The sequence below is a fragment of the Labrenzia sp. CP4 genome, assembly GCF_001579905.1.
Classification (GTDB): Bacteria; Pseudomonadota; Alphaproteobacteria; order Rhizobiales; family Stappiaceae; genus Roseibium; species Roseibium algicola.
In genome coordinates this window covers 5,001-118,888 of the sequence record NZ_CP011927.1, presented here as the reverse complement: position 1 = coordinate 118,888, position 113,888 = coordinate 5,001, and the positions used below count along the sequence as shown (strand labels likewise).

General features: G+C 60.4%; 104 protein-coding genes (2 of these 104 cut by a window edge). 60 read left to right on the top strand and 44 right to left on the bottom strand.

Annotated features, from left to right (window positions below):
- The 5 genes from hemW to ACP90_RS00520 form a co-directional block, all read left to right on the top strand.
- Window positions 1-350, top strand: the final stretch of a protein-coding gene (gene hemW, locus ACP90_RS00540; RefSeq protein ID WP_062491220.1) for a radical SAM family heme chaperone HemW. Its footprint begins 805 nt before the window's first position; only the last 350 of its 1,155 coding nucleotides appear in the window; its start codon lies beyond the left edge, outside the window; its stop codon occupies window positions 348-350.
- A 319-nt stretch (window positions 351-669) separates the two neighbouring features.
- A complete protein-coding gene (gene phaZ / locus ACP90_RS00535) occupies window positions 670-2,253 on the top strand; it encodes a polyhydroxyalkanoate depolymerase (protein WP_062491218.1) in 1,584 nt (527 codons plus the stop codon).
- A 163-nt stretch (window positions 2,254-2,416) separates the two neighbouring features.
- Window positions 2,417-3,109, top strand: coding sequence for a glycosyltransferase (locus tag ACP90_RS00530; protein WP_055660566.1), 693 nt, complete (start codon window positions 2,417-2,419; stop codon window positions 3,107-3,109).
- A 164-nt stretch (window positions 3,110-3,273) separates the two neighbouring features.
- Window positions 3,274-3,696 carry a DUF2852 domain-containing protein gene (locus ACP90_RS00525; protein WP_208993420.1) on the top strand — a complete coding sequence of 141 codons (423 nt, stop codon included), beginning with the start codon at window positions 3,274-3,276 and terminating at the stop codon, window positions 3,694-3,696.
- Window positions 3,697-3,906: 210 nt separating this feature from the next.
- Complete coding sequence (locus ACP90_RS00520) at window positions 3,907-4,644, top strand: SprT family zinc-dependent metalloprotease (protein ID WP_055660313.1); 738 nt, start codon at window positions 3,907-3,909, stop codon at window positions 4,642-4,644.
- Between the two features lie 10 nt (window positions 4,645-4,654).
- Here ACP90_RS00520 and ACP90_RS00515 read toward each other — a convergent pair whose 3' ends face one another.
- Window positions 4,655-5,539, bottom strand: coding sequence for an EamA family transporter (locus ACP90_RS00515; RefSeq protein WP_062485924.1), 885 nt, complete (start codon window positions 5,537-5,539; stop codon window positions 4,655-4,657).
- Window positions 5,536-5,799: a hypothetical protein gene (locus ACP90_RS00510; protein ID WP_062485920.1), complete on the bottom strand. Its 264-nt coding sequence runs from the start codon at window positions 5,797-5,799 to the stop codon at window positions 5,536-5,538. The genes ACP90_RS00515 and ACP90_RS00510 overlap by 4 nt, the downstream gene beginning before the upstream one ends.
- Window positions 5,800-5,886: 87 nt before the next feature.
- On the opposite strand from ACP90_RS00510, the gene ACP90_RS00505 reads away from it, so the two are divergent.
- Both ACP90_RS00505 and ACP90_RS00500 read left to right on the top strand, forming a co-directional pair.
- Entirely contained in the window at window positions 5,887-6,720 is an 834-nt protein-coding gene (locus ACP90_RS00505) for a LysR family transcriptional regulator (RefSeq protein ID WP_062485917.1), read from the top strand.
- Window positions 6,721-6,796: 76 nt separating this feature from the next.
- Window positions 6,797-7,234: a hypothetical protein gene (locus ACP90_RS00500; protein WP_062485914.1), complete on the top strand. Its 438-nt coding sequence runs from the start codon at window positions 6,797-6,799 to the stop codon at window positions 7,232-7,234.
- Between the two features lie 261 nt (window positions 7,235-7,495).
- On the opposite strand, the gene ACP90_RS00495 is transcribed toward ACP90_RS00500, so the two are convergent.
- From ACP90_RS00495 to ACP90_RS00480, 4 genes are all read right to left on the bottom strand, one after another.
- Window positions 7,496-9,745: a PBP1A family penicillin-binding protein gene (locus ACP90_RS00495; RefSeq protein WP_062485910.1), complete on the bottom strand. Its 2,250-nt coding sequence runs from the start codon at window positions 9,743-9,745 to the stop codon at window positions 7,496-7,498.
- A gap of 327 nt (window positions 9,746-10,072) precedes the next feature.
- Window positions 10,073-11,011: a GNAT family N-acetyltransferase gene (locus ACP90_RS00490; protein ID WP_031269943.1), complete on the bottom strand. Its 939-nt coding sequence runs from the start codon at window positions 11,009-11,011 to the stop codon at window positions 10,073-10,075.
- A gap of 289 nt (window positions 11,012-11,300) precedes the next feature.
- Window positions 11,301-13,718: an ATP-binding protein gene (locus tag ACP90_RS00485; RefSeq protein ID WP_062485908.1), complete on the bottom strand. Its 2,418-nt coding sequence runs from the start codon at window positions 13,716-13,718 to the stop codon at window positions 11,301-11,303.
- 107 nt (window positions 13,719-13,825) lie between these two features.
- Window positions 13,826-14,242 carry an Lrp/AsnC family transcriptional regulator gene (locus ACP90_RS00480; protein ID WP_158514149.1) on the bottom strand — a complete coding sequence of 139 codons (417 nt, stop codon included), beginning with the start codon at window positions 14,240-14,242 and terminating at the stop codon, window positions 13,826-13,828.
- Between the two features lie 138 nt (window positions 14,243-14,380).
- Here ACP90_RS00480 and ACP90_RS00475 point away from each other — a divergent pair, with 138 nt between their 5' ends.
- A complete protein-coding gene (locus ACP90_RS00475) occupies window positions 14,381-14,695 on the top strand; it encodes a cupin (RefSeq protein ID WP_062485897.1) in 315 nt (104 codons plus the stop codon).
- Window positions 14,696-15,292: 597 nt separating this feature from the next.
- On the opposite strand, the gene trpS is transcribed toward ACP90_RS00475, so the two are convergent.
- From trpS to ACP90_RS00435, 7 genes are all read right to left on the bottom strand, one after another.
- The gene (trpS, locus tag ACP90_RS00465) at window positions 15,293-16,372 is read right to left on the bottom strand and encodes a tryptophan--tRNA ligase (RefSeq protein WP_023002390.1); all 1,080 of its coding nucleotides are present in this window, start codon (window positions 16,370-16,372) and stop codon (window positions 15,293-15,295) included.
- Window positions 16,373-16,492: 120 nt separating this feature from the next.
- Entirely contained in the window at window positions 16,493-18,055 is a 1,563-nt protein-coding gene (gene murJ, locus ACP90_RS00460) for a murein biosynthesis integral membrane protein MurJ (protein WP_062485891.1), read from the bottom strand.
- A gap of 32 nt (window positions 18,056-18,087) precedes the next feature.
- Complete coding sequence (locus ACP90_RS00455) at window positions 18,088-20,922, bottom strand: [protein-PII] uridylyltransferase (RefSeq protein ID WP_062485888.1); 2,835 nt, start codon at window positions 20,920-20,922, stop codon at window positions 18,088-18,090.
- A 171-nt stretch (window positions 20,923-21,093) separates the two neighbouring features.
- Window positions 21,094-21,465 carry a helix-turn-helix transcriptional regulator gene (locus ACP90_RS00450; RefSeq protein ID WP_023002387.1) on the bottom strand — a complete coding sequence of 124 codons (372 nt, stop codon included), beginning with the start codon at window positions 21,463-21,465 and terminating at the stop codon, window positions 21,094-21,096.
- A gap of 4 nt (window positions 21,466-21,469) precedes the next feature.
- The gene (locus tag ACP90_RS00445) at window positions 21,470-22,039 is read right to left on the bottom strand and encodes a Smr/MutS family protein (protein ID WP_062485885.1); all 570 of its coding nucleotides are present in this window, start codon (window positions 22,037-22,039) and stop codon (window positions 21,470-21,472) included.
- 3 nt (window positions 22,040-22,042) lie between these two features.
- On the bottom strand, window positions 22,043-23,161 hold the full coding sequence (locus ACP90_RS00440; protein ID WP_062491216.1) for an MltA domain-containing protein: 1,119 nt from the start codon (window positions 23,159-23,161) through the stop codon (window positions 22,043-22,045).
- Window positions 23,162-23,274: 113 nt separating this feature from the next.
- Complete coding sequence (locus ACP90_RS00435) at window positions 23,275-24,003, bottom strand: Tim44/TimA family putative adaptor protein (protein ID WP_023002384.1); 729 nt, start codon at window positions 24,001-24,003, stop codon at window positions 23,275-23,277.
- A gap of 238 nt (window positions 24,004-24,241) precedes the next feature.
- Here ACP90_RS00435 and ACP90_RS00430 point away from each other — a divergent pair, with 238 nt between their 5' ends.
- The 5 genes from ACP90_RS00430 (at window position 24,242) to ACP90_RS28135 (ending at window position 30,612) form a co-directional block, all read left to right on the top strand.
- The gene (locus tag ACP90_RS00430; RefSeq protein WP_075283209.1) at window positions 24,242-24,754 is read left to right on the top strand and encodes an FxsA family protein; all 513 of its coding nucleotides are present in this window, start codon (window positions 24,242-24,244) and stop codon (window positions 24,752-24,754) included.
- Window positions 24,755-24,872: 118 nt separating this feature from the next.
- On the top strand, window positions 24,873-25,904 hold the full coding sequence (locus ACP90_RS00425) for an acyltransferase family protein (protein WP_062485869.1): 1,032 nt from the start codon (window positions 24,873-24,875) through the stop codon (window positions 25,902-25,904).
- A 55-nt stretch (window positions 25,905-25,959) separates the two neighbouring features.
- Complete coding sequence (gene polA, locus ACP90_RS00420) at window positions 25,960-28,950, top strand: DNA polymerase I (protein WP_062485866.1); 2,991 nt, start codon at window positions 25,960-25,962, stop codon at window positions 28,948-28,950.
- Window positions 28,951-29,056: 106 nt separating this feature from the next.
- Window positions 29,057-29,338 carry a hypothetical protein gene (locus ACP90_RS28140; protein ID WP_145915698.1) on the top strand — a complete coding sequence of 94 codons (282 nt, stop codon included), beginning with the start codon at window positions 29,057-29,059 and terminating at the stop codon, window positions 29,336-29,338.
- A 5-nt stretch (window positions 29,339-29,343) separates the two neighbouring features.
- The gene (locus ACP90_RS28135) at window positions 29,344-30,612 is read left to right on the top strand and encodes a hypothetical protein (RefSeq protein WP_145915697.1); all 1,269 of its coding nucleotides are present in this window, start codon (window positions 29,344-29,346) and stop codon (window positions 30,610-30,612) included.
- Between the two features lie 289 nt (window positions 30,613-30,901).
- Here ACP90_RS28135 and ACP90_RS00410 read toward each other — a convergent pair whose 3' ends face one another.
- The gene (locus ACP90_RS00410; RefSeq protein ID WP_062485860.1) at window positions 30,902-32,041 is read right to left on the bottom strand and encodes a PepSY-associated TM helix domain-containing protein; all 1,140 of its coding nucleotides are present in this window, start codon (window positions 32,039-32,041) and stop codon (window positions 30,902-30,904) included.
- 339 nt (window positions 32,042-32,380) lie between these two features.
- Window positions 32,381-33,352: a nitronate monooxygenase gene (locus ACP90_RS00405; RefSeq protein WP_062485857.1), complete on the bottom strand. Its 972-nt coding sequence runs from the start codon at window positions 33,350-33,352 to the stop codon at window positions 32,381-32,383.
- Between the two features lie 75 nt (window positions 33,353-33,427).
- On the opposite strand from ACP90_RS00405, the gene ACP90_RS00400 reads away from it, so the two are divergent.
- Window positions 33,428-34,267 carry a LysR family transcriptional regulator gene (locus tag ACP90_RS00400; RefSeq protein WP_062485854.1) on the top strand — a complete coding sequence of 280 codons (840 nt, stop codon included), beginning with the start codon at window positions 33,428-33,430 and terminating at the stop codon, window positions 34,265-34,267.
- A 12-nt stretch (window positions 34,268-34,279) separates the two neighbouring features.
- On the opposite strand, the gene ACP90_RS00395 is transcribed toward ACP90_RS00400, so the two are convergent.
- A complete protein-coding gene (locus tag ACP90_RS00395) occupies window positions 34,280-35,188 on the bottom strand; it encodes a LysR family transcriptional regulator (RefSeq protein WP_023002376.1) in 909 nt (302 codons plus the stop codon).
- A gap of 162 nt (window positions 35,189-35,350) precedes the next feature.
- Between ACP90_RS00395 and ACP90_RS00390 the strand changes: the two genes are divergently transcribed.
- From ACP90_RS00390 to speB, 14 genes are all read left to right on the top strand, one after another.
- Window positions 35,351-36,391, top strand: a complete 1,041-nt coding sequence (locus ACP90_RS00390) for an L-histidine N(alpha)-methyltransferase (protein WP_062485850.1) — start codon at window positions 35,351-35,353, stop codon at window positions 36,389-36,391.
- 7 nt (window positions 36,392-36,398) lie between these two features.
- Window positions 36,399-37,547 carry an MFS transporter gene (locus ACP90_RS00385; protein ID WP_158514148.1) on the top strand — a complete coding sequence of 383 codons (1,149 nt, stop codon included), beginning with the start codon at window positions 36,399-36,401 and terminating at the stop codon, window positions 37,545-37,547.
- An 82-nt stretch (window positions 37,548-37,629) separates the two neighbouring features.
- A complete protein-coding gene (locus ACP90_RS00380) occupies window positions 37,630-37,890 on the top strand; it encodes a hypothetical protein (RefSeq protein ID WP_023002373.1) in 261 nt (86 codons plus the stop codon).
- An 88-nt stretch (window positions 37,891-37,978) separates the two neighbouring features.
- Window positions 37,979-39,505 (top strand): YifB family Mg chelatase-like AAA ATPase, encoded by a 1,527-nt coding sequence (locus tag ACP90_RS00375; RefSeq protein WP_062485844.1) that lies wholly within the window; start codon window positions 37,979-37,981, stop codon window positions 39,503-39,505.
- Window positions 39,506-39,544: 39 nt separating this feature from the next.
- On the top strand, window positions 39,545-40,669 hold the full coding sequence (locus tag ACP90_RS00370) for an FAD-binding oxidoreductase (protein ID WP_062485841.1): 1,125 nt from the start codon (window positions 39,545-39,547) through the stop codon (window positions 40,667-40,669).
- A gap of 98 nt (window positions 40,670-40,767) precedes the next feature.
- A complete protein-coding gene (locus tag ACP90_RS00365) occupies window positions 40,768-41,691 on the top strand; it encodes an iron-siderophore ABC transporter substrate-binding protein (RefSeq protein WP_228148086.1) in 924 nt (307 codons plus the stop codon).
- Between the two features lie 288 nt (window positions 41,692-41,979).
- Entirely contained in the window at window positions 41,980-44,439 is a 2,460-nt protein-coding gene (locus tag ACP90_RS00360) for a hypothetical protein (protein ID WP_062485835.1), read from the top strand.
- Window positions 44,436-46,520 carry a peroxidase family protein gene (locus ACP90_RS00355; RefSeq protein WP_062485832.1) on the top strand — a complete coding sequence of 695 codons (2,085 nt, stop codon included), beginning with the start codon at window positions 44,436-44,438 and terminating at the stop codon, window positions 46,518-46,520. Before ACP90_RS00360 ends, ACP90_RS00355 begins: the two co-directional genes overlap by 4 nt.
- A gap of 115 nt (window positions 46,521-46,635) precedes the next feature.
- On the top strand, window positions 46,636-48,396 hold the full coding sequence (locus ACP90_RS00350; RefSeq protein WP_062491214.1) for a sigma-54-dependent Fis family transcriptional regulator: 1,761 nt from the start codon (window positions 46,636-46,638) through the stop codon (window positions 48,394-48,396).
- A 135-nt stretch (window positions 48,397-48,531) separates the two neighbouring features.
- Complete coding sequence (locus ACP90_RS00345) at window positions 48,532-50,331, top strand: NAD(P)/FAD-dependent oxidoreductase (protein WP_062485829.1); 1,800 nt, start codon at window positions 48,532-48,534, stop codon at window positions 50,329-50,331.
- A 480-nt stretch (window positions 50,332-50,811) separates the two neighbouring features.
- Entirely contained in the window at window positions 50,812-51,873 is a 1,062-nt protein-coding gene (gene hisC / locus ACP90_RS00335; RefSeq protein ID WP_062485820.1) for a histidinol-phosphate transaminase, read from the top strand.
- An 81-nt stretch (window positions 51,874-51,954) separates the two neighbouring features.
- Window positions 51,955-52,272 carry a heavy metal-binding domain-containing protein gene (locus tag ACP90_RS00330; protein WP_023002348.1) on the top strand — a complete coding sequence of 106 codons (318 nt, stop codon included), beginning with the start codon at window positions 51,955-51,957 and terminating at the stop codon, window positions 52,270-52,272.
- A gap of 7 nt (window positions 52,273-52,279) precedes the next feature.
- On the top strand, window positions 52,280-52,870 hold the full coding sequence (locus tag ACP90_RS00325) for a GNAT family N-acetyltransferase (protein WP_062485818.1): 591 nt from the start codon (window positions 52,280-52,282) through the stop codon (window positions 52,868-52,870).
- 109 nt (window positions 52,871-52,979) lie between these two features.
- Window positions 52,980-53,939 (top strand): agmatinase, encoded by a 960-nt coding sequence (gene speB, locus ACP90_RS00320; RefSeq protein ID WP_062485816.1) that lies wholly within the window; start codon window positions 52,980-52,982, stop codon window positions 53,937-53,939.
- Between the two features lie 57 nt (window positions 53,940-53,996).
- On the opposite strand, the gene cysK is transcribed toward speB, so the two are convergent.
- The 3 genes from cysK to dut all read right to left on the bottom strand — a co-directional run bounded on the left by cysK (window position 53,997) and on the right by dut (window position 56,206).
- Window positions 53,997-54,956: a cysteine synthase A gene (cysK, locus tag ACP90_RS00315; RefSeq protein WP_062485814.1), complete on the bottom strand. Its 960-nt coding sequence runs from the start codon at window positions 54,954-54,956 to the stop codon at window positions 53,997-53,999.
- A gap of 144 nt (window positions 54,957-55,100) precedes the next feature.
- Window positions 55,101-55,757, bottom strand: coding sequence for an HAD family hydrolase (locus ACP90_RS00310; protein WP_062485811.1), 657 nt, complete (start codon window positions 55,755-55,757; stop codon window positions 55,101-55,103).
- Entirely contained in the window at window positions 55,757-56,206 is a 450-nt protein-coding gene (dut, locus tag ACP90_RS00305; RefSeq protein WP_062485807.1) for a dUTP diphosphatase, read from the bottom strand. Before dut ends, ACP90_RS00310 begins: the two co-directional genes overlap by 1 nt.
- 175 nt (window positions 56,207-56,381) lie before the next feature.
- Here dut and ACP90_RS00300 point away from each other — a divergent pair, with 175 nt between their 5' ends.
- From ACP90_RS00300 to ACP90_RS00290, 3 genes are all read left to right on the top strand, one after another.
- Window positions 56,382-56,801, top strand: a complete 420-nt coding sequence (locus ACP90_RS00300) for a hypothetical protein (protein WP_208992429.1) — start codon at window positions 56,382-56,384, stop codon at window positions 56,799-56,801.
- Window positions 56,802-56,822: 21 nt separating this feature from the next.
- Window positions 56,823-57,404 carry an OmpA family protein gene (locus ACP90_RS00295; RefSeq protein WP_023002341.1) on the top strand — a complete coding sequence of 194 codons (582 nt, stop codon included), beginning with the start codon at window positions 56,823-56,825 and terminating at the stop codon, window positions 57,402-57,404.
- Between the two features lie 226 nt (window positions 57,405-57,630).
- Window positions 57,631-58,419: a class III extradiol ring-cleavage dioxygenase gene (locus tag ACP90_RS00290; protein ID WP_023002340.1), complete on the top strand. Its 789-nt coding sequence runs from the start codon at window positions 57,631-57,633 to the stop codon at window positions 58,417-58,419.
- 134 nt (window positions 58,420-58,553) lie between these two features.
- Here ACP90_RS00290 and coaBC read toward each other — a convergent pair whose 3' ends face one another.
- Both coaBC and ACP90_RS00280 read right to left on the bottom strand, forming a co-directional pair.
- Complete coding sequence (gene coaBC / locus ACP90_RS00285; protein WP_062485804.1) at window positions 58,554-59,780, bottom strand: bifunctional phosphopantothenoylcysteine decarboxylase/phosphopantothenate--cysteine ligase CoaBC; 1,227 nt, start codon at window positions 59,778-59,780, stop codon at window positions 58,554-58,556.
- A 36-nt stretch (window positions 59,781-59,816) separates the two neighbouring features.
- Entirely contained in the window at window positions 59,817-60,989 is a 1,173-nt protein-coding gene (locus ACP90_RS00280) for a penicillin-binding protein activator (protein ID WP_208993419.1), read from the bottom strand.
- Between the two features lie 240 nt (window positions 60,990-61,229).
- Here ACP90_RS00280 and rsmI point away from each other — a divergent pair, with 240 nt between their 5' ends.
- From rsmI to ACP90_RS00260, 4 genes are all read left to right on the top strand, one after another.
- A complete protein-coding gene (rsmI, locus tag ACP90_RS00275; RefSeq protein ID WP_062491212.1) occupies window positions 61,230-62,144 on the top strand; it encodes a 16S rRNA (cytidine(1402)-2'-O)-methyltransferase in 915 nt (304 codons plus the stop codon).
- On the top strand, window positions 62,144-62,548 hold the full coding sequence (locus ACP90_RS00270) for a YraN family protein (protein WP_062485797.1): 405 nt from the start codon (window positions 62,144-62,146) through the stop codon (window positions 62,546-62,548). The genes rsmI and ACP90_RS00270 overlap by 1 nt, the downstream gene beginning before the upstream one ends.
- 369 nt (window positions 62,549-62,917) lie before the next feature.
- Window positions 62,918-63,862 (top strand): glutathione synthase, encoded by a 945-nt coding sequence (gshB, locus tag ACP90_RS00265; protein ID WP_023002334.1) that lies wholly within the window; start codon window positions 62,918-62,920, stop codon window positions 63,860-63,862.
- 97 nt (window positions 63,863-63,959) lie between these two features.
- The gene (locus tag ACP90_RS00260; RefSeq protein ID WP_062485793.1) at window positions 63,960-64,289 is read left to right on the top strand and encodes a hypothetical protein; all 330 of its coding nucleotides are present in this window, start codon (window positions 63,960-63,962) and stop codon (window positions 64,287-64,289) included.
- Window positions 64,290-64,830: 541 nt separating this feature from the next.
- Here ACP90_RS00260 and hppD read toward each other — a convergent pair.
- On the bottom strand, window positions 64,831-65,943 hold the full coding sequence (hppD, locus tag ACP90_RS00255; RefSeq protein ID WP_023002332.1) for a 4-hydroxyphenylpyruvate dioxygenase: 1,113 nt from the start codon (window positions 65,941-65,943) through the stop codon (window positions 64,831-64,833).
- A gap of 127 nt (window positions 65,944-66,070) precedes the next feature.
- Between hppD and ACP90_RS00250 the strand changes: the two genes are divergently transcribed.
- Complete coding sequence (locus ACP90_RS00250; RefSeq protein ID WP_062485790.1) at window positions 66,071-66,538, top strand: Lrp/AsnC family transcriptional regulator; 468 nt, start codon at window positions 66,071-66,073, stop codon at window positions 66,536-66,538.
- A 4-nt stretch (window positions 66,539-66,542) separates the two neighbouring features.
- Here ACP90_RS00250 and ACP90_RS00245 read toward each other — a convergent pair whose 3' ends face one another.
- Window positions 66,543-67,082 (bottom strand): hypothetical protein, encoded by a 540-nt coding sequence (locus ACP90_RS00245; RefSeq protein ID WP_145903837.1) that lies wholly within the window; start codon window positions 67,080-67,082, stop codon window positions 66,543-66,545.
- A 151-nt stretch (window positions 67,083-67,233) separates the two neighbouring features.
- On the opposite strand from ACP90_RS00245, the gene ACP90_RS00240 reads away from it, so the two are divergent.
- Window positions 67,234-67,977, top strand: a complete 744-nt coding sequence (locus ACP90_RS00240; protein ID WP_023002329.1) for a tellurite resistance TerB family protein — start codon at window positions 67,234-67,236, stop codon at window positions 67,975-67,977.
- Between the two features lie 161 nt (window positions 67,978-68,138).
- Here ACP90_RS00240 and ACP90_RS00235 read toward each other — a convergent pair whose 3' ends face one another.
- From ACP90_RS00235 to ACP90_RS00225, 3 genes are read right to left on the bottom strand one after another with little or no spacing between them, the layout of a single operon-like run.
- Window positions 68,139-69,206, bottom strand: coding sequence for a TRAP transporter substrate-binding protein (locus ACP90_RS00235; protein ID WP_286145716.1), 1,068 nt, complete (start codon window positions 69,204-69,206; stop codon window positions 68,139-68,141).
- Between the two features lie 29 nt (window positions 69,207-69,235).
- Window positions 69,236-69,559, bottom strand: a complete 324-nt coding sequence (locus ACP90_RS00230; protein ID WP_062485787.1) for a 2Fe-2S iron-sulfur cluster-binding protein — start codon at window positions 69,557-69,559, stop codon at window positions 69,236-69,238.
- A gap of 49 nt (window positions 69,560-69,608) precedes the next feature.
- The gene (locus ACP90_RS00225; protein WP_062485782.1) at window positions 69,609-70,784 is read right to left on the bottom strand and encodes a cytochrome P450; all 1,176 of its coding nucleotides are present in this window, start codon (window positions 70,782-70,784) and stop codon (window positions 69,609-69,611) included.
- Window positions 70,785-70,933: 149 nt separating this feature from the next.
- Between ACP90_RS00225 and ACP90_RS00220 the strand changes: the two genes are divergently transcribed.
- Window positions 70,934-71,872 carry a LysR family transcriptional regulator gene (locus ACP90_RS00220; RefSeq protein ID WP_062485779.1) on the top strand — a complete coding sequence of 313 codons (939 nt, stop codon included), beginning with the start codon at window positions 70,934-70,936 and terminating at the stop codon, window positions 71,870-71,872.
- A gap of 21 nt (window positions 71,873-71,893) precedes the next feature.
- On the opposite strand, the gene ACP90_RS00215 is transcribed toward ACP90_RS00220, so the two are convergent.
- Entirely contained in the window at window positions 71,894-72,997 is a 1,104-nt protein-coding gene (locus ACP90_RS00215) for a citrate synthase/methylcitrate synthase (RefSeq protein ID WP_062491208.1), read from the bottom strand.
- Between the two features lie 76 nt (window positions 72,998-73,073).
- On the opposite strand from ACP90_RS00215, the gene ACP90_RS00210 reads away from it, so the two are divergent.
- On the top strand, window positions 73,074-74,243 hold the full coding sequence (locus ACP90_RS00210; protein WP_023002323.1) for a citrate/2-methylcitrate synthase: 1,170 nt from the start codon (window positions 73,074-73,076) through the stop codon (window positions 74,241-74,243).
- A 199-nt stretch (window positions 74,244-74,442) separates the two neighbouring features.
- Window positions 74,443-75,537, top strand: a complete 1,095-nt coding sequence (gene rsgA / locus ACP90_RS00205) for a ribosome small subunit-dependent GTPase A (RefSeq protein ID WP_062485775.1) — start codon at window positions 74,443-74,445, stop codon at window positions 75,535-75,537.
- Window positions 75,538-75,644: 107 nt separating this feature from the next.
- On the opposite strand, the gene ACP90_RS00200 is transcribed toward rsgA, so the two are convergent.
- The 3 genes from ACP90_RS00200 to ACP90_RS28475 are packed head-to-tail and all read right to left on the bottom strand — an operon-like array spanning window position 75,645 to window position 77,188.
- Window positions 75,645-76,109, bottom strand: a complete 465-nt coding sequence (locus ACP90_RS00200; RefSeq protein WP_062485772.1) for a GNAT family N-acetyltransferase — start codon at window positions 76,107-76,109, stop codon at window positions 75,645-75,647.
- Window positions 76,110-76,115: 6 nt separating this feature from the next.
- On the bottom strand, window positions 76,116-76,961 hold the full coding sequence (locus tag ACP90_RS00195) for an isocitrate lyase/phosphoenolpyruvate mutase family protein (RefSeq protein WP_062485769.1): 846 nt from the start codon (window positions 76,959-76,961) through the stop codon (window positions 76,116-76,118).
- A gap of 47 nt (window positions 76,962-77,008) precedes the next feature.
- The gene (locus ACP90_RS28475) at window positions 77,009-77,188 is read right to left on the bottom strand and encodes a hypothetical protein (protein ID WP_162493103.1); all 180 of its coding nucleotides are present in this window, start codon (window positions 77,186-77,188) and stop codon (window positions 77,009-77,011) included.
- Here ACP90_RS28475 and ACP90_RS00190 point away from each other — a divergent pair.
- Window positions 77,187-77,834 carry a pyridoxamine 5'-phosphate oxidase family protein gene (locus ACP90_RS00190; protein ID WP_208993418.1) on the top strand — a complete coding sequence of 216 codons (648 nt, stop codon included), beginning with the start codon at window positions 77,187-77,189 and terminating at the stop codon, window positions 77,832-77,834. The genes ACP90_RS28475 and ACP90_RS00190 overlap by 2 nt on opposite strands.
- Here ACP90_RS00190 and ACP90_RS00185 read toward each other — a convergent pair whose 3' ends face one another.
- Window positions 77,835-78,302 (bottom strand): DUF1203 domain-containing protein, encoded by a 468-nt coding sequence (locus ACP90_RS00185; protein WP_062485763.1) that lies wholly within the window; start codon window positions 78,300-78,302, stop codon window positions 77,835-77,837.
- Window positions 78,303-78,402: 100 nt separating this feature from the next.
- Window positions 78,403-78,825, bottom strand: a complete 423-nt coding sequence (locus tag ACP90_RS00180; RefSeq protein ID WP_062485760.1) for a GNAT family N-acetyltransferase — start codon at window positions 78,823-78,825, stop codon at window positions 78,403-78,405.
- A 236-nt stretch (window positions 78,826-79,061) separates the two neighbouring features.
- Between ACP90_RS00180 and modB the strand changes: the two genes are divergently transcribed.
- From modB to ACP90_RS00135, 9 genes are all read left to right on the top strand, one after another.
- A complete protein-coding gene (modB, locus tag ACP90_RS00175) occupies window positions 79,062-79,769 on the top strand; it encodes a molybdate ABC transporter permease subunit (protein ID WP_055660401.1) in 708 nt (235 codons plus the stop codon).
- Window positions 79,762-80,883 carry a molybdenum ABC transporter ATP-binding protein gene (gene modC, locus ACP90_RS00170; RefSeq protein ID WP_062485757.1) on the top strand — a complete coding sequence of 374 codons (1,122 nt, stop codon included), beginning with the start codon at window positions 79,762-79,764 and terminating at the stop codon, window positions 80,881-80,883. Before modB ends, modC begins: the two co-directional genes overlap by 8 nt.
- Window positions 80,884-80,926: 43 nt before the next feature.
- The gene (locus tag ACP90_RS00165) at window positions 80,927-82,723 is read left to right on the top strand and encodes an ATP-binding protein (RefSeq protein ID WP_023002314.1); all 1,797 of its coding nucleotides are present in this window, start codon (window positions 80,927-80,929) and stop codon (window positions 82,721-82,723) included.
- 16 nt (window positions 82,724-82,739) lie between these two features.
- Entirely contained in the window at window positions 82,740-84,074 is a 1,335-nt protein-coding gene (locus tag ACP90_RS00160) for a sigma-54 dependent transcriptional regulator (protein WP_023002313.1), read from the top strand.
- 147 nt (window positions 84,075-84,221) lie between these two features.
- Window positions 84,222-84,653 carry a carboxymuconolactone decarboxylase family protein gene (locus tag ACP90_RS00155; RefSeq protein ID WP_031269919.1) on the top strand — a complete coding sequence of 144 codons (432 nt, stop codon included), beginning with the start codon at window positions 84,222-84,224 and terminating at the stop codon, window positions 84,651-84,653.
- Between the two features lies 1 nt (window position 84,654).
- Window positions 84,655-85,569 (top strand): RNA polymerase sigma factor SigJ, encoded by a 915-nt coding sequence (sigJ, locus tag ACP90_RS00150; protein WP_062485754.1) that lies wholly within the window; start codon window positions 84,655-84,657, stop codon window positions 85,567-85,569.
- A 273-nt stretch (window positions 85,570-85,842) separates the two neighbouring features.
- Window positions 85,843-86,850 carry a DctP family TRAP transporter solute-binding subunit gene (locus ACP90_RS00145; protein WP_062485751.1) on the top strand — a complete coding sequence of 336 codons (1,008 nt, stop codon included), beginning with the start codon at window positions 85,843-85,845 and terminating at the stop codon, window positions 86,848-86,850.
- A 125-nt stretch (window positions 86,851-86,975) separates the two neighbouring features.
- Window positions 86,976-87,596: a TRAP transporter small permease gene (locus tag ACP90_RS00140; protein WP_023002309.1), complete on the top strand. Its 621-nt coding sequence runs from the start codon at window positions 86,976-86,978 to the stop codon at window positions 87,594-87,596.
- Window positions 87,597-87,606: 10 nt separating this feature from the next.
- On the top strand, window positions 87,607-89,211 hold the full coding sequence (locus ACP90_RS00135; protein ID WP_023002308.1) for a TRAP transporter large permease: 1,605 nt from the start codon (window positions 87,607-87,609) through the stop codon (window positions 89,209-89,211).
- Between the two features lie 246 nt (window positions 89,212-89,457).
- Here ACP90_RS00135 and ACP90_RS00130 read toward each other — a convergent pair whose 3' ends face one another.
- The 9 genes from ACP90_RS00130 to ACP90_RS00090 all read right to left on the bottom strand — a co-directional run bounded on the left by ACP90_RS00130 (window position 89,458) and on the right by ACP90_RS00090 (window position 102,576).
- Entirely contained in the window at window positions 89,458-89,739 is a 282-nt protein-coding gene (locus ACP90_RS00130; protein WP_023002307.1) for an SCP2 sterol-binding domain-containing protein, read from the bottom strand.
- A 283-nt stretch (window positions 89,740-90,022) separates the two neighbouring features.
- Window positions 90,023-91,822, bottom strand: a complete 1,800-nt coding sequence (locus ACP90_RS00125; RefSeq protein ID WP_062485748.1) for an IlvD/Edd family dehydratase — start codon at window positions 91,820-91,822, stop codon at window positions 90,023-90,025.
- Window positions 91,823-91,937: 115 nt separating this feature from the next.
- Window positions 91,938-93,341, bottom strand: a complete 1,404-nt coding sequence (locus ACP90_RS00120; protein WP_062491206.1) for an HAD family hydrolase — start codon at window positions 93,339-93,341, stop codon at window positions 91,938-91,940.
- 774 nt (window positions 93,342-94,115) lie between these two features.
- Entirely contained in the window at window positions 94,116-95,837 is a 1,722-nt protein-coding gene (locus ACP90_RS00115; RefSeq protein WP_062485745.1) for an ABC transporter ATP-binding protein, read from the bottom strand.
- A gap of 7 nt (window positions 95,838-95,844) precedes the next feature.
- On the bottom strand, window positions 95,845-96,822 hold the full coding sequence (locus ACP90_RS00110; RefSeq protein WP_023002302.1) for an ABC transporter permease: 978 nt from the start codon (window positions 96,820-96,822) through the stop codon (window positions 95,845-95,847).
- A gap of 14 nt (window positions 96,823-96,836) precedes the next feature.
- On the bottom strand, window positions 96,837-97,811 hold the full coding sequence (locus ACP90_RS00105; RefSeq protein WP_023002301.1) for an ABC transporter permease: 975 nt from the start codon (window positions 97,809-97,811) through the stop codon (window positions 96,837-96,839).
- 79 nt (window positions 97,812-97,890) lie between these two features.
- On the bottom strand, window positions 97,891-99,474 hold the full coding sequence (locus ACP90_RS00100; protein ID WP_031269916.1) for an ABC transporter substrate-binding protein: 1,584 nt from the start codon (window positions 99,472-99,474) through the stop codon (window positions 97,891-97,893).
- A 116-nt stretch (window positions 99,475-99,590) separates the two neighbouring features.
- The gene (gene argE / locus ACP90_RS00095) at window positions 99,591-100,760 is read right to left on the bottom strand and encodes an acetylornithine deacetylase (protein WP_286145715.1); all 1,170 of its coding nucleotides are present in this window, start codon (window positions 100,758-100,760) and stop codon (window positions 99,591-99,593) included.
- Between the two features lie 37 nt (window positions 100,761-100,797).
- Complete coding sequence (locus ACP90_RS00090) at window positions 100,798-102,576, bottom strand: adenylate/guanylate cyclase domain-containing protein (RefSeq protein ID WP_062485739.1); 1,779 nt, start codon at window positions 102,574-102,576, stop codon at window positions 100,798-100,800.
- Window positions 102,577-102,840: 264 nt separating this feature from the next.
- On the opposite strand from ACP90_RS00090, the gene ACP90_RS00085 reads away from it, so the two are divergent.
- Entirely contained in the window at window positions 102,841-103,200 is a 360-nt protein-coding gene (locus tag ACP90_RS00085; RefSeq protein ID WP_062485737.1) for an ArsC family reductase, read from the top strand.
- A gap of 64 nt (window positions 103,201-103,264) precedes the next feature.
- Here the strand turns inward: ACP90_RS00085 and ACP90_RS00080 are convergent, their stop codons facing one another.
- Window positions 103,265-103,681 carry a D-Ala-D-Ala carboxypeptidase family metallohydrolase gene (locus tag ACP90_RS00080; RefSeq protein WP_023002295.1) on the bottom strand — a complete coding sequence of 139 codons (417 nt, stop codon included), beginning with the start codon at window positions 103,679-103,681 and terminating at the stop codon, window positions 103,265-103,267.
- A gap of 188 nt (window positions 103,682-103,869) precedes the next feature.
- Here ACP90_RS00080 and ACP90_RS00075 point away from each other — a divergent pair, with 188 nt between their 5' ends.
- The 3 genes from ACP90_RS00075 (at window position 103,870) to purU (ending at window position 106,928) form a co-directional block, all read left to right on the top strand.
- The gene (locus ACP90_RS00075) at window positions 103,870-105,186 is read left to right on the top strand and encodes an aspartate aminotransferase family protein (protein WP_062491204.1); all 1,317 of its coding nucleotides are present in this window, start codon (window positions 103,870-103,872) and stop codon (window positions 105,184-105,186) included.
- A 2-nt stretch (window positions 105,187-105,188) separates the two neighbouring features.
- Window positions 105,189-105,998, top strand: coding sequence for a 3-keto-5-aminohexanoate cleavage protein (locus ACP90_RS00070; protein ID WP_062485734.1), 810 nt, complete (start codon window positions 105,189-105,191; stop codon window positions 105,996-105,998).
- 72 nt (window positions 105,999-106,070) lie between these two features.
- Window positions 106,071-106,928 (top strand): formyltetrahydrofolate deformylase, encoded by an 858-nt coding sequence (gene purU, locus ACP90_RS00065; protein WP_062491202.1) that lies wholly within the window; start codon window positions 106,071-106,073, stop codon window positions 106,926-106,928.
- Window positions 106,929-107,029: 101 nt separating this feature from the next.
- Here the strand turns inward: purU and ACP90_RS00060 are convergent, their stop codons facing one another.
- A complete protein-coding gene (locus tag ACP90_RS00060) occupies window positions 107,030-107,956 on the bottom strand; it encodes a LysR family transcriptional regulator (protein WP_062485731.1) in 927 nt (308 codons plus the stop codon).
- 191 nt (window positions 107,957-108,147) lie between these two features.
- Between ACP90_RS00060 and ACP90_RS28365 the strand changes: the two genes are divergently transcribed.
- Window positions 108,148-108,288 carry a hypothetical protein gene (locus tag ACP90_RS28365; protein ID WP_023002290.1) on the top strand — a complete coding sequence of 47 codons (141 nt, stop codon included), beginning with the start codon at window positions 108,148-108,150 and terminating at the stop codon, window positions 108,286-108,288.
- 248 nt (window positions 108,289-108,536) lie between these two features.
- Here ACP90_RS28365 and ACP90_RS00055 read toward each other — a convergent pair whose 3' ends face one another.
- The gene (locus ACP90_RS00055) at window positions 108,537-109,133 is read right to left on the bottom strand and encodes a LysE family translocator (protein WP_023002287.1); all 597 of its coding nucleotides are present in this window, start codon (window positions 109,131-109,133) and stop codon (window positions 108,537-108,539) included.
- 106 nt (window positions 109,134-109,239) lie between these two features.
- Here ACP90_RS00055 and ACP90_RS00050 point away from each other — a divergent pair, with 106 nt between their 5' ends.
- From ACP90_RS00050 to ACP90_RS00030, 5 genes are all read left to right on the top strand, one after another.
- Complete coding sequence (locus ACP90_RS00050) at window positions 109,240-110,649, top strand: PLP-dependent aminotransferase family protein (RefSeq protein WP_208993415.1); 1,410 nt, start codon at window positions 109,240-109,242, stop codon at window positions 110,647-110,649.
- Window positions 110,650-110,776: 127 nt separating this feature from the next.
- Entirely contained in the window at window positions 110,777-111,556 is a 780-nt protein-coding gene (locus ACP90_RS00045; RefSeq protein ID WP_062485726.1) for an ABC transporter ATP-binding protein, read from the top strand.
- Window positions 111,553-112,161 carry an energy-coupling factor transporter transmembrane protein EcfT gene (locus ACP90_RS00040; protein WP_062485722.1) on the top strand — a complete coding sequence of 203 codons (609 nt, stop codon included), beginning with the start codon at window positions 111,553-111,555 and terminating at the stop codon, window positions 112,159-112,161. Before ACP90_RS00045 ends, ACP90_RS00040 begins: the two co-directional genes overlap by 4 nt.
- Before the next feature lie 145 nt (window positions 112,162-112,306).
- The gene (locus ACP90_RS00035) at window positions 112,307-112,861 is read left to right on the top strand and encodes a BioY family transporter (protein WP_031269905.1); all 555 of its coding nucleotides are present in this window, start codon (window positions 112,307-112,309) and stop codon (window positions 112,859-112,861) included.
- A gap of 26 nt (window positions 112,862-112,887) precedes the next feature.
- Window positions 112,888-113,888, top strand: the 5' portion of a protein-coding gene (locus ACP90_RS00030) for an AMP-binding protein (RefSeq protein ID WP_062485719.1). 454 nt of this gene lie beyond the right edge of the window; 1,001 of the gene's 1,455 nt are visible here — the first part of the coding sequence; its start codon is at window positions 112,888-112,890; its stop codon lies beyond the right edge, outside the window.

Sequence of the window (113,888 nt, the reverse complement as noted above, 5' to 3'; positions counted from 1 at the left end):
CCGGTGCCCATGGGCGCATCACGGTGGGTGTCAGCAAGCTTGCAACCGCCACCGAGCGCCATCCGGAAACCTGGCTGGAAAATGTCGAAAGCCACGGTCATGCATTGACCGAAAACGCCGGTCTTTCCGAAGAGGAGCAGGGCGACGAATTCCTGCTCATGGGACTACGGCTGACCGAGGGGATCGACCTGAAACGCTACGAGCGTTATGCGAGCCGCTCCATCGATCCGCTCCGTCTGGCAGCCCTGATAGAGCATGGCATGGTGGAAGAAATCGGGGAAAACCGCATTCGCGCAACCCGTGAAGGTTTTTTCGTGCTCGATGCAGTGGTCGCAGATCTGGCCGCCTGAGCCGTTCTGGAACGCCGTTAATATAATGCTACCAAATTGATTTAAATGTTCTATTGGGTCTTTTGCATTGCACAGTGATTTGGTGCGAAAATGTCTTTCGCCGCGATCCTGAGCACTTAGGCGCGTATTCACTACCAATTAGAAGTATTGCGGGCTGCAACAGGCATAGCTATCCTGTTGCAATGCAATAGATGGTGTAAAAAGAGACGGGCCGAAAAAAATGTTTACGAACAATGCCAATGGGGCCGGCACCAATTGGTTCAGCAAAGGAGAGACGTCTTTGCCGTTTTACCACCTTTACGAACTGAACCACGCCGCGATGGCGCCCTTCAGAGCTTTGGCCGACATGACCCGGCTCTACTTCCAGAACCCGCTGAATCCGCTGACTCATACCAGCTATGGTCGTTCGATCGCTGCCGGCTGCGAGGTGCTTGAACGCACGACGCGCCGCTACGGCAAGCCGGAGTTCGGTCTCAAGGAAACCACCGTAAGCGGTGTGCGCGTTCCTGTACGTGAAGTCAGCGTCTGGAGCCGTCCGTTCTGCGACCTGATCCACTTCGAACGCGGGGTCACGACGCACCGCAACGATCCGAAGATCCTGATCGTCGCGCCGATGTCCGGCCACTACGCCACGCTGCTGCGCGGCACGGTGGAAGCGCTGATGCCGAATGCGGATGTCTACATCACCGACTGGATCGATGCCCGCATGGTTCCGGTGCAGGAAGGCAAGTTCGATCTTGATGATTATATCGATTATATCATCTCGATGCTGCACTTCCTCGGGCCGGACACACACATTCTGGGCGTGTGTCAGCCGTCCGTGCCGGTGCTGGCAGCCGTCGCTGTCATGGAAGACCGCGAAGACCCCTATGTACCCTCCACGATGACGCTGATGGGCGGACCGATCGACACCCGCGTGGCGCCGACGGCGGTCAACGACCTGGCGGTTTCCAAGGGCATAGACTGGTTCAAGAACAACGTCGTCATGAAGGTTCCCTTCCCGCATCCGGGTTTCATGCGGGACGTTTATCCGGGCTTCCTGCAGCTTTCCGGGTTTATGAGCATGAACCTCGACCGTCACGTGACCGCGCATAGGGACTTCTTCCAGCATCTGGTGGAAGGCGACGGCGACAACGCCGAAAAACACCGCGACTTCTATGACGAATATCTCGCCGTCATGGACCTGACGGCCGAATTCTATCTGCAGACCGTCGAAACGGTGTTTATCGAGCACGCGCTGCCGAACGGCACCATGATGCACAATGGCCGTCTGGTCGATTGCGGCAAGATTACCCGTACCGCCCTTCTGACCGTTGAAGGCGAGAAGGACGACATCACCGGCCGGGGCCAGACCAAGGCGGCGCATAAGCTCTGCACCAGTCTGGACGACGACATGAAAGCGCATTACGAGCAGCCGAATGTCGGCCACTACGGCGTTTTCAACGGATCACGCTGGCGGTCCGAGATCGCGCCGCGGGTCATGGATTTCATCCGCTCCAACCGTACGGACCTGCGCAAGCCTGCCGCCAAGGCTCCGGTCGCCAAGGCCGCTGCACCGGCTCCTGCGCCTGCCGCCGCACCGGCTGCGAAAGCAGCGGCCGAACCGGCCGTGAAAGCTGCGCCTGCCAAGGCAAAACCGGCTGCAAAGAGCAGCGGCAATTCGCTGGAGAGCATCCTGCTGACCAAGCCGGACGGTGCCGCGGATGATCTGAAATCGATCAGCGGTGTCGGCCCGAAACTGGAATCGGCTCTCAACGAAGCCGGTATCTTCCACTTCTGGCAAATCGCCGGCCTGACGGAAGAGCAGATCGAGGCCCTGGACACCAAGCTGGATTTCCGTGGCCGTATCGCCCGGGACAACTGGATCGAGCAGGCTCGCCAGCTTTCCGAAACGGTGAGCTGAAACAAGCATCGGTGAAGGCACCCACCATGGGTGCCTTTGGCCGCGTGCCTTTAACTTGTCCCAAAAAGTCCGGTTTCTGGCGGCAGGCTACCTGCTGCTATTGATTCTGGCCTTTCGGCCCAATACAAGTGCCGGTCAGACAGCGAGGCCGGAGGTTTCAGTAGTGCTCAATATTTTTATTGGTTTCGATCCGCGTGAAGCGATTGCCTATCATGTTTGCGCCAACAGCCTGACCCGGCTTTCGAGCGACGTGCTGGCGATTACGCCGCTGTCGCTGCACAATTTGAAGACCTACAACGAGACCCATACCGACGGGTCCAATCACTTCATCTACACCCGCTTCCTGATCCCGAGCCTGATGAACTACAACGGCTGGGCGCTGTTCATGGACGGCGACATGATTGTGCGGGACGACATTGCCAAGCTGTTCGCCATGCGCGACGAGAGCAAGGCTGTCATGTGTGTCCACCACGACTATCAGACCCGGCAGACCACCAAGTATCTCGGCTCGAAGAACGAGAACTACCCACGCAAGAACTGGTCCAGCGTGGTGTTGTGGAACTGCGGTCACCCGGCCAACAAGGTGGTAACGCCCGACTTCGTGATGAATGCCACCGGCGCGCAGCTGCACCGGTTCACCTGGCTGGACGACGAGCTCATCGGCGAGCTGCCGAAAGAATGGAACTGGCTGCCGGATGAATTCGGCCCCAACCCCGACGCGAAACTTCTTCACTTCACGCTCGGCACGCCCTGCTTCCACGAATACGCCAACGCGCCGATGGCGGCTGAATGGCACCGCGAGAAGCTCCTGGCGAACTATTCGGCGCAACATGTGATCGACGGCCCATTCGACTGATCCGTTTCGCATTTTACATATAAATCAATGAAGTAGGCCCGGTCCGCAACTTTGCAGACCGGGTTTTTCGTTGCGGGAATTCTGTGATCCCTGTCACGAATCCTTGAAGGAGCCTGCAATCGTCCCCACTTGGAAAGTCGTGGATGTCTGAAATGGATAGGACGATGACAACAGCCAAAAGTTGCATGATCAAACCTGCCTGGACGCCGGTAACTATCGGCCTGATGGTGCTGGGTTTCGTGGCATTCTGGCCGCTTGGCCTTGCCATGCTTGCCTACATTTTGTGGGGCGACCGCTTTGAAGGCATGCTCCGCGATGCGAAAGATCAGTGGCGGGGCAGCCCGCTGAAGGAAGCCTTCGAGCAGATGAATACGACTGCCTATGCCCGCACGGGCAACGTCGCATTTGACGACTATCGCGAGCGCGAACTGAAGCGACTGGAAGAAGAGCGTGCCAAGCTCGACACCATGCGCGCCGAGTTCGATGATTTCCTCCGTGAATTGCGCCGCGCGCGCGATCAGGAAGAATTCGACCGCTTCATGGCCAACCGGGGCCGCAGCACTGGCGACGAAGCCACACCGCTGTAAAGTCTCCTCCTCCCGGACCCGTTCCCCGACGGCCAGACCAAGAGCGGCGCCTGAAAAGGCGCCGCTCTTGTCCGTTTCAGAACAGCCAGAATTGCAGCCGGCCTTCAGAAAGCCGGAATCTCAATCAATTTGCCCCCTTTAGAATTGCCGGGAAATCGCTCGCAAATCCGCTAAAATCAAGACAACTGATTCGATGGACCTTCGCCCTTGATGTTTCTCCGCGCCGGCAAGAAAACGCTGCCCGACCATATCGAGATCCAGACCGGTGCCAGTGCCGTGCGCATCCGCCTCAAGGCCAATCCGCGCGCGCAGCGGTATCTTCTGCGTTTGCCGGCCGACAGGTCCGGTCCGGTGCTGACCGTCCCCAAGGGCGGCGATCTTGCCCGTGCCGAGCGGTTCGCGCGCCAGCACATCGACTGGCTGATAGAGCGTCTGCAGGACAGGGCGGACCACGTCACGTTTCTGCCCGGGGAAATCGTACCCCTGCGCGGTGAGGATCACGTCATCGTGCCAACCGGCAAGCTGCGCGGGTTGATTACCCTTGGCCGGAACGACGCCGGTTTGCCGGCGCTGTTCGTGCCGGGGGCTGAAGACCACATCCCGCGCAAGGTCACCACCTGGCTGAAGGAACAGGCCCGGGCGGACCTCTCGGCCCGCACAACACTCCACGCCGCAACCATCGGCAAGAAGGTCGCGGCCATCAGCATTCGCGACACCACCAGCCGCTGGGGGTCTTGCGCCTCCAACGGACGACTTTCCTTTTCCTGGCGGCTCATTCTGGCACCAACGGAAATCCTCGATTATGTCGCGGCCCACGAGGTGGCGCATCTGAAGGAAATGAACCATTCGGCGCGCTTCTGGCGCCTGTGCGAACAGCTTGCCCCGCAAACACCGAAGGCTCGCGTCTGGCTGAAGCAGAACGGGGTTCGCCTGCACGGGTACGGCTGAAATTGCCTTCCTAGCCGCCCGACCGGCGCAGGCGCGCTGAAGACGGCCAACTGAACAGGTTGACGCAAAGACCCGATACCACCAGCGCTGCTGCGCCCAGTTTCCACGGCTCCAGAGGTTCGCCCAGAACAAGGGCGGCTGAGAGCATGCCTACGATCGGTACCAGCAGGGTGAAGGGCGCCACGGTCGCCGCCGGATATCTTGCCAGAAGGCCGCTCCACACCGAAAAGCCCAGCAAGGTCGTCGGGTAGACGATGTAGAACAGAGCAAACAGCCCCCGCCACGAAACGGTTTCATAGACCTGCCGGTAGACGTCGAGACCCTCGACGAAGGCCGATAGCAGCAACAGCGGCAGCGGAGCCACAAGGCTGCCCCAGGCAACCAGCGACAGCAGATCAACGGTGCCGATGCGCTTGGTAACGAGATTGGCGATGGCCCAGGAACAGGCGGCCAGAACGACCAGACCAAGCCCGGTCAGTGTCGTGCTGCCCGTCAGGTTGAATGCCACAAGGCCAAGGCCCGCGGTCGCCAGCGTGGCTCCGGCAATCTGCGCCGGACTGGCCGTTTCACCCAGAAAGGCAACGGCCAGTGCTATCGTGATGAACACATGAACCTGCAGCACAAGCGAGGCCAGTCCTGCCGGTATTCCAAGGTGCATGCCGGCAAACAGAAGTCCGAACTGCAGCGCGAACATGAACAGGCCGAACAGGACGACCAGCTTCATCGACGTGCGCGGCCGCTTCAGGAAAAGGATGGCCGGAAAAGCTGCCAGGGCAAAGCGCAATGCGGCAAACAGGATTGGCGGCAGTTCCTGCAGACCGATCTTGATCACCACGAAATTGAACCCCCAGACCGACACCACAACGAGCGCGAGCAAAATGTCTCGTCTCTTCAAGACCGGGTCTCCGTCCGGCCTTCAGCCGCCGCTTGGCGCTTGTGCGCTTCGGTAATGATCGTCTTGTTGAGGATACGCACCTCGCCGACCATCAACAGGCGCATGTCGCGCACAATGTAGTCTGCAAGTTCGTCGTCCGAGATGGTCTCTCCGGGAATGTCGAGCCGGAAGCCCTGCCCCTGAATGCCGCCACCGTTCGAGAAATCGATCTCGAAATCGAAGCAGACCCGTTTTTCGTCATTTGTCTGGATGTGTGTCATGGCTTGTCTCCTCAAATGGACATAGCCAACCATTGGTCCTATTGTGAAATTAATTGTTCTGGACTTATTGAAAAGAAAAGTTACTCAATGGATGAACATGTCCTGCGTACCTTCGTCGCCGTCTGTGACCGGCAGAGTTTCCGTGCTGCCGGCGAGGATGTCGGGCGCACCCAGTCTGCCGTCAGCCAGCAGATAAAGGGCCTGGAAGCCGAACTCGGTGTTCAATTGTTCAACCGCTCCACCCGTTCGGTCGAGATGACGCCGGCAGGACAGACCTTCTACAGCCATGCCTGCAGCCTGCTCAGCCGGCACCGCGAGGCGGTATCCGCCGCGCGCGGGGCCTCGGTGCTGCCGTACCTGCGCATTGGCGCAACGGACGACATCGCCGCCTATGGCCTCGTACCTGTCTTGAGAGCGCTGGAAGACGGACCGGAGCCCTGCTCTCTCGATCTTGAAACCCACTCCTCGCAGATGCTTCTGGCAAGTCTCGGCTCCCGGTACGATCTTGTCATCGTGGTGTCGCCCCAGCGGTCCCGGACCGGTGACCTTGTTGCCAGCGTGCCGCTCGTCTGGCTCGGCAGCGCGTCGCTTTCAACATCACAAAATGCCCTGCCGCTTGCGGTCTATGCCGACAGATGTGCCATGCGCGATGCCGCCATTGCCGCGCTGGACACGAGCGCCGTGAAATGGACGACCAAGGCCACCGTGTCCGGCCTTGTCGTCATCGAGGCGGCTGTCCGTGCCGGCATCGCCGTGGCTCCGGCCCTCGCCGGGTTCCATGCCGCCGACCTGCCCACAGTCACCTCGTTGCCTGCCCTGCCGCACCTGGAACTTCGCATCGTCGCCGGAACGCCGGTAGGGGAAACATACCTGCCTTATGTGCGCAAAGGCCTGCAGGGGCTTCTGGAGGCAAAAGGGTAAGCGGCGGCCGGGCAAAACCAGTTGCAAACACGGGAGAATCTGCTTCGATTCCCCAGGGGAAGCTGGGAGATGCAACATGAAAAGCTTGAGATATCCGATCAAAGTCGTCGCGCTGGCCTTGCTGGGCTTTGCCCTGCCGGGACTGACATTCTCCGGTCAGGCCATGGCCGACAGCTGCTGGAACCACAATGGCTCGCTCATGCGGCTGCAGGCGCAGGGCAATCAGCGATGGCTGTCCTATGAAGTTCCAAAACCCGTCCTGCGCAACGCCGGCGTCCAGCGCGGCACGTTGCTCTTCAACGGCGCCAAGAACGGCAACTGGTATTCCGGCACCGCCCGGGTGTTTTCCAAATACTGTCCGGGTTCACCGCTGGAATATTTCGTCGAAGGCCCGGTGCGCGGCGACCAGCTTCAGGTTACGGTCACCGGCACCCGTGAAGTCTTCAACCAGTGCCGTCCCACCGGCCGCTACACCACCGACACGCTGGTGTTCACCTACAGCCATCAGTGCTGAGGTGGAATTAACGGATATGTGTCGCAGGTATTTCTGAGAAATGGAGCAAGTGGCCCATCCTTCGAGACAGGCCTCTGGCCTTCCTCAGGATGAGGAAGATGTGTGTTGAAGGCCAGGGAAGATCAACATAGTGAACCTCATCCTGAGGAAGGCTGAAAGCCTGTCTCGAAGGATGGGCTGCACACACACGGTCGGAACGCGCAGTTCCACCGGCTGAAGCCTCAAAAACGGCCTTATGAGCCGTGAACAGCAGTGCCCGGATCAGCCGCCACCAAACAGATTGCGCAGCAGGTTCAACGGGCCGCGGCGTTCGCCGTTGCCTTCGCCGCCGCCACCAACGGGGGCTGGCGGTATCGGTTCGCTGCCGGAGCCGACGGTTTCCACCGGGCCGGGCTTGCGCGGGGCGGAGACGGTTGCCGGTACATCCGGCACGCCGGGCAGGTCTGCCACCGGCAGGCCTTCGTGGGAGGCATCCATCACCTCTTTCCAGACAGTGGCGGGCAACCCGCCGCCGGACGCCTTGCGCGTCGGTGAGTTGTCGTCATTGCCGAACCAGACGGCGGTGGTCAGATTGCCGGTATAGCCGATGAACCAGGCGTCGCGGAAATCCTGGCTGGTACCGGTCTTGCCTCCGGCGGGACGCCCGCTTTCCAGCCGTGCCTTGCGGCCCGTGCCGGTTACCAGGGTTTCCGACATCATCATGTTCATTTCGCCGACCAGACGGCGGTCGATGACGCGGCCGCGTCCATCGCCGGAGCGGGAATAGAGCGTCTTGCCGTCCACGGTCTTGATCCGCCGGATCACATGCGGCAGCACGCCATAGCCACCGTTGGAGAACGGCACATAGGCACCGGCGATTTCCAGCGGCGTAACTTCGGAGGTGCCGAGCGCGATCGACAGGTTGTTCTTCATTTCCGAGGTGACACCCAGCCGTTTGGCCGTGTCGGCAACCGTTCCTGCGCCAACCTCATAAGTCAGCTGCGCGGCCACCGTGTTCAGCGACAGGCTGAGCGCCCGTGTCAGCGTCACCGGGCCGTAGTAGTCCTTGGAATAGTTCTGGGGCGACCAGTTGCCGAACCGGACCGGCTGGTCCTGGCGGATCGTCTGGGGTGAAAGGCCGTTTTCAAGCGCGGCCAGATAGACGAACGGCTTGAAGGACGAGCCCGGCTGCCGCTTGGCATAGGCTGCGCGGTTGAACTGGCTCTTGGAATAATCGGCCCCGCCAACCAGCGCCTTCACGGCGCCCGCGGTGTCCAGCGTCACGACGGCTCCCTGGGAAACGCCGTATTTCTCGCGGTTTTCCTTCAGGGCGCTGCGCAGCGCCTGTTCGGCAGCCCGCTGCATCTTCGGGTCGATGGTGGTGTCGACCACGATGTCGGTCTCGATCGAGCCGATGAAATGCGGCAGCACGTCCATCACCCAGTCGGCGGCATAGTTCTCGCTGGCGGTGGTGTAGCGGCGCACCACCTTGGCGGGCGCGGCCAGGGCGTTCTTGGCTTCATCGCCTGTGATGTAGCCTTCCTCGTTCATGGCAGCGAGCACAAGCTGGGCGCGGTCTTCTGCAAGGTCCGGGTTGCGGGCAGGCGAATAGCGCGACGGTGCCTTGAGCAGGCCTGCGATCGTGGCAGCTTCCGGAATGGTCAAAAGCCGTGCCGATTTGCCGAAGTACCTGCGGGCGGCTGCATCCACGCCATAGGCGCCGGAGCCGAGATAGACCCGGTTCAGGTACATCTCCAGGATCTCGTCCTTGGAATATTCGGCTTCCAGCCAGAAGGCGAGCACCAGTTCCTGGATCTTGCGCTTGATCGTCCGGTCCTGTTCCAGGAACAGGTTCTTGGCAAGCTGCTGGGTCAGCGTCGAGCCGCCCTGCTGCAGGCGGCCGGAGGTGAAGTTGGTGTAGACGGCGCGGGCAAGACCGACCGGGTCGACACCGAAATGGGAGCGGAAGCGCCGGTCCTCGATGGCGATGACGGCATTGGGCAGATAGGGCGGCAATTGCTCCAGGCGCACGGCCTCGCCGCCGGTGTCTCCGCGGTTTGCCAGCAATTCGCCATTGGCGGCGACAATCTTGACGTTGGGCGGTCGCGCCGGAACCTGCCATTCGGAGGTCGGCGGCAGAAAGGCGGCGTAATAGCCGACCAGGCAGACAACGGCGATGGTGCCCCAGATGCCGAGCACCATGCTCCAGTAGAAGCCGCGCTTGAGAAGGCGGCCGAAGGCAGTCGGGGCCTGGAACCTGTTCTTGCGTTTGGCCTTGCGCCGTTTGGCGCCGGACCGGCCACCGCCCCTTCCGTTGCCTCGGCCATTGCCGTTGCCGTTCTTGGCCGTCTTGCGGGGCGAGGATCCGGGTTTTTTCTTGGCTGGAGCCTTGCGGGTCTTGCCTTTGCCGGACGACTTGGAAGAAGGCGCAGCTGGACGGTCCTGCGGGTTTAAGCGCAGGTCGAGCAGGCTGCTGCCTGAATTTCCGAATGTCGGTTCAACACGCGGCTGGCGTTTCGCCCGAGGCGCCATTGATCCTTCGTCCCCTAACTCCGTACCAACCAGGGTTGGCGTTATCCGGCAAACGCCGGTTTCCCCGGAGATGAGCTTAAATTGCGGCGATTTAAGGGGGCGTTAAGGCTACGGGCTTTTGCACGGGCAAGACGACCGGATGATCAGCTACAGGCGGCGCGGTATGGCTCCATATCCATCCAGCACAAAAGGCAGCAAACCCGCAGCATCGGGAACCGATAGCCGCTCACACGCAGGAAAAATGCAAGGGCTTGTGCCTCCGCGATCCCGGCTAGGGGTCAAGCCTGGCCGGAAGGACGAAGGAAAGCTTGGCAGCAATCGCTGGAGCTAGCTGGAATAGCGGCTTGCGTCGGCGCCGTAATAATTGACGTAGCGCGTGTTCAGTTCGGACACCGGCATGATGATCAGCACATCCGTCGTGCCGAACTGGTGATCGATCACCGCCCCGTCGCCGATGAACGCGCCGAGGCGCAGATAGCCCTTCACAAGCGGTGGCAGGGCCCGCAGCGCTTCCTTGGAATTGAGTTCCTCGGCCGGCATGCGGTTCATTTCAACATATCTGTCTTCCACCGCGCGCACGCGCCATTCTTCCGGGGCACGGGCATTGTGATGCAGGAAGGCGAGCTGGCCGGCGATGGCATCCGGATTGGTGCCTTCGATCGAGGCACAGCCGAGCATGACATCGATGTTGTGGCGCAGAACATAGGACCAGATGCCATGCCACAGGAGCTCGACGGTCTTCTTGTTGCGGTACGGCTTCAGAACGCAGGACCGGCCGAGTTCCATGAAGCGCTTGCCCGGGTTTGCGTCGATCAGCGACTGGATGTCGTATTCGGCGGCGGTATAGAAACCGGCATGCTGATCGGCGATTTCCTGGCGCAGGATCCGGTAGGTACCGACGATTTCAGGCTTCAGGCGGCCCAGCTTGTTGCGCTTCTGCAAGTCGTGGTCGACCACGAGCAGGTGATCGCAATAGGCGTCGAAGGGGTCGGCATCACGGCGGGTTGCCAGCGTATGCGCATCGGCAATGGCCGACATTTCCTCGTAGAAAACGTCATAGCGCAGGCGCTGTGCCTTTTTCACTTCCTTGAAGTTGCGGGCCATCCGCACTTCCAGGGATCCGATCCGGCCGAGCGTTTCGCCGGTCTTGACCGGGGTTTGCAGCGCTGGCCCGATGCGCTGCGCGTTGGGGAGGTTGGCGTCCGGACGCATTGCCGGTGTGAATTTCCTGACCAGTTTCCTGGGAGAAAAAAGCCCTTGGCGCATTATGGACATTCCACCCTCGTGTATTCCTTATGGCGCACTGACAGGTTTCACAGGTTCTCGTCTGTTTCACTTGCCGAATTACCTTCGCCGGAACATTACGTCCGAACCCGGTCAGTGTGCTTCAAGCCTGCCGTAGAACATACTATTCCGACAGCTGGATGACACTCGGTTTTTTGCGCCGTGTTTTCCACGTGCAAGCTTAGCCCACTCTTGCGGCTTTGTGAATTTCTACGAGCGCCGGTGGAAGCGTTTCCACTTCCAGCTGTCGCGACAGGGAAAGTTCGCTGCGTCAGGCGCGGCTGATTTCGGCCAATGCGTCGGAAATCGCTTCCACGGAAAGCGGTTTCGTCAGATAGCCGGCAGCGCCCACTTCGGTCGCCTTGTCCCTTGCATCCTTCATGACATCGGCGGTCACGATCAGCACCGGTACATTGGCCCGGCCGGCGGCCTGTTCGTCGGACCGGATCTGGCGAATGGCCTGGAATCCGTCGAGGCCTGGCATGTGCAGGTCCATCAGGATTGCGTCATAAGCGCCGCTGGCGGCTTCCTCGACGGCCTTTTCGCCGTCGATCACCATCACCGGCACATGGCCGAGCTTGCGCAGCATGGCTTCGCTCAAAAGGCGGTTGATGTCGTTGTCTTCCGCCACGAGCAGGCGCAGCGGCCGGGCCGGAACCTTGTAGCGGTTTGGCAGGAAGCCGTTGCTGACGGGCTCCGCGCTTGCGTCCCAGGCGTGTTCCATGCCGTCGTCGTCCAGCAGGCCGGAAAAGATCTGGACCAGGGTCTCGATCCGCACCGGACGGATCAGATAGGCGGCATACCCGGCTTCGCGCAGATGTTCCAGGCGTTCGCGCTCCGGCGGGGCGATCATAACGACGGCAGGAGCCTTGCAGCCGGTCAGGCGGGCAGAGGCCAGCCAGCCGCCGCTGTCGGACAGGGCACCGTTGTCGACCACCAGTAGATCGGCCTCGGCCAGCGCGGCATCGAGATCCGAACTGCCCGGTGCATGCACGGAAACATTGGCCGCGTGATATTGCAGCCGTCTGGCCAGCAACGGGCATTCGATCTGGCTGGTGCTGACGAACACGATCCTGCGGCCCTCAAGCTTGGCCAGGCGCGGATCCGTGTCGGCAACAAGGGATTCGGGAATCGGCAAGGACACGCGGAACTGCGCGCCGCCGTCTTCGGAGGGCTGCGCGGCAATTTCGCCACCCATCAGGCCGGCAAGCCGCTGGGCGATGGCCAGACCGAGGCCGGTGCCGCCGAACTTGCGCGCCGGGCCATGGTCGACCTGCTCGAATTCCTGAAACAGCCGCTCGGCCTCCTGTTCGTCAAAGCCGATGCCGCTGTCGCGCACGTCGATATCCAGAAAACCGCCACCGTCCGGATTGGGACGCCCTGTCAGTTCGACGGCAACGCCGCCCTCATCGGTGAACTTGATGCCGTTGCCGATGAGATTGTAGAGGATCTGGCGGACACGGGTGGCGTCCAGCGTCACCTCTTCCGGCAGGTTCGGGTCAAGCATGGAGCCGATTTCAAGCGACTTGGCGTGGGCTTTCGGAGCAAGCAGTTCAACGACGCTTTCCACCAGGGCGCCAACCCGAACCGGGGCAGCCTGAATGTCGAGCTTGCCGGCCTCCACCTTGGAAAAGTCGAGCACTTCATCGATCAGGAGCAGCAATGTTTCGCCCGAGGTTTCCAGCGCCTCGATATAGGCGCTCTGTTCCTTGGTCAGGCGGGTGTCGCGCAGGAGCGCGGCCATGCCGAGCACCCCGTTGAGCGGCGTACGGATCTCGTGGCTGACAGTTGCGAGAAAGCGGGATTTCGCCTCGTTGGAGCTTTCGGCGGAATGACGGGCAGCCAGCAGTTCTTCTTCGATCAGGCGCCGCTCGGTCACGTCGCGCAGAACGGTCTGCACCAGCTGGCGGTCCGTCGTGGTGTCGCGCACCGGAATGTCGATACGTGAGAACCAGCGCGGGCCCTGTGCGGTGTCGATGTGGAGATCCTGAAAGCCCATGCCCGGGGTCGTCTTGTCCAGGGCCTGCGTGACGGCGCTTTCAAAGCCCACTTCCTCAAGCAGCGGCAGATGCAGGGTTGCACCCGGCTGCAAGGCATGTCCGAGCCCGAACACATCGTCTGCAGCAGAGTTCACATAGGTGATGGTGCCGTCCTGGTCGCGCCGGACGACGACATCGCCAAGCGTTGCCAGGATGCTGGCGTGACGTTCGTCGGATTCGCCAAGTTCCCAGGCACGGTCTTCCAGTTCCTCGCAGCGTGCCATCAGGCGGCGGATCTTGTCATCCTTCACCTGTAACGCCTGCACCGAGCGCTGCATGTCGTCGGCAAACAGCCGCCAGACAGCCAGCCCACCGGCAAAGAAGGTCAGGCCGAGACCGAGAAACCGGTTCAGGCTGTCGCTGGAAACCATGATGAAACCGGCGGCAAGGCCAATGATCATGCCCGCCAGGGCAAGATGCTGCAGCGATTTGGCAGGCGCGGAGACGGGCGCATCGGTTGCCCGTCGGCCTGGGCCGACTTCGGGACCGATGTCCTCCTCGTCGAGGGGTTTCGTGATGCTGGAAGAATATTCGTCTGTAGTTACGGTGTCCGCAGAGGAAAGCTTTTGCTCTTCGGCAAAGAATTTGTCCTGCGTGTCATCGGCTTCTGGCGCGGCATTGGCGGCGCGTTCGCTGTTTTGACTGACCAAGATAACTACTCTCTACAAGATCCTGTTGCCTTGAGAGTGCGTTGTAAACTTTGAGAAACCGTTTCATTGCCTGACAAAAAAAGTAAATCCGGAGTTTCAGCACGCTGTCATATCCAGTCTTTCAGGACAGGATGGGTCTCGACATTGGCAATTCCATCAAGGGCAGCAATACGGTTGCGAAGCTCGGCGAGGCTCTCCAGCGTCCGGGCGCGCACCAGCAGAACCATGTCCCTGTCGCCGGAAATCGAGCGGCACTGGAGAACCTCCTCGAATTTCGAAACCACCGGCGCAATCGCCGCACAGGTCGCCGAACCCGTTCGGATCCACAGATAGGCTTCGATTTCGGCCGGCTCCGGATCGCTGATCCGGATAGTGTAGGCGCGAATGACGCCGGTTTCTTCCAACTTTCGGACCCGGGCCTGAACGCTCGACCGGGCCAGGCCGACATGGGCAGCCAGCGTTTTCACAGGTGTCCGGCTGTCGGCTTCCAGCAGTTGCAGCAAGGTCCGGTCGATTGAATCCATGGGTCTTCTGTCATTGTCCTGTGTGTCGAACTGCCTGCGTTCACCGGCAATTGACCGGCCGAACCGGTCAAAATGCCGGAAGAAACGAGAGCCTGTCCGCGATAGCACCCTTGAGTGATTTTGCAGCGGGAGAGTTTCATGGATTTCCATCTCGATACAAGCAGCTTTACGGCGGAAAGAGCCTGGGGGTCACGTCTGATCGGTGAACTGGACGGCATCACGGTCCGCCTGCACTGGACGGACAAGCCCTACAAATGGCACGTCAACGACGGTCCGGAAGTCTTCGTGGTTCTGTCGGGCACTGTCGACATGCACTACCGCGAGGTCGGAACCGAGAAGGTTCAACGCCTGACCGAAGGACAGATCTTCTTCGCCAACGACGGCGATGCCCATGTGGCCCACCCGGTCGGAGAGGCAAGAGTGCTCGTTGTCGAGCGCAAGGATAGCGTTTGACAGTGTAGATCACGGAACCGGGCGGCGGGAGCAAGCCTGCTGCATGACTCAGCTGGCAAGTTCCTGCCGGCCGCGTAGGTAGATCATCGAACAGTCTCGTCGTCTCCGCTCGCTCGTCATTGCAGGGCTCGACCCTGCAATCCATCCCCTGACCTTCGCCCACCGCAAAGCTTTGCCGATTTGGAGCGTATCGGCATGGATCCCATGGTCGAGCCATGGGATGACGGAATTGAGGAAGGGGAAAAAGGCGTGCCTTTTCATCCCGGACAATGCGTAGCGAAGCGCAGGATTCAGCATTTGCTGTCGTCAGGACCGGCTCCCACGCGCTGCCATGATTTGTCATCCCGGTTTGGCGCAACGCGGCAAGACCGGGATCCAGTACGCCGTGTCGTCCGAGGCGAATAATCGCAAATCAGCTGGATACTGGATCCCTGCCTGTGCGGGGATGACGACCTGCAAGGGTATGAGGCGGATCTCCGCTTTTTTCCGGGCAAGGCGCAACGGTGTAAGGTGGAACGTTGCGGATTGCGGTTACCCGAACAAAAAACCCGGCAGAAACCTGCCGGGCTTTCAGGATCATGTTGTTGTCGCGTCGGTTTACCGGACGTCGAGGAAACCGATGATCTTGCGAACGTCCTTCAGCACCGGTTCGGCGATGGCGGAGGCCTTTTCGGCGCCTTCCTTCAGGATGGCGTCGATCTGTGCCTTGTCGTCCATCAGGCGGCGCATTTCGTCGGTCATCGGCGAGAGTTTCGCCACCGCCAGGTCGGACAGGGCCGGCTTGAAGGCCGAGAACTGCTGACCGCCGTATTCCTTCAGGACGTCGGCCTTGGTCGCGCCGCTCAGGGCGGCATAGATGCCGACAAGGTTGTCTGCTTCCGGACGGCCTTCCAGGCCGCCGGTTTCGCTCGGCAGGGCGTCCGGATCGGTCTTGGCTTTCTTGATCTTCTTGGAGATCGAGTCCGCGTCGTCCGTAAGGTTGATGCGCGACAGGTCCGACGGATCGGACTTCGACATCTTCTTGGTGCCGTCGCGCAACGACATGATCCGGGTAGCCGGGCCGGCGATCATCGGCTCGGTCATCGGGAAATAGAGATATTCCGGCAGTTCCGGAGACGGCGTCGGGTTCTCGATGCCGATATCCAGTTCCTTGATCCGGTCCGCAAAGTCGTTGTTGAACTTGGCGGCGATGTCGCGGGTCAGTTCCAGGTGCTGCTTCTGGTCGTCGCCGACCGGAACATGGGTCGCACGGTAAGCCAGAATGTCGGCAGCCATCAGGTTCGGATAGGCGAACAGGCCAACGGAAGCGTTTTCCTTGTTCTTGCCGGCCTTTTCCTTGAACTGGGTCATGCGATTGAGCCAGCCCATGCGCGCCACGCAGTTGAAGATCCAGGCAAGTTCGGTGTGTTCGCGAACCTGGCTCTGGTTGAAGATGATCGATTTCTTCGGATCGATGCCGGCCGCCATATAGGCAGCGGTCACTTCACGGGTTGCCTGGGCAAGCTCGTGCGGATCCGGAAACCCTGCCGTGATGGCATGGCTGTCGACGACGCAGAAGATCGTCGGCATCTGATCCTGCAACGGAACCCAGCGCGAAACGGCGCCCAGGTAGTTGCCAAGATGCAGGTTGCCTGTCGGCTGGACGCCGGAAAAGACACGGGGCTGGAACTCCGCCATTTCAAATCCCTTTGATGGTGCGGCCGGTTGGAAGGGCGCTATGAATGTTTGGGCGGGCCGGGTTTAAGCCCGGTCCGTTATGCATGCAAGCTGGAAACGGCGCGCGCCGGCGTTTCGCGGTCAGGTGTTGCGCCGTCTCAACGCTTTCAGCATGCCGACAAGGTCGGATCCACCGCTGAGCTGGGTGAAGACGGCAAAGGTGACCATGCCGACGAGCACGAGCAGAACGAGACTGCCCGCACGCACCGCCAGCCACGGCGCCGATAGCCAGGAGGCCATGTAGATGGCAGCAAAATGCACCGCGACCCCCATCAGCAGGCTGGCGAGCACCACCAGCGACAGCCGCCGGAGCAGCTTGAAATCGGGCTGGAAATGGCCCCGTCGCCACAGAACGATGATCAGGAGGCCGGTGTTCACCCAGCCAGCCAGCGTTGTGGCCAGCGCGATGCCCACATGCTGGAGCATGGGAAACAGCGCGATCGAGAGGCCGACGTTCACGACCATGCCGACAACGGCAAAGATCATCGGCGTCTTGGTGTCTTCCCGCGCGAAATAGCCGGGCGAAAACACCTTGTTGAGCACAAAGGCGGGCAGGCCAAAGGCAAATGCCGTCAGGGCTGCAGCCGTGCCTTCCACGGCGGCGGCATCGAAGCGCACCCGCTGGAACAGCACCGAGACGATTTCCTGCGGAATGACCGCCAGGGCAACCGCGGCCGGCAGGGTCAGCACCAGTGAGAACTCCAGTGCTCGGTTGAGGCTGTGCTGGTAAGCGCCCATCTGCCCGGCGCGCAGTTGCCGCGTCAGGCTGGGTAAAAGCACCACGCCGATGGCGATGCCGATCACCCCGAGCGGCAACTGGTAGAGCCGGTCAGCGAAATAGAGCAGCGCATTGGCGCCTTCCTGCATGGAGGCGATGATCTGGCCGACGGCAATGTTGATCTGGGTGACGCCGCCGGCAACGACGCCAGGAATGCCAAGCATCAGCAGGCGTTTGGCCGACTTGGTATAGCGCGGGCGGAAGACGGGGATCTTGAAGCCGAGGCGCTTCAGGTCGATGAGGACGACGATCAACTGCACGATCCCGCCAACAGTGACGCCGATAGCCAGAATGACCCCGAGCGCCGTGTCGTCCTTGATACCGAGATAAAGCACGGCACCCAGAACGGCGCTCATCACGACATTCAGCATCACCGGCGCGAAGGCAGCGGCGGCAAAGCGCTGATAGGTGTTGAGAATGCCGCCGATGAAGGCAAGCATCGACATGAAGATCAGATAGGGAAACGCGATCCGCGACATCAGAACTGTCAGGTCGTATTTGGTGGGGTCTTCCACGAAACCCGGTGCCAGTGCCCACACCACCAGCGGCATGAAGATCTGCGCAAAAGCAGTCAGCACCAGCAGGCAGAACAGCAGAGCTGCGCCGATTTCCCCGGCGAACCGCTTGGCGCCCGCATCGCCCTCTTCCTCGACCGTTCGCCCGAACAGCGGGATGAAGGCGGAGTTGAAGGCGCCTTCGGCAAACAGCCGGCGGAACAGGTTGGGCAGACGGAAGGCCACCACAAAGGCATCGGCAACCGGACCGGCCCCGACGACGGCGGCCAGAAGCACGTCGCGAACAAAGCCGAGCAGGCGGCTCAGCAGGGTCGCGCTGCCGACGGTTGCGAAATTGCGGACGAGACTCATGCCGGAAGGACTCCGAAGAGGAAGGTATGCACTTATGAAGCCTGCCGCTGAACCTTGCGGGTTGCCGGAGCTGCCGGATCGAGTTCCACATGGCCGTCAACCGCATTGGCAAGGCGCTCACGGATGATTTCCTGACGCCCGATGTTGGCAATTTTCTGTCCGGTGAGATCGGTGACGTAGAAAACGTCGACCACTTTCTCGCCGAAGGTCGAGATATGGGCCGAACCGATGTTCAGATTGAGCGTCGCGATGGAGCGCGTCAGGTCGTAGAGCAGGCCTGGCCGGTCGAGACCGGAAATCTCCAGCACCGTGTAATCGTCAGACAGCGCGTTGTTGACCAGCACTTCGCTGGCCACCTTGAAGGCCTTCATGCGGCCCTTGACGCCGGTCTTCTTGGAAACGGGCTCCGGAAGCCGCTCCTCGCCGCGCAGCGTGGTCTCGATCAGCTTGGCAATCCGCTCGCCGCGGCGCTTTTCGTCTTCGTCGTCCGGCAGTTCCCGGCCGATGAAGATCGTGTCCAGCGCGTAGCCGTCTGTGGTGGTGTCGATCTGTGCGTCAACGATATTGGCACCGGTCGTGTAGCAGGCCCCGGCAATGATCGACAGCAGGCGCGGATGGTCCGGCGCCATGATCGTCAGCTCGGTCACACCCTCGAAGGCGCGCGGGATGACCTGGAAAGCAAGCTGCCTCTTGTCCTTGTCGGCCTTGTGCAGAAGTTCGGCATGGGAGATCAGCCGCTCCGGCTCCGTACGCAGCCAGTAGGCCGGATAATGCCGGTTCAGATAGGCATTGCGGTCCTTGGCGGACCAGTGCTCCAGCTCGCTGCCGAGCTCTTCCTTGGCCTTGTCGATGGTCTGGCGATGCGACATCTTCGTGTGTCCGCCGGACAGATGGGGTTCGGTGGCATAGTAGAGCGTGCGCAGCAGCTGGCCTTTCCAGCCGTTGAAGACGCCGGGCCCGACGGCGCGAATGTCGGCCACGGTCAGGATCAGGAGCAGTTTCAGCCTTTCGAGCGACTGCACCGTGTTGGCGAAATCCGTGATCGTCTTGCGGTCCGACAGGTCGCGAGACTGGGCAATGGTGCTCATGTCCAGGTGATGCTCGATCAGCCAGGCAACCGTCTCGGTTTCCGCGTCGTTCAGTCCGAAACGCGGGCACAGCTTGCGCGCGACCCGGGCGCCGGCGATCGAATGATCTTCCGGCCTGCCCTTGGCGATGTCGTGCAGGAACATGGCGACAAACAGCACCTTGCGGTTCTGCAGCGTCAGGATCAGGTCTGTCGCCAGCGGATGGTCGTCGCCGGAGTTGCCGCGCTCGATATCGGCCAGCACGCCGATGGATCGGATCAAGTGCTCGTCGACCGTGTAGTGGTGATACATGTTGAACTGCATCATGGCCACGACCTTGCCGAATTCGGGCACGAAGCGGCCGAGCACGCCGGTTTCGTTCATCTTGCGCAAGGTCTTTTCGGGCGCGTGCCGGGAGGTCAGGATCGACAGGAAAAGCCGGTTCGCTTCAGGGTCGGCGCGCAGGCTTCCATCGACCAGCTTCAGCGAATGCCGCATCAGGCGGGTCAGCTGCGGATGCATGTTGTAGTCATGCTTGTCCGCGATCTGGAACACCCGCAGGAGGTTGGTCGGATCGGTTTCGAACACGCTGTCGGATACCGCATTCAGGCGGTTGTTCTCCACCACGAAGCCGGTCGCCCCTTCAACGGGTTTGGCGGTTGCCGAAACGCGGCCTGCGCGCAGGCGGCGCATCATGCCGGTCAGGCCCTTGCCGCGCGGCTCCTTGACGTGCTCTTCCTCCAGCGCGGCGCAGATGATGCGGGTCAGATCGCCGACATCCTTGGCCACGAGGAAGTAGTGCTTCATGAAACGCTCGACATCCTTCATGCCCGGGTGCTGGGTGTACCCGAGCCGAATCGCGATCTCGCGCTGGACATCGAAGGACAGGCGCTCTTCCGGCCGTCCCGTCAGGAAATGCAGGTGGCAGCGGACCGCCCACAGGAAGTCGTCCGACTTCTTGAACCGCGCATATTCCGAGCGGGTCAGAACGCCTTTCTTGACCAGTTCCGACTGTCTGTTGACCCGGTAATGGTACTTGGCGATCCAGAACAGGGTATTGAGATCGCGCAGACCGCCCTTGCCCTCCTTGATGTTCGGCTCGACCAGGTAGCGCGAAGCGCCCTGGCGCTTGTGGCGGTCATCGCGTTCCAGCAGCTTGGCGGCGATGAATTCCGAGCTGGTGCCTTCGACCACTTCCTTGTCGAAACGCTGGACGAGTTCCTCGAAAAGGGCCTCGTCGCCCCAGATGTAGCGGGCTTCCAGAATGGCGGTGCGGATGGTCATGTCCGCCTTGGACAAGCGGATGCATTCATCGATATTGCGGGTCGCGTGGCCTACCTTGAAGCCCAGGTCCCAGAGCATGTAGAGGATATATTCCACCACCTGCTCGCCCCAGGGGGTCTGCTTGTACGGCAGCACGAACAGAAGATCGATGTCGGACCCAGGCGCCAGTGTGCCGCGGCCGTAACCGCCAACGGCGGCAATGGCCATGCGCTCCGCGGCGGACGGGTTCTTGATCCGGTAGACGTGGTGCAGGGCGAAATCGTAGATCACGCGGATCAGCTCGTCCTGAATATAGGACAGCCGTCCGGCGCACAGCAGCCCGCCGCCATCCTCGTCCAGCATCGCCTGGGCCTTGCCGCGAGCGTCTTTCACCACCTGCTTCAGCATCGCAAGAACAGCCGAGCGGGTCTTCATGTCCGAACCGTCGCCGTCATTGCCGGCGGTCAGCGCGGTCAGGCGATTTCTCAGGTCGTCGGCATCGATCAGTCCGGCAAGGTCTTCCTGGGAGAGTTTCATACTGGTCCAGTGTTCCGTTCAGCAGGCGCAGGTTTGCTGGAGGTTATATAGAGGATGGGGTTGAAGGACACGTAAATCCTGAACTGACCTGAAAGAGGCTGCGTTCCAAGCGGTACAGAAACAGCAATGCACCGCCATGCCATGGTTTGAACCTGGCGAGGGCATGTGTCGTCACACACCGTCCTTCACGGCAGCAACCCGGAGCTGGTGCAGGAGGGCTGCAAGAGACTCTTCGGAAAGGCCTCCGATCTTCAGCGCAAGCTGGTTGGCAAGTTCGGTAGCCTTCGGGTCCATGCCGGCCGTGTCGATGGTGACGCGAGGGTCGGACAGTTCGGCCAGGCGCTGGATTTCTTCCGCTTCATCCCAGATGACGTTGAAATAGGTGATGATTCGCTGCACCAGAAACCAGGTTGGCTTGCCACGCTTGCCATGTTCCAGCGCGGACAGATAGGCACTGGAAACCGACAAGGCCGCTGCCATTTCCTTCAGCGACACATCCCGCTTTATCCTGAGTTCCCGGATTTTTGCGCCAAGTGGGGTCACGGCCCTACCTTCTTTTTCGAATGCGAACGTACAGTGCGCCGCCGCCGCCGTGGTTCGCGTGGGCTTCCTCGTAGCCAAGTACCACGGATCGCAAGTCGGGCATCGACAGCCACTGGGGCACCATTCTGCGCAAAACGCCGCGCTCGTCCATATAGGCGCGTGCGTCACCGCTGCCCTTGCCCGTGATTACCAGCACAACCTTATGACTTCTCGCCTGCGCCTGGTAGAGAAAGCCGCGCAGCCGGTCATGCGCCTGATGCTGGGTCAGGCCGTGCAGGTCTATCCGCGCATCGATGGCCTTCACGCCGCGCACCAGCTTGCGGCGGTAGCGGTGTTCCAGTTGATGCAGCGGCAGCGGTGTTGGTGGCGCCTTGGCCGCAGCGGGAGCCTGGATCGCGGTCGCGGTTTTCAGCGCCTTTGCGGGTGCCGCCGGTTCGGTTTCGGCGATTTTCTCAAGCTCGGCCTTGAGGTCCTGAGCCCTGTCCGGATGCAGCGGTGTCAGGGTTTTGGCAACCTTGCCCCACAGTTCCCTGTCTTCCGGCGACAGTGTCCCTTTTTTACCCCGTCTTGCCATGTCTCAGTCCGCCGCCACACCAGCGGGACCAAGACGGATGTTCGGCACCAGGATCGTGAAGTCGGCCTTGTGGCGGATTTCTCCGGCAATAGCGCCTGCCGTCTGCCCGGATCCGACGAAGATATCGCCCCGCGCCGGGCCCTTGATTGCCGATCCGGTGTCATCTGCCACCATCAGCCGTCGGAAAGGGTCGTCGTCGCTGTCGTGATCCTTCAGCGCGGAGGCAACGAAAACCAGGGATCCATAGGGAATGAAACTCGGATCGACCGCAAGGCTGCGGCCTGCCACAAGGGGAAGGCCCGCGGCCCCGACGGGCCCGTCGTTCACGCCGATTTCGTCGACTTCCCGAAAGAAGATGAAAGACCGGTTTTGTCGGAACAGCTGATCTCGCTCCTCCGGATGCGCTTCCAACCAGGCACGAAGTCCGGCAGCCGTGAAGTCCTCCGGCGTGCCTTCTCCGCGCGTTACCAGCAACCGGGCAATGCCGGTATAGGGGTGGCCTGTCTTGCCCGCATAACCGACCCGCATCGCGCTTCCGTCCGCAAGACGCAGCCTTGCCGAACCCTGAACATGCACGAAATAGGCGTCGATCGGATCGGCAAGCCAGACGAGTTCGAGATTTTCCGGATCGAGCTTGCCATCCATGATGGCGCTCCGATCCGGCATTTCGGTGACGCGTCCATCAACCCGCCGTCCATGGCTGAGCGTTTCGGGCCAGTCCTGTGGCCGGTTTTCCGGCGTGATCGCCTCCAAGCCTTCCGGCTTTTTGAGCAAGGGATACCGGAATATGTCGGTTCTGACCCGCGAGGCGGCCAGTTCCGGCTCGAAATAGCCCGTCACAAATCCGCTCTGGGCAATTCGGTGCGGCGTGAACCGGCTTTCGAAAAAGTCTCGCGGTGCTTCATCACCGGACTTTGCCGCCTTTTCGGCGTCGTTACAGAGCTTTTTCAGATCTGCTGTGGCGACGGAGGGAAAAACGGTGTCCTGGGTCAGGATTCCCGGTTTGCGGCACAGGCGCAGAAAACCGGCAAGGGCAGCGGCATGATCGTCGTTCAGCCAGCCCGGCAGACTGGAGAAGGAGATTGCCTCGAACCGGTCCGGGATCCGTTGGCCTGGTACCATGGCTGAGGCAGCTCCTGAAAAGAAAAGCGGCGCGGCCAGAACCGCGCCCTTTAGCAGTGGGACAAGCCGGAAGCTCGGCGGGGGCCGCGTGTTCCGCTTGCCCTGCATCGTGATTACTCTGCGGATTCGGTCGCGACCAGCTTCCAGTTCGGATCGCGGGACGTGGTGTCCCGGGCGAAGGTCCAGATGTCGATCACTTCGCTCACCTTGGCCGGATCGCCGTCGACCACTTCACCGGCCTTGTCGCGCGTGGCGGAAATCAGCTGGCTGTGGATCTTCACGGTTACCTGGGCGGTCGAATTCTTCAGCGCAGCTTCGACGATTTCGGCCTTGTCGATGCCGACAAAGGTCGATTCGATGGTCTCGCCACGCTTTTCGCGATCGTCGATTGCGGTGACGAAGCCTTCATAGACTTCGCGGGACAGAAGGTTCTTCAGCGCTTTCTTGTCGCCGTCCGCAAACGCCATCACGATCATCTCGTAGGCCGCGCGTGCGCCTTCCAGGAAGGGTTCCGGCTCGAAGCTGCGGTCGACGGACAGGATCTGTTTCAGGGCGCTGTTCAATGCGGAGCCGGCCGGGGCAACCTTGTCAATCACGACGTCGCCACCACGACCGCTCTCCTCGACCGGCTCGGCCTCCAGCGTGGTCTGGTTCGGCATCGGGATGACATTGTCCTGATCGTTGCCGTTTTTGCGTTCGCGCGGCTGATCGGGCTTGGAATAGGGGTCGAATGGCGGGCGCTCATTGCCGGTGCGTTTGCCCAGCACCGATCGCAGTCTGAACAGAATGAAAACCGCAAGTCCCATCAGGAGGAGGTTCAACGGGTCAAAAATCTCGTTCATCGTAACTTCCGGTTACCCTTTTTGAGGCCCTAGAGCCGCCTGCTCTAACTGCCAGGTGAGCGCAGCCTCGTACGCAAGGCCTGTCTGCTTCCTATTTAGGGGGTCCTTGAACCAGCATCCAGACCCAAGAGCAAGACTGAATCTTTGCATTCATAGCCATTTCGTGACTGCCTGCTCGCATTTTTGCGAGTGAATGTCTACCTTAGGTCCGAATAGCTTATCAGACGATGGAGCTCCCGTGGGACTTTATATCATTGCCGCAATTCTTCTTCTGCCCCTGATCGAGATTGCGATGTTCATCTGGGTGGGAGGCTTGATCGGTGTGTTCCCGACAATCCTGCTGACGGTGATCACCGCGTTGGCCGGGACAGTGATGCTGCGCCAGCAAGGCCTGTCGCTGCTGATGCGCATGCAAACGGAGCTGGATGCCGGCCGCACACCCGGAAACGAGGTGATGCAGGGTGCAATGATCGTTCTTGCCAGCATTCTGCTGCTGATCCCGGGTTTCGTCACGGATGCCATCGGCCTGCTCCTGTTCATACCGCCGGTGCGCGAAGCGCTGGCGCGGTTCATCATTGCCCGATCGAACGTCGTTATCGTCGATGGCGGCGGTGGTATGCGCCGGCCGGATGACGGCGTCGTGGATCTGGACGAAGGCGACTGGAGCGAAAAAAACAGCGGCACGGGTGGTGGCTCCGGCCAGCCGAAGCTTAGCCCCTGGCAGGATGGCTCGGACAACGCGAAGCCCTGATTTCCCAAACGCTCACTAAAACGTGACTGCTGGTGTATGCGTAAAATTTACCAGTCAAGGTTATGTCTGCGCTGAATTGGACCCGAAACCGGACTGAAGCGGAGCAGGCAGCGGGAGAATGAGCGCCAGGCGTGTAGATTGGGTGGATACCGCCAAGGGCATCTGCATCATCTTCGTCGTGATGATGCATTCGGTGCTCGGCGTGGAAGCCGCCGCTGGCCAGACAGGCTGGATGCATGTGGTCGTCGCCTTTGCAGCCCCCTTCCGCATGCCGGATTTTTTCCTGATCTCCGGCCTGTTCCTGTCGAACGTCATTACCCGCGACTGGAAACTCTATCTTGATCGCAAGGTCGTCCACTTTGCCTACTTTTATGTGCTGTGGATGACGATCCAGTTTCTGGTGAAAGCGCCCGTCTTCATCGAGGAAACCAGCGTTCGCGCAACGGTGGAACTCTATTTCCTGAGTTTCATCGAGCCCTTCGGTACCTTGTGGTTCATCTACATGCTGCCGGTCTTCTTCGTCGTGTCGAAGGTCGCCCACGACAAGCGTGTGCCGTGGCAACTGGTTCTGGCCATCGGCGCACTTCTGCAGATCGCGCCGATCCACACCGGCTGGCTGCTGGTCGATGAATTCGCGGCCCGTTTCGTTTTCTTCTATGCCGGCTTCGTTTTTGCTCCGCAGATCTTCGCTCTGGCCGACTGGGCGCGCGAGCGGATCGGGATCAGTCTCGCGTGTCTGCTGGTCTGGGGCCTGGTGAACGGCACGCTGGTTTATGCCGGCTGGGCACATCTGCCGGTCATTGCCCTTGTTCTTGGCGCGGCCGGTGCGGGTGCGATCATCCTCACCAGCGCGTTGATCGTGAAATGGGGCCGGTTCGGTTTCCTTCAGCATTTCGGCGAAAACTCGATCGTCATCTATCTCGCCTTCTTCTTCCCCATGGGCGTGACGCGGGTGATTCTGCTGAAGCTGGGCATCTTTGATATCGGCACAACGTCGTTGATCGTGACGCTGGTGGCGTCGGTCAGTCCGATGATCCTGTTCTGGCTGATCCGCCGCACGAACATCGGCTGGTTCCTGTTCCGCAGGCCCGCCTGGGCCTATCTCAGCGGAACCTTTGGCGGGAAACGTCAGGCACAGGCAGCTGAGTGATCGGCAAGCTTGGAATTTTTAACTTTAGGACTTTTCTCCAGAACAGGCTGCGGGCATGATCCGCGCCATGTCGACGCAAAGCACCTCCTCCGCCCTCACCGCCGATGACCATCTCATCCTGGTCGACGGGTCCACGTTCATTTTTCGCGCCTATCACGCGCTGCCGCCGCTGACGCGCAAGCCGGACGGGCTTCCTGTCGGGGCGGTTTCTGGCTTCTGCAACATGCTGTGGAAGCTGCTGCAGGAAGGTCTGACACCGGAGGAAGGCGACGAGCCCACCCATTTCGCGGTGATTTTCGACCATTCCGCGCAGACGTTCCGGAACGAGATTTATCCGGAATACAAGGCCCACCGGCCGGACCCGCCGGAAGATCTGGTGCCGCAGTTCGGCCTTATCCGCGAAGCGACACGCGCCTTTTCGGTTCACTGCATCGAGCAGGAAGGCTTCGAGGCGGACGACCTGATCGCGACCTATGCCCGTGAGGCTGCCGAACAGGGCGCGCGCGTCACCATCGTTTCAGGCGACAAGGACCTGATGCAGTTGATCGGCCCGAAGGTCGGCATGATCGACACCATGAAGAACAAGACCTTCGGCGAAGCCGAGGTGTTCGAGAAATTCGGCGTCGGTCCGAACAAGGTCATCGAGGTGCAATCGCTGGCGGGCGACAGCGTCGATAACGTGCCCGGCGTGCCGGGTATCGGCCTGAAGACCGCGGCCCTTTTGATCAACGAATTCGGCGATCTGGAAACGCTGCTTGCCAAGGCAGACACGATCAAACAGAACAAGCGCCGGGAAAACCTGATCGAATTTGCCGATCAGGCGCGAATTTCCAGGCAGCTCGTCACTCTCAAGCAGGATGTGCCGGTCAAGGTGCCGGTGGGCGAATTGTCGGTTACCGATGTTGACGGACCCAAGGCGCTCGGATTCCTGAAGGCGATGGGGTTCACCACCCTCACCCGGCGCGTTGCGGATGTGACCGGTGCCGATCTGGATACGGTCGATGCATCGGACCTCAAGGTTCCGGGATGGGATGTTCCGGACCACAAGGGCCGGATGATGGAGCGCGCAGCCGGCAGTGACAGCGCGGGTTCGGAAGCTGCAAAAACTCCGGGCGACGCCGATCCGGACAACTCCGGCCTGCTGGTGCCGCAGACGGTTGCCGATGCACGCGCCCAGACGATCCGGGCGATCCCGGTCGACAGCAGCGCCTATGAAACCGTCACCAGCCTCGACCGCTTGAAGGAATGGTGCGACGCAGCCTTTGAAAAGGGCTACGTCGCCTTCGACACCGAAACGACATCGCTGGACGCCATGCAGGCAGAGCTTGTCGGTGTTTCGCTGTCCACCGAGCCCGGCAAGGCCTGTTATGTGCCGCTTGGCCACGTCGACGGCGAGGGTGACCTTCTTGGCGGCGGCGGTCTTGTCGAAGGCCAGATCCCGCTGAAAGACGCGCTGGAAGTGCTGAAGCCGATGCTGGAGGACCGCTCGGTTCTCAAGATCGCGCAGAACCTCAAATACGACTGGCTGGTGATGACACGGTACGGTGTCGACATCACGCCTTACGACGACACGATGCTGCTCTCCTACACGGTCGATGCCGGCAAGGGCGGCAATGGAATGGACGAACTGTCCGAGCGCTGGCTCGATCACAAGCCGATCCCGTTCAAGGAAATCTGCGGCTCCGGCAAGTCGATGATCACCTTCGACAAAGTTGCCATCGACAAGGCAACCGCCTATGCGGCGGAAGACGCCGATGTGACGCTTCGTCTCTGGCTGATCCTGAAGCCGAGGCTCGCTTCCGAGCATATGGCGACCGCCTACGAGACGCTGGAACGGCCGATGGTGCCGGTGCTTGCGCGCATGGAAAAGCGGGGCATCTCCGTCGACCGACAGATGCTGTCGCGTCTTTCGGGTGAATTCGCGCAAGGCATGGCGGGCAAGGAAGCCGAGATTTACGAGCTGGCCGGTGAAAGCTTCAACATCGGTTCGCCCAAGCAGCTGGGTGATATCCTGTTCGGCAAGATGGGTCTTCCCGGCGGCAAGAAGACAAAGACCGGCGCCTGGTCGACCTCGGCGCAGGTTCTGGAAGATCTGGCCGCGGAAGGGCACGAACTGCCGTCGCGGATCGTCTCCTGGCGCCAGCTCTCCAAGCTGAAATCCACCTACACCGACGCCCTGCCCGGTTACATCAATCCGGAAACGGGGCGTGTGCACACATCCTACGCGCTGGCGGCAACCACCACCGGGCGTCTGTCCTCGTCGGAACCGAACCTGCAGAACATTCCGGTCCGGACCGAGGAAGGCCGCAAGATCCGCAAGGCCTTCATCGCCGAAAAGGGTCACAAGCTGATCTCGGCCGACTACAGCCAGATCGAGCTGCGCGTCCTGGCGCATATGGCCGATATTCCTCAGTTGAAGAAGGCGTTCGACGACGGGCTGGACATTCACGCCATGACGGCAAGCGAAATGTTCGGAACGCCGATCGAAGGCATGGACCCGATGGTCCGCCGCCGGGCGAAGGCGATCAACTTCGGCATCATCTACGGCATTTCCGCATTCGGCCTCGCCAATCAGCTCGGCATCTCGCGCGGCGAGGCAGGCGACTATATCAAGACCTATTTCGAGCGTTTCCCGGGCATCAAGGACTACATGGAAGCGACCAAGAAACAGGTTCATGCGAACGGCTATGTGACCACGATCTTCGGCCGCAAGGCGCATTATCCGGAAGTGAACACCAAGAACCCGAACATGCGCGCCTTCTATGAACGCGCCGCTATCAACGCCCCGATCCAGGGGTCTGCCGCGGATATCCTGCGCCGGGCAATGGTGCGTATGGAAAACCGGCTGGAAGGCTCAAAGCTGGATGCGCAGATGCTGCTGCAGGTGCATGACGAACTGATCTTCGAAGTGCCGGACGCGCAGGTGGAATCCACCATTCCGGTGATCAGGGACGTGATGGAAAATGCCTGCGATCCGGCGCTGAAACTTTCCGTGCCGCTTCAGGTGGACGCCCGCGCCGCCGACAATTGGGACGAAGCGCATTAAAGGGCTTGACTCTTTCGGCGGAATCGAGTCGCAAAAGTTGCATTTCAATGGTTTGTACACTAAGTTGCTTTACAAATGAAACTGTAAAACGAATCGGGAGCCTGTAATGGATATGATTCAGTATCTTGGTGGTGTAGTCCTGTTCGTCATAGCCACCGTATTTTTTCTAGCGGTTGTAAGGGTTACCTTTGGTAAGAGGTCTGCACTTCGTTCTGCAAAGGTGAGTTCGAACTCTTTGAAGCAAGCTATCACTGGAGATCTCAAGCCACTCCATGATGGGCGTAGAGACTTTCGTGTTGCCGCTGGGATAGCTTTAAAAGAAGTAGATGGAAAGAAAAAATGGGTTCCTCAGGGAAAACTCTCTGATGAAGCATTAAATTCTATCTAATTTGGATGAGCGAACAAACTACATCAATTGCTTATGTCGGCTGGATACCTACGGTTTCTGGCCGACTTTCGTTTTCAGAGTTTGGGAACGCTGATTATCCTACACCTTGCATACGTTCCGTTTGTACCGACGGAGCTAATAGGGTTATTCTCAACTATCAGAAAAGAAATCTATCGGATACAACTATACCAATAGTTTCTCAATTTCCTATTTTAAAGAATTTTTTTGATAAAATAATTTTAAGAAAAGATGGAAGTCTTTGGTTCTGCTCCACAACTTTCTATGATCCTGAAAATAATCTAATTTATGGAAAGGTCTTTGTATTTGACAAGGCGTGTTGGCGAGAAAAATCCGAATACTTAGTCCGCAATAAGATGGATCTATTCCCAGCATCGAATGGAAACGTAGAATTTATCAAAGAGCAATTAATTTCTTTAGAGGGGGAAATAAAAAATCTTAGCTCAACGACGTTGGATTATAACATAAAACGTTCTGGAGAAGTAGAGATAACCTTCTCTGCTTGCAGCCAAGGAGAATCTTACGTTAACGCAGTAGATGAAGATATTGATGAAGATATAATAACGCAGGTATATTACTATCTGAAGGATTGCTTACATAAACACCAGCACCATTCAAAAAATACAGATTCAATATTACAAATATACAACAAAGAAAATGTAGAAGATTGGAAGCTGGAGACTTTATATACATTGTATAGAAAAATAATTAGTAGAAGAAGAAGTAAAACTATTGTTGATTTAAGCGAATCATTGGGTGTTATTGCCTACGCAAATGCCTTTGAAAAAATTTTTGCTACTCATTTTTCGGCAATGAGTGATCGGGTTGTTTATAATAAAGAAGAAATAAAAGAATCTATTAAAGCTACAATATATTCTCTGGAAAATACAAAGACGAGATTTTCGATAATTTATAGAGACGCAGCCAAGTCAACTTTGGCTACAGGTGCGATTTTAATTTCAGCTTTCGCCTTAATATCTCTAACCGGCAAAAAAATTGATGTTAATCCGGACAAAATTTTACTTTTTTTAGCAAAAGAATTCGTCAAGAGCCCAGCTGAGTGGTTCTTCTACCTCTTTGTATCTCTGTTTTTATTATTTGGTTTTTGCCACACCAAGGACATTTTCCGTGAGGTCTATAAAGATGCCATTAGGCTATGTATTGCTGGCGGTAAAGCTACCGTTCTTGCTTTTTTTGTTTTAAGTATTGTAATTTATATTACATCTTTAATACTGATTTATTCTTCGATCTTCTAACGCGGTGGTGGGCGTTGAGCGTCCCCGTTAGATTACCTACGATCTCACTGAATAGGAACACCTTTGCCGGTGACCGAAGTGGGTGATTACCTTGACGGTGGTAGGGCAAACGCTTTGCACTACATCGCCAATAAATACCCAGACTATTCCTTCAAATTGCAACTTCGAAATTTCTCGAACGTGCTGTTTAGTTTAGATGTATGGCGACAATATTGTAGCTTAGATCGATGCAGCAGCCTCAAAGAATCGGCATCCCTTGGAACCGATAAGAGAGTATCATTGGCAGGCCTCAGGCCTGCTGAGCGCGGCGCCGGAACAGCGGCTGGATCAGCCGGCGATAGGCAAGCGCAAAGCCTGTGTAGAAGAGAAACACCGACGCCAGCGAGGCAAGCCCCGCGAGCGTTTGGCCGATGAAGCCATAGACCTCGCCGGTGTGCAGAAATCTCAGGAAGACCCTGGCGCGCCGGCCTGCCGGTTGGTCTTCAGCGCCACTGACGCCCAGCAACTCGCCTGAAACCCTGGAGACCGTATAGGTCGTCTGGCGGGAAAGCTGGGTGCCGTTGCCTGTATCGACGGTCATCACCACACGTGCAGCCTGTCCGTTGGGCAATTTGACCGAAAGTGTTTGCCAGTCCGGTTCGGCTTGTTTCAGCGTGTCGGCAATGGCCTGCAGGCTGACGGCTTCACCCTGAGCGCGGTTCTGACCCTGGCGTTCTTCACCGGCAGCGTGACCGGTAGCTGCGGGCGAAACCGGCCCGAAGACGGCGGCCACCATGTTGCTGGCCCAGGGATAGGAAATGACGACGCCGGAGACCACAACGGCAAACAGCGGTACGAGCGACCAGATGCCGAAGACATGGTGCCAGTTGTAGTCGCGTGCCTTCGCGGTCGGCAGGTTTCTGCGGAAGAGAAGGTTCAGTTTGACGATCCGCCAGGTCCATTTCTTCGGCCACCAGAGATAAATTCCGGACACCAGAATGAACAGGAAGCCGAGATTGGCAGCACCGGTCATGGCCCGCCCAAGGCTGCGGTTTTCACCTGTAAGGGCAAACCAGCGGTGCAGCGCGGTCACCGTGCCAAAGAAGGATTTTGTGCCCTCCGCGGCATTGTCGATCCGCTCTCCGGTATAAGGGTTGAGCAAATGGTTCTCGCGGCGGCTGACCGAAAGTGTGGCCGGGGCGCCGTCCTGCCTTGGCAGGACCAGCGAATTGCCGGGTTGGCCGCCGTTGGCCAGAACGGCAGTTGCCAGTTCGTCGACAGAGAGGAGCTGCGCATCGGCCGGTTTTATGACTGCGCGGCTTTCCATGTAGGAGATGATCTGGCGTTCGTAGGTCAGGACCACGCCGGTGGCTGACATCAGGAGGATAACGAGACCGAAGGCGACCCCGACGACGAGATGCGCCCAGAAAATGATGCGTTTGAAAGACATGGTGCTGCTGCCCGTTTCAGACCGGATTTGACGGTTGCCGGGTCCTCCTCCACCGGCTTCAACAGGCCTAAGCCGAAGATCTCGCTGCGTCAAAGGCAACAGCAGGGTGTTTGGCCGAGAATTTGTAACCAGTTGTCGCCACCGCGAAGAACCGGGCGCCAAGTGATTTCCGTCAGCAGCTCAAAAGCCCAGGGTTTCTGGGAGTCCACATCAGGTCCCGGTGCCAAAACCCTCAGGAGTGTCCCAAGCCGCATACAATTTGCCGCACCACCGGCTGGACGGAAAAGGCTGCGATAGTGACGGGAGTGGGTGACAGGGAGGTCCTGAGGAAGCGGTGCTTCACCCGATGACGAAATCCGGCGCGCGAGCAAGAAGCGCTGCCGCCTCTCGAACAGTGGTCTCCACGATCCTTGCCGCCGGTTGAACGGTTTTCACAAGATCGAGGGATTCTCCGGCAATCAGGGCGCGAACGGAATAGTCGTCCGGGTCGGCAGCCTCATAGGTTTTCTGGATCTTGTGAGCCGCGCCGGACAAGCCTGCCGGATCTTCCAGCCAGGGGCGGGAAAACGCATTTTGGACAACCCGCCCTGTAAACTGCGACGGCCAGTCAAGTCCGCGAGCAACGTCGAACACAATCGACCGGGCCGTGTCGTCCCCGTGCGCCTTGGTCAGGGCAACCTTGGCCTTCTCCGATCCGTTCGCTTCGACGCTTGCCCAGAAACGGGTTCCCATCATGACACCGTCCGCGCCCAGCATGAGAGCTGCTGCCAGTCCGCGCCCGTCCGCAAGCCCGCCGGCAGCCAACACGATTGTCTCCTTGCCGGCGGCATCGCGAACCGCAGGAAGAAGGGCGGACAGGCCCCGGTCCATGCCGTGACCGCCGCCTTCCTGGCCTTGGGCGACGAGGACGTCCGTTCCGGCCTTCAGAGCCTGTTCGGCCTGATCCAGTCGTTGCACCTGCCAGATTGTGGGAATACCGCGCTCCCTGGCGGCCTTTACGATCGGTTCCGCGTCACCGAAGGAAACGAACAGGGCCGCCGGATTGCGGTCGAGGATCCGATCCACGAGGGCCGGTTTTTTCAGAATACTCCAGGTGATGACACCAAGACCGACCCGCTGGTCGCCGGCCGCATCGAAGGCAGCGTCGATCCAGTCCAGGTCGCCGTAACCGGCGCCGATAATACCGAAGCCACCGGCGCGGCTGACTTCAGCGGCCAGACGACCATCCGAAATCCTGTCCATCGGCGCCAGCACGACCGGATGGGAGACGGCAAAGCGGCGGGTAAAGGGCGTGTCGAGCAGCGGTTTCATGCAGACACGCTGCCATGAAAGTCATTTCAGGAAAAATGATTGAAGAAGGAATTTGATATCTCTAATTTGGATAGTATGGACATCGTGCTTTTGAAAACACTGATGGCAGTCGCCGAGACAGGCTCCTTTTCGGGGGCTGCCCAGGCGCTGAACTGCGTGCAGTCGAACGTCACCTCCCGAATTCGGCGTCTTGAGGAACAATTCGGCCAGAAGGTCTTCCAGCGCAGCAAGGCCGGGGCCCGGCTGACGGAATTCGGTGAACAGGTTCATGCGCGCGCGATCGTGCTTCTGCAACAATTTGCAGCGGCCGAGCGCGATCTTCTGGAAGCTGCCGGGGCAGGTGCGCCGCTCAGGCTCGGCTCCATGGAAACAACGGCGGCCGTTCGCCTGCCCGCTCTTCTCAAACGTCTGAGAGACAAAAGCACAGCACCGCTTTCCCTGACGACCGGCCCGACCGCAGACCTGCTGTCAAAGGTGTGGGATCAGAAGATCGATGCCGCCTTTGTCGCCGGGCCTGTCGACAAGGCCAGGTTTCAGGCGGTTCGCGCCTTCAGTGAACAGCTTGTCTGCGCCATTGGTCCGGCCACTTCGGAGCAGGGCCCGCTGTTGGCCTTTCGCCATGGCTGCAGCTACAGGGCGGCGGCGCAGGCGTGGCTCGGCAGTATCGGCCAGAGCGACAGGGAAGTAACGGAAATGGGCACGCTGGAAGGAATTCTGGGCTGTGTGGAGGCCGGTCTCGGGTTCACGGTTGCTCCGGAAAGCGCCGTCCTAGGCTTTCGCAATGCCGACCAGTTGACGACGACCCCGCTCCCGCCGCCTTTTGGCGAAACCGTCACCTATCTTGTCTGGCGCGTCGACCGCAAACCGGTCGAGGCGCACAGGAAGCTGCTGGAAATCCTGGCAGAACGGGCCTGAGTCTTCAGGCCGTCAGACCACCCGCAAATCCGGCTGTATCTTGCCCGCCAGCGCCGAGCGCGGCGCGATGGCGTTCTGCAGGAGGTCGTTGAGATGCTCTTCCAGGTAGTCGACGATGGGCGATTGCGTTGTCGACTGGGTGTAGATCGCGAGCTGTGTTGCCGGAAGCTTCGGAAAGCCATCTTGCTCCTTCAGGATCTTGAAGCCTTCCAGAATGGCTCCCGACGGCAGGCAGCAAAGGCCTGCACCCGACAGAACGGCTACCTGGGCGGCGGCAACGCTGGTGGTGGTGATGCGCTCGTACCACTGCCGTCCGGCGCGGGCGAGCGAACCGAAGGAGATTTCCCGGAAAGGGCAGGGTTCGGGAAACATGATCAATGGCAGCGGATCGGTTAGCGGGCAGTTGTCGCCAACCGCCCAGTGCAGCGGCTCCTCGAAAATCTCGACCGGCATCTGCTTGGTAGACGAGACAAGGGCTATTGCGAGGTTGATTTCGTTGTTGGACAGCATTTCGTGCAGTGTGGCGCTGTCGGCGACCGTCATCTCAAGTTTCACGTTGGGGTGAATGCGCACGAAATTGCAGAAAATCGATTGCAGCTGGCCGGTCGCATACCATTCTGGCAGGCCGACATGCACCGTGCCGGTCAGTTCCGGCGCAGACAGGCGCAACCTGGCTTCCTCGTGTGAGCGCAGGATTTCCGTGGCGTGTTGATAAAGGATACGCCCGGCGGGCGTGAGGTTCATTGTGCGCGCGCTGCGCTCGATCAGCGGTTTGCCGACCCGTTCCTCCAGACGCCGCAGCTGAGTGCTGACGCAGGGTTGTGTGCGGTTCAACCGAGATCCCGCATGTGTGACGTTGCCTGCTTCTGCAACAGCCACAAAGGCTTCCAGCAACTCGATATTAAAACGGCCTATGGTCATGTCCCTGCCTCCGTTTTAGCGCAAGACGACCTATGCGGTTTTCCGCCGGTCCAGCGCCACACAAGCATAACGTTCCATTATGGGGCGCTTCAATTATAAATTTAAGGGTCGGTAAAAAATCCCGTAATCCGAGAGTCTCTTTTGTCAAAACAGGTATCCGCCATGACTTTAGCGCTTTCCTATGGCCAGCCGGAGCATGGGCCAGATCACCAGACGACCGGCCCCCTTTCGCTGCAACAAAGAGTTCACAGGGCAATTGCCTGCCACACGGAATTCAGTCTCGATACGATCCTGACCCAGGACAACCGGGTGAAATACACAAACGAAGGCAGTTCGGAGACCGCAACCGGTCCTCTGGACGAGGTGTTTCAGCTGATGCGCCAGCTGAACGAGACCGGCATCGCATCGGACACGCTTGGCCGAATTCATGAAGACGGCAGGTCTTTTCGGGCGGCGCTGGAAGAAAGCTGCGGGCGGATTGCAAACGAGCTTGCAGGCGAGCGGCTGGTGTATGTCGAACTGGGGCCAGAGCCGGTCAAGACCGGGTTCATTCTCAAGACACTGCAGGGCCTGGGCGTCATCATAGATCGTTATATCGCCGTCGACATCAACCCGATGTCGGCTGCGCCGATGCGGGCAGCCCTCGCGGCGACCCTGCCGGACACTCCACTTGAGTTTGTCACCGCGCCTTTCGAGGCCTGCCGCCTGGAAGACATGATCGAAGACGGTGCGCCACCCGCCCTCGTGACAATGCTCGGTTTTCAGGAAGGCAATGACGATCCGGCAGTGGTCAACGGCTGGCTGCGGGACATTACCCGGCCAGGAGACCTGCTGCTGTCCGAAAGCCAGCTCTACACCATCGAACAGACCGACAAGATCTCCGGTTTTTACGCCCACCCGGCCATGCAGCGGTTTTCGCGCATCGCGTTCGAACGGGCGGTGGACCGCAGTTTGCCGACGCTGAATCGCTTCTTTTTGCTGCCTGTCGTGTTCGAGGATGGCCAGAGTGCGCAAGTGGCCATTCTGGCCGAAGAATTCGCGCATTCAATCAGCGGAAGAAACTTGCATGTTTCCAACTTCTGCCTGAAACTCACGCGCGATCAGTATCGCTCGTACCGGCAGGAGGGTGGCCATTTCGAAATATTCGGCGAGAGCTACACGGATGACCAGACACTTCACTTCCAGCTCTCCCGCCGGGTTTGAGATGACCTTGGCACAGACCCGCGGTCTTACTGCCGCGGGCCTGGCCATCGTCGCTGTCACCTACGGACTGGCACGTTATTGTTTTGGCCTGTTCCTGCCGGAAATCCGTCAGGAATTCGCGCTGTCGCCGGAAACGGTCGGCCTGATCGCCGGTCTGTCCTATCTGGGCTATCTGGCGGCGACTTTCGTCGGTTCCTGGCTGTCGACGGTGTTCGAACCGCGCTTGCCGATCCTGCTCGGCGGCCTCGCCGCCACAACAGGCATGGCCATGATCGCCCTGGCACAGACACCGTTCATACTGGCGCTTGGCGTCTTCGTTGCAGGAGCAAGCCCGGGCCTTTCCTATCCGCCCTTTTCCGATGTCATCGTGCGTCATACGGAACTCAGCCGGCAGAACAGCGTCTATGCCTGGATCAACTCCGGCACCGGTTTCGGCGTTGCCTTTGCCGGGCCGCTGGCACTCTTCGCAGGTGGTGACTGGCGGCTCGCCTGGCTGGTTTTCGCGGTAATCGCCTTCAGTGTTACGATCTGGAACGCAGCCACCTTGCCCCGGCGCAGCGTGCATCTGGAACATGCCCGTCCCAGGGTGTCCGTCTGGATCCTTATGGATCGGACAGCGCGCGGACTGTTTGTCGCGGCATTTCTTTTCGGCATCGTCACCGCCGTCTACTGGACCTATGCCGTCGAACTCCTGACCATGCTGACGGGCAATCCACGAGACGCAATCCTGTTCTGGATCGTGTTGGGCATTTCGGGCGTTACCGGCTGCTTCGCCGGTGGTCTTGTCGATCGCTGGGGTTTGCAGGCTGCCTATCGTGTCCTGGCGGTTCTGGTCGGGACCGCAATCGGCACTCTGCCGCTGCTTGTGGAAACAAGACTCGGGATCTACGTGTCAGCGGCCTGTTTCGGCGTCGGTTTCATCGTGATGACCGCCCTTTTCGGCATGTGGAGCATGAGGCTGTTCCGGCAGGCACCGTCCATCGGATTCGGCTTTACCTTCTTCCTGATTTCCCTGGGGCAGGGGGTCGGGCCCGTGCTGAGCGGCTTTCTCATTCCGGTTGTCGGCCATTCGGCGCTTTTCTTCGCAGCCGGGCTTCTGTGCTGCGGCCTGGCGGGCTTTGCGGCCGGAAGGCAGGCCGAAGGGGTCAGACCATAACAGCGGGTTATGGTGGCCAACGCCCACATAACCGCTATGTGCTGGCCTTTCCCGGAAATTGCAAGCATGTTGGCAGCACGCTATGATTGATGAACAGAATGCGATTGGATCGATGATACTCACCGCCGCCAACACCGCCGGGGCCAAGCTCGACATGGAGCTGTGTCGGGCCCTCTATGAAAAAGACCCGGACCGGCTCCTTGAACTTGTGTCCGACTGGCTGGAAACCAACGGTTTGCAGCCGAGTGAAGACTTTAAGGTGCCCGCTTATCTCGATGCAGTTCTGACCCGTGCCAACTTCACTGTTGCCAGCGGAAGCAAGCTGCGCGTGCTGGTATCCTGACCGGACTGACTCTGTCTGTTCCATATTTGTTCTTGCGTCTTTTATCGACATATGCTTCGTTGACCTGCATCTGTAAGTAGAGGTGAATATGGTCAGCCGGATCACGACAGTCGCGTTTCGGGGCATCGAGGCAGTTCCGGTAGACGTGCAGGTACATGTCGGGCCGGGCATGGTTGCCTTCACCATCGTCGGCCTGCCGGACAAGGCCGTTGCAGAAAGTCGGGAACGAGTTCGCGCGGCGCTTGCCGCTTCAGGCCTGGCCCTGCCGGCCAAACGCGTCACAGTCAATCTCGCCCCTGCCGACCTGCCCAAGGAAGGCTCGCATTACGATCTGCCGATCGCGCTGGGCGTTATGGCCGCCATCGGCGCCATACCGGCTGAATTTCTGGAAAGATACGTTGTTCTGGGCGAGCTTGGTCTCGACGGCACGCTTGCGCCTGTTGCTGGTGTCCTGCCGGCCGCCATGGGCGCCAACGGCATCGGCAAGGGCCTCATCTGCCCGGAAGCCAGCGGCGGCGAGGCCGCCTGGGCCGACGCAGACATGGACATTCTCGCGCCCCGCTCGCTGATCCAGCTCGCCAATCACTTCAAGGGAACACAGGTGCTCTCCCGGCCGGTGGCCCGGCTGCGCGGCAATGCCGGTGTGCTTCCGGACCTTGCGGAGGTCAAGGGACAGGAAAGCGCCAGACGGGCGCTGGAGATAGCCGCTGCCGGCGGGCACAACCTGCTGATGACCGGTCCTCCCGGCTCCGGCAAATCCATGCTGGCGCAGCGCCTGCCGTCCATCCTGCCGGCCCTGACCCCGCGCGAGCTTCTGGAAGTGTCCATGATCGCCTCGCTCGCGGGCGAGCTGGCCGAAGGCAAATTGACCGATCGACGTCCCTTCCGCGCGCCGCATCACTCCGCCTCCATGGCCGCCCTGGTCGGTGGCGGGATGCGCGCCCGGCCCGGTGAGGTCTCGCTCGCCCATAACGGAGTGTTATTCCTCGACGAGCTTCCCGAGTTCAATCCGCAGGTTCTCGACAGTCTGCGCCAGCCGCTGGAATCGGGCGAAGCGGTGATCGCCCGCGCGAACCACCGGGTCACCTATCCGGCCCGCATCCAGCTTGTGGCGGCCATGAACCCCTGCCGCTGCGGCCATGCGGGCGAGCCGGGCCACCAGTGCCGCCGGGGCGAGCGCTGCGTCACCGACTATCAGGCCCGGGTGTCTGGACCGCTGCTTGACCGGATCGACGTCAGGATCGATGTTCCGGCCGTTACGGCGGCCGACCTGATCGGTCCTGCGGCCAGCGAACCGTCAGCCGTCGTGGCCGCTCGGGTCGCTGAAGCGCGCAGCATCCAGGCAGAACGCTTCCTGGAACTTGGCCTTGCCTGCCGCACAAATGCCCAGGCACCTGCATCGATTGTCGAAACCATGACACGGCCAGATGACAAGGGGCTCGCTTTCCTGCGCGATGTTGCCGAGCGTCTTGCCCTGAGCGCACGCGGATATCACCGCGTCCTCAAACTCGCCCGCACGCTGGCCGATCTGGACGGTGCGGATCAGGTTGGCCGCATTCACCTGGCGGAGGCCTTGAGTTACCGCGGCGAAGACATGTCCCGCAAGGCGGCGTGACAGCGTTGACCGTGACACCGCGAGGGATTGTCTGACGCAATGACAGCAGACGTCATCATCATCGGCGGCGGTGTTGCCGGGCTGAGCGCGGCCTGTTTTCTGTCCGAGTTTGCGCAAGTGACGCTTCTGGAGCGCGAGCCGGCGCTAGCAACGCAGTCTTCAGCCCGCACGGCAGGGCAATTCACGGCCGGCATTTCCGCCAACACAATGCGCGCGCTGGCCGCGGCAAGCCGTGCGTTCTTTCAGGCGCCGCCGCCGGGATTTTGCGAGCAGACGCTTGTCGCGCCCCGCGGCTGCCTGACGGTTGGGGGTGAGGAGCATCGGCCTGTTCTGGACAGGCTGATAGCAAGGCTGCAGGAGGCCGGGTCGGACTGCCGGTTTGTTGACAGACAAGAGGCTTTGGCCCTGTTTCCGGCCCTCCGGCCGGAACGGGTACATGCGGGCGTTTTCGAAGCAGATGCAATGGATATCGATGTCGATCTGCTGCTGCAATCCTATCGCAAGGCGGCTGCTGCCAATGGCGCTCGCTTCGTCTGCAAGGCGGAAGTCACTTCCATCCGGCGGATTGCCGACACATGGCAGGTAACGGCCGGAGACCTGACCCTTTCGGCGCCCGTTCTGGTCAATGCGGCCGGGGCCTGGGCGGACCGGGTTGCGGATCTTGCCGGTGTCCCGGCGCTTGGCCTCAACGTCTTCCGCCGTTCGGCCTTCACGTTTCCGCTTCACCGTCAGGAAGCCGGTGTCTGGCCACATGTCACGACGGCCGATTACACCTGGTACGTCCATCCGCAGCCGCACGGCTTCACGGCGTCACCGGCAGAGGCTGATCCAGTTTCTCCGGGAGAGGTTTATGCAGATGATCTTCGCCTTGCAGAGGCGATCCATCATATCGGCATCGGCACCGAGCTGGCCGTGCCGCGTCCATCCGCAAGCTGGGCAGGACTGCGCACGTTTGCGCCTGATCGAAACCCTGTCTGCGGCGGATTTCCCGATCATCCGGGTTATTTTGTCAGCGCAGGCCAGGGCGGATGCGGGGTTCTGACATCCCCGGCGATGGGCAGGGCACTGGCGGCCCTCGTTGCCGGCCGGAACCTGCCGGGTGATCTGTCCGCCTGCGGTATCACACTGGACCAGCTTGCACCCGGACGGTTCCTGCAGGCCTGATCTTCTTCATTTGACAATGACGGCAATTTCCAGGAAAAAATTCCTCAAGCCAGTCGGGGTTCGGCAAGCCAGATAACCTGTAATGCCGGAGATACCCCTTGCGTTTTCTGTCCAGCCTTTGTTTTTGCGCAGCCCTGGTGCCAACCTTGTTGCCCGGCGCCCTGTCCGCTGCCGAGATCACCCACGCCATGGGCACCACCGAGGTGCCAGACACTCCGCAGAAGATTGTCGTTCTCACCAACGAAGGCACCGAGGCAATGCTCATGCTGGGCAAGACGCCTGTTGGGGCTGCGTCTTCCTGGTATGGCGATCCCTGGTACCCGCATCTGGGCGACCGGATGGCCGGAGTTGAAGTTGTCGGGACGGAGCTTGCGGTCAACCTGGAACGGCTGGCCATGCTTGAGCCGGATCTGATCCTCGGCAGCAAGAAGCGGCACGAGGAAATCTATCCTCAGCTCTCCGCCATTGCGCCCACGGTGTTTGTGATCAATGCCACGGATTTCAAGGACAACATGAAGCTCTATGCCAGCTCGGTCGGCATGGAAGCGGAAGGCGAAGCGCTTGTCAGTGCCTATGAGGCGGACGTTGCCCGGTTGCGCGCCGCCCTCGGCGAGAATGCCGGGGACACGGTTTCCGTCGTCCGTTTCGTGCCCGGCCAGCTTTACGTTTATCGCCATGACAGTTTCTCCGGTGTTGTGCTGAACGACATCGGCTTCAAGCGGCCCGAGGTACAGGCGCAGGACGGTCTGGCTCTTGCCGTCGGCAAGGAAAGCATCCCGAACATGGAAGCCGACCGGATGTTCTACCTGACATATGACACCGGCAATGGAGAGGGCACGGCCCTGGAGGGCGAGACGCTGAAAGACCCTCTCTGGGCCAATCTGGAAGTCGTCAAGGCGGGAAACGCCCACAAGGTCGATGACGGTGTCTGGGCAACGTCGCAGGGCATTCTTGCAGCCCGCGCAATGCTTCGGGACATCGCCCGGATCTACGGGACGGATGTCGACCTCAGTTCCAACTGAACTCCTTTGAAGCAACAGGGCCCGGATCAAGAGTTTTGACCCGGGCCACCTCGCCGTTCCGAGCTTCTGGCACGGAGCAGATATGATTGTCGGAGCGAAGAAATACAACCCGGCGTCTAAATCAGGTTGTATTTCAAAAGGATGCCGTCACACCACCGTGACGGACAACAGCCGGAAACCTTCCCTTCCCTGTAAATAAGAGCTAGCCTTACGTTAGGTAATTAAGCGCATCGGCAGTTGAAGAGCCGGACCATGCGTTTGACCCACCAACGCGAGAGGGCGGGCTGAATGGCCTCGAGAGAACCGGCACCGCCGGGCAAATCGGAAACCGGTGGAGACGCGGGGCTGATCGACAGCATCGCTCGTACCAATGCCGAGGCCATTTGCACGGTTCCCGGTCTGGCGCGCCGCCCACAGCACCCGAAACACCACGGCTGTGTCCGCGCCCGCTTCATGATCGGCGAAGTGCCGGAGGACTTGCGTCACGGTCTCTTCGCCTTACCGGGCACATATGACGCCCTTGTCCGGTTTTCCAACGGCCGCCAACTGGATGACCGGAAGCGGGACGCCCACGGCATGGCCATCAAGGTGCTGGGCATCGACAGGGAATGGCTGTCGGCTGAAAACCCGGACGGCAGGGTGCAGGACTTCATTCTCGTCGACCATGAAACCTTTTTCACCGGTGACCTCGGCGACTATGACGACATCAACACCCTGGTGCTGAAACGCGGTCTTGCCCGCCTGAAGCCCTTGTCCCGGCTTTTGTTCACGGGCTTCTATCTCTTCGGCAGGATCCGGGCCTTTGTCTCTCATCGCCCGGTATCTCCGCTTGCAAGCCGATACTTCAGCACCACGCCTTATCGGCTTGGCGATCTTCTGGTGAAATATACCGCAACGCCAAGACCGGTGCCGGTGGATCCCCCTGAGGTCCGGTCCGGACGCGATCAATTGGCCGTCGCGCTGAGGGAAACCCTGATCCGTTGCCCGGTCACTTTTGAATTCGGCGTCGATGTGCAGATAGATCCGGCCACGCAGCCGGATGATGATCCGTCGATTGCCTGGTCGGCGGTGCCGGGCGCGCGTCACGAAAAGCTGGCGACGCTGGAAATCTTTCAGCAGGACGTCGATCAACACGCCCCACTGGCGGAGAACATCGCCTTTTCACCCTGGAACAGCCTGCCGGCGCACGAGCCCGTCGGCGCCATCAACCTTGCCCGGCGACAAGCCTACGAGAGTGCCGCTTGCAAGCGGCATGAAGTCAATGGCGTTGTTCCACCCGTCTTTGCCGGCATTCCGGAAAGCTACAAGATGCAACAACCCTCCGTATCGCCCAGAAACGACGGCATGCCGCTTTGGTTGGCGATTGTCGCCGCGCTGCTGCTGATCGCCTGCCTGGTCCTGGAAGGCAAGCGCCTCACGATCAAGCCGGGTCCGCCGCAAACCTTTGACAACCCGGTCGCCGAATTCAAATACGGTTCCATCGGCGCCGAATGGGACGGTTTCCCCTATATCGTCTGGCGCGAATTGCCGGCGATTTTCAAGGACGAGCTGCCCGAAGGCTGGCGCACATTCGGCTTCATCGAGGAACCGGGACAGGAACTTCCGATCGGCTTCAGCATCCGGCGCGTCGGTGTGCCGAGGGTCGGCTTCAATTGCGCCACCTGCCACAGCGCGGAAGTCACCGCAGGCGGCAACACCATGTTGTTGCTGGGTGCACCTGCGGAAAAGCTCGATATCCAGTCCTACATCCTGTTCCTTGGCTACGTTGCCGCCAGTGACAAGCTGACGGCGGATGCGGTGATCGAAAGCGCCGCGCAGGCCGGCAGACCTCTGGGGCCAATCGACCGTCTGCTGGTGCGCACCATTCTGGTACCCGGCATCAAGGACCAGGCCGATGGACTGGCGACCGCTTTCAGCTGGATGAAGGTGAAACCGCAGCATGGCCCCGGGCGCACGGACGCGGGTAACAACTGGCGCGCGCGCTGGGGCTATGGCCCGGAAAAGGACGAGGCGGTCGGAACGGTCGATTTTCCCTCGGTCTGGAACCAGGGCATCCGCGAGGGGGGCTGGTTCCACTGGGACGGCAACAACAATTCGCTGATCGAGCGCAACTATTCCGCCGCCCTTGCCGGCGGCGCCAAGGAATGGCTGCTGCAACGCGGGCTGATAGATGCTCAGGCGGAATGGCTGCGGGACCTGCCGCCGCCCGCCTACCCCTTGCCAGTCAATGCTGACATGGCAGCAGACGGCGCTGCGATTTACGAAAGGGAAGGCTGCGGCACGTGTCATGACCCAGGAGGCGAGAGCTTCGGGCAGGTCACGCCGCTTTCGGACCTTCAGACAGACCCGGCACGTTCTGACCTCTTCGACGAAGCCTTCGTCAGCCGCTTCGGCGATGTCGGCAAGGGGTACACTTGGCGGTTCTCACACTACCGGGCAACGGACGGCTACGCCAACACGCCGCTGGACGCCATCTGGGCACGCGGACCCTATCTCCACAATGGCTCCGTGCCGACGCTTCGGGCGCTTTTGTCACCGCCGGAAGACCGTCCGGCGACCTTCTATCGCGGCTGCACGGATTTCGATCCGGTCGACGTCGGCTTTGCCTGCGAAAGTGGCTTCCTGTTCGACACGCAGCTGACCGGCAACGGCAATGGTGGACATCTTTACGGCACCGGTCTTCCGGACGGCGAGAAATCCGCACTGATCGAATATCTCAAATCCAAGCAATATGTGGGGCGGTCATGAGGCTTAGCGCATCCTTCAAGGGAACGTTTCTCGACATCATCTGCCTGCTCGTTGGTACGATCATGGCCTATCGCGGCGTCGAGGAATTCTTCCGCTACGATTTCGATCCGATACACATGATCCTCGGGCTGGCGCTGGGGGCCGGTGCCTATGCCAACTGGCTTATGTTCCGGCGGCTGCGCATCGGTTTCTGGATCTTCATCGGCGGCAATGTGGTCGTCGCCTTTGTGTTCATCTTCGTGCTTCAGGATGTCTGGCACCACCACGTCTGGCCACATATCCTCTATGCACTGGTGTTCGTGCCGTTTCTGGATCAGCTCGGCACCCGCTCCGAAAGGGACGTTCTGCGGGATCCGCCGCTCCACAAGCGGATCCTCGGTTTCATCGGCGGCCAGGCATTGAAACTGGCCGAGGCCTTTCCCGCCCTCGTCAGGCTGGTCAAGCGTTGCGGTCCGCTCAGCCGGGTGATCAACCGTCTTGTCATCAACGGCATCTCGAACGCGCCACCCGGTCGTCCGCTCCCGCTCTCCCTCTGGACACCGCATGATCCGGAAACGCATCTGGAAATGGTTGCGGGCCCAAAGGATCCGGAAAAGACCACCAGCACCTTCGCCAGCTGGCCGGGTCTGGTTGACCGCCGCTACACCGGCCGGCACCTGCCACCCGTCGATCAGGATTTTGTCGATGCCCTGCCGGAAGTGCCGAGGGTGGCGGAACTTTACCGGCGCAAGGCGATGGTCGAGAGCGACACCAGCACGCTGTTCTGCTTCTTTGCCCAGTGGTTCACCGACAGTTTCCTGCGCACTCACCCGCTGAACAAACGGCTGAACACCTCGAACCACGAAATCGATCTTTGCCAGATCTATGGTCTTGGCGAGGAAACCACCTCGTTTTTACGGGAAGGTGCTTTTCTGAACTCCCGGCAGACGCCCGTCGGCGAACTGCCACCGCTGCTCGCGGGCCCGGATCTGGCAGTCAAAGCCGAGTTTGCCGGTATTCATTTCATGCCGATGTGGGCAACGACCTTCCTGGGGGCTGATCCGGAATGGGGCGCGGCGAAAAAGCTTCGGGAACTCCTGGCCGGTATCGGGGATTGGGCCGTCACGCCGGAGCGCTGGAAATGCCACTATGCGGCCGGCCTGGAACGGGCCAATTCCACGATCCTCTACAGCGCGCTCAACACGATCTTCCTGCGCGAGCACAACCGTCTCGCGCGCGAGATCGGCAAACGGAACCCGCACTTCGGTCCGGACCGCGTCTTCGAAACGGCCCGCAACATCAACATCGTCAAGCTGCTCAAGGTCATCATCGAGGACTATATCAACCACCTTGCCAATTCGCCGTTCAAGATCTTCGTGGAGCCTGGCGATGCGGACAAGCGCCTGTGGTACCGCACCAACCGGATCTCGCTGGAATTCGACCTGCTTTACCGCTGGCATGCCATGGTTCCGGATCGGTTCCTGTTCCAGGGCGAGGTACTGGAGAACGAGAATTTCCGCTTCAACAACACGATCATCGAAAAACACGGCGTCGAGGCGGTCATTGATGCGGCGGCAAGCCAGCGGGCAGGCAAGCTGACCCTTCACAACACCCCGTTCTTCCTGCAAGGCGCGGAAGAGCGCACGCTGGCGTTTGCCCGCAGGTTCCGGCTCGCCCCCTTCAACGCCTACCGCGCCTCCTGGAAGCTGCGTCCGTACGACAGTTTCCTGGAACTGACCGGAGGCGACGCCGGTCTGGCGGGAGAGCTGGAAGCACTCTATCCCGACTGGAACGGCGTGCGCGGCATCGATCGGGTCGATCTTCCCATCGGACTGCTGGCAGAAGACCAGATGCGGGCGCGCCCCCTGCCGCCCCTGCTTCTGGCCATGGTTGGGTCCGACGCCTTCTCCCAGGCACTCACCAACCCGCTTCTGGCAAAGAATATCTTCGGTCCGGAGGTCTTCACCGAGTATGGCATGACGGAAATCGAGGCGACGTCCACCTTCCAGAACATTGTCGATCTCAACGTTGCCGCCAACGCCAGAAGGCCGAATGCGAATTTCACCATCAACAAGGACACGCTTCTGACCTGGCCAGGCTGATATCCCTGGCCGGCTTCCCCGCTGCACAAGCTTTACGAACGCAGAATTGCGCCGGCAAAATTTGCAAAGCCTGCCCGAAAGGCTATCGTGAAGTGCTGTGTCAAGGGAGGATGACATGCGCGACCTTGAACATGTGAGTGAAATCGACCGCGTATTGAAGGGGTACGAGACCGGCAGGGATGGGCTGGTGTCGGAAAGCTGGCGGCGCTGTGTCCAGACGTACGGCATGGATCCGGCGCGTCCGGAACCGGCACATATCGTCACCGAGCAGCAACTGCGCGAACATCAGGAGCAGTCCGAGCGGTTGATCGCGACGGCTCGTTCCGGCCTGCGCACCCTGTTCAAGCAGGTGGCCGGGCACAACTACGTACTGCTGCTGGCCGATGCCAAGGGTGTGTGCGTCGACTTCTTTGGCGATCCTCGGTTCGAGGACGATCTCCGGCAGGCGGGCCTTTATCTCGGGTCCGACTGGTCCGAGGATCTTGCGGGAACCTGCGGTGTCGGCTCCTGCATCGTGACGGGGGAAGCCGTCACGATCCACCAGAGCGATCACTTCGGGCTGTCGCATACACCGCTGTCCTGTACGGCGGCCCCCATCTACGACACCTGCGGCAAGCTGGCGGCGGTTCTGGATATTTCCCTCCTGCGCTCCCCAAGCCCGAAATCGAGCCAGAACCTCGCGATGAACCTGGTGAAGGCTTCCACTCGCCGGGTCGAGATGGCCAACCTGATGGCGACCACGCGCAAGGAATGGGTCTTGCGCTTCTCGACATCGCCGGAGTTTCTGGAAGTCGATCCGGAAGCCGCCATCGCCCTGGACGACAGCGGACGGATAACAGGAATGACGCACGGCGCACTCGCCTGTCTGGCCCCGACCGGTTCCACAGACCTCATAGGTAGCCGGATCGACATGTACCTGGACCTGGATGTCGACGATCTGCCGTCCCTGATGCGAGGCCGCCCGGCGGAAGATCGGGTTCTGCGCCGGCGCGACGGTGGTGGGTTATACGGTCATGCCATCGCTCCGCAAGCCGCTCGCATGGCACGCAGCCCCGTTTCCGGGACCTTGCCCACGCCGCTGCGCGGCATCTGCGGGCAGGATGCGACGCTGTCGCAGGTGGTGTCGAAAGTTGCCCGGCTTGCACCAACGCAGGTTCCCATCCTGCTGTCTGGCGAAACCGGAACGGGCAAGGAATATCTGGCAAGGGCCATCCATGTTCTGGGTCCGGCCGACCGGTCGTTCCATACGCTCTGCTGTTCCGCTCTGAAACCGGAAAAGGTTGGCGCCTTGTCTGACGCTGCAGCCGGAACGCTGTTCCTGCGCGGGATCGAAGATCTTGATAAGGCGGGCCAGGCTGCCTTGCTTGCCTTGCTGGAACATCGAAGTGACCTTCGCGTGGTGGCCACCACGCGGCAGGATCCGGCAGGTTCCACAAGCATCCGCGCACTGCGGCCGGAACTCTATTTCAGGCTTGCCGGGTCTCTCATCCGGATCCCGCCACTCCGGCACCGCCAGGATTTCGACTGGCTGGTCGATCGCCTGTTGCGACGCTCTCCGCGGGACCTGCGCCTGTCACCTTCGGCACGCGCCGAACTCAGCGGCCGGCATTGGCCGGGCAACATCCGTGAACTCGCGACCTTGCTGGATGTCGCGACAGCGCTTGCAGAAACCGATGTGATCGACCTTACCGATCTGCCGCAGGCGTCTCTGTCCAGACGCGTCGAAACCGATCCGAAACAGGATCTGGAAGCACTTCTGGACGCCTGTGGCTGGAACATGTCCCAGGTTGCCCGAAGGCTTGGCGTCAATCGGTCGACGGTGCTCCGGCGGATGCGCTCTCTCGGCCTGGAGCCACACCCCTACCCGCGTGCATGACTATCTGTTGCGTCCTGTTGCGTGCGCAACAGCAAACGGAGTTTCTGCCCCTTAACGTCATCAATTGACGGGCGTTCCATGGAAAAATGCAGGGGCGCTCTGCATTGTTTCCTCCATAAACAGGGAGGAACTGGAATGCTCGACAAACCATTGGTTCACGAGACCGAGACTTTTCTCAACACTTTCGGCAAGGCGCTGGAAGACGGCAAGATCGACGCTGCAACGGACATGTTCCTGGACGATTGCTACTGGCGGGACCTGATTGCCTTTACCTGGAACATCAAGACCGTCGAGGGCAAGGATCAGGTCCGCGACATGCTGGAAAAGCAACTGGCCTCCACCGGGCCGAGCAACTGGCGCATCGCGGAAGGCGAAATACCGACGAAAGAGGGCGATGTCGTCACGGCCTGGATTCAGTTCGATACCGAACGGGCCCGCTGCTTCGGCCTGATCCGGCTGAAAGGCGGCAAGATCTGGACCCTGCTGACAACCATGGCCGAGCTGAAGGGCCATGAGGAGCCAAAGGGTTTCAACCGGCCGCTGGGGGCCAAGCACGGCGCCAGCAAGCACCGCACCAGCTGGAAGGAGGAGCGCGAGCGTGAACTGGCGGACCTCGGCTACAAGACCCAACCATATTGCCTGATCATCGGCGGCGGCCAGGGCGGCATCGCGCTCGGCGCGCGCCTGAGGCAGCTCGGTGTGCCCACCATCATCGTGGAAAAGAATGACCGGCCCGGCGACAGCTGGCGCAACCGCTACAAGTCCCTCTGCCTGCATGATCCCGTCTGGTACGACCACCTGCCCTACATCAAGTTCCCGGAAAACTGGCCTATCTTCAGCCCCAAGGACAAGATTGGCGACTGGCTGGAAATGTACACCAAGGTCATGGAACTGAACTACTGGACCCGGACCGTTGCCAAATCCGCAACTTACGACGAAGCAAAGAAGGAATGGACAGTCGTCGTGGATCGTGACGGCGAGGAAGTGGTTCTGAAACCGAAACAGCTGGTCATGGCAACCGGCATGTCGGGCAAGGCAAACGTTCCGAAATTTCCCGGCATGGACACCTTCAAGGGCGACCAGCATCATTCGTCCAGACATCCGGGGCCGGATCAGTATCGCGGCAAGAAGGCGGTCGTGGTCGGCTCCAACAATTCGGCGCACGATATCTGCGCGGCGCTTTGGGAAAATGATGTCGATGTGACCATGGTGCAGCGGTCCTCCACCCATATCGTACGCTCCGACACCCTGATGGACGTAGGCCTCGGCGCGCTTTACTCGGAAGAGGCGGTCCGGTCTGGTGTGACGACGGAAAAGGCGGATCTGATCTTCGCCTCACTGCCCTACCGGATCCTGCACGAGTTTCAGATCCCTGCCTATGCGGAGATGAAGAAGCGGGACGCGGACTTCTACGAAGGGCTGGAGAAAGCCGGGTTCTGGCTGGATTGGGGCGACGACGAAAGCGGCCTTTTCCTGAAATACCTGCGCAGGGGCTCCGGCTACTACATTGATATCGGCGCCAGCCAGCTGATCATAGACGGCGAGATCAAGCTGAAGGGTGGCCAGGTCACCGAGATCGTGGAAGACGGTGTCATCCTGGACGATGGCACGAAGCTGGAAGCGGACGTGATCGTCTATGCCACCGGCTACGGTTCCATGAACGGCTGGGTTGCCGACCTGATGGGCAAGGACATGGCCGACAGGGTTGGCAAGGTCTGGGGTCTTGGTTCCGACACCACCAAGGACCCGGGGCCCTGGGAAGGCGAACAGCGGAACATGTGGAAACCGACCCAGCAGGAAGCGCTCTGGTTCCATGGTGGCAACCTGCACCAGTCGCGCCATTACTCCCAGTATCTGGCGCTACAGCTGAAAGCGCGGATGGAAGGCCTGCCGACCCCGGTCTACGGCCTTCAGCAGGTGCATCACCTGTCCTGACCGGAAACGCGGACAGAACCTGACCAAATGGAAGAGCCGGGGGAAATGTCCCCCGGCTCTTTCCTTTTTCACGACACCCTCACCCACACCCTCACCATCGTCATCCCGGACGTAGCGCAGCGAAGATCCGGGACCGGGGAACCACCAACGCGTGGCTGCAACAGGTTAGCGTCCATATCGAAACGTTCGTGCCTCCCCGATCCCGGCTCGCGCTTCGCTTGGCCGGGAAGACGACGTGAGGTTGGTGACAGAATTGCTTGGAAAGCGGCCTACCATTTCACGAGTGCGGAGAGGCCCTGGAACAGCGTCTCCCTACCCCACCGAAGGCTTGAACCTTTCCCGCCCCGAGACGCAGCGGTCTCTGCGGGTAGCAGAGCTTTGGCAACGCCGCAAAAGAACAACGTCAAAATCACTTTTACCGCACCGGTTTGGCGCCTATTGTGCGAAAAAACCACAGTAATTTCCGTCAGGATACGGTCCATGAGCAGGTTCTGGAGCCCCATAGTCAGCAAGCTGGTGCCCTATACGCCGGGTGAGCAGCCAAAGGACCGCAGCTTCATCAAGCTGAACACGAACGAGCATCCCTATGGCCCGTCGCCTATCGCGCTCGGGGCAATCCGCGCAGCTACCGAAGACAGCCTGAGGCTCTACCCCGATCCGTCAGCCGGTGCGTTGCGGGCAACGATCGGGGCAAGCTTCGGTCTGGGTGTGGATCACGTCTTTGCGGGCAACGGCTCGGACGAAATCCTGGCCCATGCCTTTCACGGCTTTTTCAGTGGCAAGGACAAGCTGCTGTTCCCCGATATCACCTACAGCTTCTACAAGACCTATTGCGAGCTTTACGGCATTTCCCACCGTTCTGTGCCACTCGATGATGATTTCCGGATTGATCCGGCCAGCCTGGGTGGGCCGTGTGGTGGCATCGTGCTTGCCAATCCGAACGCCCCGACCGGCATTGCGCTTGATCTTGCGGCGGTGCGAAGCGTTCTTGAGCGAAACCCGAATGTGGTGGTGCTGGTTGACGAAGCCTATGTCGATTTCGGCGCGGAGAGCGCCGCTCGTCTGGTTCCCGAGTTCGACAATCTTCTGGTGGTGCAGACCTTTTCCAAGTCGCGCGGCCTGGCGGGCCTGCGTGTCGGATTTGCTCTTGGTCAGCCGCACCTGATCGAGGGGCTGCAGCGGATCAAGGACAGTTTTAATTCCTACCCTCTCGACCGCCTGGCACTCGCTGGAGCAGAAGCCTCCTGGCAGGACACCGCCTGGTTCGAGGAAACCCGGCGCCTTGTGATCACGGAACGGCATCGGATGGCGGAAGGCCTGCGCTCTCTCGGGTTCAACGTGCTGCCGTCGGCAGCCAATTTCCTGTTCGTCTCGCATGAAACAAGGGCAGCACGGGATCTTCTGACAGGCCTCAGGGATGAAGGCATTCTGGTGCGCCACTTCAACAAGGACCGCATCGACAACTGGCTGCGCATTTCCATTGGAACGGAAGAGGAGGGCGAGGCCTTGCTGAAGGTGATGGCGGGACTTGTCGCCGGCTAACCTCTTCCAATCCAGCCGTTTCTTGCAAAACCACGAGGACGAACCCATGTCTCGAACATCGGTTCAAAAGGGAGACAATGCATGCTGGTCACCACCACCAACACCATTCAGGGCAAGGATCTGGACTACAAGGGTCTGGTGACGGGCGAGGCGATCCTCGGCGCGAATATTTTCAAGGATTTCTTTGCCGGCATCCGTGACATTGTCGGCGGCCGCTCCGGTGCGTACGAGGAAGAGCTTGGCAAGGCGCGCAAGATCGCCATCGACGAAATGTGCCAGCAGGCCCAGGCAATGGGCGCCAATGCGGTGATCGGCGTCGATCTCGATTACGAAACCGTAGGCCAGAACGGCTCCATGCTGATGGTCAGCGCCACAGGGACCGCGGTCTTCATCCGCTGATCCTGTCATGTCATCCGACATTTTCATTTCTCCCGGCTTCCCGGAAGACCAGCGGCCGGTTGCCGCCAGCCTGTTCTGGCAGGCCTTTTCCGGCAAGCTCGGCAAGGTGCTGGCCCCGGAAGAAAAAGCGCTTCGACTTGTCGAGCGCATCCTCAACCCGGATTTTGCCATCAGCGCTCTCGACCGGGAGGGACGACTATTAGGCCTTGCCGGTTACAAGACCCGGGACGGGGCTCTTGCCGGCGGCAGCCTCGCCGACATGACGGCGGTTTACGGAACGTTCGGCGGCCTCTGGCGCGGACTTCTTCTGGAAGTTCTGGAACGCAGGATCGAGCCGGACTGCCTGCTGATGGATGGCATCTTTGTGGCCGAAAGCGCCCGCGGCCGCGGCATCGGCGGCACCTTGCTGAAAGCCATTGGCGAAGAAGCACGCCAGCGCTCGCTCACCCGTGTGCGGCTGGATGTGATCGACACGAACCCAAGGGCAAAAGCTCTTTACGAGCGCTCGGGGTTCAAGGCGGTTGGGGAAGAAAAGACCGGGGTTCTCGAGCTTCTGTTTGGCTTTTCCTCCGCGACACGTATGGAAAAGCAGGTTTAGGGAGTTCAGCCAGGTTCAGAGCCAGTAGTTTTTTGGTTGCCTCAACCCCGCCCTTTCCCCCCTTCCGTAATGATGCTCTAGTTGGCCGGTCCCCAACAGGAGCCTTTGAATGTCCTCACACGGTTATGAAAGCGGGCGATTGAACCTGCCCTTTGTCGGCATCTGCACCTTCGGCAAGTTTCCCTATCAGCCGGATTGGGACGCCATCGATGCGGATGTTGCCGTCATGGGGGCTCCGTTCGACTTCGGCACCCAGTGGCGTTCGGGCGCGCGTATGGGGCCGCGTGCGATCCGGGAGGCCTCGACGCTGTTTTCCTTCGGCCATGCGGGCGCTTATGATTTCGAGGACGACATCACCTACCTGCCGGCGGAAACCACCCGCATTGTCGATCTGGGAGACGCCGATATCGTCCATACGGACACGATTGAAAGCCACAGACGCATCGAATTCGGCGTACGCAAGATCCTTAAGGCCGGTGCCTTGCCGGTGGTGCTGGGCGGCGATCATTCGGTCAACATTCCCTGCATCAACGCCTTTGATGGCGAAGACCCGATCCACGTCGTCCAGATCGATGCGCATCTGGATTTCGTCGACGAACGACACGGCGTCCGCTATGGCCACGGCAACCCAATGCGCCGCGCGGCGGAAAAGCCCTATGTCACCGGCCTGACGCAGATCGGCATTCGCAACGTCTCCTCCACCTCGCGCGATGGCTACGAGGACGCCCGCAGGATGGGTTCCGACATCCTGTCTGTGCGGCAGGCCCGCAAGCTCGGCACCGAGGCGCTTCTGGCCCGGATACCGGCCGGCAAGCGCTACTACCTGACGCTCGATATCGATGCTTTCGATCCGTCCATCGCACCTGGCACGGGCACGCCGAGCCACGGCGGATTTCTTTATTATGAAGTGCTGGAGCTGCTCGACGGTCTGGCAAGACAGGGCGACATCGTCGGCATCGATCTGGTGGAAGTTGCGCCGGACTATGACCCGACCGGTTCCACAAGCACCCTTGCGGCACAAGTTCTCATGAACACCATTGGCAGGGTTCTGCATCACCGCAAGACATGAAAAACCCCGCCGGCCGGAGTGAACCGGCCGACGGGGTGAAATTTCGCGACTGGATGCTCAGAGGCCGTCGAACAGCGCCGTGGAAAGATACCGTTCTGCGAAAGACGGAATGATCACCACGATGTTCTTGCCTTCCATGCCTTCGCGCTGACCGACGCGGATGGCAGCGGTGAGCGCGGCGCCGGAAGAAATGCCTACCGGCAGGCCTTCGGTCTTTGCCACTTCCCGGGCCATGGCGAAGGCATCTTCGTTGGCGACGGTCTGGACTTCATCGTAGACGGAGGTGTCGAGCACGCCCGGCACGAAACCGGCACCGATGCCCTGGATCTTGTGCGGGCCGGGCTGGCCACCGGAAAGCACGGGGCTGTCGGCCGGTTCGACGGCAACGACGTGAAGGCCCGGCTTGCGTTCCTTCAGCACCTGGGAAACGCCGGTGATGGTGCCACCGGTGCCGATGCCGGAGACGAAGACGTCAACGCCGCCGTCGGTATCGTTCCAGATCTCTTCCGCGGTAGTGTTGCGGTGGATTTCAGGGTTGGCGGCGTTTTCGAACTGCTGCGGCATCACCGCACCGTCGATTTCGCTGATCAGTTCCTCGGCGCGGGCGATTGCGCCCTTCATGCCTTTTGGCCCTTCGGTCAATTCCAGCTCGGCGCCCAGGATCTTGAACATCTTGCGGCGTTCCACCGACATGGTCTCCGGCATTACCAGGATAAGCCGGTAGCCCTTGGCGGCAGCGACAAATGCCAGCGCGATGCCTGTGTTGCCGGAGGTCGGTTCGACGAGCGTGGTCTTGCCCGGAACGATCTGGCCGGCCTGCTCCATCGCCTCGATCATCGCAACGCCGATCCGGTCCTTGACGCTGGAAATCGGGTTGAAGAACTCAAGCTTCGCCAGGAGGTTGCCCTTGACACCGTGCGCCTTGGCCAGTCGGTCCAGCCGGACGATCGGTGTATCGCCGATGGTCTCGGTGATGGAGGAATAGATTTTTCCGCGACCACTGGTCTTGATCGTCATGGCAGGTCTCCCAAGTTGGCCGGATCTTCTTCCGCCGGCATCGTTCGACTATCGGAGCGATAAGATAGTACGGGTTTCGGCAAGTTATAAGGGGCCGAAAGCACCTTTGCGATCCTGCGGGTAAAACCTTTTTCCAGAAAAGCTTCAGGTCTTGGAAAAGAGCAGGTCCGGCAGATCCGCCATTGCCTCGAACAGGACGGCCCCGGCGCCCTGCATGGCCTCGCGGTCGCAAGCGGGATCCTCGACAAAGGCATAGACGCCCATGCCCGCTGCCCGGGCTGCCAGAACGCCGGGCAGGCTGTCCTCGATTACCGTACAGTTTTCCGGGGCGTGGCCCATGGTGCGTGCTGCCAGCAGGAACACATCCGGCGCGGGCTTGCCGCGCTCGCAGTCCTGTGCGGAAAACAGCCGGCCTTCCAACCGGGGCAGCAGACCGGAACTGCCGAGCGTTGTGCGCATCTTTTCATATTTGCCGGAAGACCCAACGCAATAGGCGACGTCGCGCCGGTCGAGTTCGTCCAGCACGCCGGCGACGCCTTCGATCGCCGGAACACCCGCCTTGAAGCTCTCCAGATCGCGCAGCCGCACCTGGTCCGGCCAGTCGGTGGGGAGTACCTGACCTGTCAGGTCTTCGATCATGGACTGCACGTCTTCCAGTGTCCGTCCCATGAACCTGCGCTGACACTCCGGCCCGGTCATCGGAACGCCAAGCTCGCTGATGATCGCGGCCATGTTGGCGTTGGCCATGCGTTCCGTATCGACCAGAACGCCGTCGCAATCGAATATGATCAGCTCGGACATCACGCGCGGCCAGTCGAACCGAAACCGCCGGAACCGCGCTCGGTCTCCGAGAGGACCTCGACTTCGACAATGTCCGCCTGCAGAACAGGTGCAATCACCATCTGGGCGATCCGGTCTCCCCGTGAAATCTCGAAGGGGTCGTCACCGAGATTGATCAGGATCACCTTCACCTCGCCGCGGTAGTCGGCATCAATGGTGCCCGGCGTGTTCAAAACGGTGACGCCATGTTTGGCGGCAAGGCCTGAGCGGGGGCGAACCTGAGCCTCAAAGCCGGCGGGCAGAGCCATGGCAAGACCAGTTGGCACCAGGGCACGGGCACCAGGTGCAAGGGTTATTGCGCCGTCTACGGCTGCCAGAAGGTCAAGTCCGGCAGCCAGAATCGACTGGTAGGCGGGCAATGGCAGATCGCGACCGTGCTCCAGTCGCTTCAGTTCCAGGGTAACAGGCATTGAAGGTGTCCGGCAGTGAGTGTTGCTGGCGAGTGACGATATTCGCCGGTCCGTGTCAAGGCTGGCGGACATTCACGAAACTTCGCATAAAAATCAGATATCTACTTGAAGTCGTAATCTTCACCTGAAACACTCTGACGCATCGTAACGTGCCAGCGATTGGGAGATTGGCAACATGAGACGATTGATTTTTGCATTTACCACCGGGTTGATGCTGGTCGCTGCACCGGCTGCCTTCGCCCAGACTGTCGGCTATGCCGACGCTATCAAGATCCTGGCCGCCAGCTGTGGCAAGGACATCGAATCCTATTGCAAGTCCGCGACGCTGGCCAACAACGGTATCACCCAGTGTCTTGAACAGAACCAGTCCAAGGTTTCGGAAAAGTGCAACGCCGACCGTCTGGTCGTGACTTCGCTCATTCAGGCGCGACTGGCGGCCCAGGCCGAAGCGCCCAAACTGTGTCAGCGCGATGCCGCGCAATATTGCAAGGGCGTCAAGGCCGGTGCGGGCCATCTTCTGCGCTGCCTGCTGAAGGCCCAGCCTTCCGTCAGCGAAAAATGCAACACGGCCATTGACCTGGCCGGCTACCGCTAACTCGGCACCGGGAGATTTTTCATGAACAAGATACTTCTGGCCGGTTTGTCGGCCGCCTTTCTCGCCGTGTCCGCTTCGGGCCTTGCCGCCCAGACCAAGCTGAGCCGCAACGAGATCATCAACTCCCTGCAGGGGGCCCAGCAGAAGGTCGATCTTACGGCCGATGAACTGCAGAAAGCAGCGCTGGAAAATATCCAGAAATATCCGGGTGCAAACGCTCCCAACACTTTGCCGCTTGCCGACAAGCTGGCCTCTCTGCGCCAGTTCAACGTGGAAATCACGTTCGATTTCGACAGCGCGCGCATTCGCCCGGAATCCTATGAAACCGTTGGCCTGATCGCGGATGCCCTGCACACGCCTTATCTGCAGGGGCAGACTTTCTTCATCGTCGGTCACACGGATGCAAAGGGTGCACGCGAATATAACCTGGAACTTTCGCTGAAACGCGCGCAGGCGGTGCGTGAAGCACTGGTGACCACATTCCGCGTACCGGGCGACTATCTCTTCGCTGTGGGCCTGGGTGAGGAGCAGCTGCGCGATCCGTCCAAGCCGGATGCCGCCATCAACCGGCGCGTTCAGCTGATCAACCTGGGTTACAGGTAAGGGCCGCTCGGGCGGGTTTGGGCCAGGCGTTCTGAAGCCCGCTTGATACCGGCAAGCAAGGACACATACCGCTCCCGTAAGCGGAAGCGGTATGGCTGAACAGTGGAAATCGAAGGCCGGGATTGTTCACATGTGTCGAACGAGCCTTCTTCCCTTTCTGGTCTAATCCTTCCGGCCGAATAGCTTATCTTCTCGGGTAGAAACAATTCTCCCGAGGAGTGGTCACATGACGGCTACACCAAACCGTATTTCGCCCGTCTTTTTTGCTCACGGTGCGCCAACCCTGGCACTTGAAGACACCGCTGCCAGCCGGTTCCTGAAGAGTTTTGCCGCAAGCCAGCCACGCCCCAAGGCAATCCTGATCCTGTCCGCGCATTGGGAAACAGACGGTTTGAAGCTGTCGGCACCGGGACCGCTGCGGACCTATCATGACTTCCGCGGTTTCCCGCGCCCGCTCTACGAGATCTCCTATCCCGCAAAGGCCGATGTGGATCACGTCGACGAAGCGGCACGCCTCCTGGAAGCTGCCGGCCACGATGTGGAACTCGACAGTCACTGGGGGCTTGATCACGGTGCCTGGGTGCCGCTGTCGCTTGCCTATCCGGATGCCGACATTCCGGTCGTGGCGATGTCTCTGCCGCACGGCAGCACGCCCGCATCCGTCTATGCGCTCGGCCAGGCGCTGGCACCGCTCAAGGACAAGGGCGTGTTGCTGGCAGGGTCCGGCAGCACCACGCACAACCTGCGTGAATTCGGGCCGCAAGGCTCGCCAACGCCTGTGTGGGCGTCTGATTTCGACCGCTGGCTGGACGATGGCCTCAAGTCCGGATCGATCGGATATTTCGACGATATCCAGAGCGCTCCGAACTTTCGCCGCAACCACCCGACGGACGAGCACCTTCTGCCGCTGTTCTTCGCCTTTGGCGCAGGCGGAACGGATGCAAAGGCCCAGCTTCTCCATAGAAGCTACGAGTACGGCTCCATCAGCATGAGCTACTTCCGCTTCGCAGCCTGACCAGCCCCATCGACCGCCCCTGCTCCTGCAGGGGCGCAGGCCTGCAGAACGGTTTCGGTGAAACAGAGCAGAAAGCTGCCGGGCAGAAGCACCAGCCCTTCATCGCGTACGATAGTGAAACTGTCTGGCTCGGGTCAGTCCGAGCCGAGCGCCTCGGCTGCGCGGGCGATGATCCTGCGGGCGACCTCACCCTTGTCCATTTCCGGCCAGTCTTCGACGCCGTCACGGCTGACGACGCGAATGGTGTTGGCGTCGCCGCCCATGATGCCTGTCTGCGGACTGACGTCGTTCGCGATGATCCAGTCGGCCTTCTTGCGTTCCAGCTTGCCACGAGCATTGTCGATCAGGTTTTGCGTCTCGGCGGCAAAGCCGATCAGCAACTTTGGCCTCAGGTCCGGATGATGACCGACAGTCGCCAGAATGTCCGGGTTTTCCGTCAGCTCCAGCGCGGGCGGTTTGCCGGAGCCATCCTTCTTGATCTTCTGGGCGCCCTCGCTCGCGACACGCCAGTCGGCGACGGCGGCGGCCATGATGGCGATATCCGCCGGCAGGTTGCCTTCCACCGCCTTCAACATCGCGGAAGCGGACTCCACGTGGATGACATGGATATTGGCCGGATCCGGCAGTGTTACCGGGCCGGATACCAGCGTTACCCGTGCGCCCGCTTCATAGGCGGCACGGGCCAGTGCATGGCCCTGCTTGCCGGAAGACCGGTTGGCAATGTAGCGGACGGGGTCGATCGGCTCATGGGTCGGGCCTGAGGTGATCAGAACGTGTTTTCCGGCGAGCGGCAGGCTGCCGGCCCGGATCGCCTCTTCCCGCAGCACGGCCTCGGTAGCTGCCACGATCTCCAGTGGCTCGCTCATCCGGCCGGTGCCGGCTTCGCCCTTTTCCGCCATTTCGCCAGATGCTGGGCCGCAAAAGGCAATGCCACGCGCCTTGAGTATCGTCCGGTTACGCTTGGTCGCCTCATGCTGCCACATCTTCGGGTTCATGGCAGGGGCAACCAGAACAGGCTTGTCGGTTGCCAGCAGCACCGCTGTCGCCAGATCGTCGGCAATCCCGTGGGCCATCTTGGCCATCAGATCGGCGGTGGCGGGCGCAATCAGGATCAGGTCATGGTCGCGGGCCAGGCGGATGTGGCCGACGTCGTGCTCGGCCTGCCGGTCGAACAGGTCGGTGAAGACGGTTTCCGCAGCCAGAGCCCCGGCAGCCAGAGGCGTGATGAATTCTTGCGCGCCTTTCGTCATCACCGGGATCACCCGGGCGCCGCGTTCCTTCAGCCTGCGGATCAGGTCAAGGGACTTGTAGGCGGCTATGCCGCCGCTGATGATCAGGACGATCTGCTTGCCGCTCAGCATCTTAACTCAGCACTCCTAGGGTGTCGGCGGATAAGATCAGAATCCGGTGCGGAAATCCCGTGGTGCCGGAGAAATCACCTGTGTGCCCTGCCCGGTGATCTGGTAGACGGCAAGGCCCCGCTGGTTGAGGCCATTGGATTGGAAGCGGAACAATCCGTCAATGCCGATGAAGCCATCGCGGTTGGTGATGATGCTCTGCTGGAAGCGCTGCTGTCCGGCGGAGCGGATCAGGCCCGCGGCCAGCGTGACACCGTCATAGACCAGGCTGGCATTGCGCGGCGGTGCGGAGCCATAGATGCTCTGGTAGCGTTGGGCAAAGGCCAGGAAACCCTTGTCCTCCGGCCCGGCGAACCAGGCACCGGCAAGCACCGGGTTGTTCTTGACCTGGGGAGAGTCCCACTGTCCGGTCCCGAGCAATTTCACATTGCCCAGATTGGCGCCCTGGCTGACCAGGGTCTGCACGACAACCGCCGGCACACCGCCCCCGGCCGGTACGAACAGGGCGTCTGCATTGTTCAGAACCGATTTCAGCGCCGTGGTCTTGGAAACAAGATCGGATGTGTCCGATCCGTTCATGGAATAGCGCTGGATCGATGCGATCCTGCCTGCTCCTCGGCCGACTTCCTGGCGGAACGCAGCCTCGACGATGGCACCATAGGAGCCTTCGGGGATCAGGGCGGTATAGGAATGTCTCTTCTGGCTGTTGGCATAGCCGACGACCCGTTTCACGTCGCTTTCCGGCAGGAAGCTGAGCAGATAGACGCCCCGGGATGCGACGGAGGTGTCGGTAGAGAAGGCAATGACCGGAACGCCTGTTGCCCGTGCAGCCTGTGCAGCGCCGGATACTGCCGGTGAGAACACCGGGCCAAGGATCAGTTCCGCCCCTTCCGAAATGGCAGCCTGCGCTGCCGCGCGTCCGCCTTCGGACGTCCCGCCGGTATCTTTCACCAGCAACTGCACATCCGCGCTCGGGAAGTTCTGCAGCGCCAGAGAGGCGGCGTTCTTGAAAACCGTACCGATGGAGGCATTGCCGTCGGAGCTTGCCAATGGCAACAGCAATCCGATGCGCACCCCGCCCGTTCCGATGATTTCACCAGTCGGTTGCGGCTGGGCACTTGGCTGGATCTGGTCACCCGGCAGAGAGCCGAGCGTGGACCCCATGCAGCCACCCAGCAACATCGTGCTGGCTCCAGCCAGCGCCGTTTTCAAGAAAACACGTCTGTGCTGTTGCACTATGTCGCCCCGTCTTGCACTTGCCATATTTGTTGGTTCACCCTTTGGGAAAGACTTACGTATTCGCTACAGGCCTGTAAAGATTTAGTGGCCTTTCAATGGCATATCGGCCCGATCAACGGTGGATTTGCCTTGCATCGGTTGTATTGAAAGGCTAGCGCAAGGGCGCAAACGGGGCCGATGCTGCAATTCGCGGCGGACAAGAGGAAAGGCGACATGGTCAAGGAAACAGCCGGGCCGGCTGCGGACAAGAACCGCTACAGCCTCTCCGAACATGTCTTCACTGCACCCAATCTGGAACCCGCGCTCTACATCGTGTCCACGCCGATCGGCAACCTCGGCGATATCACCGTCAGGGCCCTGGAAACGCTTGCTGCAGCAAGCGTAATCGCTTGCGAGGATACGCGGGTCACGGCAACGCTCACCCAGCGGTTTTCGCTGAAGACGCCGCTTCTCCCCTATCACGAACACAATGCCGACAAGCAGCGGCCGAAGATCCTGGAAGCTCTGGCGGAAGGCCGCGCCGTGGCGCTGGTGTCCGATGCTGGCACGCCCCTGGTTTCCGACCCGGGCTACCGGCTGGTGCGTGATGTGGTCGCAGAAGGGCATAAAGTCATCCCGATCCCCGGTGCGTCGGCGCCGCTGGCTGGCCTTGTCGCGGCGGGTCTGCCGAGCGACACGGTGCTTTTCGCCGGCTTCCTGCCTCAAAAGGGAGGCCCGAAGACCCGGCGGCTGGAAGAGCTGGCCAAGGTGCCTTCGACGCTGATTTTCTTTGAATCGCCCCACCGCACCGCCGCGACCCTGACGCTGATGGCGGAACTGCTCGGCCCCGGCCGCGAAGCCGTCGTTGCGCGCGAGCTAACCAAGCGGTTCGAAACCTTCGAGCGTGGCACTCTGGAAGACCTGAGCACCCGGTTCGAGGGCCGGCAGGTAAAGGGTGAAATCGTCATTCTTGTCGGTCCGCCGGAAGACAAGCCGGAAGCCGAGGTGGACGATCTGGATGCCTTGCTGAGTGAGGCGCTCACCGAAATGCCGGTCAGTGCCGCGGCCAAGAAAATCTCGAAAGCGACGGGGCTTGACCGCAACGAGGTCTATAAGCGCGCGCTGGAACTGAAGGCGGACGACGCCTGATGGCACGTCGTCCCGGCGGAGCCGGAAGGCAACCGGCAGAAACCGATCGCCGCCGCCAGGCACATGCCCTGGGCCTTTCTGCCGAAACCCTTGCCGCCTGGTACCTGCGCCTCACCGGCTGGCGCATTCTCAAGCGGCGCTACAAGACCAAGGCCGGCGAAATCGATCTCATCGCCAAGCGGCGCAAGACAGTCGCCTTCATCGAGGTCAAGGCCCGTAAATCGCGGCAGGCGGCGCTGGAAGCCGTCACGCCCGCCAGCCAGAAGCGCATCTCGCGTGCCGCGAAGATCTTCGTCACGGAACACCCGAAGGCCGGGTTCTTCATCCTGCGCTTCGATATTATCGTCGTCCGGCCCCGCGCGTTGCCCGAGCGGATCGTGAATGCGTTTCAGGCCTGGGAGTAGTTCGGGAAGCAATTTTTTGGCTGCCGAGAAAATTCACCTTCGGCGTCACGCCGGACAAACGCAGCGCAGATCCGGGGCTTACTCGCTGTCCTGCTTGCTCACAGTGGTCTCAATGTCCCGGATATTTGCGTCGCCTTGCGAGCGCTCTTGAAACGAACAGGCCCCGGGTCTCCCGTCGGTCGCCGGGGTGACACTGACTATGGCCGAGAGACTTCACCTCATTTGCCGGTGCCCGGAGCCACAGGAACCGAACTCGGATCCTTCTGACCTCCCCCTCTGGACAAAGCCGACTGCGCACCGCATATCTGGACCAATCGTTCTGAAAATCCCAAAGGCGCTCAAGCGGCGCCGCCCGCCGGGAGTTGCCTCATGGCTTTGAAAGTTGCGGTCCAGATGGACCATGTTTCGTCTATCAACATTGCCGGCGACAGCGCCTTCGCAATGATGCTGGAAGCACAGTCTCGCGGACATGAACTTTATCACTACACGCCGGACCGTCTGGCGATGCGCGGTGACGAAGTGTTCTGCGCACTGGAGCCGATCGAAGTGCGCGATGTGAAGGGTGATCACTTCACATTGGGTGAAAAGAGCCGGTTCAACATGCGCGAGATGGACGTGGTGCTGATGCGCCAGGACCCGCCGTTTGACCTCTCCTACATCGCCGCGACCCACATTCTGGAAAAGATCCATCCGGACACTCTGGTGGTCAACGATCCTGCAGCCGTTCGCAACGCGCCGGAAAAGCTGTTCGTGACCGAATTCGCCGACCTGATGCCGCCGACCCTGATCACCAAGGACAAGTCGGAAATCGATCTGTTCCGGAAGGAATACGGCGACATCGTCATGAAGCCGCTGTTCGGCCATGGTGGCGCGGCTGTCTTCCGCATCACCCAGGATGACCTCAACTACGGTTCGCTCTACGACTTCTTTGCCGCGACCTTCCGCGAGCCCTGGGTCATTCAGCAGTTCCTGCCCAATGTGAAGCACGGCGACAAGCGCATCCTGCTGGTAGATGGCCAGTTCGCCGGTGCGGTCAACCGCGTTCCGGCCGCGGGCGACCTGCGCTCCAACATGGTGCGGGGCGGTGCGCCGACCGACAGTGAGCTGACCGAGCGCGAACGCGAGATCTGTGCGCGCCTCGGGCCTTCGCTGAAGGAGAAGGGCCTGATCCTGGTGGGGATCGATGTCATCGACGGCAACCTGACAGAAATCAACGTCACCGCCCCCACAGGCATCCGCGCCATCCGCAATCTCGGCGGACCGGATGTGGCTGGCATGGTCTGGGACGTTCTGGAAGCGAAGGTGAAGGGCTGAGCTGTCCTTCCCGCCAGCCAGTTCGAATATCCGCTTGACCTCAATTTAGGTTGAGGTTGTAGAGCTTTTTCTCCTTTCAAATCCCAAGGTGAAAAGCATGAAATCGGACACGGAATCCCGGCCTATCTACCGCGTTGACCGCTTTGAAGTGCCGCTCGAGGCGCGAGACGTTCTGCTGGAACGGCTCAATGTCATTCGCGGCCTGCTTCAGAACATCGAAGGGTGCCGCCAGAACCTTGTGCTTGAGCAACCTTCCGGCGAGGGGATGGCAAAATTCGTCACCTTTGTCGAATGGCAGAACGAAGAGGTCTTTCTGGAGGCGAAGGCCCGGATTGCAGACGAATACCGCAAGGTCGCGTTCGACCCGCAGGCCTTCCTGCAGCAAATCGGTGCAAAGGCAGTCATGGCGAACATGAACGCTGTCTGATGTCTGTCGGTACGAACGGGAATACCCGCATGCGGAGGTCGCGCACACAGCCCGCGCCAAGGCAAAAAAAACCTCCGCATGGGGGTGCGGAGGTATAAAGAGTTTGTGCTTAGACAATGCAACAGAGGGCCTACTCGGCAGCCTCTGTATGTAAAACCCGTTCCACATGGAATCGTTCCTTGGAAAAACGTGATTCACGTGAAATTTTTCAAGTTTCTACTTCAGGCTGTCGTTATCGTATTGAAAAGACGGGATTAATCCGGCCAAGGACGCTCAAGATTTTTTTCCATTGATACCCGCTGAAACCCCGGATCGCGCTGTCAGCGAGGCGCAACACCCGGAAATGGCGTGACTTTTCGTGTTCCCCTGGGGCATGTCGCTTGGCAGGGCGGCCACTCCTTCGGGCCGTGCAAACAAGATCAAGTCCTGAGCTAGGTCCGAGCTTTGCTGCGTCGGAAAAAGAATAATCTGGCCCGCAGGGCAAAACAAAGGCCGCTTTCCCGAAGGACAGCGGCCTTTCAGAAGCAACCTGCAAGTGGGATTATTCGGCTGCTTCAGTCTTGATGACGCCGCGGCGGATCTGGTCTTCCTCGATCGATTCGAACAGGGCGCGGAAATTGCCTTCGCCAAATCCTTCGTCACCCTTGCGCTGGATGAACTCGAAGAAGATCGGGCCGATCACGGTCTTGGAGAAGATCTGCAGCAGGATCTTGGTCATGCCGCCGTCGATCACACCCTCACCATCGATCAGGATGCCGTGGCGCTTCATCCGCTCGATCGGCTCGTCGTGGCCGTTCACCCGGGCATGGGACATCTCGTAATAGGTTTCCGGCGGGCCGGGCATGAATTTCAGGCCGTTGTCCGCCAGAAGGTCCGTGCTCTGGTAGATGTTGTCCGTGCCGACAGCAATGTGCTGGATGCCTTCGCCGTTGTACTTCTTCAGGTATTCCTCGATCTGGCTGGTATCGTCCTTGGATTCGTTCAGCGGAATACGGATCTTGCCGCAAGGGCTGGTGATCGCGCGGCTGACGAGACCGGTGATCCGCCCGTCGATGTCGAAGAAATGGATCTGTTTGAAGTTGAACAGGTCGCGATAGAAGTCCCACCACTTGTCCATGTTGCCGCGATAGACGTTGTGGGTGAGGTGGTCGAGATAGTAGAAACCGACGCCCTGCGGCTTCGGGTCGAACTCGCCCAGCCAGTTGAATTCCCTGGAATAGGCCGAGCCTTTGGCGCCGTAGGTATCCACGAAATAAAGCAGCGAGCCGCCAATGCCAACAATTGCCGGAACGTCCAGGGTCTTGTCGTCGCCTTCATAAGGCGTCGCGCCCTTGGCAACCGCATGCTCGAACGCCTTTTGCGCATCGACGACGCGCCAGGCCATGGCAGGCGCGCACGGGCCGTGCGTGTCCACGAACTTCATGCCGAAGCTGCCCGGTTCGGCATTCAGCACGTATGTGACGTCACCCTGGCGATAGAGTGTGATGTTCTTGCTCTTGTGCTTTGCAACGGGGAGGTAGCCCATCTTGCGGAACAGTTCGTCCAGCTTTTCCGGTTCCGGATGGGCGAATTCGACAAATTCGAAGCCATCGGTCCCTGCCGGATTTTCAGACGTGATCTGTGCCGGCGGCGCGTCGTGCGGGAACGGTCCCATGAAAGTCCTCCTCGGTAAAACGGGTCATTGTAGCCAGAATGCCGCGAAGGGCGCGCAGTGTGTGTGCAATCCACGTGTTTTCGCGTAAGATGATGCACGAAACATGCAGGATATTACGGAGTAACGCATGACCATTGCGCTGGATGGCTTTGATGTGAAGCTGCTCGCCGCCTTGCAGAACAATGCCGCCCTCACCAATGCCGAACTTGGCGACGTGATCGGCCTGTCCGCAAGCCAGGTTTCCAGGCGACGGCAGAAACTGGAAGAAGCGGGTGTCATCCGCCGGTACCGGGCGGCACTGGATCCGGAAGCCCTGGGTCTGATGGTGACGGCCTATGTCGGCGTGACACTTGGCGCGCATTCCAGGGAAAACGCCCGCAAGTTCCGCAACATGGTGACCGCTATGCCGGAAGTGCAGGAGGCCCACACGCTGACCGGCGATGTCGATTACATGCTGAAGATCGTGGTGCCGGACCTGAAGGCGCTCAGTCACATCATCAACGACGAGCTACTGCCTCAGGAGGCGGTCCATCATGTGCGTTCGTCCATTGCCATGGAAACCTTGAAGGACGACAATCTGCTGCCGCTGAAATGACCGCTCAAAGCCCCAGCCAGCCCATGAGATCGGTCCAGAAATCCTTGCGCAGGCCTTTGAGATCCGGTGCCGGGTTGCCGTATGGGTCCGCCAGGCAGACATCTGAAAACCCGGTCTTGCCGGAGAGAAGACATCGCTCCGGTTCACAGGTGATCGTGTCGGAGAGATAGATCCGTTTTCCCGCAAAGGTCTTGAATGCGAGTTCCGGTTTGTCCTGCCTTGTTCCCGAGGTGAAGACATAGGTCGGAAACTCGCTGCCGCGCGGCTGGCCGCGGTCCTGGATCGCATGGATGTACAGCAGGCTTCCGGGCGCGTCTTCACGCGAGCAGCCCTTGATATTAAAGGCATAAAGATTGCCGGTCGTGCTTTCGCCTGCATCGGCAAGCGTGCGCGAATAGGCGCTCAGCAGATCCTCCTGCCAGATCTTGCGGTAGGTATCGGCCTCGTCGTTCAGCGACAGGGCATGCGCACTCCCGCTCCCCAAAGTCCCGGCGATGAGGCAGCATCGCAGGGAAAGACTGCGGACTGAGGCGAGGAAGTTCAAGATTGTTCTCGTTGTTGTCTGGAAGACAAGCTTTGTGGATTGGAGAAGTGTGACCGAGTGTAACGCAAACTTGCGTCCCTTGCAGAAAATCCCATTTGATAGTGCAACCGTGATTTAAGCCGTTCCACGCGGCAATTTTAAGGAGCCGAATATGTTCGACGCAAAATCCTTGCTGGATCAGTTTCTGGGGACCCAGGGCGGTGGTCAATCCGGCCAGCGCGGGACTGCCCGCAAGGGCGGATCCGGTGATCTCCTGTCCCAGGGCAAGGATTTTCTGTCGTCCCAGGGTGGCGGTCTGGCACTCGGCAGCCTGGCCGGTCTCATGCTTGGCAGCAAGAGCGGACGCAAGCTCGGCAAGAAGGCAGTCACCTACGGCGGCCTCGCACTGGTTGCCGGCCTTGCCTACAAGGCCTACCAGGGCCACAAGGCCAACCAGCAGAACGCACCGCGCCCACAGTATCCGGCCGATGATCCGATCCCGCTGGAAGCACCGCGCGGCACCGCCTTCGATCCGTGCGAGCATCCGGGCGGCGAACATCAGGCCGCAATCGCTCTGTTGACCGCAATGATCTCCGCCGCAAAGGCCGACGGTCACATTGATCGCGACGAACAGGACCGGATCTTCGACAAGATCGACGAGGCCGGACTGGACAGCGAGGCGAAGGCGTTCCTGATGGACGAATTGCGTTCGCCGCTTGATCTGGACAAGGTCGTGGCCAGTGCAACCTGTGAGGAGACTGCGGCCGAAATCTACGCCGCGTCGCGTCTTGCCATCGATCCGGATCATCCGGCGGAAAAGGCTTACCTGCAGATGCTCGCTGCCCGGCTTGGTCTGGAAGACGGCCTCGTTCAGGAGATCGAATACGCCGTTCGCGAAGCGCAGATGGCGGGATGACCGGCAAAACGGCGTAAATAAAATCGGGCGTCCCGTGACCACAGATCACGGGACGCCCTGAATAACCGGCACATGCCGCGCGGCTGTCGAAAAGGCAAGCCGCGAAGCGAGCCTAAAGGCACGCAGCCCTGTGGGGGGAGCCGCACACCACCCCTGGCCGGCTATTTCCCGGTGTTCTCCTCGATCAGCTCGATGGCGCGATTGTAAAGCCCTGTGCCGTCCATGCCTTTTTCGTCCATTTCGGCCACCCATTTTTCAATCGTCGGTGCCGAGGCTTCCTTCCAGCGGGCAACCTCTTCCGGTGGAAGGACAATCATCGTCGCCCCCTTCTCGATCGCTTCGTCGCGAGGCTTGGCATCGTCCCGCTGCATCTGGCCACCTGCGAATCCGGACAGTTCAAGACCGGAGTTCTTGTCGATGATCGCCTTCAGGTCGTCGGGCAGTCCGTCATAGGCGGCCCGGTTCATGCCCAGCACGAAGGTTGCCGTGTAAAGAGCATCGTCACCGAAGTCCGTGTGGTTGCTGACGAGTTCGTTGATCTTGAGTGCGCCGGTCACCTCCCACGGCACCACGGTGGCATCGATAACGCCCTTGGAAAGGGCTTCCGGAACCGCCGGCACAGGCATGCCGACAGGTGTTGCCCCGAGTGAACTGAACATGTCGTTGGTCACCCGCGTCGGGGCCCGCAGCTTCACGCCGTTCAGGTCATCGAGCGAGTCGATCGGGTCCTTGGAATGGATCAGCCCGGGTCCATGCACCCAGAGCCCCAGAACCTTCATGTCCTTGAAGTCCTGGTCCAGCATGGTTTCCTCCGCCAGTTGCCAGAAGGCACGCGACACGGCCTCGGCATTGGTCATGACGAAGGGCAGTTCGAAGACTTCCGTCCTTGGAAAGCGGCCGGGCGTATAGCCAGGCAAGGTCCAGACGATGTCGGCGATGCCGTCGATGGCCTGGTCGACCAGTTCCGGCGGCTTGCCGCCAAGCTGCATGGCCGGGAAATGCTGGAACTCGATCCGCCCGCCCGATTCTTCCTCGATCCTGGCCATCCACGGTTCAAGGATGTTCTTCGGCACACTGGCTTGCGCCGGCAACATCTGGTGCAGCCGCAGCGTGACCTCCGCTGCCACGGCCTGGCCTGCCGTAAGGCTCAGTGAAAGCGCTGCCACGGCAACCGCTCCCACGGTGACCGCACCTGCGGCCACCGATCTCATCATCCGGTACTTCGACATGGTTTCCTCCCTTGTTCGAAATCGTTTCCTCACGCCTGCTCGTCCGGCAGATGCACCACCAGTCCGTCGAGCGCACCGGTCAGCCTGATCTGGCAGGACAGGCGGGATGTTTCGCGCAAGTCGGCGGCCGCGCATTCCAGCATGATTTCCTCGCCGTCCGTGCGCGCGCCGGTCTTGTCGCTCCACGCCTCGTCCACGTAGCAATGGCAGGTGGCGCACATCATCGCGCCGCCGCATTCGGCAAAGATGCCATCGACCCCGTGGCTGACAGCCGTTTCCATGACGCTCGCCCCTTCGCTCGCATCTATGGTCTTCCGGCTGCCGTTCGGCTGGACGAAGGTGATCTGCACCATGCGGTTTTCCTTTCAGCCGGCTCTAACCCGGCCGGTTGGTTTCTTTATGTCAGTTCAGTTTGACGGGCAGGTTCAGGGGGCCACGGAAACCGAAACCGCTCCAGACAACGTCTTCGGGCTTGTCCAGCGTCATGCCGGGGAACCGTTCGAACAGCATCGGCAGCATGATTTCCCCGACGGTCCGCCGCGAGATATGGGCGCCGGCACAATGGTGCGGGCCGTTGCCGAAGGCCTGATGCGGCGCTTTCTTTCGAAAGACGTTGAAGGATTCGCCGTCCTCGTAGAGATCCTCGTCGCGATTGGCCGAGGCCTGGATGGTCATCAGTGTCACGCCTTCGGGAATGTCGATGCCGTCGATTTCCAGGTCCCGCGTCGCCCGGCGAGACGACGCCTGGATCGGCGCGACCCAGCGGACACCTTCCTCGAATGCATCCGCCCAGGCGTTCTGCCGCTTCACTTCCTCAAGCTGGTCCGGATTTGTCAGCAGGCCATAGATGATGGTTGCCAGCGCATCGCGCGGCTCGTTGATGCCGCCACCGATGGCAATCTTGATGTTGGCGTAGATCTGGCTTCTGGGAATCGGGTCGCGGGCATTCAGCATGACGGAGAACGCGGAGTTGTTGGGCTCTGCCAGATGCCGGGCAATCAGGCTGTCGAACACGGCATCCATTTCGGCATTGGCCGCATCGGACCGGGCAAACGGTTCATCCGCGAAGCCGAAATTGCCGGCGCCGTCGATCAGCACCTGCGACCAGCGCTGCATGTCGGCGTCGCCGACTTCGTCGAGACCCAGGATGTGCGCGAGGATCCGTGCCGCCACCGGTCCGCACAGGTCGGTGAAGAGGTCGACAGTTTCGCCTCGTGGCAGCCGGTCGAGATACTCCGCGGCAATCTTGCGGTAGAGATCGGCCCAGTCTGTCTTGATGACCTTGGGCGAGAATGCCGGCTGCATGGCCATGCGCTCGCGCCGGTGTTCCTCGCCGTCCTTGCGCATCAGCGTGTGGGCCAGAAAGGCGCGCCGCATCGGTGTGACAGGATCGTCCGAACTGTAAAGCTCGGGATCGTCCTTCACCATCTTGGTGTGTTTCGCCTTGGTCAGAAAGATACGGTTTGCCGCCGGAACCTGAACGATCGGCGTTTCGGCCCGCATCCGTTTGTAGATCGGATAGGGGTCGCGCGTCAGGTCCGCAAGCGTCAGCGTTTCGTCGACAGGTGCGACCGCCATCTGCCTTCTCCTCCCAAATCCGGCACTGACGGCAGGTTAAGCGGGCGGAATAATATCAAGCAATACGATTGACTTTATAGTTGTCATCGAATTTTTTGATTTTACAAACCGTGGCGAGTGTTCTTGCCGGATCCGGGAGGAAATTGCCGATGCCGGGCGATCCGTTGGAAGTCGATTTTCGGGCGCTGCAGGTCTTGGTCTGGGTGCACCAGCTCCGTTCGTTCACGCGTGCGGCGGAAGAACTCGGCGTCAATCAGTCAGCGGTCAGCTACACGATCAACAAGTTGCGGGACGTGTTTCAGGATCCGCTATTCGTCCGTCAGGCCCGTCGGCTCCACCCGACGCAACGCTGCGAAGATATCGTCCATCAGGCCAAACGGTTGACGGCCGAGTTCCGGCAACTGGTCGCTCCACCTGATTTCGATCCGAAGACGGCGGCGCAGACCTTCACCATCGCCTGCAACTTCTATGAACGCGTGCTGATCATTCCGGAAATCGTTCATTTTCTGAAACGCGAAGCGCCCAACCTGGACCTGGAGATCATCGATGCGTCGGGGATCGGTCACGAGCGCCTGCTTCGCAATGAGGCGGATCTCCTGCTTGGTCCGTTCGAACGGTCGGACCCGCATTTCTACAGGCGCGACCTCTATCAGGATCGCTACGTCTGCCTGCTCGATCCGGATCACCCGAAAGCCGGAGCGGCACTGAGCCTGGACGATTATCTGGATCTCGACCACGTGCTCGTCACCTACGGCGGTCAATGGCGGTCGCGCTACATCATCGAGCTTGAGCGCATGAACAAGGACTTGAAAGTCGCCTTGCGTGTGCCGAGCCCGGCCGGGCTGGAGCGTCTGGTTGCCGGATCGAACCTCGTCGCCACGGTGCCGGAACGGCTGTCCAGATCAGTTGCGGATGGACTTCTTGTAGTTCCCTGCCCGGTCGAAACGTCGGTGACGATCAGTCTCGTGTGGACCACGCTCAACCACCGTGCACCGCTGCACATGTGGGTGCGCGACATGGTCTACCGGCTGAACACACGCGCCCGGAAGGCGGATGATCCGCCTTCCGGACTGGGTATCTCGCGGTAACAGGCTTTCAGCCGGTCTCCGTTACGCGGGGCTCGGCCCGACATAATGCGACGATGGCCGGATCAACTTTCCGGTTTCCTGCTGTTCCAGAACATGGGCGCACCAGCCCGGTGTCCGGCCGACAGCAAACAGCGGCGTGAACAGGGTCCGGTCGATGCCGATCGCGTCCAGCAGGACGGCGGTATAGAACTCCACGTTGGTTTCCAACGGCCGGTCGGGCTTGGCAGTTTTCAGTGCGGCAAGCGCTGCCTGTTCAATCTCCTCCGCCAGACGCACTTTCGGGTTCTCAGGCCCAAGCAGGCGCAGCCCTGCCTTCAGGACGTCCGCGCGCGGATCCCTTGTCCTGTAGATCCGGTGACCGAAACCCATCAGCCGCTCCTTGCGTGCCAAGGCTTCGCCAATCCAGGCAGCTGCGTTTTCCGGACTGCCGATCGCATCGATCATGTCCAGCACTGGGCCAGGCGCGCCGCCATGCAGCGGCCCGCTGAGCGCGCCCATCGCACCAAGCACGGCCTGTTTCAGGTTCGCCTGGGTCGAGCCGATCACGCGCGCCGTGAAGGTGGAAGCGTTCAGCCCGTGATCCAGGATTGTCACCAGATAGCGATTGAGCGCGGCGGCATGGTCGGCAGGCGGCAGCTCGCCTGTCAGCATGCGCAGAAGATCGGTCGCGGTCTCCAGAGTGCTGTCCGGTACGATCGGCGTCTGTCCCCTGGCAATCCGGTGAGAGGCGGCCAGAAAGACGGGCAATGCGCCGCTGATCGCAATCGCGTCGGGCAGGCCGGTGGACATCGGCAAGGCAGCCAGGCCCAGCTGCATGCGTTCATAAACGCCGAGGCTGGAAGGGGCAGCTTCAAGAACCGGCATGACGGCAAAAGCAGCCCGCCGGGCTTCCCCGAAAACCTCACGCAGGGAAGAAGCCTCAGGCATCTGAAAATCCTGCCACAGATGCCGGACGGCCTCCTCGAAGCTCAGCTTGCCGGCCAGATCTTCGATATGGCGGCCATAGAGGATGAGGACACCCTCTTGGCCGTCGACATGGCTGAGCATGGTTGTGGCTGCAACAACGCCCTCCAAACCGGCAATCGGGTCCGGCGTCATCCGGGCGGGGTTCGGCGCTTCGGTCATGGCTATCTCCTTTTCTTTCCCGGTCAGATAGAAAGAGAAGATTGCATTGATCAATGTTGATAATTAAAATCAATGTATGAGCAAGCCAATCTACCTGTCCGCCCGTGAAGCCGCCGCCGAACTCGGTGTTCAGCCGGCAACCCTCTACGCCTATGTCAGCCGGGGGCTGATCAATTCCGTTGCCGGTCCGGGCAAGCAGCGCCGCTACGACGCGGTGGATGTGCGCCGCATGAAAGGCCGCAAGGCTGCCGACGACTACTCCGGTGCGCGGCCCCTGACCGGCGACCCGGTGCTGGAAACCGAACTGACGCTGATTTCGGAAGCCGGTCCGGTCTATCGTGGCCGGCCCGCGGTCGATCTGGCGCAAACCTCCACGCTTGAAACCGTGGCCACCCTGCTCTGGGCGTCGCAGGAGGACCCGTTTGCCGAAAGCGCTCCATTGCCCCCGCCCGACCTGCCGGAAGGGCTTGCGCCGCTGGACCGGCTGATGGTCGCGCTTGCCGCCTGGCCGCTGCAGGACAAGGCGGCTTACACGCAGGCACCCAAGCTTCTGCAGGTGAAAGGCGCTGCCCTGCTGCGCTACGCGGTTGCAGCTCTCCTCAACGCAGATCCGGTCGACGTGCCGATCCACACGCAGATTGCCAACGCTTTCGGCGTATCGTCTTCAGCGAAGAACGTGATCCGGGCGGCGCTGATCCTGTGTGCCGATCACGAGCTCAACACCAGTGCCTTCGCGACGCGCTGCGCTGCCTCCACCCGGGCACCCCTCCACGCAGCCCTCATTTCCGGTCTGGGGGCTTTTGCCGGTCCGCGCCACGGTGCTGCATCCGACAGGACAACGGCATGGCTGTCCGATGTCGGACCGGACACCGACATAGAAACCCTGCTTTCGGACCGGTTGAGCCGGGGCGAGCCCCTGCCCGGCTTCGGTCACACGATCTACCGCGGGCCGGATCCGCGCGCCGCTTGCCTGCTCGACGTGCTTTACCGCAGCGAGCCCGCGCACCCCTTCGTCCAGCGTCTGCCCGGTTTGATTACGGTCGCGCGTGACCTGTTCGGCGAAGCGCCGAACATCGATCTCGCTCTGGCGGCCACACAAAAGACCTATGACCTGCCGAAGGACGCCGGCAAGATCATCTTCTGCGCTGCCCGCATGACCGGATGGATCGCTCATGCACTGGAGCAATACGCGGCGCCGGAACAGATCCGGCCTCGGGCCGCCTATGTCGGCGAGCGACCGGAATAAGCCTGGTCACTTTTGCGGGATGCTTGTATCGGGGCGTCTTTGCGACTACTTGTAACGGGCACCTTCGAGGTGCGTCCCATGGAGATTGGATGTCAGAGATTGCGTGAGCAGGCTCTCTGAAGATCAGAGAGCCTTGAATACATGAACCGGTGCCTTGGCGGGCGCCTGATGACGTGTGTTTAATTCACGAGACAATCCAATGGTACGGAACTATTCCGACTTCTTTCCCGCACGCCCTAAAAACGATGGGCCGGACAAAAACACTTCACGACTTCTTTCACTTGGCTGGCGGCCCTATTTTGCACAACAGATCAGCTCCGACGAGCTGACGGCAACACCGCCCGTCCGGGTTGTCGAGGTCCATCGAAACGCGTTTCACGTGGTCGGCGAAGGGCTTGACGAAGCGATCCTGCCTGTCAGGAACGCCACGGTAGGCGACTGGTTGCTGCTGGACCGCGCTCATCCGCCATCAAGCCGGGTGCTGGAGCGGCAGAGCCTGCTCAAGCGTCGTGCACCCGGAACCGATCGACAGATCCAGCTGATCGCAGCCAACCTCGACACGGTGTTCGTGGTGTCTTCCTGCAATCAGGACTTCAATGTTGCCCGGCTGGAGCGGTACATCGCGCTTGCGTTCGAAGCCGGTATCGATCCGGTGATCGTCCTGACCAAGTCGGATCTGGCGAGCGATCCGGAAAACTATGTCGATCAGGCTCGGACGATTTCGAATTCGGTTCCGGTCGTGACGCTGGACGCGCGCGGCGATGAGCCGGGCCTGAAACTCGCGGCCTGGTGCAAGCCGGGCAAAACAGTTGCCTTCCTTGGCTCTTCGGGCGTCGGCAAGTCGACGCTTACCAACGCGCTGTCCGGCACCGAGGACATAGCCACGCAGGCTATTCGCGAAGACGATGCCAAGGGCCGTCACACGACGACCCACCGGCAACTCCACGTGGTTCCAGGCGGTTGTCTGGTGCTGGATACACCGGGCATGCGTGAACTGCAGCTGACGGATGTGGCAGCCGGGATCGATGATCTGTTCTCGGATCTGAACGAACTGGCATCCCGTTGCCGCTTCAATGACTGCCGGCACGAGACGGAGCCCGGTTGCGCCGTTCAGGCCGCGCTGGCGGACGGCACCCTGGAACCTGGCCGGCTGAACAGGTGGCGAAAGCTGAAGGCGGAAGAAGCCTTCAACTCTGCAAGTCTGGCGGAGCGCAGGTCCAAGGACCGGGCATTCGGCAAGATGGTCCGAAGCGTCATGAAGCAGAAGAAGCAGAAAACCTGGGGTCCGGAGTAGCGGGTTTGGAAGGCCAAGGCTTACGTGGCTGCTGACATCCGGGGCCTGGCTCTGCCCGGCCCCGGATCAATGCTTTCCAGCGCACCCGGAGTTGGCAAGCAGCTTGGTCACAGTATCAGCCGCATGTGGACGATCCGCTTGTCGCCGCGCTGTTCCTCATGGGTTTCCGCGAAGCCCGCACGCTGGTACCAGGCGCGGTTTTCGGTCATGAGCACGTTGGTATAGAGCCGGATTTCGCTCAGCCCGAAGTCCGCTGCCCGCCGCCGCGCCCAGTCGAGCAGCTGCCTGCCACGGCCCTTGCCCTGCTCTTCCGGATCAACGGCAATGCTTTCGATCAGGAGATGGTCCGGATGCCGGATCAGAACAAGGCTGGCGGCAAGAGAGGTGCCGGAGCGGAGCACCCAGACGTCGTCCTGCCGGATATGGGCGGCATAATCGGCGGTCATTGGCACGGGCACGGCGTTGATGATCGGGATATAATGCGCATAGGCCCGCCGGGCGAGTTCGGTCATTGCGACTGCATCACCCGGGTTCGCCAGGTCAAAGCCTTTGGAAACCTGTTGGGCGTCCATTACGGATCAGGGCCTTGTTTTCATGAAGGATTCGAAATCGGGAATTCCTTCCGGCATGGTTTCGGTCCTGTCGAAACAGCCGAACGTGCCACCGTCTTTCATGTCTTCGGCAGCAGCAATGAAGGCGCGGTAGGCAAGCCGTGCCAGACCTGCCCCGATGGAGACACGCGTAACGCCCATGTCGCCCAGTTCCTTGCGGGTCAGGTGGAAGTTCTTGCGCCCGGCCAGGACGTTCATCGGCGCTTTCACGGCGGCCAGAACGGCGGCAATCTGTTCCTTGTCCTTCAGCTCCGGTGCATAGACGCAATCGGCACCCGCCTCTGCAAAGGCGTTCAGGCGCTTGATGGTCTCGTCAAGTTCATGCTGCGTCTGGACGGGTCCTTCACTGCGGGCAGTCAGAACGAAATCCGGCGCCAGCCGGTTCTTGGCATCCACCGCAGCCTTGATCCGCTCCACCGCCAGCTCCAGTTCGTAGTAGGGATGTTTCGGATCGGTTGTGTAATCCTCGATAGAGCAGCCGGCGAGGCCAACCTCGATCGCCCCCTTGACCGTTGCCACCACATCGTCCGGGCTGTCGCCGAACCCGTTCTCCAGGTCACCGTTCACCGGCACGCTGGTCGCGGCAATGATGTCGGCGGCATGTCCGAGCGCATCGTCGCGCGTGATCAGTCCTTCGGCATCCTTCACGCCTTGCGTCCAGGCATATCCGGCGCTGGACGTGGCCATCGCGTCAAACCGCAACCCGTCCAGAATGCGGGCTGTGCCGATATCGAAGGGATTCGGCATCAGGAAAGCACGCCCTTTTTCGTGAAGAGCTTTGAAGGCGGCACGGCGTTTGGCTGCGGTCGGCATGGCCGGATCTCCCTTGAGGTGTATTTCGCAAAGATTACCGTTAAAGTTTAAATCGGCAATGCGATCCCTTTATGATGGGTGCGATGTTGCTCAGGTAAGATCCAGTTTAGCCAGAATCGGGGCGCCAGTTTGGAAAAACCGTGATTCCAGCGAAACGCCTTGTCTTTGCGTTCGCAGCGCCGTTTGATGGTGAAAGCGCCAGCAGGCAGATCCAGGGAGGTTGCCATGCCGGAAGATCCCACGACACTTTCAGATTTCAACGACCCGATAACAACGGTTGACCAGCTCGAAGCCCATGCCGGAACCGCGCCCGAAAAGGTGAGGGTAAAGGAGATCAAGGCACTGGACGACCTGTGCAGGCAGTTCATTGCACGGTCCCCCTTCTGCCTGATCGCGACGGTTGATCCGGAGGGCGTGATCGATGTGAGCCCCAAGGGGGACCCGGCCGGTTTTGTCACCGTCTTGAGCGACACAGTGCTGGCGATCCCCGACCGCCCCGGAAACCGCCGCCTCGACAGCTACCACAATCTGCTGAAGGACCCGCGCGTCGGACTTATTTTCCTGATCCCGGGCAAGGGCGAGACCTTGAGGGTGTCGGGCAGAGCCCGCATCGTCCGGGATGCCTGGTTGCTGGAACGGATGCAGGTGGAGGGCAAACAGCCGTCGATGGCGCTGGCAGTGGAGATCACCCGGGCATTCATGCATTGCCCGAAGGCCATGGTCCGCTCGAAGATCTGGGAACCGGAAAGCTGGCGCAATGCTGATGACCTGGGCGACATCGGCGATGCGATGATCCGGCATGGCAAACTGGAACAGACCCCGGAGGCACTTCTGGAAGAAGCCACCTCCGAAGGCTTGCTCAGGCTTTATTGATCAGGTCCATGCAGTGCGTGAGACCCTTGCCGCGTAGCAGCCGCGGCGAGCAAAATGCAGGTGAATGTAGTCGACTTGCGGATTGTCGAAGAACGTCCGGATGACACCTTCCAGCTCGCGGCCTTCAACGACTTCCGCATCGATCATCTCGTGGGCCCGGTTGAAGGCGCGGGCCGACAGCAGGCGCTTTGCCACGACTTCCGGGATGGTGTCAGGGGCCGGATGGCTTTCCTTCGCACCATCGGCGACAAAGATCGCATGCCGGGAGCGGTAGGGCGTTTCGCCTGGTTGATGCTCGAAATTGAGCAGGTAAACCCGGGTTCCCGGGGCTGCATCGGCAAGTGACACACGGCAGGGAAACGCGCCGTCCGAAATGTGCACCTGAATGCCCTTCTGCGCGAGTTCCGTGTCACTCAGGCTGCTCAAATGTGCAAACTCGGTGGCGGGAAGAGGCTCGATCTGAAACATGGTGTTGTCTCCTCAATGGTTGTGAGAAGACCCTAGGCGGCTCAAAACGCCCAATCGACCCGATTTGCGAGCGGGAATATATTTTCCCGCTGCCGGTCTGTCAGACCGGGTTTTTGACACCTGCCCGGCGTGCCATACCCAGGGAAACCGGCGCGGTTTCTTCAAAGCCGAATTGGGCATAAAGCGCATTGGCGGGAACATCGGCAATCAGGCTGACATAGGTCGAGGGCGGGAATGCGCTTTCGATATGGGCAGTCAGGGCTGCCATGATGCGCTTGCCAAGGCCCTGCCCCTGGTAGGCGGGCAAAACCGCGATATCCGTCACCTGGACAAAACAGCCGCCGTCACCAATGAGACGCCCCATGCCGATCGCTTCATCGCCGTCATATAGCATCACGCAAAACAGGCTGTTCCTCAGCCCGATTTCCGCCGCGTCCCTGCCGTAGCCGCTCAGCCCGGAATCGACCCGCAGGCGCAAATAGGTATCGACGTCGGGGACCTGGGTCTTCAGCGAGATTGACATGCAGTGTCCTGGAATCGGCTGCAACAAGGAGGGAACTCGACCCTAGCCGATCGCACCGGTGCTGGCCATCGGAATAGACATGCTCTAGCCGGTCAGGGGCTGTTGACCCCAGGCACGCTGCTTTGCATTGACGGCTCAAGACAAACGACATCTTGCGTTCCTGCGGTGTTCTAACCGATAACGGCAGGTGGCTGACAAAATTCGGCCACGTACCGGAACGAGAAGACTGAGCAGACGTGGATTTTTTCAATCTCCAGCCCGGGGAATGGCAGGCCCTTCTCTTGACCCTCAAGGTCGCTTCTGCCGCCCTCGCTGTCGCGCTGCCGCTTGCCGTTCTGATGGCCTTCGTACTTGCCCGCTACCGGTTCACCGGCCACGGCGCCGTCAATGCTCTTGTGCATCTGCCGCTCGTCTTGCCACCGGTGGTCACGGGCTACGTGCTGCTGCTGACCTTTGGCCGCAAGGGTCCGGTCGGATCGTTTTTGGACAGTGTCTTCGGTGTCACCTTCGCCTTCAATTGGACCGGCGCAGCGCTCGCTGCCGGTGTGATGGCTTTTCCGTTGATGGTCAGGCCGATCCGTATTTCCTTCGAAGCCGTGGATCCGAAACTGGAAGAAGCGGCCAAGTCTCTCGGTGCCCATCGCCTGACCGCCTTTCTGACGGTCACCCTGCCTCTTGCCCTGCCGGGCATTCTTGGTGGCGCGATCCTGGGTTTTGCAAAGGCCATGGGCGAATTCGGTGCGACCATAACCTTCGTCTCCAACATTCCGGGGGAGACAAGAACCCTGTCCCTGGCACTCTATACCGCCACCCAGACCCCTGGTGGAGAACTGGCTGCCTTCCGCCTGACGCTGATTGCGGCCTTTGTCGCCTTCGCGGCGCTGATCGCCTCGGAAGCACTGGCGCGCCGATTGCGCGCGCGCATGGGGGGCGGTCATGCTTGATGTCGACATCACCGGCCGTGTCGGTCAGCTCGATCTTGAAGCCCGGTTCAACAGCCGTGGTGGGGTGACATCGCTTTTCGGCCAGTCGGGGGCCGGCAAGACAACGCTCACCAACATGATCGCCGGGCTGATCAAGCCGCTCAGCGGACATATCACCGTCAACGGCACGACCCTTTTCGACGCGAACAAGAATATCAACCTCTCGGTGCAGGCACGCAGGATCGGTCACGTCTTTCAGGATGCCCGGCTGTTCCCGCATCTCAGCGTTGCCTCGAACCTCACCTATGCGCGCTGGGCGGGCCGCAGGCCTGGGACCCGGGACATGGCCGAAGTGGTCGATCTGTTGGGGTTGGGCGGGCTCCTGGAGCGAAAGCCCGGAACTCTTTCTGGCGGCGAGAGGCAACGGGTGGCCATCGGGCGGGCGCTTCTGTCGGACCCGCGGCTCCTGATCATGGACGAGCCGCTGGCCAATCTCGATCAGGCGCGGCGAAACGACATTCTTCCCTATCTGGACCGTCTGTGCGTGGAAGCGGGAATCCCGATCCTCTATGTCAGCCATTCCATCGAGGAGGTGGCGCGCCTGTCCAACACGCTCGTGATCCTGTCGGATGGACGCACGCCCGCCTTTGGACCGGTGGCCGACATGCTCGCCCGGACCGATCTGGGCCGGGCAACCGGCCGTCACGAGGCCAGTGCGCTGCTGGAAGGTACCGTCACCAGATGTGACCCGGACTGGGGCCTGACCGATGTCGATATCGGCGGAGCCACACTGCAGATTCCGGATATGGCAGCCGTGCCGGGCGATGCGGTGCGCCTGCGCATCCGGGCCAGGGACGTTGCCCTGGCGGTCAAGCCGCCGGAGGGTCTGTCCATCCGCAATGCCTTCGCGGCGACGATCCGCAGTATCTCCAGTGAAAGCGGTCCCTATGCGGAAATCTTGTGCTCCGTCAACGGTCAGGTGCTGCGTGCCCGCATCACGCGCGCGTCCGTTGCCGACCTCGATCTCCATACAGGCAAGGACGTCACGGTTCTGATCAAGAGCGTTGCCATTGACCGGCGCCAGCGTGCGCCGGCCCTCTCGGACACGGCGACCGGGGAGGATTTCGCTGGATAAGGCTCCCGCTTCACGCGGCGCGCGGCTTGTTTATACTGACGCGATGTTGCGCAAGACCAAGCGCCGGACCTGGCGCAGGCTGAAGATCGGTATCGGAGCGGCGGCGATCCTGTCGACGGTCGCACTGATGTGGCTGACCGGGCTTGCCAGCTTGCGGATCACGCTTGCGGAGGTGGAAACCGGTGCGCGGGCCAATCTTGCGGTTCAGACAGCCGTTCTCGAAAGACTTCTCGACAAGTTCCGCCTGCTGTCGCCGCTGTTGGCACGTGGTCCGGATATCGGTCAGTTGCTGATGAGCACGGGCAGGTCTGGAGACCCTGGCATCGCCGCGATCGCTGCCGGCATGTCGGGCGCGGAAGAGATCTGGCTGATGGACAGGCAAGGCAATGTCGTAGTCTCCAGCCAGGATGGTGTGCCGACGGGCTCCTTTGGCGGGGCGGAACGCATCGGACATGCCTTCGAACAGGCCCTACAGGGCCAGCTCGGCCGGCAGCTCATTCCCGGTACGCCAGAGGCCGCATCGAACTATGTCTTCGCCTCGCCCTTGCGTCGTGGCAGCTCCATCGTCGGCGTGATTGCCGTCCGGGTCAGTCTGGAAGACGTCGAGCAGGCCTGGGCACTCAGCAAGGAACCGCTGGTCGCGCTGGATGGCAGTGGCCGGATTGTGGTCACCAATGTGCCCGCATGGCGCGGCAAACGGATGGACGAGCTTTCTGTCGGCCGGGATATCGCCGACATGTCGGTGGCGGAGCGCATCGAGGTCCTGCTGCCGGCAACGCCGTCTCCCTACTATTACCTGCAATTGACCGAGAACTTGGCCGTTCTCGGCTGGCAGGTCAGAACGCTTGTGACGATCGAGGATGCCCGCCAGCGATCCGGCTGGGCCATGCTGGTCGCGCTTCTGGTCTGCGTGATCGCCGCCGGAGGTATCGCCATCCTGATCGTCAGGCGGGAAGAATTCGTGCGCCAGGAACGGCGCAACCGGGCGAGCGCACTGCGCCTGGAGCGCCGTGTGCAATCACGGACTGCGGATCTTCGCCGCACCAACGTCCTTCTGGAACAGGAAGTGCGCGAGCGCGAACAGGCTGAAGCCGATTTGCGTCTGGCCCAGGCCGAACTCGTGCAGGCAGCCAAGCTCGCAACGCTCGGCCGGATGTCTGCGGCTCTCAGTCACGAGTACAACCAGCCACTGGCAGCTATCCGTTCCGATGCCGAAGTGGCAGGCATGCTGATCGAGCGGGGGCGTGCGGACGAGGCCCTCGGCAATCTCTCGCGGATCGAAGGCATGGTCAGCCGCATGGCCGAAATCGCCAAGACGCTGAAAGGCTTCACGCGCAAGTCGGGCACCGACATCAAGCCGGTGTCCCTGCGCCAGGTGATCGACGAGGCAACGCTTCTGCTGCAGCCACATATCAAGCAGAGCAAGGTGCGTCTCGATCTGGCGCTGCCGACAGAGGATATCATCGTCAAGGGCGGGCGCATCCGCCTGGAGCAGGTGGTCATCAATCTCCTGTCCAACGCTCTGGATGCCGTCAGCGGCAACGCCGCATCGCTTGCCATGCCCGAAGTGCGGCTGGAACTGAGGCAGGAAGGCAGCGAAGCGGTTCTGACCGTCAGTGACAACGGCACAGGCATCGATGCCGATGTGCTGCCACAGATCTTCGACCCGTTTTTCACCACCAAGGATGTCGGCGCCGGGCTCGGGCTGGGCTTGTCGATTGCCTACAAGATCGTTCATGACTTTTCCGGATCGCTGAAGGCGGCGAATCGCGACGGTGGCGGTGCGGTGTTCACCATGCGCCTGCCGGTGGCCGATGAGCATGTCCTTGCAGCGGAATGAAATGAGATAGGCGTTAATGGATCAGGCGACCGTCCTACTGATAGACGATGAAGCGGACCTGCGCGGCTCCTTGAGCCAGGGGCTGGAGTTGTCCGGCCAGGCGGTGTTTGCAACCGGCGAACCGGAAGAAGCCCTGGAACGGGTCAACCGCGGGTTCTACGGCGTGCTTGTTACAGATATTCGCATGCCCGGGACGGACGGGTTCCAGGTCATGAAGCGGGCCTTCGAGATCGATCCCGCCCTGCCCGTGGTGCTGATCACCGGCCATGGCGATGTGCCACTGGCGGTCGAGGCCATGCGCGCCGGTGCCTATGATTTCATGGAAAAGCCCTTTTCCGTTTCGCGCCTTGCCTCCGTGGTGGAACGCGCGCTCGACAAGCGCCGGCTGGTGCTGGAAAACCGAAAGCTGCGCGAGGAGCTGGCAGACCGAACGGGCCTTGAAAGCCGTCTCGTGGGGCGCACCGCCGCCATGGAACTGCTTCGCCGCAATGTCACGGCCCTGGCGGCAACCGATGCCGATGTGCTGATCCTGGGCGAGACCGGCTCCGGCAAGGAGGTGGTCGCCCGGGCACTGCATGACGAAGGACCGCGCAAGGAAAAGCCTTTCGTCGCCCTCAATTGCGGGGCGCTTCCCGCCGAAATCATCGAATCTGAACTCTTCGGCCACGAGAAGGGCGCCTTTACCGGTGCCAGCGGACAGCGCATCGGCAAGCTGGAACATGCCCATGGTGGCACCGTGTTTCTGGACGAAATCGAATCCATGCCGCTGGAACTGCAGGTCAAGCTGCTGCGCGTGATCGAGACCCGGACAATCGAACGGCTCGGCTCCAACAAGGCGATCGAACTGGATGTGCGCTTCATTGCGGCCACCAAGGAAGACCTTGAGGCCGCCGGCAAGGAAGGCCGGTTCCGGCTGGACCTGTTCTACCGGCTCAATGTCGTCAACGTTGCCATACCACCGTTGCGCGACCGGCTGGAGGATATCCCTCTCCTGTTCCGGCATCTGGCGGTGGAAGCCCGGGCACGCTACCGGCGCGAGATCCCGGATATCAACGAGGAATACCTCGCCGAGCTGATGGCTCGGGACTGGCCGGGCAACGTCCGCGAGTTGCGCAATGTCGCCGACCGTTTCGTGCTCGGTGTCGAGCTGGTCAACGCGCCCAGCAGCGGGGCCGGATCCACCTTGTTCGAACAGGTCGCGACATATGAACGGGCGTTGATCGTCGCCGAACTCAAGCGCAACGACGGTGCCATCAAGCCCACTTACGAGAACCTTGGGCTCTCGCGAAAGGCGCTCTACGAGAAAATGCGCAAATACGGTCTCGGCAAGGACGAAGCGCTTTCCGTCTGACAATGACCTGATTTCCTTGCCGTCCCGGCTCGCTGGGCGGGTCGGCAAAACGAATGGCCGAAAAAAGTTTCGGGCCGGTGTCACAAATCGCTGCACCCGGTCGTCAACCCTGTGTCACACCCTGAAACCTGAATGGAAGACACGCCAATGACGACCTCTAATGCCATCAATCACTACGAAAATGTCCCCGATATCGTGAAGCGATTCGTCGCTGCCAGCGGTGAGATCGGCAAGGCAGGGCTGGAGCCGAAACTGCGGCATCTCATCGATCTGCGTGCCTCGCAGATCAACCAGTGTGCCTATTGTGTGAAGATGCACACCCAGGAAGCACTCGACGCGGGCGAGACCCAGGAGCGTTTGCAGCGCCTGACGGTCTGGCGGCACGTTGATGACTACACGCCGGCGGAGAAGGCGGCCTTTGCCTGGACGGAAGCCTTGACCAGTCTTCAGGTCGATACGAACTATGAGGCATTGCGCGGTGAATTGCGCCGCCACTTCGATGACGCCGAGATCAGTGCGATCACCGCCGCGGTCGCAATGATCAATCTGTGGAACCGGGTACAGGTATCGAACCACTGACATGAGTGACGCTCCAGGCATCGATGTTTTCGAGACGGTACGCCCGAAGCTGATGGGGCTGGCCTATCGCATGCTCAGCTCCATGGCGGATGCCGAGGATGCGGTGCAGGACACATACCTGAAGTGGCAATCCACGGATCGTGCCGGCATCCTGAATCCGGAAGCATTCCTCACCACGGTCTGCACCAATTGCTGCCTGGACACTCTCAAGGCCGCTCACAGGAAACGGGTCGACTATGTCGGCCCGTGGATCCCCGAACCGCTTCAGTTCGAAAGTGGCTCAGACCCGGAGACCGACCTGGACAGGGCACAATCCCTGACGACAGCGTTCCTCCTGCTGCTGGAGCGCCTCAGCCCAAAGGAGCGCGCCGCCTACCTGCTGCGCGAGATCTTCGCAAAGCCCTATGACGAAGTTGCCGAAACTCTGGGGGTTACCGAGCAGGCCTGCCGCCAGTTGGTGTCCCGCGCAAGCAGACATGTGCAGGGTCCGACCTCCCGTTTTGTTCCTCCGGCCGATCATCAGGACCGGATCCTGTCTGCCTTTCTCACTGCGATTGAAACAGGGTCCACGGACCACCTGACGGGTCTTCTCGCCGAAACCGTACAACTCCAGTCCGATGGTGGCGGCAAGGCAACGGCCATGAGCCGGATCCTGGAAGGCGCGGACGAGGTCGCTCGTTACGCGGTTCTTATTCTTGGCCGCCTCTGGGAGCCCTGCCGGATCAAAATACTGGATCTGAACGGCACACGTGGCCTCGTCATGTTCTACGGTGACGAGATCGTGACAGCTGTGATGTTCGCCTATGACGCCGATGGGCGGCTGGAGCGTATCTACAACATGCGCAATCCGGACAAGCTGGCACGCCTGAAGGTCAAGCTGCGCCACGACCGGTCTTCAGGCGCTATCTGGCACTGATAATTCGCCGCTTTACGGCTTAAAATATGATGTAGCAGGCCGGAAATGTGTCGGTTTCGACACATCAGGTTTGATGCCATGTGTCTGACTCGACCCATAAACGAAAGTCTCTCCCGACCAGGTTCATTTGAAACTTTTTGTTAACCTGCAGAAATCGGCGCTTTTTGTTGCTCTTCCGGCACTTGGCACGGACTTTGCCAATAGGGTGCCGACCAGCCACCACGCTGTCCGGCCCGAATGGCCGTCATACTGAAATGTCTGGGAGGACATCCGATGAAAAAATTCGCTCTCGCCGCAGCTATCGCGGCGTCTCTGGCCCTGTCTGCGAACGCTTATGCGGCTGACGATTGCAATGACGGTGAAATCGTCATCAAGTTCAGCCACGTGGTTGCCGCAACCGGCCACCCGAAAGGCGACGCTGCCACGCTGCTGGCGGAACGCGTCAACGACGAGATGAACGGCAAGGCCTGCATGCAGGTGTTCCCGAACTCTCAGCTGTTCGACGACGACAAGGTAATGGAAGCTCTTCTGCTCGGCGATGTTCAGCTTGCTGCGCCGTCGCTTTCCAAGTTCGAAGCCTACACGCTGAAGTTCCGCCTGTTCGACCTGCCGTTCCTGTTCCAGGATCTGGACGCCGTCGAGCGCTTCACCACCGGTGAAAACGGCAAGGAACTCCTGAACTCCATGACCGACTACGGTTTCCAGGGCCTCGGCTACTGGAGCTCCGGACTGAAGCAGTTCTCCGCCAACAAGCCGCTGCTGGTTCCGGACGACGCAAAAGGCCTGAAGTTCCGCGTGCAGACCTCTGACGTGGCTGTTGCCATGATCGAAGCCATGGGCGCCAATGCTCAGAAGCTGGCCTTCAAGGAAGTCTACGGCGCACTGCAGACCGGTGTTGTGGACGGTCAGGAAAACTCCTGGTCCAACATCTACACCCAGAAGTTCTTCGAAGTGCAGGACGGCATCACCGAAACCAACCACCAGCTGCTTGCTTACCTGCTCGTCACTTCTGACGAGTGGCTGGACAGCCTGGATCCGGAAGTTCGTGACCAGTTCCTGACCATCGTGGAAGAAGTCACTGCAACCGCAAACGGTAACGTGGCAGCTGCTGAAGCCAAGAACCGCCAGAACGTTCTGGATGCCGGTTCCACCATTCGTGAACTGACCCCGGAGCAGCGCAAGGCATGGGTTGGCGCCATGAAGCCGGTTTGGGACAAGTTTGAAGGCGATATCGGTAAGGACCTGATCGACTCCGCCGTCGCTTCCAACAACGCCAGCTAAGGCTGACCTGAAACAACTCCTGGAAGGGCCGGATCGTCCGGCCCTTCTGCCAAGGTCCCGCGGCCGCCCGCGCAACCATGCCGGCGGACACGCTGATAACCAAGAGGCCAATTCGGGGGAAACGCATGCAACGCGTCGACAATTGGGTCACGCGCTTCGAGGAAGGTGTACTCGCCTTTCTCCTGGCCGCCATGACCATCGTATCCTTCACCCAGGTGGTGGCGCGATACGGCTTTAATTCCGGCTGGACCGGTGCCCTGGAATTCACACGTATCCTGTTCGCCTGGCTGATCCTGTTCGGCATGAGCTATGGCGTCAAAATCGGCTCGCATCTGGGCGTCGATGCGGTCATCCGCCTGTTTCCCAAGCCGGTGTTCCGGGCTGTTGCCGTATTCGGTGCACTCTGCGGCGTTGTCTATGCGCTGACGCTGCTCTGGTCGGAGTGGCTGCACATCTTCGGTCTCGATACCAGAGGCGGCGCGATCGACTATTGGTCCAAGATGTACAAGATCGGCATCGGTCTCGATGACCTGCGCTATCCCGACGCGATCATTGAAACCTTCGGCACGAAAGAGCGGGTCCAACGCTGGATCGCCTATCTGATCCTGCCCATCGGCCTGTTCCTGTTCATGTTCCGCTGCATCCAGGCGGCCTGGCAGATCATTACCGGCGAGCGCGAGATGATGATCGCCGCGCATGAGGCGGAAGACCTCGTCGCTGAAAACAAAGACGTCTTGAAGGACTGAGGCCGGGGCAATGGAAGCAGCAATTCTCTTCATTCTCGTCCTCGGCTTCTTGTTCCTGGGCGTTCCGATCTCCATTTCGCTCGGCTTGTCCAGCGTTCTGGCGATTGCCATCTTCTCCAACGATTCCATCTCGTCGGTGGCGCTGCAGCTGTTCACGGCGTCGCAGAACTACACACTCCTGGCGATTCCCTTCTTCATTCTGGCATCGGCCTTCATGTCGACGGGCGGTGTTGCCAAGCGCATCATCCGCTTCTCGATCGCGTCCGTCGGTGCGATCCGGGGCGGTCTGGCCATCGCCGGCGTCTTCGCCTGCATGCTGTTTGCAGCTCTGTCAGGCTCCTCGCCCGCAACCGTCGTTGCCATCGGTACCATCGCCATCGCCGGCATGCGGCAGGCAGGCTACACGAAAGAGTTTGCCGCGGGCGTCATCGCCAATGCCGGTACGCTCGGCATCCTGATCCCGCCTTCCATCGTCATGGTGGTCTATGCGGCTGCAACCAACGTTTCCGTTGGCCGCATGTTCCTTGCCGGTGTGGTTCCAGGGCTGATCGCCGGTCTGATGCTGATGATCGCCATCTATGTCATGGCACGCGTCAAGAACCTGCCGGCCCAGCCGTGGCCGGGCTTCAAGGAAATCTGGCATGCCATGATGGAAGCAGCCGTCGGCCTGTTCCTGATGGTCATCATCCTGGGCGGCATCTACGGCGGTATCTTCACCCCGACCGAAGCTGCGGCAGTGGCGGCCGTTTACGCCTGTCTGGTGGCACTCTTCGTCTATCGTGACATGGGCCCGCTCAGTGGCATTCGCTGGGTGCAGGAACAGGACGGCCCTCTGGGACTGGCCGGTTTCAAGACCATCACCTACGGGTTTGCCGCAATGTTCGCCTGGTCGAGCATCGCCGGCATGGTCACGGACAGACAGGGTTTCTACGGCATCGACAGTGCCATTGTCCTGCTGGCTGCGCTGATTGGCTATCCGCTTCTGCGTGGCCGTGTCAGCCCTGCCGAGCTGCCGTCGATCTATGGTATCGGCGCAAAGATCTGGGGTCGGAATATCGGACTGATCGTCTGGAAGTTTCTTCCGGCCATGTTCCACAAGGACACCAAGAAGGTGATGGTGGATGCGGCGAAGACGACCATCATGCTGATGTTCATCATCGTCAACGCCCTGCTGTTTGCCCACGTGCTGACATCGGAGCGGATTCCGCAGGCAATCACCGACTGGATGGTCGGAGCCGGTTTTAACTGGTTCACCTTCCTGATCGCGGTCAACCTGCTGCTGCTGCTTGGTGGTCAGTTCATGGAACCGTCGGGCCTGCTTCTGATCGTGGCGCCGGTGGTATTCCCGATCGGCATGGAACTCGGCGTCGATCCGGTTCACCTCGGCATCATCATGGTCGTGAACATGGAAATCGGCATGATCACGCCACCAATCGGGCTCAATCTGTTCGTCACATCGGGGATAACGGGGATGAGTCTGGTGCAGGTGGTCAAGGCGGCAGCGCCGTTCGTGCTCATCCTGCTCCTGTTCCTCATCCTGGTGACCTATGTCCCGGCCCTGTCCACCTGGCTGCCCTACAGCCTGATGGGACCGGAAATCATCACAAACCGGTAACGACCCGGACCATCCTGACACTCCAACGGCGGGCCTTGCCCGCCGTTTTTTTGTTTGCCGATTAGATGACCAGTCCACATGTCCCTGACCCGCCCTCCTCCTCACCACCTCATCCTGAGGAGCCCGGCTGTACCGGGCTCCTCAGGATGAGGGTGATGGGAATGGGGGAGGTGGGAGTGGTGATCGTGGAACAAAAAAGCCGGCCCTGTTGGGACCGGCTTGAAAAGGTCTGCTGTAAAGGCTTGCTTAGACGATGCTGCCGAGTTTCATGGCAACGCTCATGTCACCTTCCACCTGCATCTTGCCGCCCATGAAGGCAGCCGTCGGATTCAGATCACCCGAGAGAAGGTCACCGAGGTCTTCGGCGGACATCTTGATGGTGCAGTCTGCCTCGTCATCTTCGTTGGAAACGCTGGAGCCTTGCAGGAAGATGATACCCGTTTCCCCAAGATCGAACTTGACGGATTCTTCAATGCCGCCATCGGCAACCTTCGCGCGGACACCTTCGGTAAGCTGTTCCAAGGACATGTCGTTTTCTCCCGTTTGAATTGGGCCGGAGCCCGTCTTTGCCCTCTTGAAGCATGACGTTTACGTAATCGTCAAGTAGAAATCTGTGTCGAAAGAGATGCGCCGCCGGGAGCGTTTCGCCACACGCTCCGTCATCCCATGGCTTGACCATGGGATCCATGTCGCTTCATCGGCAGCGCGGCCGCCGTGATCATCGCATGGATTGCCGGATCAAGTCCGGTAATGACGGAGAATTTCAACATTTCGCGGTGCCAGAGGCAATCCAACTGACAGGTTCGTCAGATCAATGGTTGTCCCGTGGCAGCCCCTTGGTATGCGCGACGTCCTGGTATTTAACCGCCGGCTCCAGAACCATGCCCTTGTCGAACTGCCCGATCATTGCACGCTGGATCTCCTGCCAGGGTGTCTGGCTCTCCGCAATCTTGAAGCCGCCCGCCGCCTCCAGGTCCGTACGACGTTGTGCAAGCTCCTCATCGGAAATCAGGATGTCGGCAGTGCCCTTCCTCAGATCGATGCGCACACGGTCCCCGCTTTTCAAAAGCGCGAGTCCGCCCATGGCGGCAGCTTCCGGTGATGCGTTCAGGATCGACGGCGAACCGGATGTACCCGACTGACGGCCGTCGCCGATGCAGGGCAGGGATGTTATCCCGCGTTTGATCAGGGCTGCGGGTGGCTGCATGTTGACCACCTCGGCACCGCCCGGATAACCGATCGGGCCGGTGCCGCGAATGAACAGCATGCAGTGCTCATCGATCTCAAGGTCCGGATTGTCGATGTTGTCGTGGTAATCCTCCGGCCCTTCGAACACTACGGCACGGCCCTCGAACGCTTCCGGATCGTCCGGATTGGAGAGATAGCGGTCGCGGAACTCTTCCGAGATGACGCTGGTCTTCATGATGGCGCTGTCGAACAGGTTGCCCTTCAGGTTGATGAAACCGGCCTTGTCTTTCATCGGATTGTTGAATGGCTTGATGACGTCCGGCAGGTCTGTGACGACACCGTCGCAATTGTCGCCGATGCCCTTGCCGTTGACGGTGAGCGCGCCCGGATGCGGCAGCTTGCCGTTTCGCATCAGCTCCGCGACGACGGCAGGCACGCCGCCTGCGTGGAAGTAATCCTCGCCCAGATATTCTCCGGCCGGCTGCAGATTGACCAGCAGCGGCACGTCATGGCCGATCTCCTGCCAGTCGTCGTTGTCCAGTTCAACACCCAGATGGCGGGCAATGCCGTTCAGATGGATCGGTGCATTGGTCGAACCGCCGATGGCCGAGTTGACGACAATGGCGTTCTCAAACGCTTCGCGGGTCATGATGTCGGAGGGTTTCAGGTCCTCGCGTACCATGTCGACAATGCGTTTGCCGGTCTCGTAGGAAATTGCACCGCGCTCACGGTAGGGCGCCGGAATGGCGGCCGCCCCCGGAAGCTGCATGCCCAGGACTTCGGCCAGCGAGTTCATGGTCGTCGCCGTGCCCATGGTGTTGCAGAAGCCGACGGACGGCGCTGCAGAGGCGACGAGATCCATGAAACCCTTGCGATCGATCTCGCCTGCGGCAAGCATCTGGCGGGCCTTCCAGACGACGGTACCGGAACCCGTGCGCTCGCCCTTGTACCAGCCGTTCAGCATCGGACCGACGGACAGCGCGATGGCCGGAATATTCACCGTCGCGGCGGCCATCAGGCAGGCAGGTGTGGTCTTGTCGCAGCCGATTGTCAGCACCACGCCGTCGATGGGGTAACCGTACAGCAGTTCAACGAGACCAAGATAGGCCAGGTTCCGGTCCAGTGTCGCGGTCGGGCGCTTGCCGGTTTCCTGGATCGGGTGAACCGGAAATTCGAAGGCAATACCACCGGCCTCGCGAATACCTTCGCGCACACGCTTTGCCAGCTCCAAATGGTGGCGGTTGCAGGGCGAAAGGTCAGACCCGGTCTGGGCGATGCCGATAATCGGTTTGCCCGACTGCAGCTCTTCACGTGTGATGCCGAAATTCAGGTAACGCTCGATATAGAGCGCGGTCATGCCCGGATTGTCGGGATTGTCGAACCAGGCGGCGGACCGCAGTTTCGGTGTTTTGGTGTCGCTCATGTCGCGTCGCCCCTCAATGCACTCACAAAGTGTCAAAAGCCGATAAACACCAGCTCCATGAGGCTGTAAAGGCGCTGAAACCCGATTTCGGTTCCACAATCTGAGAATGCGCCCGTCACGTATTCCGGTGCAGCGTATCTGCAATGGAAAATCGGGCAAATGTCCAAAGGACGGCGAGACAGATAGCGAAAAGAACGGGTGCGGCCGACAGAGGAAGGAGGGTCAAGGCACCGCACAGGCCGGCGAAAAGCCAGAGACCTGACAGCAGCCGGCGGGCGTGGACGGCCAGCAGATTGCGGCGCATGGCCAGCGCTTTCAGGGCAGTGAAGGCTCCAATGTCGTCGGTGTCGCTGACAACAAGGGGGGAATGCCTTGCATCCGTCCCGTCCTTTCCGGGCGTGGCGCCTTCGCGCAGTTCCAGCGCCATGCGGTCCTGCGACAGAGTCAGGACTAGGGGAGGCATGTCCGGAAAGCAGCGGGAGGCGGCCTCGGGCGCGGTTTCTCCCGGCTTCGGATCATCGGTCAGCTCTAGGCCAAGCATGCCCGCCAGCGCGCTGCGAGTGTTTGGGCTGTCACCACTGAACAGCCACGGCACGAGGCCCTCTTTGCGCAGGGCCATCCCCGCAACGCCGGCGTCCTGACGCAATGTGCCTTCCAGTCCCAGCACACCCACGACGCGTCCCCCGACCGCGACACGCAGCACCGTCTTGCCGTCTGCTTCCAGCGACCGGGCAATGGCGTCGGCGGTAAAACTGTCGATCTTGAGGCGCTTCAGGAGGTCCGTCGTGCCGATCACCACGGTCTGTCCGCCGAGCAGCGCAACAACACCCAGACCAGGCGTCGGTTCGAACCGGTCCGGCATCTTGAGGGCGACCTGCCACTGGCTGGCCAGTTCGCGCAGGGCCAGGGCGACTGGATGGGATGATCCGGCTTCCGCGGAGGCGGCAACGGCCAGGAGCGTTTTCGGCTCGTTGTTGAAGGCCATGACATTGGTGACCATCAGGTTGGGTCCAGACATCACGGCAGCCTTGTCGATGAGGATATCGCGGGCATGAGCGACCTTGGTGAAGGCGCCGGGGGCAATGTCACGGGCGCCTGCCGCCAGTGCTGCCTTGTGAAAGACCTTGTCCGCGAATGCGTTGATTCCGTCGATCAGTTGCGGCCAGGAAAGAAGCAGAGCGGCGGCAAGAGCGGCCGGGGCCTCGGTCCTGTCGAGGACCCACCACCAGGTACCGGCAGCCAGCAGCGCCAACAGGACAGACCATGCCGCTTGTGGCACTCCGCTGAGGTCACCCCTTGGTGGCAGCAGAACCACACCGAACGCCCGCAGCACCATCAGGAAAGCTGCGGCAAGGGCAGGTGCATTTGTCTGGGGCGATGTCGGACCGGACAGGTGGAAGCCGGTCGAAACGGCAAGCAATCCGGTGCTGACCAGCGCCGTGAAAAGCGTCAAGGGCCGGCCGACAGAGGTGTTGAGCGAAAAAGAGAGGCCGAGAAGCGAAAAAATCGCGGAAAACATGCTGAAAATTAAGGCGCTGTAGGAACCGAAAACCAAAACTGACGTCGCGGCGTCAGAGGGTTCTCCGCCTGCTGTTGCCAGAGCCAGAACAAGGCACACTACGGCAATGACAAGAAAAAATGCCCAAAGAACTGAAATCAATGATGTTTTCGGCATAGCCGGTCGGCTCTCGTATCTGGAATTCTTCTGCTGGAACCGGGTCGTGGGCCAACTGGAGATACAAACGGCACGCCCTGGGGACCGTCTGAAAATGCGGGAGCGGCCGGAGACAGGCAATGCCGCAGAGTCAGTTCGGTAAGCATGTTGCCTGTCCCAGTCGCAGTGCATCGGAATGGGTGCTGACCATTTGTGCAGCGTGGAACTTGAGCGAAACTGAATTGCGGGTAGTATAAAAGGGTAATTTTTTAAACGGCCTGCAAGTATTGAGGGCCTGTATTTAATAGTCCTCTGGACGAAGATTATTTCGGGGTGTGGTATATTAATGGGAGAGCCGAAAGGCTCTCCCTTTTACGTTTGGGCGCGCCGGAAAAACATGGTTAACGTCTGTTAACAATCAGGTCCGGACTAAAAATCAGAATGAATCTATTTGGGTGCAGATCGTAGTGGCGCCCTGGGCGGCAAAAACTGCCCGGTTCGGACTGGATTGTGACTAACGTTTTGCGGTCACCGGAGAATCGGGGTGGGGCTTGGAGTCAAGTCAGCGACTCGGCCGAATCCGAAAAAAGACTCATCTTCAAAGACTTGGGAAGGCCGGCGACAACGCCGCCGGTTCCTTCAGGCCGTTGCGAGGTTTGCCCGCGACAGCAACTCCAGTGACGGCATCAGGTTCAGGAGTTCGCGGGTATAGGGGTGTTGCGGCGCTTCGAAGAGCTGGTCGCAGTCTGCCACCTCGCACAACTCGCCATGGCGCATGACGCCGATGCGGTTGCACATCTGCCGGATCACGGCCAGATCGTGGCTGATGAACAGCATGGTCAGCCCAAGTTCTTCCTGAAGATCCTTCAATAGGTTCAGGATCTGCGCCTGGATCGACACGTCGAGTGCTGAGGTGGGCTCGTCACAGATCAGGAACCTGGGCCGCGTCGCGAGCGCCCGTGCGATGGAGATGCGCTGGCGCTGACCGCCGGAAAACTCGTGCGGAAATTTCCTGCCGGCCGCCGCGCCCAGACCGACATGATCGAGTAGGTCATCGACGATCTGGCGCACTTCCGCATTGCTTGACGCCAGACGGTGGAACTTGATCGGTTCCGCGATGATGTCGCTGACGCGCATGCGGGCGTTCAGCGAGGAATAGGGATCCTGAAAGATCATCTGCATCTGGCGACGCATCGCCAGAACGTCCTTGCGATTCTTGAGCGACGTCAGCTCGGTCTTGCCGAACAGGATCGACCCTCCGGTCGGCTGGTAGAGGCCGGTGATCAGGCGCGCGATGGTCGATTTGCCCGACCCGCTCTCGCCGACAAGACCGAAGGTCTCACCTTCGTTGATGTCGAAACTGACCTTCTTGACCGCCTGGAAGTATTTGCGCTTGGACGGGAAGATCGAGCCACGGGTCTCGAACCGCATGTCGAGGTCCGTTGCCTTGACCAGCGGACCGGACACTTTTTCATAGTCGCGTGCCTTGCCGAGCCAGTGTGTGGCGATGTCGATTTGCTTCTGTGGTGTGCCGGCTTTTTCGATGTAGTTGACCACCGGAAACCGCTCGACCTTGATATCTGGGCGTGGCACGGCGGAAATCAGGCTCTGGGTGTAGGGGTGTTCCGGAGCGCCCAGCACCTGGGTCGTCTCGCCGTATTCCACCAGTTCACCGTGGTACATCACCGCCACATGGTCCGTGATGTCGGCAATCACGCCCATGTCATGGGTGATCACCAGCATGGCGACGTTACGCTCCCGGCACAGCTTCCTCATCAGTTCAAGGATCTGCGCCTGGATGGAAACGTCGAGCGCGGTTGTCGGCTCGTCCGCGATCACCAGTTCAGGTTCCGCACACAGCGCAAGCGCGATGACCACCCTTTGGCGCATGCCGCCGGAAAACTGATGCGGATACTGCTTGATGCGTTCGGGCGCATCTGGAATGCCCACGGCCTCAATCAGTTCGATCGCGCGCTGGCGGGCCTGCGATCCGGAGAGCGGCAAATGGGTGCGGATCGTCTCCACAAGCTGGCTTTCCACCGTCTGCAGCGGATCGAGAGACGTCAGTGGATCCTGGAAAATCATGCCGATCTTTCGGCCGCGCAAACGACGCTTTTCCTTGTAGGGCAATTGGTCGATGCGCTTGCCGTGAAGATAGACTTCACCGCCGGCTATGTGTCCGGGTTCCTGCAGCAGTCCGATCACCGCGTTGCCGACTGTCGATTTGCCTGCACCCGATTCTCCGACGACGCCGAGAACCTTGCCGGCATCGACGCTCAAAGTAACATCATCGACAGCGACGAAGACGGATTTTCGGCCCGGAAACTCGACCCTCAGGTCCTTGATCTCGAGAACGTTCATACCGGCCTCACCTGAGTTTCGGGTTGAGGGCGTCGCGCAGCCAGTCGCCCAGAAGGTTGACGTTCAGCACCAGCAGGGCCAGTGCGAGGCCCGGGAAGATGGCGATCCACCACTCCCCCGAATAGAGGAAATCGTTGCCGATGGCGATCAACGTGCCGAGAGACGGCTGCGTGGGCGGCATGCCGACACCCAGGAACGAGAGCGTCGCTTCAGTCACGATGGCAAGAGCCAGGTTGATGGTCGCGATCACCAGCACCGGTCCCGTGACGTTCGGCAGGATATGGCGCACCATGATGATGACCGAAGGAATGCCGATCACACGGGCGGCCTGAACATATTCCTTGTTCTTCTCCACCATGGTGGAACCGCGCACCGTGCGCGCATATTGCACCCAGAAGGACAGCGCCAGCGACACGATCAGAATGTAGAAGGCGAAGACCTCCCGGTCGATCGCGCCGAAAATGCCATGCGCGACACCGTCGATCAGAAGGGCGATCAGAATGGCCGGAAACGTCAGCTGAACGTCGGCAATCCGCATGATGATCGCATCCACCCGACCACCCATGTAGCCCGCGACCAGCCCCAGCGAGATCCCGATGAAGGCGGCGACGACAACAGAGCAGAAGCCGACGATCAGCGAGATCCGCATGCCGTAGAAGATGCCGGAGAGCATATCGCGGCCCTGATCGTCCGTTCCCAGGAGGAAACGGGGATCGGCATATTCCATCCAGACCGGTGGAACGCGGGCGTCCATGATGGAAATCGACGCCAGGTCGAACGGATCATGTGGAGCAATCCACGGCGCCAGGAACGCAAGGAGGAACAGGATTGCCGTGCCGGTGGCAGCGACTACGGTGACCTTCGATTTCAGGAACGAATGAAAGAGGTCGCTGTCGAGAGCGCGGGCCATCCGCCCGGGTTCCTTGACCGGTGCCGCCCTGTCCTGAACGCTGGATTTTGCTTCTTCGTTGGTGACGAAAGGCATGGCGTCGGTCTCCCTTATGGCCGACCGACCCGCAGACGCGGATCGATGAAGAAGTAAAGGATGTCGACGATGAAATTGATCGTCACGAACAGGAAGGCAGTCAGCAGCAGATAGGCGGACATGATCGGAATATCGACGTTCTGCACGGCCTGCAGGAACATCAGGCCCATGCCGGGCCACTGGAAAACGGTCTCGGTGATGGTCGCGAAAGCGATGATCGCGCCAAGCTGCAGCCCGGTGATGGTGATGACCGGAACGAGCGTGTTCTTGAGAGCATGCCGGAAATTCACCAGCCGGTCCGGCAGACCGCGCGCCCGGGCGAACTTGATGTAATCGGTCCGGATGACTTCCAGCATCTCGGCTCGGATCAGCCGCATGATCAGGGTCATCTGGTAGAGGCCGAGCGTGATGGAGGGCAGGATCAGCGCCTTCAGGCCGGAGATGGTCAGAAAGCCGGTCGTCCACCAGGATCCGATCTGCACGGTCTCGCCGCGTCCGAAGCTCGGCAGCCACTGCAGCGTAACGGAAAACAGGAAGATCAGCAGAATCCCGATGAAGAACGTCGGCAGCGAAATGCCGATCAGCGAAACTGACAGAAACAGCTTGGAAACGGGCGATTCCCGATTGAGCCCGGCGTAGATGCCCATGGGAATGCCGACAACGAGCGCAAACACCGCAGACGCGAAGCTGAGTTCGAGCGTGGCGGGTATGCGCTTGGCGAAAAGTTCGGAAACCGGCTGACGGAACTGGTAGGACGTGCCGAAATCGAATTGCGCGGCCTTGGTGACGAAACGGAAGAACTGGACCGGAACCGGGTCGTTCAGACCCAGGCGCTCGCGCAGGGCCTCCCGTTCTTCGATCGAGGTTTCGATGCCGACCATCTGGTTGATGGGATCGCCGACAAAGCGGAACATGGTGAACGCCAGAAGGGCGACCACCAGCATGACAATCATCGCCTGCACGATGCGGCGCGTTGCAAATCCAATCATTTCGGCTCTTTGAATGCTTTAGTCATGAAAATACGCTCCCGGCGGAGTTGCCGGGAGCGTCATTTGCTGTGCTTCAGGATCAGTTCTTGGTCACGAAGCGGAACTGGAACTGGTTGTCGGCACGCTGGACAAGGTCCAGCTTGTCGGAAACGCCCCATGCCAGGCTCTGCTGGTGCAGCGGGAGGTAGTAGGCGTTTTCGTGACTGATGCGGAAAGCTTCAGCAATCATGGCGTCACGCTTTTCCGGATCGATCTCGACCAGGATTTCATCGGTCAGCTGGTCGATCTTCTCGTCGCAGAAGCCACCGTTGTTGAACGGCGAACCTTTGCCGGATTCGTCGCGGCAGTTCATCAGGTTGTCCAGAACGTTCCAGCTGTCGAAGGATCCGGGGGTCCAGCCAAGCAGGTAGAACGACGTATCGTAACCACCGGAAGCAAGGATCTTGGCGAAGTATTTCGCCTTTGGCTGGGCGTTGAGGTTCACCTTCACGCCGATACGAGCCAGCATGGCGGCAACCGCCTGGCAGATCGCCTCGTCGTTGACGTAGCGGTCATTCGGACAGTCCATGCCGATGGAAAAGCCGTCTGCATAGCCGGCTTCGGCCAGCAGTGCCTTGGCGGCTTCCGGGTCATAGGGATAACGCTCGAAATCGGCCGACTTGGAGAACAGCAGCGGCGAAACCATCAGGGCAGACGGGTTGGACAGGTCCCGCATGACCTTCTTCTTGATCCCCTCGATGTCGATCGCCTGGTAGAAGGCCTTGCGCACCCGGGCATCCTTGAGCGGGTTCTTCCCCTTGACGTCGGAATAGAGCAGCTCGTCGCGCATCTGGTCCATGCCAAGGAAGATCGTGCGCAGTTCCGGACCGGTAAGCGCCTTGGTTCCCGCATTGTCGTTTATGCGTTTGATGTCCTGCACCGGGATCGGGTAGACCATGTCCATCTCGCCGGACAGCAGCGCGGCAACGCGCGTTGCATCGGAACCGATCGGCGTGAATTCCACCGTGTCGATGTTGTGCTTGGCTTCGTCCCACCAGCCGTCGTATTTTTCATAGACGGTCTTCACGCCGGCTTCATGGCTGACGATCTTGAAGGGTCCGGTACCATTTGCATTGAGCGCGGCATGGTTCGCAGAAGTGTCGGACGCCGAGGTGACTTTCACCGCGTCGTTCTCCGTCGTCCACTCCTTGTCCATGATGTAGAACGTGTCCCACTCGTAATGCAGGATCGGGTTCGGACCGGTGAGAACGAAATCGACCGTGTAGTCGTCAACGATCTCGACCTTGGCATCAGCCGGGACGCGGGTGGTCAGGTCAGACCCTTCCGAGCGCACGCGGTCGACGGAAAAGGCGACATCTTCTGCAGTGAAGTCGCTGCCGTTGTGAAACTTTACGCCCTTGCGCAGGTGGAAACGCCAGCGGTTCGGATCGACGATTTCCCAGCTCTCGGCCAGGGCCGGTTCAATGGCCAGATCGGGACCACGGCGCGTCAGGCCTTCATAGGTATTGCCGAGCGACGACAGGGTGAAGGTCTCGTTGAGACTGTAGGGATCAAGCGCGTTCAGTGCACCCTGAAAGGCAAATTTCAGCGTTTCAGCATGAACAGCAGTCCCCGTTCCCGCCGCAAACAGCGCTGCGGCGATGACAATTTTTCTTTTGTTCATAGTCCCCTCGTTTTCCGGTTTCGGCTTTGCTCCACGGCCGCACCCCCCTGCCAGGACCATGCGGCCATGTTGTCAAAAACGACTATGACATCGTAAATCTCTGTGTTCAAACCCGTTTAGCTGTCAAATTGCGACATTCTGTCAATCAGCTTGTCGAGGAAGGCAGCGCAGCGGTCGAGTTCGGAAAGCTCGATAAATTCGTCGGGTTGATGGGCCTGATCGATGGATCCGGGACCGCAAACCACGGTCGAAAGTCCGTGATCCTGGAAGATCCCGCCTTCGGTGGCATAGACCACGACGTTGCGGCTGTTGTCGCCGGTCAGGCGCCTGGCAGTCGTTTCCGCAAGCCCGTCCGGCTCCTCTCCCAGCCCAGGCACATAGGCAAGTTCTCTCACCTCGATGGCGCAGTCCGGAGAGATCGCTTTCATTCCCGGCAGAACCTCATTTTCGATGAAGGCCCGGTAGGCGGCGACCCAGTCCTTCGCGTGTTCACCCGGCAGCAGCCGGATATCGGTCACGAATTCGCAGTGCTGGGCCGTGATGTTGTGTGCCTGGCCGCCGGAAATGGTGCCGCAATGCAAGGTGGTGTAGGGCGGTTCGAACGGGCAGTCAGGATCGGCCTTGGCCCGGTTCTCCGCGGTTCTGGCATCCAGCCATCCGATCAGCCTGGCCGCCGCCGAAATCGCCGAAACACCCCGGTGCAACTGGCTGGAATGGACCGGATGTCCCTGGATGCGCGTCTTCAGTACCGTAATGCCCTTGTGGCCCGTGACGACCTTCATGCTGGTCGGTTCGCCCACAATCACCACCGAAGGGCGCGGGCCGTTTGCCAGCATTTCAGGGATCAGCACCCTGGCCCCGTCGCAGCCGGTTTCCTCGTCATAGGACAGCGCGATGTGGATGGGCCGTCTGAGCGGTGCATTCAGAAAATCCGGAACCTTGGCAAGTACAGTTGCCGCGAAGCCTTTCATGTCCGCCGCGCCACGGCCGTAGAGGCGGCCGTTTTCCTCCCAGGCGGAAAAAGGATCGTGAGACCAGTTCTGGCCCGCCACCGGAACGACATCGGTGTGGGCGGACAGGACGGTTCCGCCGTCGATATCCGGACCGATGCGGGCATAAAGAGCGGCCTTTTGGCCCGTTTCATCCAGCGCCCGCCCTGAAGTGACCCCCCATTGGCTGAGATAGTCTTCGACGAAGGTGATCAGATCGAGGTTGCTTCGATCCGAAACGGTGTTGAAGGAGATCAGTTTCTCCAGCATTTCCCGAGGCGTGTAGGTCCGGCTCACGTGGTCTCCAGAGGTTTTGTGACAGGGAGGATGGGTCTCAGGCGGGAACGGCGTCAGCGAGATGGAGACCATCTAAGCTTTTCACCGCAAGGATTTGCAAGGGGATTTCCTTGCCGCGCACCTTGATCTCGGCCTCTTCGGCACCGTCGATCCGCGCGCCTGCCGCATCGACAACAGCCTTGGAAACAACCATGAAGCTGCCGTGGTTCTTGTTCTCCGTTTCCAGCCGGCTTGCGGTGTTGACCACGTCGCCAAGCGCAGTCAGCCCGCCCCGTTTGCCTGCCGTTCCGGCGGCGCCGATGCGACCGAGAATGGCCGGCCCCAGATGCAGGCCGATGCCGAGCCGGATCGGATCGCGAAACTGCGGACCCTTCTCCTTGTCGAGCGATTTCATGACCTTCTCGATACGGCGGCAGGCGGCAAGAGCCTGCCGAGCGCCGGTTTCAGCGTTGCTGTCCATGCCGAAGATGGCCATGATGCCGTCACCAATAAACTTGTCGACATAGCCGCCCTCCTCCCGGATCGCGGCTGAGGCTTGGTCCAGGTAGCTGTTGAGCAGATAAACCACGTCATAGGCGAGCTGGCTTTCGGTGATGCCGGTGAAATTGCGCAGGTCCACGAACATGACCACCACATCCTGCTCGACGCCCCAGTAATAGGCATCCTTCAGGTGTTCGCCGATAATTGCACTGGCCTTGACCGGCACAAGGGGCTGCACTTCCACGTTGCTTTCCGGACGCGCCTGGCAGGCCAGCCGAATGTCGCTTCCCGCGCCGATCCGCGTTAGCACCGCAGCTTCGGCAACACTCGGTTTCGGCAAGGTTTCGCCGCCCTCCAGAATTTTCACGCGGCAGGTGGAGCATCTGGCCCGCCCGCCGCATACCGATGCGATCGGTATGTCGTTCATGCGGCTGATTTCCAACAGCGTTGCACCCGGTTGCGCCTTCACCGTCAGTCCGCCTGGGTAGACCACGGTCAGGCTGCGTGCTTTCAGGCTGAGAAGGTAACGGATCAGGATGGCCAACAGGCTGACGGCAATCAGGCCGAACACCACTGCCCGGAACTGAACGACGACCTCGCTGGCCCACAATTGCTGGTCCGGAGTGATTCGGAGGGTTACGTCACGGCTGAGGGCCAGCCGGCGGGCACCTTCAATCCAGCCCCAGATGGCAAGCACAGGCATTGCAAAGGCAAACCCGGCCGCCAGCGGCTTCAGCTTCTGGTAAACCGGATAAAGGCGCAGGAAGAAGTGCAGGCCGATCATGGCGTGGGTCCACACCATGAGCAGCAGAATAGACTGATTGACCGCCGCATTCGGCCACAGCAGCGTCAGCATCTGCTCGTAGAGCGGCAGGAAGCCGAACTCCTTGGCAACGCCCATGGTCGTGGTGACATGCGGTATCAGGAGCCAGGGAATGTAAAGACCGAGGGCGAGCTGCAAAAGCTCCCAACGGGACATCTTCAACGTTCGCCGTTTGCTTGTCCGCCACAAGGCGAGCAGCACATGGGTCAGCGCTGCGAGGATGAGGACAGTTTCCCCAAGCGGGCTTCTCCAGACCCAGTAGTGCCAGATCGAGGCCTGGTCCATCGCCTGGAAGGAAATGATGCCGAGGGCGTGATTTGAAAAATGGCTGAGGCAGAAAGTGAACAGGATCAGGCCGCTCCACAGCCGGAGCCGCTGACGCCAGTTCCCTCCGGCGACCATGACACTGTCGGACTTCTTGCCCGGTTTTGCAGCCGAAGCGGACTTTTCAGAAGATTTGGCGGCCGTCGCGGGCCTGTTTGGCCGGCTTGTGCCGGGGGCCTCTTCCTGCATGTATTTTCAGTCTCCGGTCTGGCCGTTCCGGCCTTCTGCCTGTCAATTGCCACTTGAAGCGCGGGGGGCAGCCGAGGTCAAGGAGGCAAAAAGGAAATGCGGTGAACTGCCCGTGAAGGCGCGCGCAACGTGGAAAACTCCTCGGCATGCGGGCACTGTCAGGTCAAATTTCGCAAAATTTCGGGTTTTCTTCGGCTATGACCTTGCATCCCGGGCGTCAGTCGGCACATTCCGGGCCGGACATCCAACAACCGGGAAGAGGCGATGAAGGTCTACGGCATCAAGAACTGCGACACCGTCAAGAAGGCGCGGAAGTTTCTGGAAGAGGCCGGCGTGCCTTATGAGTTCCACGACTACAAGAAGGACGGCGTCGATGCCGATCGACTGGCCGGCTTTGTCGGTGAATTCGGATGGGAGTCTATCCTGAACAAGCGCGGCACCACCTGGCGGCGCCTGGACGAAGCAACGCAGGACGGCGTTGTCGACGCCAAGAGCGCGCTCGACGTGATGATCGAGAACCCGTCCGTTATCAAAAGGCCGATCGTGGCAGGCGAAACCAAGAATTTCGTCGGCTTTGACCCTGTCGCCTGGGAAATGGCACTGGAACTGGGCGAGCTGAAGTAGCGTTTGCCGCCACTGGCCAATCAGGCCCGGTAGATACCGGGCCGGGCTTTTGCCTGCCAGGCGGTTACCAGGTCCGGCGCGGGCCGGTGTCGATGTGGTAGTGGCCGGAAGAATAGTGCTTGTATCCGCCAACTTCCGGCTGTGATTTCAAGAAGGCAATGACGGACGACGGGTTGCCACGGACCGAAAAATCGACCGCCCGGCAGTTGAGGTGATAGGAATCCCTGGCGCCCCCCTTCCACCAGTTCTCAAGCCACCAGCGCTTGGTCGAGCTGACAGTCACTTTGCCATAGCGGGATGCAACCCGGTTTAGAACCTTCTTCAGCTTGCGCGGCACGCACCAGGAACTGTCGTTATAGTCGATGGAATTGTGGGATGCGGTCATCCAGCCCATGCCGGTAACACCGGCGACGGTTCCGCAGCCGGCAAGTGTGACAGTTAATCCTAGGAATACGATCCAGGCGGTGAGGCGCTGACGCATGACGGGCGGCCTTCGGTTACTGATTACAATCTCGTCCCCCGCGCGCAGGCTGATTGAATTTTATTAAAATTCTAATGAAAAACGTGGTTAACGTGCCTTCGAAACAAATGTTTCAGGCGCTGATGTTTTCTGATACAAATGCGTCAACCCAATGTGGGCTGTCCCGTCAGTTGTCGGATGCGTTTGCCATGTCTCATGTTTTTCCCCGCCACACCAAAGCCGATCTTCCCGTCGCAGTAACAGGGGACGGTTGCTACATTCTCGATCGGTCCGGAAAGAAATATTTCGATGGATCTGGCGGCGCCGCGGTCTCCTGTCTCGGGCACAGCGATCCGGATGTGATCGCTGCCATCAAGGCCCAGGTGGACCGGATCGCCTTCGCCCATACAGGCTTTTTCACCAGCGAACCTGCAGAGGAACTGGCGGATCTCCTGATCGGAAAAGCACCGGGCAATCTGGACCGCGTCTATTTCGTCTCCGGTGGATCGGAAGCCATGGAGGCGGCGCTGAAGCTGGCGCGTCAGTTCTTCCTGGAGAAGGGGGAAGCGTCGCGGCACCGGGTAATTGCCCGCAGGCAGAGCTACCACGGCAACACGCTTGGTGCGCTGGCAACCGGCGGCAACCAGTGGCGGCGGGAGCCTTTTGCACCGTTGATGATCGATACCACCCATATTGCCCCCTGTTACGAGTATCGAGACCGCCGCGAGGGGGAAACCGCCTTCGACTACGGTCAACGGATCGCCAACGAACTGGAAGCGGAAATCCTTCGGCTCGGGCCGGAAAACGTCATGGCTTTCGTTGCCGAACCGGTTGTCGGTGCGACGGCGGGTGCCCTGCCGCCGGTCGATGGCTATTTCAAGCGGATCCGGGAGATCTGCGATAATTACGGCGTGCTTCTGATCCTGGACGAGGTCATGTGCGGCATGGGCCGCACCGGCACCCTGTTCGCCTGTGAGCAGGATGGTGTCGCGCCGGATATTCTATGCATCGCGAAAGGGCTCGGAGCCGGCTATCAGCCGGTCGGTGCCATGCTGTGCACCGCTGCCATTTACGAAGCCATCGAGACCGGATCGGGCTTTTTCCAGCATGGCCACACATACATCGGCCATCCGACCGCCTGCGCTGCCGCGCTCGCCGTTTTCAGGAAACTGACCGGCGGCGTTGCCGACCGGGTGATGCCGATGGGCGAGAAACTGACGACGGCGCTTAACGATGCTTTCGGTCAGCACCCGCATGTTGGTGATATTCGCGGCCGCGGACTTTTCCGAGGCATCGAAATCGTCGAGGACCGGGCCAGCAAGGCGCCGTTTGATCCGAAGAGGGGCATCAACAAGGCGCTCAAGAAGGCAGCATTCGAGGCCGGTCTAATCTGCTACCCGATGGGCGGGACGATTGATGGGGTGCTGGGCGACCATATCCTGCTGGCGCCGCCTTTCATTCTCGAGGACAGACATATCGGAGAGATCACCGACAAGCTCAACCAGGCGTTCAAGGCGGTCTTCTGAACATGAGTGCGCTTTTTGTTCCGCCGCCTTTATCATTGATCATGGTGGCTCCCAACGGTGCCCGCCGGACCAAGGCGGATCATTCCGCCCTGCCGATGACCATCGCCGAAACGGTGGTAGCGGCAAATGCGTGTTTTGAGGCTGGAGCCGGTGCGCTTCATGCCCACGTACGCGACCTTACCGGCGCCCATGTGCTTGACGCCGGGCTTTATCGTGAGCTCTTGTCGGAAATGCGTGTTGCGGTGCCGCAAATGCAGGTTCAAATCACCACGGAAGCTGTTGGAAAATACACTTCGGAAGAGCAACGCGAACTGGTCTACAAGGTCAAGCCGGATGCGGTCTCCGTCGCGATCCGGGAGATGGTTCCGGAAGGCGGGCAAGACCAGGCAAAAGCCTTTTACCACTGGGCGTTCGACCATGAATGTGCGGTCCAGCATATCGTCTACAGCGCGGATGATCTGGACCGGTTTTTCGACCTGGCGTCAGCCGGCACCCTGGCAGGGGAAAGCCATCAGCTGCTGTTCGTTCTGGGGCGTTATGCGGCAGGCCAGGAAAGCGCACCGGAAGATCTGGTGCCGTTTCTGGAAAAGCTCGCGGAACGCGACAAGGGGCAGTCGCTGGACTGGGCGGTCTGCGCTTTCGGACACCGCGAGACGGAGTGTCTGGTGGAGGCGGTCCGGCGGGGCGGCAAGGCCAGGATCGGTTTTGAAAACGGCCTGTGGAACAGGACCGGAGAACGCGCGATAGACAATGCCGACCGGGTCAGCGATCTGGTATCGGCCCTGAAGGAACACAGTCTGATGCCTGCCTGATTGTTCGGGCCGGCATCCGGCACGAAGCAAAATCAGCGGGCTGCGGCCCTCAAGGTTGGAGACTGGAAAATCATGGCGGATAGCCTTTACGTTCTGACGCTGTCTTGCGCGGACAAGCCTGGCATTGTGGCGGCCGTCACGACGGAACTGGCGGATTTTGGCGCCAATATTGCCGAAAGTGACCAGTTCTGGGACCGGGTAACCAACCAGTTCTTCCTGCGTATTGCCATTCTGGCTCCGGAAGGCGTGACCCTGGAAAGCGTTCAGAGGGCGCTTGACCCGGTCATCAGCCGCTTCGACATGAAGGCCAAACTGGTCGATACGGCCAAACGGCCGAAGGTCATCGTCATGGTGTCCAAATTCGACCATGCCATGTTGCACCTTCTCTACCAGATCCGCGTCGGCTGGATGGATGCCGAAGTGGTCGCGATTGTTTCCAACCACACCGATAGCCAGCGCACGGCCGAGCACGAAGGCATTCCGTACCACCATTGGCCGGTGAACAAGGAAAACAAGGCCGAGCAGGAAGAGAAACTGCTGAAGCTGGTCAAGGAAACCGGAGCCGATCTGGTGGTTCTCGCCCGCTACATGCAGGTGCTTTCCGACAGCCTTTCCAAGCGTTTGTTCGGCAAGATCATCAACATCCACCACTCCTTCCTGCCGAGCTTCAAGGGTGCAAAACCCTATCACCAGGCGCATGCTCGCGGCGTCAAGATGATCGGGGCCACCGCTCACTATGTGACGCCGGATCTCGATGAAGGCCCGATCATCGAGCAGGACGCCGAACGGGTAAGCCATGCGCTCTCCGCTGACGATTTCGTCGCCCGTGGCCGCGACATCGAATCCCGCGTGCTGGCCCGTGCCGTCAAGTATCACCTGGAAAACCGGGTGATGATGGTCGGCAACAAGACCATCGTGTTCACGCCGTAAGGCAAACCTTGGTGCTCCAAAAGCAATTGGCCCCGGTCGTCCGATGGATGGCCGGGGCTTTTTCATGATCCGGAAGCTTGGGTTGGGGGGGGCGGATGTCCTCAGGCAACAACTGCCATCGGCGCGCTGACAGGCATGCCGTCGCGCTTCAGTTCCGCATGAACCCAGTCACGGAACAGGCGGACCTTGCGGCTGGTGCGCAGGGCGGGCGGGTAACTCATGTACCAGCTTTCGTCATCGGCATGGCAGGTCAGCTTGAACGGCTGGATCAACTGGCCGTTTTCAAGGGCGGTCTTGCAGAAATAGGGGGTCAGGATCGCGACGCCCTGTCCTGCGATCGCCCGATTTGCCTCGAGCGCCTGTGACCCCATGCGCGAGCTAGGGTGACCGCTCAGGTCGACATTCGGCAGTCCCGCTGCCTCGAACCACATCTGCCACCAGGGGTCCTGCGGATCGACCAGCGGCAATTTCAGAATGTCCTCGGGCTTGCTGACGCCGCCGATCGTGTCCGCAAGCTTCGGGCTCAGCATCGGCGTAAAGTCCGCACGCACGATTTCATGGGCGAGCCAGTTTTTCGGAGGAGCCTTGCAGGCGGAGATCACGACGTCGGATTCGTTGAACTCCGGTTCAGCATGCGGGCCATAGGGAACGATGCGCACGCCCACGTCCGGGTTCTGCATCTGGAACTCGAACAGGCGGTTTGACAGCCAGTTGACCGCAAACGTGGTGTTGCTGGAGACGACAAGCTGGCCGGCGTTCTTTTCGGAAATATCCTCGAAGGCACTGCGAAGCGAGGAGAACGCATCCACCACCCGCGCCGCCAGTTGCCCGCCATTGTCGGTCAGCTCGATCTTGCGGGCCTTGCGGGTGAACAGCTGAAAGCCGAGACGATCTTCCAGGATCTTGATCTGGTAGCTGACAGCCGCCTGGGTCATGCCCAACTCGTCGCCGGCCTTGGTAAAACTCAGGTGCCGACTTGCAGCTTCAAAGGCCCGGATTGCGGAAAGTGGTGGCAAATTCACTGACATACATAAGTCTCCCTTATGCATGTTTATCGAATTTTCGTTGGTAAGACAACCGGAACCCGCCGATATGTAACTCACAAGAAACAGGAGTTATAGACGTGTTCAGGCTCTCCCAGACGAAATCGGGCTGCGCGACCCATCAGCAAGACTTGGGCTTTTCATTAAGGTCGCTTATCGGTTCTCTGTTCGCAAGGATGGCAACCCGTGGCCGCAAGCGTGTGAATGTGGCTCATCTGCCGGACGAGCTGCGCCGGGATATCGGGCTTGGCCCCAACCCGCATGAAACGTCGTTCGAGGCGCGTTGGCAAAAGGAACTGAAGGACCTGCAGCGGTAGAGTTTACCCGCTGCCTGACCTTCACCCGGCCGCGGTCTCCCCTGTGGCCGGTCGGACAGATCCGGCAGGCGCATGCTGCCGGATCTGTCTCGCTTCACGAAGTAGCTCCGGTCAGGTCAATTTCTTGAGCGCCGGCAAGGCATTGTACCTGTTTGCGAAGTTGGTCATTGGCGAGCTTCATTGCCGGTTCCCTGGCGATTTCTTCCGCCGTCTTGCCGTGCAGATAGCCGAAAAGCAGCGAGACTTCGCTAGATCAGCAGTGCCCAAACAGTCGCCGCCAACATGGCGATTGCCATGGTCACCGTGATGGCTCGCATGAGCGGGCCTTCGCCGATCAGGGCGAGGATCGACACGCCAACCAGGGCCCATAGGGAATGAAACACCATCCCGCCGAGGGTAAATCCCGCCACCAGGATCATCGCGTTTTCGTGGATTCCGAGCCCGTTGCCGGCCAGGAAGGTTGAAAAGGCAACCAGGTTCATGGCCCAGGTTTTCGGGCTGAGTGGGTGTATCAGCAATCCTTCCCAGAAACTGGGCAGCGCGACCTCGCCCTTCGGCTTGACGCTGAGGCAAACGATCCGCCAGGCAAGATAGGTCATATAGGCCATGCTCAGCACCTTGAAGACAGTCACCACCGTGCCGCCTCCGGCCATGACATGGCCCAGGCCATAGGCAACGCTGAGCTTGAGCGGCAAAGATCCGATCTGCGAGGCGACAATCACGGGAAAGGCTGTGCGGTACCCTGCGGATGCGCCGATGGCCAGAAAGGTCAGGTTGCCCGGACCGGGTGTCCCGGTCATGACGATGACGAACACCGCGAAGGCGAGGAACGTCGCGTAATCCATGGGTATCTCCAGACACAGCATCGAGTGTTTCGATACAATCGATACAAAATAGCGGAGATACTAATTGTCTTGAGGTATTGTATCAGTCAATGATAACATTGTTCTCATGACAATGTGGATCCCGAACATCGAAGCGGCCGGTGGCCCGATCTATCTGGCGATCGCGGACGCGTTGGAAGCCGACATCAAGACCGGGGCGCTTGCCCAGGGCGACAGGCTGCCGCCACAGCGCGAACTCGCCTATCAGCTTGGCGTGACACTCGGCACCATTACCCGTGCCTACGGCGAAGCCGAGCGGCGCAGGCTAGTGAAGGGAGAAACCGGACGGGGCACCTATATTGCCTCTGAAACCCAGAAGGTTTCGCCCCTTGCCCCGAAGGAAGACGAGCCGGAAACCTGCGATCTGGCGCGAAACTTTGCCTATCCGCATCTCAACCCGAGTCTTTCCGACGGGCTGACGCGGATGGCGCGGACGGTGGGGATCGACCGGTTGAACGGGTTCGTACCGTCTGAAGGGCTGAAGGCGCATCGCGAAACCGGGGCTCTCGTCTTCAAGGACTACGGTCTGGAAGCCGACCCGGACCGGGTCGCGGTTACCTGTGGCGCGCAGCACGGAATTCAGGTCACCTGCCAGGCCCTGTTCCGCCCGGGCGATGCGGTTGCCGTCGACCGGTTCACCTACCCGTCGATCTTCAGTTCCTTTGCCAGCATCGGCCTGAAGCCGGTGCCTTTGCCCGCATTGATACGGGCCGATGGCGGCTTCGGGGCCATGGATCCGGCAGCGCTTGCCCAGGCCGCGAAGACGCATGGTGTCAAGGGCGTGTTCCTGATGCCGAACATGCAGAACCCGACCACCCACACCATGTCTGTCGAAGAACGGCAGGATCTGGTGGCGGTTGCCCGGCAATTCGACCTGAAGATCGTCGAGGACGATCCCTATACGCCTTTTCTGCCGGACGCCCTGCCCGCCTTCGGTGCGCTGGCGCCGGAGCGCACGGCCTCAATCGCCAGTATCTCCAAGGTCTGTTCACCCGGAAGCCGGATCGGCTTCGTCCATGTGCCCGGGCCTTTCGGTGACAGCATTCGCAACAAGATCGGTGAAAGCACCTGGATGGCGTCCCCCATCACGGCAGAACTGATTGCCGGCTGGGTACGCGAGGGACATCTGTTCAAGACGCTGCGCCTTAAGCGCAAGGCAAACCGCACGAGGTTCCTGGCGGCGCGTGAACTGCTCGCGCCGCATTTCCTGCAGAGCGACGTCAACAAGGTGTTCGGCTGGCTGCGCCTGCCGGAAACCGTCGATCCCGACGCGCTTCAGAACGCGCTCGGACACCAGGGCATTTCGGTCTTGTCATCCCGGTATTTTCAGGCGAAGGACCACCAGCCGGCGCCCTATCTGCGCCTGACCTTCGGATCCGAACAGTCCGACGACCGTTTCCGCTGGGCCCTCCAGCGCATCAGATCCACCATCGGCCAATTGGCCGAATTGCCCGATCTCACCCGCCCGGTAGGGTAAGGCCTTGCGGTAATGTGTGATTTTGCCAGGTACCTGTCAGTCTTTGACAAGCCGGCAGATCCGACCGATAAGCTGCGCGCAAAACAGGACCGGCCCTTGCAAGGAGTGCCGTCCGCGACGAGGTGACATGGCATTCTGGCCCAAAAGCAGGAAACTCAAGGACAGGCCCAGTGTCTGTAATCCCGACGCCAGTCCCTACGCGGTCTTCGATCGGGTTGGCCTGAGTGTCGGCAAAGAGCATATCCTGCAGGATCTCACCTTGCAGCTTGCCGAAGACCGGATCGGCATCATCGGCCTGAACGGGTCCGGCAAGAGCTCTCTTGTACGCCTGTTGAACGGGTTGCGTACGCCGACGAGCGGCAACCTCACGCTTTTTGGAGCCCCCTCCGCCGAGGCGGAACTGGAGTTGCCGCGTCATGTCGGCTTCGTGTTCCAGAACCCGGATCATCAGGCCATTTTTCCCACGGTGGAAGAAGAGATCGCCTTTGGCCTCACCCAACTCGGGGCCGGCAAGGAAGAAAGCCGCAGCCGCGCGCGGGCGTTCCTCGCCCTGCATGGCTGTGAGGGGCTGGCCGGCAAACCGATCACGGAACTTTCCGGCGGTCAGAAACAGCTCGTCTGCATCCTGGCGGTTCTGGTCATGGAGCCGCGCCTATTGGTGCTGGACGAGCCGATGGCCAGCCTCGATGCACTGACGACAGTGCGGATCCGCCAGAAAATCCTGTCACTGCCGCAAAAGATCGTTCTCGTCAGTCACGATCTCAGCCAGTTCGACGGTTTCGACAGACTGCTCTGGCTGGAGGACGGACGTTTGCGCATGGATGGCGCGCCGGATGCGGTTCGGGCGGCGTTTCAGGAAGACGTCGTTTCGCGGCAGGGCATGGATGTGGAGGTTGCCGAGTTATGATGTCGGTCTATCTCCAGGGCAACAGCTGGGCCCACCGGATGCCCGCGGGCCTGAAGCTTCTGGCTGTTGCCGTCGCCAGCCTGCTGCTGCTGCGATACACATCATTTTGGGTTCTGCTGCCGGCTCTTGCAGCTGTTCTCCTGTGTTATGCCTCCCTCGGGCGCGAGGGACTGGCGCAACTGAAGCTCCTGCGGGCAATGTCGTTTCTGCTTGCCGTGCTGCTGGCGCTTCACTGGGTGTCCGGAAGTCTTCTGGAAGGGGTTACGATCATCCTGCGGCTTGCGATCATGATCCTGGCTGCAAATTTCGTTTCGGTGACCACCCGCATGGACGATATGCTGAATGCCGTCCAGCCGCTGTTCAGGCCGCTCGAGTTTCTCGGTTTCTCTCCCCGCAAACCAGCGCTGGGCGTTGCACTGGTGCTTCGCTTCGCGCCCTACATGCTCGTCGTCTTTGGTCAACTGCGCGAAGCCTGGCAGGCGCGAACAGGCACGCGAAATTCGTGGCGTCTTCTGGCGCCTTTCGCCATTCAGTCCCTGAGCATGTCGGATCATGTTGCCGAAGCACTGAAGGCGCGCGGCGGCTCGGAAGGCTTGTCAAGATGACCGAAAAGAAGCTCCATATGGCTGGCATTCGGCCAAAAACTGGGATATCCCGCCCACAGATGACGTTGCCTGACCCTCATGTGGTAAGATCCGCGCGAGGTTGAACGGCAGCACCCTTGTTAACGAGAAGAAGGTCGAATTCATCATGGCTGACAGGTCTCTTGTGCACGTTGCTTTCTATGCCGCGCTGATTGCCGCCCTGGGGCTGGTTCCGCCGGTGGCGATCGCCTTTCTCGGCGGTGTGCCGATCACGGCGCAGACCCTCGGTGTCATGCTGGCCGGTGTCATGCTCGGCCCGATCCGTGGTGCGCTTGCCGTGCTGCTTTTCCTGTTTCTCGTCGCGCTGGGCTTGCCGTTCCTGTCCGGCGGCCGCGGTGGTCTTGGCGTCTTCATGGGTCCGTCTGTCGGTTTCCTGATCGGCTGGCCGGTCGGAGCTCTCGTGGCCGGCTTGATCATGCAGTCGACCCGCGAGCTGAACATTCTGGTGTCTTCAGCAATAGCGGCTGCGGTCGGCGGCATTCTGGTGGTCTACGCTTTCGGCATCCCGGGCGTTGCCATCATGGCCGGACTTTCCCTTCCGAAAGCCGCGCTTGGCAGCGCAATCTATATTCCCGGTGACCTGGTCAAGGTCGCTCTTACGGCGCTCATCGTTCAGACCGTCGCACGCGGCCTGCCGGGCGCCGTGTTGTCCCGGTCTTAATTCCGAAGATCCAGCAAGGCCACATCATGGCCTTCGTCGGCGACAGTCTCGACCGGTTTGCCAGTGAGAAAGCCACTGGGGCCGCACTCACATGCGGTGCGAATTCTCTCTCCTGGCAGGAGCTTGCAGCCCGGATCAACCGGACCGAGGCAGTGCTTTGTGAGCGGACCGACCATGCTAGCTACGTGGTCCTGCGTCTTCGGGACCCTGCGGACCTGGTCGTCTGCTTCTTTGCCTGCGCCCGCACCGGGCGTATCGCCACAGTCATGGACCCGGACTGGCCTTCAGCCCAGGCATCAGCAGTTCTGGAAGCGGTCGGGCCAGACCTCGTCATCGATGACCAGTCCCTGCCGGTGTTGCTGACGGCTGATACCGGTTCCGCTGAAATACGAAGATCACCGGAAACTCCACCTGAGATCCTGCCGGACGAAGATGACCTCTTTTATGCAGGCTTCACCTCCGGATCGAGCGGTGTTCCCAAAGGCTATGTGCGCTCTCACGGATCGTGGCTCGAAAGCTTCAAACTGTCGGCACAGGCCTTCGGTATTTCGAAAGGCAGCCGCGTCGTCCTGCCCGGGCAGCTCACGCATTCACTTCACCTTTATGGCGCTGTCTGCGGCCTCGCCTGCGGCCAACAGGTGGTGCTCACGCCGCGGTTCGATCCGCGCGTCGTCCTGAGAGAACTCGGCAGCGCCCCTGAAGGCTCTGTCCTTTATGCAACGCCGACCCAGCTACACTTTCTGGCCGAGGCTGCCCGGCGCAGCGGTCCCATCGCAGCGGTGAAACAGGTTCTCGCGAGCGGTGCCAAATGGCGTGAAGCCGACCGGCAGGCCTTGAAGTCGGTTTTCCCCGAGGCACGCCTTTTCGAATTCTACGGGGCTTCGGAAACCAGCTTCATCACGCTGTCCTCACCTGAGGACAATGTCCCTGCAGGCTCGGTCGGGTGTGCCGCGCAAGGGGTCGATATCGTGATCGGTGACCCTTCGTCCCCCACTGTCCCTGGCCGGGCCGGGCTGATCTGGGTGCG

What these genes read in the sequence shown, in the direction of transcription:
- phaZ (WP_062491218.1), top strand. Translation starts at nt 670, where the DNA reads ATGGCGCCCTTCAGAGCTTTGGCCGACATGACCCGGCTCTACTTCCAG.
- ACP90_RS00525 (WP_208993420.1), top strand. Translation starts at nt 3,274, where the DNA reads ATGACAACAGCCAAAAGTTGCATGATCAAACCTGCCTGGACGCCGGTA.
- ACP90_RS00520 (WP_055660313.1), top strand. Translation starts at nt 3,907, where the DNA reads ATGTTTCTCCGCGCCGGCAAGAAAACGCTGCCCGACCATATCGAGATC.
- ACP90_RS00510 (WP_062485920.1), bottom strand. Translation starts at nt 5,799, where the DNA reads ATGACACACATCCAGACAAATGACGAAAAACGGGTCTGCTTCGATTTC.
- ACP90_RS00505 (WP_062485917.1), top strand. Translation starts at nt 5,887, where the DNA reads ATGGATGAACATGTCCTGCGTACCTTCGTCGCCGTCTGTGACCGGCAG.
- ACP90_RS00500 (WP_062485914.1), top strand. Translation starts at nt 6,797, where the DNA reads ATGAAAAGCTTGAGATATCCGATCAAAGTCGTCGCGCTGGCCTTGCTG.
- ACP90_RS00495 (WP_062485910.1), bottom strand. Translation starts at nt 9,745, where the DNA reads ATGGCGCCTCGGGCGAAACGCCAGCCGCGTGTTGAACCGACATTCGGA.
- ACP90_RS00490 (WP_031269943.1), bottom strand. Translation starts at nt 11,011, where the DNA reads ATGCGCCAAGGGCTTTTTTCTCCCAGGAAACTGGTCAGGAAATTCACA.
- ACP90_RS00480 (WP_158514149.1), bottom strand. Translation starts at nt 14,242, where the DNA reads ATGGATTCAATCGACCGGACCTTGCTGCAACTGCTGGAAGCCGACAGC.
- ACP90_RS00475 (WP_062485897.1), top strand. Translation starts at nt 14,381, where the DNA reads ATGGATTTCCATCTCGATACAAGCAGCTTTACGGCGGAAAGAGCCTGG.
- trpS (WP_023002390.1), bottom strand. Translation starts at nt 16,372, where the DNA reads ATGGCGGAGTTCCAGCCCCGTGTCTTTTCCGGCGTCCAGCCGACAGGC.
- murJ (WP_062485891.1), bottom strand. Translation starts at nt 18,055, where the DNA reads ATGAGTCTCGTCCGCAATTTCGCAACCGTCGGCAGCGCGACCCTGCTG.
- ACP90_RS00455 (WP_062485888.1), bottom strand. Translation starts at nt 20,922, where the DNA reads ATGAAACTCTCCCAGGAAGACCTTGCCGGACTGATCGATGCCGACGAC.
- ACP90_RS00445 (WP_062485885.1), bottom strand. Translation starts at nt 22,039, where the DNA reads ATGGCAAGACGGGGTAAAAAAGGGACACTGTCGCCGGAAGACAGGGAA.
- ACP90_RS00440 (WP_062491216.1), bottom strand. Translation starts at nt 23,161, where the DNA reads ATGGTACCAGGCCAACGGATCCCGGACCGGTTCGAGGCAATCTCCTTC.
- ACP90_RS00435 (WP_023002384.1), bottom strand. Translation starts at nt 24,003, where the DNA reads ATGAACGAGATTTTTGACCCGTTGAACCTCCTCCTGATGGGACTTGCG.
- ACP90_RS00425 (WP_062485869.1), top strand. Translation starts at nt 24,873, where the DNA reads ATGAGCGCCAGGCGTGTAGATTGGGTGGATACCGCCAAGGGCATCTGC.
- polA (WP_062485866.1), top strand. Translation starts at nt 25,960, where the DNA reads ATGATCCGCGCCATGTCGACGCAAAGCACCTCCTCCGCCCTCACCGCC.
- ACP90_RS28140 (WP_145915698.1), top strand. Translation starts at nt 29,057, where the DNA reads ATGGATATGATTCAGTATCTTGGTGGTGTAGTCCTGTTCGTCATAGCC.
- ACP90_RS28135 (WP_145915697.1), top strand. Translation starts at nt 29,344, where the DNA reads ATGAGCGAACAAACTACATCAATTGCTTATGTCGGCTGGATACCTACG.
- ACP90_RS00410 (WP_062485860.1), bottom strand. Translation starts at nt 32,041, where the DNA reads ATGTCTTTCAAACGCATCATTTTCTGGGCGCATCTCGTCGTCGGGGTC.
- ACP90_RS00405 (WP_062485857.1), bottom strand. Translation starts at nt 33,352, where the DNA reads ATGAAACCGCTGCTCGACACGCCCTTTACCCGCCGCTTTGCCGTCTCC.
- ACP90_RS00400 (WP_062485854.1), top strand. Translation starts at nt 33,428, where the DNA reads ATGGACATCGTGCTTTTGAAAACACTGATGGCAGTCGCCGAGACAGGC.
- ACP90_RS00395 (WP_023002376.1), bottom strand. Translation starts at nt 35,188, where the DNA reads ATGACCATAGGCCGTTTTAATATCGAGTTGCTGGAAGCCTTTGTGGCT.
- ACP90_RS00390 (WP_062485850.1), top strand. Translation starts at nt 35,351, where the DNA reads ATGACTTTAGCGCTTTCCTATGGCCAGCCGGAGCATGGGCCAGATCAC.
- ACP90_RS00380 (WP_023002373.1), top strand. Translation starts at nt 37,630, where the DNA reads ATGATTGATGAACAGAATGCGATTGGATCGATGATACTCACCGCCGCC.
- ACP90_RS00375 (WP_062485844.1), top strand. Translation starts at nt 37,979, where the DNA reads ATGGTCAGCCGGATCACGACAGTCGCGTTTCGGGGCATCGAGGCAGTT.
- ACP90_RS00370 (WP_062485841.1), top strand. Translation starts at nt 39,545, where the DNA reads ATGACAGCAGACGTCATCATCATCGGCGGCGGTGTTGCCGGGCTGAGC.
- ACP90_RS00360 (WP_062485835.1), top strand. Translation starts at nt 41,980, where the DNA reads ATGGCCTCGAGAGAACCGGCACCGCCGGGCAAATCGGAAACCGGTGGA.
- ACP90_RS00355 (WP_062485832.1), top strand. Translation starts at nt 44,436, where the DNA reads ATGAGGCTTAGCGCATCCTTCAAGGGAACGTTTCTCGACATCATCTGC.
- ACP90_RS00350 (WP_062491214.1), top strand. Translation starts at nt 46,636, where the DNA reads ATGCGCGACCTTGAACATGTGAGTGAAATCGACCGCGTATTGAAGGGG.
- ACP90_RS00345 (WP_062485829.1), top strand. Translation starts at nt 48,532, where the DNA reads ATGCTCGACAAACCATTGGTTCACGAGACCGAGACTTTTCTCAACACT.
- hisC (WP_062485820.1), top strand. Translation starts at nt 50,812, where the DNA reads ATGAGCAGGTTCTGGAGCCCCATAGTCAGCAAGCTGGTGCCCTATACG.
- ACP90_RS00330 (WP_023002348.1), top strand. Translation starts at nt 51,955, where the DNA reads ATGCTGGTCACCACCACCAACACCATTCAGGGCAAGGATCTGGACTAC.
- ACP90_RS00325 (WP_062485818.1), top strand. Translation starts at nt 52,280, where the DNA reads ATGTCATCCGACATTTTCATTTCTCCCGGCTTCCCGGAAGACCAGCGG.
- speB (WP_062485816.1), top strand. Translation starts at nt 52,980, where the DNA reads ATGTCCTCACACGGTTATGAAAGCGGGCGATTGAACCTGCCCTTTGTC.
- cysK (WP_062485814.1), bottom strand. Translation starts at nt 54,956, where the DNA reads ATGACGATCAAGACCAGTGGTCGCGGAAAAATCTATTCCTCCATCACC.
- ACP90_RS00310 (WP_062485811.1), bottom strand. Translation starts at nt 55,757, where the DNA reads ATGTCCGAGCTGATCATATTCGATTGCGACGGCGTTCTGGTCGATACG.
- dut (WP_062485807.1), bottom strand. Translation starts at nt 56,206, where the DNA reads ATGCCTGTTACCCTGGAACTGAAGCGACTGGAGCACGGTCGCGATCTG.
- ACP90_RS00300 (WP_208992429.1), top strand. Translation starts at nt 56,382, where the DNA reads ATGAGACGATTGATTTTTGCATTTACCACCGGGTTGATGCTGGTCGCT.
- ACP90_RS00295 (WP_023002341.1), top strand. Translation starts at nt 56,823, where the DNA reads ATGAACAAGATACTTCTGGCCGGTTTGTCGGCCGCCTTTCTCGCCGTG.
- ACP90_RS00290 (WP_023002340.1), top strand. Translation starts at nt 57,631, where the DNA reads ATGACGGCTACACCAAACCGTATTTCGCCCGTCTTTTTTGCTCACGGT.
- coaBC (WP_062485804.1), bottom strand. Translation starts at nt 59,780, where the DNA reads ATGCTGAGCGGCAAGCAGATCGTCCTGATCATCAGCGGCGGCATAGCC.
- rsmI (WP_062491212.1), top strand. Translation starts at nt 61,230, where the DNA reads ATGGTCAAGGAAACAGCCGGGCCGGCTGCGGACAAGAACCGCTACAGC.
- ACP90_RS00270 (WP_062485797.1), top strand. Translation starts at nt 62,144, where the DNA reads ATGGCACGTCGTCCCGGCGGAGCCGGAAGGCAACCGGCAGAAACCGAT.
- gshB (WP_023002334.1), top strand. Translation starts at nt 62,918, where the DNA reads ATGGCTTTGAAAGTTGCGGTCCAGATGGACCATGTTTCGTCTATCAAC.
- ACP90_RS00260 (WP_062485793.1), top strand. Translation starts at nt 63,960, where the DNA reads ATGAAATCGGACACGGAATCCCGGCCTATCTACCGCGTTGACCGCTTT.
- hppD (WP_023002332.1), bottom strand. Translation starts at nt 65,943, where the DNA reads ATGGGACCGTTCCCGCACGACGCGCCGCCGGCACAGATCACGTCTGAA.
- ACP90_RS00250 (WP_062485790.1), top strand. Translation starts at nt 66,071, where the DNA reads ATGACCATTGCGCTGGATGGCTTTGATGTGAAGCTGCTCGCCGCCTTG.
- ACP90_RS00240 (WP_023002329.1), top strand. Translation starts at nt 67,234, where the DNA reads ATGTTCGACGCAAAATCCTTGCTGGATCAGTTTCTGGGGACCCAGGGC.
- ACP90_RS00235 (WP_286145716.1), bottom strand. Translation starts at nt 69,206, where the DNA reads ATGTCGAAGTACCGGATGATGAGATCGGTGGCCGCAGGTGCGGTCACC.
- ACP90_RS00230 (WP_062485787.1), bottom strand. Translation starts at nt 69,559, where the DNA reads ATGGTGCAGATCACCTTCGTCCAGCCGAACGGCAGCCGGAAGACCATA.
- ACP90_RS00225 (WP_062485782.1), bottom strand. Translation starts at nt 70,784, where the DNA reads ATGGCGGTCGCACCTGTCGACGAAACGCTGACGCTTGCGGACCTGACG.
- ACP90_RS00220 (WP_062485779.1), top strand. Translation starts at nt 70,934, where the DNA reads ATGCCGGGCGATCCGTTGGAAGTCGATTTTCGGGCGCTGCAGGTCTTG.
- ACP90_RS00215 (WP_062491208.1), bottom strand. Translation starts at nt 72,997, where the DNA reads ATGACCGAAGCGCCGAACCCCGCCCGGATGACGCCGGACCCGATTGCC.
- ACP90_RS00210 (WP_023002323.1), top strand. Translation starts at nt 73,074, where the DNA reads ATGAGCAAGCCAATCTACCTGTCCGCCCGTGAAGCCGCCGCCGAACTC.
- rsgA (WP_062485775.1), top strand. Translation starts at nt 74,443, where the DNA reads ATGGTACGGAACTATTCCGACTTCTTTCCCGCACGCCCTAAAAACGAT.
- ACP90_RS00200 (WP_062485772.1), bottom strand. Translation starts at nt 76,109, where the DNA reads ATGGACGCCCAACAGGTTTCCAAAGGCTTTGACCTGGCGAACCCGGGT.
- ACP90_RS00195 (WP_062485769.1), bottom strand. Translation starts at nt 76,961, where the DNA reads ATGCCGACCGCAGCCAAACGCCGTGCCGCCTTCAAAGCTCTTCACGAA.
- ACP90_RS00190 (WP_208993418.1), top strand. Translation starts at nt 77,187, where the DNA reads ATGCCGGAAGATCCCACGACACTTTCAGATTTCAACGACCCGATAACA.
- ACP90_RS28475 (WP_162493103.1), bottom strand. Translation starts at nt 77,188, where the DNA reads ATGGCAACCTCCCTGGATCTGCCTGCTGGCGCTTTCACCATCAAACGG.
- ACP90_RS00185 (WP_062485763.1), bottom strand. Translation starts at nt 78,302, where the DNA reads ATGTTTCAGATCGAGCCTCTTCCCGCCACCGAGTTTGCACATTTGAGC.
- ACP90_RS00180 (WP_062485760.1), bottom strand. Translation starts at nt 78,825, where the DNA reads ATGTCAATCTCGCTGAAGACCCAGGTCCCCGACGTCGATACCTATTTG.
- modC (WP_062485757.1), top strand. Translation starts at nt 79,762, where the DNA reads ATGCTTGATGTCGACATCACCGGCCGTGTCGGTCAGCTCGATCTTGAA.
- ACP90_RS00165 (WP_023002314.1), top strand. Translation starts at nt 80,927, where the DNA reads ATGTTGCGCAAGACCAAGCGCCGGACCTGGCGCAGGCTGAAGATCGGT.
- ACP90_RS00160 (WP_023002313.1), top strand. Translation starts at nt 82,740, where the DNA reads ATGGATCAGGCGACCGTCCTACTGATAGACGATGAAGCGGACCTGCGC.
- ACP90_RS00155 (WP_031269919.1), top strand. Translation starts at nt 84,222, where the DNA reads ATGACGACCTCTAATGCCATCAATCACTACGAAAATGTCCCCGATATC.
- sigJ (WP_062485754.1), top strand. Translation starts at nt 84,655, where the DNA reads ATGAGTGACGCTCCAGGCATCGATGTTTTCGAGACGGTACGCCCGAAG.
- ACP90_RS00145 (WP_062485751.1), top strand. Translation starts at nt 85,843, where the DNA reads ATGAAAAAATTCGCTCTCGCCGCAGCTATCGCGGCGTCTCTGGCCCTG.
- ACP90_RS00140 (WP_023002309.1), top strand. Translation starts at nt 86,976, where the DNA reads ATGCAACGCGTCGACAATTGGGTCACGCGCTTCGAGGAAGGTGTACTC.
- ACP90_RS00135 (WP_023002308.1), top strand. Translation starts at nt 87,607, where the DNA reads ATGGAAGCAGCAATTCTCTTCATTCTCGTCCTCGGCTTCTTGTTCCTG.
- ACP90_RS00130 (WP_023002307.1), bottom strand. Translation starts at nt 89,739, where the DNA reads ATGTCCTTGGAACAGCTTACCGAAGGTGTCCGCGCGAAGGTTGCCGAT.
- ACP90_RS00125 (WP_062485748.1), bottom strand. Translation starts at nt 91,822, where the DNA reads ATGAGCGACACCAAAACACCGAAACTGCGGTCCGCCGCCTGGTTCGAC.
- ACP90_RS00120 (WP_062491206.1), bottom strand. Translation starts at nt 93,341, where the DNA reads ATGTTTTCCGCGATTTTTTCGCTTCTCGGCCTCTCTTTTTCGCTCAAC.
- ACP90_RS00115 (WP_062485745.1), bottom strand. Translation starts at nt 95,837, where the DNA reads ATGAACGTTCTCGAGATCAAGGACCTGAGGGTCGAGTTTCCGGGCCGA.
- ACP90_RS00110 (WP_023002302.1), bottom strand. Translation starts at nt 96,822, where the DNA reads ATGCCTTTCGTCACCAACGAAGAAGCAAAATCCAGCGTTCAGGACAGG.
- ACP90_RS00105 (WP_023002301.1), bottom strand. Translation starts at nt 97,811, where the DNA reads ATGATTGGATTTGCAACGCGCCGCATCGTGCAGGCGATGATTGTCATG.
- ACP90_RS00100 (WP_031269916.1), bottom strand. Translation starts at nt 99,474, where the DNA reads ATGAACAAAAGAAAAATTGTCATCGCCGCAGCGCTGTTTGCGGCGGGA.
- ACP90_RS00090 (WP_062485739.1), bottom strand. Translation starts at nt 102,576, where the DNA reads ATGCAGGAAGAGGCCCCCGGCACAAGCCGGCCAAACAGGCCCGCGACG.
- ACP90_RS00085 (WP_062485737.1), top strand. Translation starts at nt 102,841, where the DNA reads ATGAAGGTCTACGGCATCAAGAACTGCGACACCGTCAAGAAGGCGCGG.
- ACP90_RS00080 (WP_023002295.1), bottom strand. Translation starts at nt 103,681, where the DNA reads ATGCGTCAGCGCCTCACCGCCTGGATCGTATTCCTAGGATTAACTGTC.
- ACP90_RS00075 (WP_062491204.1), top strand. Translation starts at nt 103,870, where the DNA reads ATGTCTCATGTTTTTCCCCGCCACACCAAAGCCGATCTTCCCGTCGCA.
- ACP90_RS00070 (WP_062485734.1), top strand. Translation starts at nt 105,189, where the DNA reads ATGAGTGCGCTTTTTGTTCCGCCGCCTTTATCATTGATCATGGTGGCT.
- purU (WP_062491202.1), top strand. Translation starts at nt 106,071, where the DNA reads ATGGCGGATAGCCTTTACGTTCTGACGCTGTCTTGCGCGGACAAGCCT.
- ACP90_RS00060 (WP_062485731.1), bottom strand. Translation starts at nt 107,956, where the DNA reads ATGTCAGTGAATTTGCCACCACTTTCCGCAATCCGGGCCTTTGAAGCT.
- ACP90_RS28365 (WP_023002290.1), top strand. Translation starts at nt 108,148, where the DNA reads ATGGCAACCCGTGGCCGCAAGCGTGTGAATGTGGCTCATCTGCCGGAC.
- ACP90_RS00055 (WP_023002287.1), bottom strand. Translation starts at nt 109,133, where the DNA reads ATGGATTACGCGACGTTCCTCGCCTTCGCGGTGTTCGTCATCGTCATG.
- ACP90_RS00050 (WP_208993415.1), top strand. Translation starts at nt 109,240, where the DNA reads ATGACAATGTGGATCCCGAACATCGAAGCGGCCGGTGGCCCGATCTAT.
- ACP90_RS00045 (WP_062485726.1), top strand. Translation starts at nt 110,777, where the DNA reads ATGGCATTCTGGCCCAAAAGCAGGAAACTCAAGGACAGGCCCAGTGTC.
- ACP90_RS00040 (WP_062485722.1), top strand. Translation starts at nt 111,553, where the DNA reads ATGATGTCGGTCTATCTCCAGGGCAACAGCTGGGCCCACCGGATGCCC.
- ACP90_RS00035 (WP_031269905.1), top strand. Translation starts at nt 112,307, where the DNA reads ATGGCTGACAGGTCTCTTGTGCACGTTGCTTTCTATGCCGCGCTGATT.